Consider the following 115,343-nt stretch of genomic DNA (forward strand, 5'->3'; position numbering starts at 1 on the left):
CAAGACACTCGGATGGAAGACTCCTCTGCAGATCTTCACCGATATCGTGGAGGAGTACAACGAGTCGCTCGTTGCGACCACCGATTGAACATGTCAATTGCCGGAGTTCATGGTGCCGTCCGCGATGGTGATCATGGACTCGTTTCCACTGATGTCGAACGGAAAGTTGGATCGCCGGTCGCTACCGACACCGGAGTTCGGTGCAGGAGAGTATCGCGCACCGAGTAATCGGAGCGAAGCTTTGCTCGCGGAACTGTTCGGTGAAATTCTCGGTGTAGACAGCGTGGGGGTAGACGATTCGTTCTTCGATCTGGGCGGGAATTCCTTGCTGGCAACACGATTGACAACACGTTCGAGATCGGTGCTGGGAATGGACCTACCGGTTCGCGCTGTATTTCGATTTCCCACGGTTGCAGAACTTGCGCCGCGGCTGACGGAGTTGTCGAAACATGAGCACTCGGATCCGTTTGCTTCGATCTTCGTGATCATCGATGGCGGAGATCGCGGCGAACACTCGTCGGCCCCGCTCTGGTGCATCACCCAAGCGCTGGAATCAGCTGGGGGTACCGCGGTCTCACGTCGAAGCTGCCGAATCTGCGTATATACGGGGTGCAGGCAAGTGGGCTGGACGGGGCGTCGCCCCTCTCGGCATCGATCGAAGAGATGGTTACGGACTACGTCGATCGGCTCGTCCTCGTTCAACCGGAGGGAGTCGTACAGCTGCTCGGTGGCACCGTGGCGCATGCGATGGCCGTCGAGCTGACACGCCGGGGCCGTCGGGTCGGCTATCTCGGATTGATGGACGCGAAACCGGCAGTACCAGGGCAAGTCTTTGCCGGCCCAGGCGATGCCGCGGCGAGCCTCGAATCCCTACGTCATGCGGTCAAACTGCGGTTCGCACACCTGCCGAAATGAATTGGCTACGAGGACACCGAAGATAGAATTCTGAAGGTCCTGGTCAACAACGGTTCGTTGCTCGACTCGTTCTCGTCGACGCTGTTCGAGGGGATGCTGTCCTGTAGCGAGCCAACTACACCGAAGAGGGAACGGCGACTCCGCTATTGCGCGGGGAGTGGAGCGGGTTCATCGGCGGATCGCTGGCAGAATACGGACTCGATTCGACACGCCATACGATGGATTCCGAGGACGCGATGACGGCTGTCGCCGAGCTCATTGCCTCCGAATTGGCAGCGCTGTAACGACATCGACGGATGCCGGAATGTCGGATGGGTACGTGGCCTCGATGTTGTCAGCGAACTTCGATGACCAGCTTCCCACGGGTGTGATGTCCGCTGCTTCTGGCGAGTGCGGTTCCTGCATCTGCAAGGGGAAAAACGTCTTCGACAACCGGCCGCAACGCTCCTGTGTTCACGGATTCGACTATGGCTTCGAGATCCTCCGATCGGGGTCGCACCAGGACCAGGCGTGAGAGGCGTCCGCCCCAAAGATGACGTCGCAGCGGTGTGAGCAAGGATCTGGCCGCCGATCGCAACGTCGGGTCGGTGGTCAGATACACCCCGTCGGGAGCGAGCATCGATCTGCAGCTACGCGCGCTTTCCCGCCCCACGGTGTCGAACACTATCGATTGGCCTCGAATCTCACGTGTGTAGTCCGATCGGGCGTAATTCACCAAGCGGTCCACGCCGAGGGCGCGCACCATGTCGAGGCTGTGTGGCCCGCAGATTCCGGTCACCACGGCGCCGGCGTCGCGTGCAATCTGAATCGCGTAGTGGCCGACACCACCCGAAGCGCCGATCACCGTGATCGGCGTCCCGGAGCGGATTTCTGCGTAATCGTGCAGTGCTTGCCACGCCGTCAATCCGCAAACCGGCAATGCAGCGGCCGCAACATGGGTGAGGGAGCGTGGTTTGAGGGCCGCAGCGCGTTCGTCCACGGCCATGTATTCGGAGAAACCACCCATGCGGCCGAAGGTAGATTGCATTGCGAGTACCTCGTCGCCGATCTGAAACGCAGATACCGATCTACCGTGCCCGACGACCACCCCGGACACGTCGCTCCCGAGGATGGTCGGTGGTCGGCCGGCCAGCCGTTTGAACGCGTAGGACCCGTCGCGTAGTTGCCAGTCCCTCGGATTGACACCGGCGGCATGAACCTCGATCAGAATTTGTCTCGGCTTCGGTTCGGGCAGCGGCAGTTCCCCGTATCGCAGTACTTCCGGTCCACCGTGTCTCTCGAAGTACACTGCGCGCATGGCGTTCCCCTCTGGTCTCGTTTCGAAACCATTCTAAATGAGGAGATCGTGAATGGGACGGAGATTGGGAAGGACCCGCATGTGTAATCGGGGCCCGAGGCAGTCTCGATCCGCGCATCGGAGGCGTGGAATTGGCTCCGCGGGCCCTAAGAAAGACCAGGTCGAAGGGCTAGATAGGAGTACCTTAGTTGCGGGGTGGGCATGGTACTGACTTATCGTTTGTGGTTGGACCGACGTACCCAATGGTCGATCCGCCCGAAAGGCACCTTCGAACTACCGATTCGAGCGCACCCGCTCGACGTTAGTCGAAGATCGTCGATCCGGGGGTGCTGCTTCAACGGCGAACGGCACCGAATAGCCGTCCGCGACGGCCGGTGAATTCGTGCCGAGCCGATCCGACGTACTTGAAGGCTGGACTTATCCGAAGGCTAGGTATGAAGCACACTCCGGGCCCGCAAGGCCTCTACGACCCCCGCAACGAACACGACTCCTGTGGTGTCGCGTTCGTCGTGGACATGCATGGTCGTCGTAGTCGAGACATCGTCGAGAAGGCCATCACCGCGCTGGTCAACCTCGAACATCGGGGCGCCGCCGGCTCCGAGCCCAACACCGGTGACGGCGCCGGAATCCTCATCCAGGTACCGGACGCGTTCTTCCGTGCCGTTGTCGATTTCGAGCTGCCCGCCGCAGGCGCGTATGCCACCGGCATTGCGTTTCTTCCGCAGGGCCGCAACGACGCTGCTCGTGCGTGCGAAGACGTGACCGCGATCGTCGAGGGTGAGGGCATGAAGGTCCTCGGGTGGCGTGAAGTTCCCACCGACGACTCCTCTCTCGGGGCGCTTGCGCGCGACGCGATGCCGACGTTCCGTCAGTTGTTCTTCGCCGCTCCCGATCTCTCCGTTACGGACCTGGAACTCGAGCGCCGCGCTTTCGTGATCCGCAAGCGCATCGAGCACGAGCTCGGTGAAGAAGGTGCAGGCAAGGACGTCCCCGGTCGCGAGACCGTGTACTTCCCGTCGCTGTCCTCGCAGACGTTCGTCTACAAGGGCATGCTGACGACGCCTCAGCTCAAGGGCTTCTACCTGGACCTGCAGGACGACCGCGTCGAGAGCGCCCTCGGACTCGTCCACTCCCGCTTCTCGACCAACACGTTCCCGTCGTGGCCGCTGGCGCACCCGTTCCGTCGCGTCGCCCACAACGGTGAGATCAACACCGCCACCGGCAACGAGAACTGGATGCGCGCTCGCGAGGCTCTGATCGCCTCCGACGTGTTCGGTGGTTCCGAGGCACTGGAGAAGATCTTCCCCGTCGTCACTCACGGTGCCAGTGACACCGCACGGTTCGACGAGGTTCTCGAGCTGCTGCACCTCGGCGGCCGCAGCCTGCCGCACGCGGTCCTGATGATGATTCCCGAAGCCTGGGAGCGTCACGAGTCCATGGACCCCGCTCGTCGGGCGTTCTACAAGTACCACTCCTCGCTCATGGAGCCGTGGGACGGACCGGCATCGGTGTGCTTCACCGACGGCACCGTCATCGGCGCGGTTCTCGACCGCAACGGCCTGCGCCCGAGCCGCCTCTGGGTCACCGACGACGGTCTCGTCGTCATGGCCTCCGAGGTCGGCGTGCTCGACATCGATCCCGCGAAGGTCGTCAAGAAGGTCCGTCTGCAGCCGGGCCGCATGTTCCTCGTGGACACCGCGCAGGGCCGCATCGTCTCCGACGACGAGATCAAGGACGAACTCGCCGCGGAGCACCCGTACCAGCAGTGGCTCGACGAGGGTCTGACCTCGATCGACGAACTGCCGGACCGTCCGCACGTGCACATGCCGCACGACCGCGTCCTCATCCGTCAGCAGATCTTCGGCTACACCACCGAGGAGCTGAACATCCTCGTCTCGCCGATGGCGAAGACCGGGGCCGAGGCCATCGGTTCGATGGGCACCGACACCCCGATCGCTGTGCTGTCCGCGCGCCCGCGCATGCTGTTCGACTACTTCTCGCAGCTGTTCGCGCAGGTCACCAACCCGCCGCTCGACGCGATCCGGGAAGAGATCGTCACGAGCCTCGGCGGCACCATCGGACCCGAGGGCGACCTGCTCAACCCGGGCCCCGACGCGTGCAAGCAGATCGTGCTCCCGCAGCCGATCCTGCACAACGACGACCTCGCGAAGCTCGTCCACATCAACGACGACGGCACCCAGGACGAACTGCGCTCGGTCGTCGTACGTGGTCTGTATCCCGTCGCCGAGGGTGGCGAAGGTCTGCGAAAGTCGTTGGAGGCCATTCGTTCTCAGGTCTCCGCTGCGATCTCCGGTGGTGCGCGCATCATCGTGCTGTCCGACCGTGAGTCGAGCGAGAAGCTGGCTCCGATCCCGTCGCTGCTGCTGACGTCCGCTGTGCACCACCACCTGGTTCGTGAGAAGACGCGTACCAAGGTCGGGCTGATCATCGAGTCCGGTGACGCACGCGAGGTGCACCACATGGCTCTGCTCATCGGTTTCGGTGCGGCAGCGGTCAACCCGTACATGGCATTCGAGTCCATCGAGGACATGATCGAGCGCGGCGCCCTCACCGGCATCGACTTCGACAAGGCCGTCGCCAACTACATCAAGGCCGCAGGCAAGGGTGTGCTGAAGGTGATGTCCAAGATGGGCATCTCGACACTCGCGTCGTACACGGGCGCGCAGCTGTTCCAGGTCATCGGCCTGTCGCAGGATCTCGTCGACGAGTACTTCACCGGCCTGAACAGCCACCTCGGCGGCATCGAACTCGACCAGATCGCGCAGGACGTGGCCACGCGCCACGGCGTCGCGTACCTGGAGAACCGTCAGGAGCGCGCACACCGCGAGCTCGAGGTCGGCGGCGAGTACCAGTGGCGTCGTGAAGGGGAGTACCACCTCTTCAACCCCGACACGGTGTTCAAGCTGCAGCACTCGACCCGCACCGGTCAGTACGACATCTTCAAGGAATACACGAAGATGGTCGACGACCAGTCCGAGCGCCTCGCGTCGCTGCGCGGCCTGTTCCGCTTCAAGACCGAAGAGCGCCAGCCGATCTCGATCAACGAGGTCGAGCCTGCGTCGGAGATCGTCAAGCGCTTCTCGACGGGTGCGATGAGCTACGGGTCCATCTCGGCCGAGGCTCACGAGACTCTCGCCATAGCGATGAATCGCCTTGGCGGACGGTCCAACTCGGGTGAGGGCGGCGAGAGCGTCGACCGCTTCGAGCCGGACGAGAACGGTGACTGGCGACGCAGCGCAATCAAGCAGGTCGCGTCGGGACGCTTCGGTGTCACCTCGCACTACCTGACCAACTGCACCGACATCCAGATCAAGATGGCGCAGGGAGCGAAGCCCGGTGAGGGCGGCCAGCTTCCGGCGCACAAGGTGTACCCGTGGGTCGCCGAGGTCCGTCACTCGACGCCGGGCGTCGGGCTGATCTCGCCTCCGCCGCACCACGACATCTACTCGATCGAGGATCTCGCGCAGCTGATCCACGACCTGAAGAACGCCAACCCGCAGGCTCGCATCCACGTGAAGCTGGTCTCCGAGGTCGGTGTCGGAACGGTCGCCGCAGGTGTCTCGAAGGCGCACGCCGACGTCGTTCTCATCTCGGGTCACGACGGCGGAACCGGTGCAACGCCGCTCACCTCCGTCAAGCACGCCGGTGGGCCCTGGGAGCTCGGTCTCGCCGAGACTCAGCAGACGTTGTTGCTCAACGGACTTCGTGATCGCATCGTCGTACAGGTCGACGGCCAGCTCAAAACCGGCCGTGACGTCATGGTCGCCGCGCTGCTCGGTGGTGAGGAATTCGGTTTCGCGACTGCACCTCTCGTCGTGTCGGGCTGCATCATGATGCGTGTCTGCCACCTCGATACGTGCCCGGTGGGTGTCGCGACGCAGAACCCGTTGCTGCGCAAGCGTTTCGCGGGCAAGCCCGAGTTCGTCGAGAACTTCTTCATGTTCATCGCCGAAGAGGTTCGCGAGCTCATGGCCGAACTCGGCTTCCGCACGCTGAACGAGGCCATCGGCCAGGTCGCTCTGCTCGACACCACCGCGGCGAAGGAAGCGTGGAAGGCGTCGAAGCTGGATCTGTCTCCGATCCTCGACGAGGTCGAGTCGGCGTTCATGAACCAGGACCTCTACAACACGGGCGTTCAGGATCACGGCCTCGACAAGGCACTCGATCAGCAGCTCATCGTGCAGAGCCGCAACGCTCTCGACAAGGGCGAGAAGGTCGCGTTCGAGTCGAAGATCACCAACGTCAATCGCACGGTCGGAACCATGCTTGGACACGAGCTGACCAAGGCGTACGGCGGAGTCGGCTTGCCCGACAACACGATCGACATCACGTTCACCGGTTCGGCCGGAAACAGCTTCGGCGCCTTCGTGCCGTCGGGAATGACGTTGCGCCTCAACGGTGACGCCAACGACTTCGTCGGCAAGGGCTTGTCGGGTGGACGGATCATCGTGCGCCCGTCGCTGAACGCTCCCGCAGGATTCGTCGCCGAGGACAACATCATCGGTGGCAACGTCTTCCTGTTCGGCGCCACGCAGGGTGAGGCTCTCATCCGCGGCGTCGTCGGCGAGCGTTTCGCAGTGCGTAACTCCGGTGCCGTTGCCGTTGTCGAAGGCGTCGGCGACCACGGGTGCGAGTACATGACCGGTGGCAAGGTCGTCATCCTGGGCGAGACGGGACGCAACTTCGGTGCCGGTATGTCCGGTGGCGTGGCGTTCGTGTTCGACCCTGAGAAGGCGTTCGAGGCCAACCTGAACACCGAGCTGGTCGACATCGAGAGCATCGAGGGCGACGAGTTCACCTGGCTGAAGGACATCGTCACTCGTCACCACGAGGAGACGGGATCCGATGTCGCAGAACGCATCCTCGCAGATTGGTCACAGCAGGTGAACCACTTCGTGAAGGTCATGCCGCGGGACTACAAGAAGGTACTGCTCGCCATCTCCGAGGCCGAGAAGAACGGCGCGGACGTGGACGAGGCGATCATGGAGGCAGCTCGTGGGTGACCCACAGGGATTTCTGAAGAACACAGTCCGCGAGCTGCCGAAGCGCAGGCCCGTCGACCTGCGTCTGATGGACTGGAAAGAGGTCTACGAGGACTTCTCGAAGGAGACACTCCAGACGCAGGCCAGCCGCTGCATGGACTGCGGTATTCCTTTCTGCCACAACGGTTGTCCGCTCGGGAATCTGATTCCCGAGTGGAACGACCTGGTGTTCAAGGACCGCTGGCGCGAGAGCATCGACCGCCTGCACGCCACCAACAACTTCCCGGAGTTCACCGGGCGGCTGTGCCCGGCGCCGTGCGAGGCGTCGTGCGTCCTCGGCATCAACCAGGATCCGGTGACGATCAAGCAGGTCGAGGTCGAGATCATCGACAAGGCGTTCGAGGAGGGCTGGGTCGCACCGGTCTACCCGACGCACCTGACCGGCAAGACGGTTGCCGTCGTCGGCTCCGGGCCTGCGGGATTGGCTGCGGCACAGCAGCTCACGCGTGCCGGCCACACCGTCACGGTGTTCGAGCGTGCCGACCGCATCGGTGGTCTGCTGCGCTACGGCATCCCCGAGTTCAAGATGGAGAAGCGCCACATCGACCGCCGTCTGGCTCAGATGGAAGCCGAGGGCACGGTGTTCCGTACCGGCGTGAACGTCGGTGTCGACATCACCGCTGACGAGCTGCGCGCGCAGTTCGACGCCGTCGTCCTTTCCGGCGGAGCCACCGCGTGGCGCGACCTGCCGATCGAGGGACGCGAGAACGAGGGCATCTACCAGGCGATGGAGTTCCTGCCGCACGCCAACCGTGTGCAGCAGGGCGACATGGCCGAGCCTCCCGTCAGTGCCAAGGGCAAGAAGGTCGTCATCATCGGCGGCGGCGACACCGGAGCGGACTGCCTCGGCACCTCGCACCGCCAGGGCGCCGAGAGTGTCCACCAGTTCGAGATCATGGCTCGTCCGCCGGAAGAGCGCGCCACCTCGACGCCGTGGCCGCTGTACCCGCTGATGTTCCGCGTCGCGTCCGCGCACGAGGAAGGCGGCGAGCGTGTGTTCTCCGTCAACACCGAGCGTTTCATCGGTGAGGGCGGCAAGGTCACCGGGCTCGAGGCTCACGAGGTCGAGTTCAAGGCAGGCAAGTTCGAGAAGGTCGAAGGCAGCGAGTTCACCCTCGAAGCCGATCTCGTTCTGCTGGCCATGGGCTTCGTCGGACCCGAGAAGCCAGGTCTGCTCACCGACCTCGGTGTGGACCTGAACGAGCGCGGCAACGTCAAGCGCACGAACGAGTGGGTCACCAACGTTCCCGGCGTCTTCGTTGCGGGCGACATGGGCCGCGGCCAGTCGCTCATCGTGTGGGCCATCGCCGAAGGCCGTAGCTGTGCTGCCGCCGTCGACACGTTCCTGCAGGGTGCAACGGCGCTCCCCGCGCCGATCGTGCCGACGCAGGCGCCGCAGCGGTAGTTCTTTCGTTCCTGGCCGCCGCTTGAATGGACCATTCGAGCGGCGGCCAGTTCGTTTTGCCCGCTTGAATGTCGCCCTGTAGCTATCTGTTCGTATGAATGGGCCATTCAAGCGGTGGGGTGGCAGGTCTCAATTCGGTTACCTCCGTTAACCAGCCGGGCATCGTTTCGACATCGACGGCTGGCATTCTTCGCATCGAGAACAGTGTCCGCGAGTATCTGTGAGGCCGATCGATGCGTGTGAAGAAGCTTGTCGCCACCTTGGGAGCGCTGGCGGCCGTCGTCGCCGGAACCTCCGCGTTGACTGCAGGTCAGGCATCCGCCGACCCCGCCGATTGCCCGCGTTTGTATGTCGCTGCGATCCCCGGAACATGGGAGACGAGTTCGGGCGCAGCTCCGCGGCCCGGCATGCTCACGGCCGTCACGGATCGCATCGCGAGTTCCGACATCCTCACCGAGTACGTCGCCTATCCCGCGACTGCGTTCCCCTGGGAGGGCGGTGTGTACGGAGAATCCCGAGCGATCGCGACGGCCAATGCAGGCGGCATGTTGAAGGCGATGGCCGACCGTTGCGGCGCAACGAAACTCGCAGTCATCGGATACAGCCAGGGTGCCGACGCGGCAGGCGACCTCGCAGCGTCGATCGGCAGCGGCGTGGGCGTCGTACCGGCGGATCGGCTCGTTGCCGTCGGGCTGATTTCCGATCCCAAGCGTTCCGACACGGATGCCCTGGTCGGGCCTGAGGTCGTCGGCACGGGTGTCGGTGGGCCGCGCGTGGGTGGATTCGGTTTCGTCAGCCCTGTCGTGCGGACGTTCTGTGCCGTCGGCGATCTGTATTGCTCGACGCCGAAGGACGATTACATCGCTCGGCTCGCGGGTTTCCTTGCGGTGTCGTCGGATCCGAATCCGAGTGTCGTCGAGAAGGCGCAGCAGGAGGCGCAGGTTCTGCTCGGCGACATCGCGTCGGCGGGTGGGTTGCCGGTTCTGCAGGGGCAGCTGAGCGATCAGGCGAACGAGCAGCGTCGACGCGAGATCGATGCCTTCTATCGCTCGGGGATTCACCAGGAGTACGGCTCGTACGCGGTGGATGCGAACGGCACGAGCGCGACGACGTGGCTCGCGAATTATCTTGTGGCCGCGTCGAATTCATAACCCCATGTGCACGAAAATACATAGCCCCTATGTATTTTCGTGCACATGGGGCGTCGGCCGCGTTCCCCGCAACACCACGTAGACGCCGACGGCCGAGACCGCCATCAGGCCGGTACTCCACGCTGCGGCGAGGTTGAAGCCGTCGACGAAGCTCGATGCGGCCAGCTCACGCAGCTGGTCGTTCAGCGGAGCGGGTAGGTACTCGGCGACGGCCATTCCGCCACCGACGGTTTCCGAGGCGGGCCCGGCGATCTCGGGTGGAGTCTCGGGAGGGAGAGCGTTCTGGACGCCGTGCCGGTAGACAGTGGTCCCGATGGTGCCGAGGATTGCGATTCCGACTGCACCGCCGAGTTCGGCGCCGGTCTCGGACAGTGCCGATGCGGCGCCTGCCTTCTCTGGTGCCGCTGCGGTGAGGACGATGTCGGAGTTGAGCGTCGACGCTGCTCCGATGCCGAACATCATCGCGGTCATGCCGGCGATCAGCAGGGGCAGCCCCGATCCGGGTTGGATGAACACCATGGTTCCTGCTCCGATGGCGATGAGCAGCAGGCCACCGGCGATGATCGCACCCGTCGGGATGAACTTGCTGAGGGTCGGTGACAGGACTGCGCCTGCGGCGGCAGCAGCTGCGGGAATCAGCAGCCACAGTCCGGCCGCGAGTGGGCCGAGTCCGACGATCAGTTGGAGATATTGCGAGGCGAACAAGCTGAATCCCGTCACCGCGAAGATGACCAGGAACTGGACGACGACGGCGGCGCTGAAGGCACGTTCGGCGAACAGGGATACATCGATCAGCGGATCACGACCTCGGCGTTGGCGCCGGACGAAGAAGAAGCCGAGGATCAGCCCGCCGACCGCCGTCGAGATGGTGGCGGCGTCGAGGCCGTCCTGCGCGCCGTGTTTGATGGCGTAGACGATTCCCAGCATCGCCGTGATCGACAGGACGACGCTGACGGGGTCGAACTTTCCGGGGTTCGGATCGACGAATTCCGGTACCAGTAGCGGCGCGCTGATCAGCAACAACACCATGATGGGGATGTTGACGAGGAAGACCGAGCCCCACCAGAAGTGCTCGAGCAGAAAGCCTCCGACGACGGGGCCGATCGCGCCGCCACCTGCGAATCCTGCCGTCCACAATCCGATCGCTTCCTTGCGTTGGCCGGGATCGTGAAACATGTTGCGGATCAACGACAGTGTGCTCGGTGCGATCGTTGCGCCGCCGACTCCCAGCAGTGCGCGTGCGACCAGCAGCATCTCGGGCGTGGTGGAGAACGCCGCGATGAGCGAGGCGGCCCCGAAGACGAGCGCCCCGATCATCAGGAGTTTGCGACGGCCTATCCGGTCACCGATCGAGCCCATCGTGATGAGGAGGCCGGCGAGCAGGAATCCGTAGAGGTCGAGAATCCAGAGCGTCTGATTGCTACTGGGTTCGAGGTCTGCCGTCACGGCCGGCAAGGCGAGATACAGAACGGAGATGTCCATCGAGACCAGAAGGATGGGGATGACGAGAACACTGAGTCCGAGCCAGTCCTTGCGAGTCGCCTTGTCGTGCACGTTGTTCACGGTTCCCCTCTTCTCGAGTCCACCCAGTTTTCGAGTCACCGGATGAGGACGCGATCATGACGGTACCGTCGGAGCGTCAGGTGCAACCGATCCGAGAGGAAATCCTGTGCTCAGTGATCTGAAGGTCGTCGCTACGATCACCGCGAAGCCGGAGTCGGTGGACGCCGTCCGTGCCGGTTTGGCCGCCCTCGCAGCGGAATCCCTACACGAGGACGGCAACGTCTCCTACGAGCTGTTCGAGTCGGATTCGGAGCGCGGAACTTTCGTCACCATCGAGGTGTGGCAGTCGGAGGACGACTTGGCCGCGCACATGCAGACACCGCACCTGCAGAAAGCGCTGGCAGAGTTCGCCGAGCACCTGGCCGCGCCGCCTGCGATCCACCCGTTACGCGTAGTTCACTGACGGTTTGGAGGCTCCTCGGTACACCAGCCCGGATACGACGAGCAGTGCCGCGGTGAGTGCGACGGCGACCCAGCCGGTCGACGTCAATGCGCCGTTGCCGATCTCGCGGGCACCGGCTGCGGTGTAGGCCATCGGCATGAACGCCGACAGCTGGCCCCAGATCGCCGCGTTCGACGCGTATGCCGCGCCGCAGACGACGACCTGAACCAGCAGAAGCGCCACGTTGACGGCCTGACCGACGGTGGCGCCCAGCAATCGCTGGATCGCTCCCGCGGCGGCGAGATATGCAGCCGCGGACACCAGAAGGAACGCTCCGGCGCCGACGAGGGCTCCGACGGCGGCGTCGGGTGCGGTGAACGCGAAGGCCAGCGCAGCGCAGATGCCGACGGCCAGCGACGCGGTCGCTGCTGCGATCCACCTCAGCCTGGAATCACGGCTGAGGACTCTGACCAGGCTGACTGCGCCGACGGCTCCGACAGCGACGAGCGCGGAGATCAGGTACGGCGCGACCGGGGTCGACGGTGAATCGACCGGGGTGGCGACGGGGGACGCGTTCGGTGCGGACAGTTCCTTCGCCGACGGCAGCCCGGTCGTCGCGTCGGTGACGTTGGTCTTGATGCCGTCGACGATTCCCGGCACCGGCTCGACGGAGGTGACCAGTTGCTGGGTGCCTGCTCGCAGCTGTTGTCCGCCGTCGTCGAGCTGGCCGAGCCCGTCGCGCAGCTGAACCGTCGCATCGCCGATTTGGTTTGTCGCGGTGAGGAATTGGCCCGAGGGGTCGTTGAGCTCGCCGGACAGCTGGCGTGCGCCGCCCTTCAGTTCGGCGAGCTGGTCGAGTGTCTGCGGTCCGAGGCCCTGAGTGTTCAGAGTGTCGATGACGCCGCGGATCTGTGCGGCTGCTTCCTGCGATCCGGGCGTCGGGAATGCGGCGACCTGCGTCGCAGCAGCTTCGAGCTGCGCGGTGAAGGCACTCTGCTGCTCTCCGAAACCGGTGAGCTGGTCGACGACCTGATCCACGCCGCCGCTGATCTGGGATGCGCCGTCGCCGAGCTGTCCGATGCCGTCGCGGTATTGGACCCACCCGTCGGCCAATTGGACCGTGCCGTCGTGGGCTTGCGTGATGCCGTCGGCGAGCTGTCCGGCGCCGTCGTTCAGCTGATTGCCGCCGTCGGTCAGCTGCGTCAGGCCACCGGACAGGAAGCTGATGGGTAGGCTGGCCTTCTGCAGGCTCTGTCGAGATGTCGCCAGAGGGTCACCGGACGGCGTCTCGGCGGACACCTCGGGGACGGATGCTGCGGCCTCGTCGGTCGGATTCAGGTCGTGGCCTGCTCCGAGGGTGAAGGCGCCGGCAGCGACCAGAGGAAATGCAATGGCGACGAGAGCAGCGCCCGGTCGCCGGAGGATCCGAAATTTACCCATAGTGGTCCTGAGGCTAACTGCCTCGGAGGAGTGCTCCGACCACCCCGAGTCGTCCAATCGACGGGAAATGAGCTCTGAGCAGGCTCTCTAAGAGTCCTATGAGGATTCGAGCCGCTACCGGTTTCGCGGCAGCAAATCCCACACGTGTTGGGTCTCGTTGACCGACGCCACCGATCGGTTTCCGTTGCGCGAGTACAGGATTCGTGTGATGGAGCAGTAGTCGATCGGAAAACCCAGTACCTTGGGCGTTCCCAGAATCTCCTGGAGCACGATGTTGATCACTCCGCCGTGCGCGAAGACGACGACGGTATCGCTGTGTTCCAGCCCGTCGACCGCCCCAGCGATGCCCGCGCGCACGCGCGAACGGAACGCGGCTTCGTCGACCTGCTCGGGTAGGTGGCCTGCCTTGATGCGCTCGAACGCGTCGCGAAACTCCGTGCGCGCGGCTTCGATGGGGATGTAGCCGGCGAAGTCGCGGTCGTACTCGGCGATGCGCTCGTCCGTCTCGAGCGTCAGACCGAGTTCGGCGGCGAGGACGGTTCCGGTCTGCAGCGCGCGCAGCTGGGTGCTGGCGACCGTCCGTGCGATCGGGAAGCGGGCCAACGCGTCGGGCACGCGTTGTGCTTGTTCGTGCCCAAGCCCGTCGAGCGGCGGGTCGGCCGAGTCCTCGGATCGCTGAGGGAGCGCATGTCGGACCAGGATCAGTTGCACGGCTCTACCTAACCACGAGGCTTCGGCCACTGCGGATCACCATCGTCCGAAATGCCTGAACCTGCCGCGCGAGCTGACGCGCAGGCCACACCATGCCTATCCGGCGCCGCGCGGACAGGTCGTCGATCCGGACCTCGACGGTTTCCGGGCCGTGCCCACGCAGCCGAGGGAGGATGCTGATTCCGAGTCCGGCGCCGACGAGGCCGCGCACGGTGTGGATGTCCTGGCCTTCGAATGCGATGTCGGGCGCGATTCCGGCTTCGGCCCACAGGTCCTCGCAGATCGAACGCATGCCGAATCCGTGGCCCATCGCGACGTAGTTCTCGTCGGCGGTGTCGGTCAGGTTCACCGATCTACGACGCGCGAGCCGGTGATCGGCAGGCACGACCAGCACGAGACGTTCCTCGTACAGCTGGAACGAGTTGTCTTCGGTGTGTTCGGTACTCAGCGCGACGAAGGCGACGTCGGCCGAACCGTCGTCGAGTCGGTCGAGGCAGCGCGCGCGAGCGCCCTGATCGAGCACGAACGTGACGGCCGGGTGATCCATGCGGAACTTCTTGATCAGCGCAGGCACGATGTCCTCGCCGAGCGTGTTCTGGAAGCTGATCGAGATACGGCCACGGGCCCGCGCGTCGTGCTCGCTCATGGCGTCGAGGCCGGCTTCCAGATCGACGACGGCTCGCTCGAGGTACGGAACGAGGATGCGGCCTGCCGTCGTCAAGGAGATTCCCCGCCCGTGTCGCTCGACGATGTCGACCCCGAGGATCGCCGACGCCCTCGCCATCTGGCGACTGACCGTCGGCTGGGGGACTCCGAGTACGTGCGATGCCTCGGTGATGTGCTCGGTGTCGGCGACGGCCAGGATCGTCGGTATCAGCGGGAGCAGTGCCTGTGCCTCGTCGCGCATCGACAAATCATATCGCCGACGCATGAGTTCGAGGCACTTCATGCATTGGACGTATGTTCCCACGGCTCCTAACGTCGAGGCAATGAGTTCATCGGTCAGCGAAATCCAGCTCGACGGGTGGGAAGGCCATCCCCGTGGTTCCCGTCAGTACAAGCGACTCGTTGCCGCGCTGCTGTTCGCCGGTATCGCGACGTTCGCGCAGTTGTACTCGGTTCAGGGCATTCTGCCGCTGATCGCGTCGAACCTGCAGATCACGCCGTCGCAGTCGTCTCTCGCGGTCGGGTTGGCGACCGTCGGCGTCGCGGTGTCGGTGCTGCCGTGGTCGATCGTCGCCGATCGGATCGGGCGCGTGAGGGCGATGAGCATCTCGATCGTCGTCGCGACGGTGTTGGGTCTCGTCGTTCCGCTGTCCGGATCGTTGCCGGTGCTGCTGTCGATTCGTTTCTTCGAGGGCGCTGCGCTGGGCGGACTGCCCGCGATCGCCATCGCCTACCTGAGCGAAGAAGTACACCGGAAGCACACTGCACTCGCCGCGGCGACGTACGTGTCGGGTACGACGCTCGGCGGACTGCTCGGGCGGATCGTCGCAGGTCCCGTCGCCGAGTACACGAACTGGCGCATCGGAACGTTGACCGTGTCGGTCATCGCGGCCGTCGCCGCTGGGCTGTTCCTGCTGCTCGCCCCGAAGCCGCGACGCTTCGTCGGCGGAACGTCCGACGGTCCGTCGCTCGGCACACGCCTCCGGGCGAACCTACGAGATCCGGGGATGCTCGCGCTGTACGCGCAGGGCTTCTTGCTGATGGGTGGGTTCGTCGCGATCTACAACTTCCTCGGATTCCGGCTCGAGGGCGAGCAGTTCGGGCTGCCGCAGTCGCTGATCAGCCTGATCTTCGTCGCGTACCTGAGCGGTACGGTGTCGTCGCGTGTCGCCGGCCAACTGGCGACGAAGCACGGGCGCAGCAAGGTACTCGCCGGTTCGACGGCCGTCATGATCGCGGGTGTCGCCCTGACGATCAGCAGCAATCTGATCGTCATTCTCGTCGGGCTCGTCGTGCTGACCATCGGATTCTTCGCGGCCCACGCGATCGCGTCGGGATGGACGGGTCAGCGCGCGACCGTCGGCCGGGCGCAGGCCACGTCGCTGTACAACCTCTTCTACTACGGCGGGTCTTCGCTGGTCGGCTGGATCGGCGGCGTTGTCTACCAGCAGTTCGGATGGACGGCGATGGCGCTGTTCGTGATGACACTCGCCGGATCGGCGGCAGTTCTCATGCGGGTCACGGCTTCGCGATAGCTATGAAGGGGACGCATCAGACCGCAGCCGCGAGCGCGACCGTCAGAGGCACGACGCTCAGACAGCAGATCGCCGCCACCAGCAGCGCGATGACGCGTCGGCGATTCCATTTCTGTTGAGCCCCCGCGGCAGCGGACACGAACAGAACGAACCCGACGCACACCGACGCGATGGTGACGGCGACCGGCAGTGAGATCACTTATTTGATCTTGCCCCACCCGACGTAGGCGTCGATCTCGAGGTGGCCGGTGACGCGAGCCTGGTCGCGCACGGGGTACTTGTCGCCGGTGTAGTGCGTGGAGATGCGGTCGATGTCGACGAGATCCGGGTCGTCCTGCAGCGTGATCGTGCCGTGGACGGTGACGTGGGTGTACCAGCTGGACTCGTCGAGCACCGAGATCGAGACCTTGGGGTTGGCCTTGATGTGCTCGAGGCGCTTACGGTCGGCCTGGAAGTTGAGGACGATCTTGCCGTCTTCCCACAGGTACCACGTGGGTGCGGTGATGGGAGTTCCATCGGCGCGAACGACGGCCATGACGGCGGGGTTCGGCTTCTTCAGAAGTTCGACGGCATCTGCGGGCAACGGTGGCTTGGGCATGCCTAGAGCCTACCGAGATCGAAGTTGTGCACCGAAAACATGCGTTCAGAGTGCACAACCTCGATCTCGGCGGAAGGGCTACAGCGTCGGGAGCTTGACGACCTGGCCGGCGTAGGACAGGCCCGCACCGAACGCGAGCAGCAACGCGGAATCGCCCGGCTTCACCTTGCCGGTACGTAGCAGTTCCTCCATGGCCAGCGGGATCGACGCGGCCGACGTGTTGCCGGTCTCGGCGATGTCGTTGGCGACGGGGGTCTCCTCGGGCAGGTTGAGACTCTTGGCAAGCAAGTCGGTGATGCGGCTGTTGGCCTGGTGAGGAACGAAGGCGTGTACTTCGTCGGCCTTCATGCCTGCGACGTCGAGCACCTTCTGCGCGGCCTTGCCCATCTCGAACGCGGCCCACCGGAACACGGAGATGCCGTTCATCTTGATCCAGGGACGCTCTGCGTCTGCCGTGGTGATGTAGTCGTACCAGTCGATGGTCTGAACGATGGCGTCCGACTGCGCACCGTCCGAACCCCACACGACCGGTCCGATCTCGGTCTCGTCGCTCGCTCCGACCACCACAGCGCCCGCGCCGTCGGCGAAGATGAAGCGCGTCGTCCGGTCGTACGGATCGGTGGTGAGACTCAGCTGCTCGGCGCCGATGACCAGCACGTGCTGCGCTGTACCGCCCTTGACCAGGTCGGACGCGACGGCCAGTGCGTAACAGAATCCTGCACACCCGGCGCAGATGTCGAACGCCGCCGGGCCCTTGGTGCCGAGTCCGTGTGCCACCTTCGCAGCTGCCTGCGGGGTCAGCTCGAGATGCGTCGACGTCGCAACGATGACGGTGTCGATCTGGTCCGCCGCGAGTCCGCTGGCCTCGAGGGCTTTCTTGCCTGCGGCGATGGACATCTTGACGACGTTGTCCTCGGGATCGGCGAAGCGCCGGTTCTTGATTCCCGAACGCGTCTGGATCCACTCGTCACTCGAGTCGATGAACTCGCAGATCTCGTCGTTGGTCACTACCCGCTCGGGTCGGTAGACACCCAGTCCGAGAAGCTTGGACTGCCGTCCCTGCGTCGTGCTGATCGCACCCATCTATGGTTCCTCTCTTGGCTACCGCGCCATCGCCGGGCTTCCGGGTCTTGGGCTGCGGGCTCGGTCACACGGTAACGTGCCCAGTCCTGCGGTGTTCACACCAGTTCGGCGATAAGTGCTGCGACCTCGGCGGGTCGATCGATCATCGCGTGGTGATGGGCATCGTCGACCGTCGTGAACCGTGCGTTCAGATATCGCGCGAGTCGCTGTTGTTTTCGTACCCACGCGCGTCCCCACGGGGTGGGCCTGCCGGTGTGCGCTGCGGCCACGATCGTGGGCGCGGAGAACGATGTTCGACGACGGATCCCGTTCAATTCCGCCGCCATGTCGGGGTAGACGAAATTCTCGATCATCGCCGCGCGCAGGTACGACGGGGTGCGATAGATCTGCCGCACCCAGTCGTACGTCTCGATCGGGATGCCGTCGGGTGGAATCGACTGGTTCAGAATGCGTCGGACCGTCGGTCCGAGGAGGTACTGCACCCCGCTTCTCGACGCCACCGCCGCCAGCAGGTGGGCAGTCTCGAGACGTATCCGACGCGGAACCACTGCCCACGGGTCGCGTTCGGCGCTGGAATCGAGCAACAGCATTCCCGACGCGCGGTCGGGATGCAGTCGAGCGAAAGCCTCCGCATAGAAACCGGCAATCGAGTGTCCGACGACCACTGCCGGCTCCCGGATCTCCAGCGCGTCGAGGACTCCGAGAATTCGCGAGGCTTCTCCCGTCACACTTGGAGACTCGTCTCGTGGCAGCGGCTCGCTGAGCCCGAATCCTGGCCGGTCGAACACGACGACGGTGTGGAACGGGGACAGGATGCGGGCGCAGTCGTCCCAGTCGAACCAGTTGCCACCGAGCCCACCGCACAAGACCACCGGCGGTCCGCCTCCCTCGACGACTACATGGGTCTCCAGACCGTGAACCGTCACGAACTTTCCCGGTGGTTTCATGTGAAACATCTACTGCCGGGGTTTGGCGAGCGGGAACGCGAGCGTCTCGCGGATGCTTCCTCCCGTGATGAGCATGACGACGCGGTCGACGCCCATGCCGAGACCTCCGGTGGGCGGCATGCCGTATTCGAGAGCTTGCAGGAAGTCCTCGTCGAGCGACATGGCCTCTTCATCACCACCGGCTGCGAGCAACGACTGCTCGGTCAGACGCTGACGTTGATCGACGGGGTCGGTGAGCTCGCTGTACGCAGTGCCGAGTTCGACGCCCCACGCGACGAGGTCCCATTTCTCGGCGACACCTGGAATCGAGCGGTGCGGACGCGTCAGCGGTGACATCGACGTCGGGAAGTCCTTGTAGAACGTCGGGAATTCGGTGTAGTCCTCGACGAGGTGCTCGTACATGCCCTGAGCGACGGCGCCTGCGTCCCAATCCTTTTCGTACGGAATGTCGTTCTCGTCGCACAGCCGCTGTAGTTCTTCGAGTGAGGTGTCCGGTGCGACGTCGACGCCCAGCTTCTCCGCTACCGAACCGTGCAGAGTCTTGACCGGCCATTCGCCGGAGATGTCGATCTCGATCATCTCGCCGTTCGGGCCGTCGGGCCGCAGTACGATCTCACGTCCGTGCGCAGCGACTGCTGCTTTCTGAATCAGTTCGCGGCACAACACCATTGCGCGTTCGTAGTCGCTGTGCGCCTCGTACGCCTCGAGGATCGTGAACTCCGGGTTGTGCTTGAAGTCCGCGCCCTCGTTGCGGAACACACGTCCGATCTCGAACACCTTGTCCATGCCGCCGACGCACAACCGCTTGAGGTACAACTCGGGCGCGATGCGCAGGTAGAGGTCCAGGTTGTACGCGTTGATGTGCGTGATGAACGGTGCTGCGTTGGCGCCGCCGTGTACCTGCTGCAGAATCGGGGTCTCGACCTCCATGTATCCGCGGTCGGACAGTGAATCCCGCAAGGACTTCACCACGTTGCTGCGCGCGGTCATCAGATCGCGAGCCGATCGGTTGATCGCGAGGTCCACATAGCGTTGGCGCACACGGGATTCCGGGTCCGTGAGCCCTTTCCACTTGTCCGGCAACGGATGTAGGCACTTCGCGTTCATCCGCCAATCGGACGCGAGCAACGAGAACTCGCCCTTCTTGCTGCGGCCGATGGTGCCACTCACTTCGATCAGGTCGCCGAGGTCGAAGTCGGAGTCGAACGTATCGAGCCTGTCACCGACACGCTCCCGATCGAACAGCACCTGGATGTCGTCGGTCCAGTCGCGGACGACGGCGAACGCGACCCCGCCGTAATCGCGGATGCGCAGGATACGACCGGCGATCCGCACCGACGTGCCCTGCGGTGCGGTCAAGGCTTCGGCGACGGAATGCGTCGGGGGGTAGGCGACGGGATAGCCTTCGACGCCTGCCTGGCTCAGACGATTCAATTTGGCGATGCGGACGCGTACTTGATCGGGACGTTTGGGGCCCGTCGTCGTCGGCTCGTCGTCGTCGAGTGCGGCAGGACCGCTTCCGTCGGTGTGGATGTCCTCGCTACCGGCCAGGGCAGCGGGCACCGCGACGTGGCTGCCGGTGTGTTTGCGTGCGCGTCGGAAACTCGGGAGGGTGAGGAAGCCTTCGGCGATCGCCGACGCGATGCCGACCTTCGGAAGCTCGCGGTTGTCGGCGAAGCAGAGGTAGCGCGGTTCCCATTCGGGTTGGTACTTCACGTTGGAGCGGTACAGCGCTTCGAGTTGCCACCACCGAGAGAAGAACACCAGCACCGACCGCCAGATCCGCAACACCGGACCGGCGCCGATCCGGCTGCCTTCCTCGAACACCGCCCGGAACACCGCGAAGTTCAGCGAGATCTTGCTGATGCCGAATTGATCTCCGCCGGTGGCCAATTCGGTGACGAGCAGTTCGATGACTCCATTGGGGGACTGCGGATCCCGTCGCATCAGATCGAGCGACACTCCTGTACGACCCCACGGTGCCAGCGACAGGACCGCGACGGTCTTGTCGTCCTGGCGTGCCTGGACGAGCAGGCAGTCACCGTCGAGCGGGTCGCCGAGACGGCCGAGCGCCATCGAGAATCCACGCTCGGTCTCGGTGTCGCGCCAGGCGTCGGCGCAGTCGATGATGTCGGCCATCTCCGGTGCGGGAATGTCTCGATGCCTGCGGATTTCGACGGTCACGCCTGCCTTGCGTGCCCGGTTCACGGCCTGCCGGACCGGCCGCATCTCTCGGCCGTTCAGGTTGAACTGCTTGGTGTAGAGGATGGCTTCGTCGCCGAGTTCGAGGACGTTGAGCCCTGCTCGTTTGAATGCCGTCGCGCCGGTTTCGCTGGCGCCCATGACGGCGGGTGACCAGCCGTACTTCTCGGCGAGCTCGAGCCACGCGTCGATGGCGTGCGGCCATGCTTCGGGGTTGCCGATCGGATCGCCGCTGGCCAGGCATACCCCGACCTCGACGCGGTACGTCACCGCAGCCTTTCCGCTCGGTGCGAAGATGACCGCCTTGTCGCGTCGGGTGGCGAAGTATCCGAGGGAGTCGTCGGCGCCCCATTTGTCGAGGAGGCCGCGCAGGGCCGATTCGTCGCGGCCGGTGAGCGCGTTGCTCGAGCGCTGCGAACGGAACAGCGTGACGACGGCGGCCAGCAGCGCGAGAGCGCCGAACAAGCCGAGCAGAGTATTGACGAAACCGTGTGGCCGCCCGCCGAATTGCTCGTTGTCGACCGTCGCCAGCGCGGTGACGCGGTTGAACGCCCACAGGAATGTCTGGCTTTCCGGCAGTGTCCCGGGGAAGAGTGCGACGAGTGCCCATCCGACCAGGGTTCCGATGACCGCGCCGAGTATCAGGACCCCGAGGGCTTTCCATGCGGCGCCGCGTCGGACACGGGTGTAGAACTCGCGCCTGGACGCGATGAGGATTCCGATGACGACGAGGTGGACGCCCAACGCGATCCAGGAATCGACTTCTTTGGTGTCGATGCCTTCGGCGATGTTCGTGAGCGCCAGCAGAATCAGATAGATCGTCAGCAGCCACCACGCGATGCGCTTGCGACTGGCCAGCGCGGCCGCGAGAAGTCCGACGACGAGAGCCCACGCGAGTGAGGTGTCCGGGGCGTCGAAGTAATAGGTGTCGACGTACTCGCGTGGCGCTCGGATGACGACACGAAGAGCAGGCGACAGACTCCACAGGAACACGAAGACCGCGAACACACCCAGGATCAGCCCGGCGATGTGCGGAACCTCGCTCAGCCGCCCGTGCGCAGGCGGTACGAACGAACGCGGCGCCTTCTTCTCCGCGTCCCGCCCGTGAGTGTCCGACGCCTCCCGTGACACCGATGTGCTCGTCACTGCTCACTCCTGCCGTCAGTGCTGCCAGTTACCTCAGGGCAACGGTAGCGCTGACGGCCGACATGAAGTGATCATTCGGTCAGACGATGTACAGGCGTGTGCTTGCCGATCATCGCGAGTGCGGTCTTCAATCCTCGACGTTTTCCGGTCTGCGGGTCGACGCCGAACACTTCCTTCATACCGCCGCGAATACGGAACTTGAGTTCCGACGACGTCTCGGGTGCATTGTCCGACGTCGCCGACAGGAACCGGTTGGGCAGCGACAGTTTTAGAATGGTCCGCAGCGTCTGGCCGTACTGCTGTGCGAGTGAACCCGTCGTATAGGGCAGATCGTACTTGTCGCACAGGTCGCGAATCTTGACCGCGATCTCCGCATACCTGTTGCTGGGCAGATCCGGGAACAGATGGTGTTCGATCTGGTAGCAGAGGTTTCCGGTCATGAAGGCGAGCGTCGGCCCTGCGTGGAAGTTGGCGCTGCCGAGCATCTGACGCAGATACCACTCGGGCTGAGTCTCGGTTTCGTATTCCTCCAGCGTGAACTTCTCGGCGCCGTCCGGGAAATGACCGCAGAAGATGACGGCGTACGTCCAGTAGTTGCGAATGAAGTTGGCCGTCGCATTGGCCGTCAGCGTCGACTTCCACGCCGGGCCGGTCAGCAACGGGAACAGGATGTAATCCTTGCCGACCTGCTTCCCGATCTTGCGTGCGACGTCGACCGCCATGTCCTTCTTGTCCGACCACTTCACCTCGCCCGTGCGGAGCTTGTCCGTCTCGAGGTGATGCAGCGCGACGCCCCACTCGAAGAACGTCGCCAAGAGCGCGTTGACCAGGGGCTGTGCAAAGTACTTGGGGTGCCACTTCTGGTCGCGGGTGATGCGGAGGATGCCGTAGCCGACGTCGTTGTCCAGGCCGACGATGTTGGTGTACTTGTGATGCGTGAAGTTGTGCGAATGCTTCCAGCCCGACGACGGGCACGTGTTGTCCCACTCCCAGTTACTGGAATGGATCTCCGGATCGTTCATCCAATCCCACTGGCCGTGAATGACGTTGTGGCCCAACTCCATGTTCTCGATGATCTTGCCTGCCCCGAGCAGCGCCGAACCCAGCACCCACGCCGGCTTCTTCCTGCTCGCGAACAGCACCACCCGACCGGCCACCATCAGAGACCGTTGGAACGTGATGGTCCGCTGGATGTACTTGGCATCCCGCTCACCACGTGAGTCCTCGACATCGCGTCGAATCGCATCGAGTTCCTGGCCGAGGGCTTCGATGTCCGCCTCGGTCAGATGGGCGTACTCCTGTATGTCCGATATCGCCATGCTTCCCCTTCATGTGCGGATACGAGCGTCTCTGTGGCCCCCGTCACCTACCCAACGGTACGGACCTCTAACCTCGGCGTCGACCGATTCGTCGATCGGGTTCTTCGGAGGCGGCCTTTTCCGGGAGGCAGCCTTCTTCCGGAGCGAATGTGACATTTGGTCACTCTGAGTGACCGAGGGCCGCCCTCGCTCCCGTCGGGTGTACCGGGATTCCGGAGCGAATGTGACATTTGGTCACTCTGAGTGACCGAGGGCCGCCCTCGCTCCCACCCGGGCCGTCCGACCGCACACCGAATCGAGTCACCCTGCGCGCCTTGTTTATCCACAGTTTCCACAGGCGCCTGTGGGATTTGCGCGAACTTGTCGGACCCACCATGTTCTATGCGCGCATGAAACGTGGAGATTGGGCAGACGACAACTACAGCGCACTGCGTGCGAAGGCGAAGAACCAGGTGATTCGGACGTCCGTGTTGCGGGCAATGGGGGTGGGAGCGAAGACCATCGGAGACCGAACGTCCGGAGGTCCGTGGCAGCGGATCCTTCCGGGATTGGTGGTGTTGCACAACGGTAGGCCGACTGTGGCTCAGCGCCAGACGGCTGCGGTCATGTACGGGGGATCCGACTCCATGCTGACTGGGCGAGCCGGCCTGAATCTGCACGGATTCGGGACGAAGTTCCAGGCCAACGACGTCGGCTTGCTGATACCGCATCGACAGCACAGGAAGGACGCGTCGTTCGTCGTGGTCGAACGCACGTGGCAATCTCCGGAAGCGACCACGATATCCGGGCTGCCGGTCGCTCCCTTGAACAGATGCCTGCTGGACGCGGCACGAAAGATGGTCGACGAGAAGGCGTGCACGGCGCTCGTTGCCGAGGTCCTGCAGAGAGGTGCGGCTGACGTCGACACACTGCTCGAGGAGCTGGACACCGGTTGCGGGCGGGGAAGTGCGATGCCTCGACGGGTTCTCCGTGAGCTCTCGACGGGTGCGCATTCGGTGGCTGAAGTGGAGGCGCGCGAGCTGTGCAGGTTGGCTGGTCTGCCTCGAATGGTGTCCAACTGGGTGATTCTGTCGGAGTCGGGGGAGTTCATCGCGATCGCCGACGACTGGGAGGACACCGTCGCGTTCGCCCTGGAAGTCGAATCCTTCGAACATCATTCGTCCCCGGTGGCCTTCGACGAAACGTTGCAGCGCCGAGCGAAAATGCAGAACAACGGCATTGTGATCGCCGCGGTCACGCCGCGGAGCATTCGCAGCCAACCCGAGGTGGTGACGGAGCACATCCGGTGCGCCTACCAGCAGGCCAAGCAGCGACCACGGCCCAACGTGCGCGCAATTCCGCTGGCCCAGTGGCGTCAGGAGGCGTCATAGATCCAGATCATCTGGCGTCCCGTCTGGCTCGGAGTCGTGATCGGGTGGTCGACGACGCGAGCCAGCCGGTATCCCAGACGGCGCGGAATCGCCTGGCTTCGTAGATTCGCCGCGTCGCAGTGAATTTCGACGCGCGAGACGTCGTGCAGTTCGAGCGCGATATCGGTGAGCGTCGACGCTACCGCGGTCATGATCCCGTGGCCTTCGGCGTCGGCGGTCAGCCAATATCCGAGTTCGAGCCAGTCGTCACCGCGCCGGTTCAGTCCTGCTTTGCCGAGCGCGTGGTCCGTCGCAGCGTCGAGGACGAGGAAGTCGTAGGCAGTTCCGCTGTCCCATTGGCGACGAGTGTCGGCGATCCGAGCCTGTTGCGCCTCGACGTCGGCCGCCTCGACGACGGCCCACTCCATCCACGGTGCCAGTCGCGGGATGTTCGACGCGATCGCATCGGCGACGACCGCTGCGTCGTCGGCGGTTTCGCGACGCATCACCACTCCGTCGAGGTCGAATCGGTCGGGTGGGGTCTTCATGTGAGCAGTGTTCCCGACGGGCGGCCGTCTGCACGAGCGATTTTCTTCGCCGACGCGAACTGCTCGCCGGGTGAGCGAGGGCGGCCTTCGGTCACTCTGAGTGACCACATGTCACATTCGGTCCAGACTGGGGGTGGACCCCTAGGACGCCCGCCAAGACCGCCAGGTCAACCCGGACACGATGATGGCCGGACCCTGGGGCTTCGCGGAGGCGTACTGGTCGTATTTGGCCACCAGGGCGTCGATGGCGACGGACCCGTCGGGGGTGTCGACGTCGACGATTCGGGCCGACCCGCTGGCCCGTATCCACCAGAGCTCGGTCCAGTCCTCGTCGTAGTGGTCGACGATGAGGCTGACGGCTGGGTCGGCGCGGATGTTCTCGAGCCGCCGGAGCTTCTGGGTGCTCTTGGGCTTCCAGTCGATGGCGGTGACGATGCTTCCGTCGGCGACGGCGAAGACGATGGGCACCAGGTGTGGGGTGCCGTCGGAGTTGACGGTGGACAGCTGTGCGCGTCGGGCGGTGCTGAACTGCCCGATTTCGTCGTCGATCTTCATGAGGACTTCCGGGCGGTCATGCTCCGACACTGTCATGCGGACTCGCTGCGTGCACGGTGTCGGCGCATCAGGGCTTCGAATTCGGACGCGTTGACCGGGAGTCCGAGGAGGTGCCCTTGCCCGCATGTGACATCCATGTCGGTACATGCGTCGAGCTGTTCGGCGGTTTCGATGCCTTCGACGACCGTGTCCATGCCCAGCTCGTGAGTGACGGCGACGACGGCTGTGCACAGCGTGGACATCGTGCGGCTGCGTTCGACGTCGTGGCTGTCGAGGTGCTGAGTCAGAGACCTGTCGATCTTGAGGATGTCGACGGGGAGCGTCGCGAGGCGTTCGAGGGACGAGAATCCGGATCCGAAGTCGTCGATGGCGACGAGCACACCACGTCGTCGGACTTCCGTGAGTTGTTCGACGACGGCATCGACGTCGTGCAGCGACGTCGATTCGGCCAGTTCGAGTACAAAGTGACCGGGTGGGATTCCGAACCGGTCGACGACGCCGATGACGTCGGTGGCAAGGGTGCCCGCGGCGAAGTGCAGGGGACTGACGTTGACGCCCACCTGGACGTCGATGTCGCGGTGCCGCCACGCCGCCATGGTTCTGCCGACCTCGTCGAGCACCCAATCGGTGAGCGGGATGATGAGATCGGACTGCTCGGCGAGCGGGATGAAATTGCCCGGCAGCAACAGCCCGAGATCGGGATGATTCCACCGGATGAGGGCCTCGGCACCGATGATGGTGTTCGACGCCAAGTCGACGATCGGCTGGTAGAGCATCTGCAGCTCGTGCTCGCTCATCGCGGCGCCACGTAGCCGATCGAGGATGTCCAGGCGAGCGCGGTTGCCGTCGGGCAGCTCTTCGGAGAAGCCCTGATGGTTGCGCGCAGGGCGGGGCTCGGCAGGTTCTCGGCGCATGCTCCCCCCTAGTGGCCGGTCGGCCACTCAAGAGAATAACCCCAAAGTCCGGTTTGACGCCACAAACAAAACCAATTCCCCGTTTCGAGGCGCGCTATCTGTCCGTCACGAGCGTCCACCCACCCGCGTCGGCGCGCGCGTTCCGCTTGTAGATGCACGTCGGCGTAATGCGTCACCAGCAGTGCGTCGCCGCCGACGCGAGAACCTGCATGACCATGGCGACGCGAACGCGGCCATGCACGGGTGCGATGACGTCGGCCAATGCGGTTCGTTGTCCCATGCAGATCCCCTTTGTGTACGGCATACCACAATGAATTAGGCAAGCCACACTATAAGCACAGGGGCGGGGCGAACGGGGCAGCTAGCCGGTAGTGGAACCGCGCGCGACGACCGACCACTCGGCCTCCGGGATCGACGACAGCGTGCCGAGCACCCACCCCGCGGCGTGGCGACCCTGGTCGTACAACGACTGCGCGACCGTCGTGAGCCCAGCCGCTTCCGCGGCCTCCGAATCGTCCCACCCGGTCACGCCGTGCGCACCGGCGTCGAGAGCGCCGAGCGCCAAATCATCACTCGTGCACAGGATCACATCCGCGTCGAACTCGCGTAGAAGTGCGTGAGCTGCCGTCGCGCCTTCCGTCCGTGCATTCGTCGCCGCGAATGCCACCGGTATGTCCTCCCACCGAAACCCATATTCGACGACCGCTCGCCGGTACCCGGCAAGGCGGGAAGCTGTCACCGGGAAGGTGGCGTTCTCGGGTTCGGGTCCGAGGACGGTGTCGGCGATTCGGTCGCGATCGCGCGGGAAGCTGATGATCGCGGGTCGCTGCGCGCGTGCGAGTCCGATGGTGCCGATGGCGTGTGCGGCTGCTTCGTCGTCGATTCCGATGAATTCGATGCCGGGATGGATCGGCCCGCCTTGTATGCACGCGGGTTTGCCTGTGGCGGTGACGATGTCGAGCACGGGGTCGTCGACGACGGTTGTCCAGAGGACGAAGCCGTCGACGTGGGCGTCGCGGATGCGGGTGAGGTCGACGCCGATGCGGGAGTTGGGGAGTAGGACGAGTCCGGTGTCGGTGTCGAGGCAGGCTTCGGCGATGCCGGAGAGGAAGGCGCGGGCTTCGGGGTTCTCGAACGAGTAGGTGAGCTTTTCGGTGAGTACGACACCGAGGTTGTTCGTCTTGCCGCTGCGCAGTGAACGGGCGGCTCGGTGCGGTCCGGTGTAGCCGAGCAGGGTTGCCGCGTCGAACACGCGTTGCCGGGTGGCGTCGGAAACGCGGGTGGGTTGGTTGTAGCTGTACGAGACGCTCATGGTCGACACCCCGGCCGCGCGGGCGACGTCGGCCATGGTCGGGCGGGTGCTCATGGTGTCAGGGTAGCGACTGTCGATGAGTTGTGTAACGATACACAGCATGCCTGGATCGACCGTGTTGCGACTGGTCGTGCTCGCTGCCGCCGCATTCGTCTACGTGACCGCCGAGACGTTGCCCATCGGCCTGCTTCCGGAAATCTCCGCGGACATGGCCGTCAGCGAATCGAGCGTCGGCCTGCTGTTGACCTTCTACGCCTACGGTGTCGCGGTCATGACGATGCCGCTCATCACGTTCGTTCGGCGATGGCCGCGCCGACGAGTCGTCGTCGTGACGGTCGCAGCGCTCGCCCTCTCGCAGCTGCTGTCGGCCGTTGCCGTCGGATATCCGATGCTCGTGCTCGCCCGCATGGTGTGCGCGGCGACGCACGGAGTGTTCTGGGCGGTCGTCGCTCCGGTTGCCGCGTCGCTCGTGGCTCCGAACATGAAGGGCAAGGCCATCGCGACCGTGTACGCCGGGACGTCGCTCGCCCTCGTCGCCGGCAATCCGCTGACCGCGGCGCTGGGCCAGTGGCTCGGGTGGCGAACAGCCGCCGCGTGTATCGGGGTGGTCTCTGCGGCGATCGCGGTGACGCTGTTCTCGGTTCTGCCGAAGATGCCGGTGAACGGACCTGCCCGGAAGTCGAGGTCGCGGGTCCTCGACCGATCGCTCGTAGTGATTTGTGTCGCAACGTTTCTCGCGGTTCTCGGCCACTTCATCGCGTACACGTACTTCTCGCTCCTCGTCGACCGTGGCGTCGGGTCGATCGGAACGACTCTGACGCTGATGCTTCTGCTGTACGGACTGTGTGGCGTCGTCGGGATCTGGATCGTCGGGAAGACGTTCGACCGCTGGCCTCGGCGCTCGACGATCGTCTCGCTGAGCGTCGTAGCCGCGGCTCTGCTTCTGCTGTGGTCGACGTTGCAGTCCGCGCCGGGTTCGCTCGCGGTACTTGCCGTGGTTGCAATCGGCCTCTGGGGTCTGGCGTTCACGACCGTCCCGGTGTGCCTGCAGTCGTCGGTGCTGAACACTCCGCGTGCCGACCCCGACCGCGCGTCGGCGATCTACGTCGTGTCCTTTCAGGTCGCCATCGCATCCGGCGCTCTGGTCGGAGGTGTGCTCATCGACCGCACCAGCATCGCGGTGGTCACGTTCATCGCTATGGCGCTGATCGTCGCGGCGCTGGTCACGGTCCTCGGGGCGCGCGGGGTGTTCCGGGGGTCTTCGGGTGGACCGAATGCCGCCCTGGCCCCGGTCGGCCCGGCGCCGGCAGGCCCACCCAGGTGACCGAATGTCACCTTCGGTCACTCTGAGTGACTGGATGTCCCCCTCGCTCCCACCGGCCCCACCTCCTCGGCCCCCCAGGTGACCGAATGTCCCCTTCGTTCACTCTGAGTGACTGGATGCCGCCCTCGCTCCCACCGGCCCCACCCCCGGCACCACCGAAACCCCCGGCCCCGAAACCCCCGCCAACCCAGGAGAACCCCCGACCAACCGCCCGACCAACCCGCCCAGCAGGCCGAGGCCGTTGGTCGACAGCACCGACTCCGGGTGGAACTGGATCGACTCGAACCCCGGACCCCGCAGGGCGTTGACGTACCCCTGGTCCGCTGAAACGGTCACTCCTGCAACGTCATCGGGCACAGCCGCGAAGGTGTTGTAGAACCCGACGGTCCGTTCCTCCCCGAACACGCGGACGGTCTTCTGCACACCCTGCTGCGGACGGGGCAACGCGACGACATCCAACCCCACCACGCGCGCGAGAATCTGGTGGCTCAGGCAGATCGCCAGCAACGGCAGACCACTCGAAAGCCTTTCGCGCACAATTGCTTCTGCCCGTGCTATGCGCGCAGACGACACGCAGGACGGATCACCCGGACCCGGTCCGCACACGAGAAGGTCGGCGTCACAACCGTTGAACTCCTCCCATCGCACCACCGTCACATCCATGCCCAGATGTCGAAGCTGGTGCGCGATCATCGCCGTCCACTGATCCTCGAAGTCCACGACGACGGCGGTCCCGCGCGAGCCGACCTCTACGGAAAACTGCGAGTCCAGCCAGAACGACGCCAGCTTCTCGTTTCGCCTGGCCAATGCGTCGGAGACCCCTGGAACATCGGCCAACCGAATCGCATCGTCGAAGGAAGGCCTTCGCGCCTCCACCCCCAACGCCGCCAACACTCCGCCCAGCTTCGAACGCGTCTCGGCCACTTCGTGTTCCGGAACCGAATTGCGCACCAGCGTTGCGCCGGCGGAGATCTTCAAGACACCATCCGGCGAGATCTCACACGTACGGATCAGGATCGGCGCATCCACGGTCGACACACCGTCGCGGTTCTCGAACAACGCCAGAACACCCGAATAGTAACCACGCCCGGATGTTTCGTACCGCTCGATGACCCGCGCGGCGTTCTCGATGGGTGAACCGGTGACTGTCGGCGCGAACATCGTCTCGCGCAGGATGTCTCGTGGATCGAGATCACTGTCGCCGACGAGTTCGTACTCGGTGTGCGTCAGGTGGCCCATCTGCTTCAACCGAGGCCCGACGACGCGTCCGCCGCGGGCGCAGATGCGGCTCATCATCTTCAGTTCCTCGTCGACGACCATGAACAGCTCGGCGTTCTCCTTCGCGTCACCGAGAAATTCGAGGACGCCGTCACCGGACGGCCCGTCGACCGGATGCCGGTAGGTGCCGCTGATCGGGTTCATGATCGCGGTGCGGCCGTCGAAACCGACGTGTCGCTCGGGCGTCGCACCGACCAATGTCACGAGGGGAGTGTGTACGAAGAACGTCCAGTACGAGCCGGATTCGCCGAGCAGGAGCCGTCGAAAGATCTCCAGGCCCGCATGCAGGTCGTCGTCCAACTGGGCTCTGAAGTCGCGCCGAATGACGAAGTTCGCACCCGCGCCGGTGCCGATCTCGTCGGCGAGCACTCGCGTGACGATCGACGCGTACTCGTCGTCACCCGGTTCGAATCGGCCGTCGCGCAGCGACAACTCACCCGCCTCGACCGCCTCGAGAACCTCACCGACACCAACCCGCACACGCTCCGACACCCGCAGACACTGCAGCAATGCCCCGTCGTCGTGACAGGCGAAGCCGCGTTCCTGAATCTGCCTGAACGGGACCAGCGCAAGAACATCACCATCGAGTGGGACATCCGCCAGGGACGGCACCGATACGACATTGCCGACGAGCACGTCCACCCCGTGCTCACGCGCGATCAACGCGAACGGTTCGGAACCGGCCAGAGCACTTCTCAACAGATCCTTCATCGAACACCCTTCTCGAAAAAATGCTCTCGAGAAAGGCACAAAAAATGGCCGCCTCGAGAGGCGGCCACGGCAATTGATACGCGAAGTGGGCGCCTAGGAGCGCCACCACCATGATCCTGCTACGGACATCGATGCGTACATGTCGGGTTACTGTACACATCTTCGACCGGCTATCGTCACCGGTGGTCGTCACGGACGGTCACGTGACGTGCGAGGGAATCCGGTGAGAGTCCGGGACTGACGCGCAACGGTGTCCACGCCTGCATGGGTGGGAGTCCGATCGCTCGCACTTCACGGCGTACATCCCGCGGCTCCGCGTCACGAGCCCCTAGTAGGAAGTTCTGCCCTCTCCCATGAACACCCGCACACCACTCTCGATCGCCGTGCTCACCGCTGCACTGGTCCTCACTGCCTGTTCCAGCGCCGAGGACACACCCACGGCCACGACGGACGGCAACTCCACCTTCCCGTTGACGATCTCCAACTGCGGTCAGGACGTCGTCATCGACGCACCCCCGCAGCGTGCGGTGTCCCTCAACCAAGGTTCGACGGAGATCCTGCTCAGCCTCGGGCTCGCGGATCGCATGGTCGGCACGGCAACGTGGACCGACCCCGTGCGCAGCAACCTTGCGTCCGAAAACGAGAAAGTACCGAGGCTGTCCGAGAACAAGCCGTCGCTCGAGGTCGTCCTCGACGCCGAACCGGACTTCGTCTCGGCTTCGTTCGGCGGCACACTCGGTCCTGGCGGCGTCGCCGACCGCGATCAGTTCGAGCAACTCGGCGTCCCCAACTACCTGTCGCCGACGGATTGCAACGGCAAGACCGACGAGAGCGTCAATTCCGACGGCGCCCGCACCGAGCCTCTGACGATGGATTCCGTGTACCAGGAGGTCCGAGATCTCGCCGCGATCTTCGACGTCCGAGAGCGCGGTGAGCAGTTCGTCGCCGAGCTGCAGGATCGCTACGAGGCTGCGTCCGGATCGGTGAATGCGCCGGGCGCCTCGCTCGTCTACTGGTTCGCCGACACCGCGACGCCCTACATGGCCGGATGCTGTGGGTCGTCGGGCATCATCACCGATTCCGTCGGTGCGGAGAACATCTACGCCGACACGACCGACGAATGGCCGCAGGTCAGTTGGGAATCCGTCGCCGATCGCAATCCGACGGCGTTCGTGCTCGCAGACCTGAGTCGTCGCACGATCGCCGGTGACGCCCTGGACTCCAAGATCGAGTTCCTCGAGACCAACCCGGTGACGCAGCGCCTGCCTGCAGTGACCGGTAAGCGGTACATCGTCGTCAACGGGGCGGATCTGAACCCGTCGATCCGAACCGTCGACGGCGTCGAGAAAGTCGCGACGGCGCTGCAGGATTGGGGCCTGGCGAATTGACACCCGGTACGACGGTTCAGCAGCGGCAGAGTGTTCTCGCACCCTTGCTGATCGTCGGTACCGCCGTGCTGGCGTTGTCGATCGCGCTCGCCATCACGATCGGCCCGGCGAACTTGTCGGTGCTCGATGTCTATCGGGTGGTGTTGCAGCACCTCGGGTTCGGTGATTCGGGCGTCAGTCGGATCAAGGACGGCATCGTGTGGGAGCTGCGGCTTCCGCGCACTTTGCTGGCGGCGATCTGCGGTGCGGGACTTGCGTTGTGCGGTGCGATCATGCAGTCGCTGCTCCGTAATCCCTTGGCGGACCCGTTCGTTCTCGGGATTTCGTCCGGAGCGTCGACGGGTGCCGTGCTGGTCGCGGTTCTCGGTTTCGGCGGCGGAATGCTGTCGTTGTCGACGGGTGCGTTCATCGGCGCTGTGCTGTCGTTCGTGCTGGTCATGTTGTTGGCCGCGGGTGCAGGCGGTGGGACGGACAGGGTCGTGCTCGCCGGAGTAGCAGGGACGCAACTGTTCTCGGCGTTGACGTCGTTCATCGTGATTTCCTCTGCAGATGCAGAACAGACACGAGGGGTTCTGTTCTGGCTGCTGGGGTCGCTCGGTGGCGCCGACTGGACCGACGTCGTGATGTGCGGAAGTATCTGTGCCGTCGGCGTTCTCGTGTGTCTGTTCCACGCATCGGCGCTCGACGCCTTCACTTTCGGCAACGACGCGGCCGCGTCGCTGGGTGTGTCGGTGAAGTGGATTCGAATTCTGCTGCTCGTCATCACCGCGCTGATCACGGCAACGCTCGTCAGTGCCGCGGGCGCAATCGGATTCGTCGGGCTCGTGCTGCCGCACGCGGCACGGTTCCTCGTCGGGTCGCGTCATCGACGCTTGTTGCCGACGACCGTGCTCGTCGGCGCGATCTTCATGGTGTGGGTCGACGCCGTCGCCCGCACGTTGTTCGAGCCGCAGGAGATTCCGGTCGGTGTGGTGACCGCACTGGTCGGTGTCCCTGCGTTCGCGGTGATTCTGTTTCGGATGCGGAGGACCGGATGACGATACGCGGCAAAGCAATTCGATGGACACGCTCGTCGCACACCATTCTGGACGGCGTGGATTTCGAACCCGTGAAAGGCGAGACCGTCGGGCTGATCGGTCCGAACGGGTCGGGGAAGTCCTCGCTGCTGCGGATCCTCGCCGGCATCGTGACGCCCGACCACGGCTCGGTGACGCTCGACGGCACGGGCATGGACACGCTCAGGCGCAAACAGATCGCACGACGCGTCGCGATGGTCGATCAGCATTCGACCACCGATGTCGACATCTCGGTGCGAGATGTCGTGCGGCTCGGCCGAATTCCGCATCACGGGCTGTTCGGCGGCGACCCGGCAGCGGACGATCGTGCGATCACGAGTGCGCTCGAGAGCACGGGAATGGCGTCGAAGTCGCATCGGTTGTGGCACACGCTGTCCGGAGGTGAACGTCAGCGCACGCAGATCGCGCGGGCGTTGGCACAGGAACCGACCGAACTACTGCTCGACGAGCCGACCAACCACCTCGACATCCAGCATCAGCTCGACATCCTCGCGTTGGTAGCCGAGCTGCCGCTGACCAGCTTCATCGCCCTGCACGACCTGAACCTGGCAGCGATGTTCTGCGACCGCATCGTCGTACTGCGCGATGGCGTCGTTGTCGAGACAGGCACGCCCGCCGACGTGATCACCCAGGACCTCGTGCGGGATGTCTACCACGTGCACGCCGACGTCGGTCTCGACGAATCCGGTACGTATCCCCAGATCACATACCGCAAGCGGCACGTGCACGAAAATACATAGAGGCCTATGTATTTTCGGGCACGTGGGGCGAAGCCCCCTACTCGCCTCTCGCCCTCCGCCGCTGCTCCTCGGCGCGGGCGCGGCACTGACGCAAGAATTCCTCGTCGGCCTCCGGGCTGGTCCCGACGGCTCGGCCGGGGCGAGTGTCGTATTCGGGGTACGCGGAGTTGCTGCGACTCGGCACTCCGGCACCGCCCCAGATGCCGCCGCCGATCGGGCGTCCGGCGACCAGCCACACGATCGACCCGGCCAGCGGAACGAACACGACGAACAGCAGCCACATCGTCTTGGGCAGGTACCGGATTCCGCCTTCATCTGCCGTGACGACGTCGATGAGGCAGAACACCCACAGGATCATGATGATCAAGCCGAGGTAAGGCACCGTTCCTCCTGATTCGACAGACCGGGCGGTCTTTTGCCACGCAAACCATACAGGGAACTCTCAGGAACCACAGCCCGCAGCAGGCACTCCCGCGAATCGGTCACGCATGAACGCCAGCCCGACACCGAAATCCGTCGCAGCAGGCGCCAGATGATTGACGCCCAACCTCCCGGGGACCAGCGGCAGCTCGTTGACGTAGAGCGACACCGACGCCCCCCGGGAGCACCAATCGGCAACGAGCTGCTGCGCCTGACCCGTCGGGATGAAGTCGTCGTTGCGCGCCGAGTTCACCAGGACCGGCGCGCTCGGCGTTCCGTTGCCGATGCGCTGGTCGTCGAACACGCGCCGCACGATCGGGTCGTCACCGATGACGTCGGCCAGCGGACGGCCGTCCTTCGTCCACGATGCCGTCGACGTACCGCCGAATTCCCGACGCGCTTCCACGAGGCACTGCGTCGACACCCGGTTCAGTACCTCTTTGCCGCGATCGTTCGAGGCCGCGTCGACGACAGCTGCAAGCTCGGGGTAGCGCGCCACGAATCCGTTGATCGCGAACCCGATTGCTGCCGTCAGCCCGGTTCCGTCGATGTGCCGCAGGACCGCGTCGAGATCCGCGGGCGGAGCGCTGGCGTACGTGCCCGCGACATTCAGCTCGGGTGCATAATCGCCGACGAGTTCCGCCGCGGATGCCGCGGCCCCGCCGCCTTGCGAATGCCCCCAGAATCCGACGGGCCCGTCGTGCCCGGCCAGCTCGAGTGCCGCGCGAGCTCCATCGATGAGAGCATGCCCCTGCTCGATGCGATTGACGTACGTGTGAATTCCTGGCGTCCCGAGCCCGACGTAGTCCGTCACCAGCACCCGAATGCCCTGCGTCAGGAACGCGACGGCGAACGCGCCCTCGTAGTTGATCGACGTACTGCCGGTGCCCGGGTCGTATTGCCCGCCCGTCGGGAATTGGCGCGACGGCGCGCACTGGTCACCTTGGCCTTGTGTGCCGGGTCCGATGACGACCGTCGGCGTCGGGCCGCCGGAGTAGGGAACCGTCGGCTCCAGATAGGTGCCCGTGACGGCCACCGGTGATCCGTCGGCGAGGGTCGAAGAGTATTTCACACGTTGCGCCACACCGGGGAACTGACCCACCTGGCCAACGAACGAAACAGGTTCCGCCGCAATCACAGTCCCCGCCTCGGGAGGAATCGCCGACGGTTCCGCGTAGAAATCCGGCGCCGCATGAGCAGGAACACCGAACATCGACAGGCCGAGCGCCACCGCCAGTACGATCCGAACGCGCATGTAATCCCCTATTTCTCGATGACCCGAGCCAAGAATTCGACCAACATTCGTGCACTGACCCTGCGCGGCAGCGACTCGATCCCCGCCAGGATCGACGCCATGTCCAGCTCACCGTCCCCTGTGACGCCTGCGGCCTGGAGTGCGGAATAGACGTCGTCGCTGGACAATCCGACAGCCTGCTCTTCGGTGACGGTACCGTCGGAGAACAACGTCGCCAGATCCGCCAGTGCCGCAGGCGGTTCGGCGGGCCCGAGGCCGCGGACCTCATCTGCCGCCGACACCAACGCGGCCACCAACTCACCCTGCACCTGCACGGTCGCCGGGGTGACGGTCAGATGTGTCGTGCGCGGAAGTGTGGTTCCGTCGGACTGCGTGAGCGACGGCTGTGCCTGCAAGGAAAAGCCCCGTCGTGCAACGGCATTCAACCACTGGTGTGGATCGACCGGCGGTGGGGACAAAGGATCCGGTTCGACCGCGAACAACGGCCCCACCGGGTCCCCGAACACCCGCAGGCCGGGAACGGCGCGAATCGCCGCGATCAATGCGGTGGTGGAATCGCGCATCTGTGACGTGAGTTCGGCGAACCCGTCGTCGCCGAGATAGGTGACGATCGCCCACGCCGCCGCCATCGAGGACACCGACCTCGAGCCGAGCAGCGTCGGATTGACGACCGGATAGCCTGGCCACGCCGTGAGCCCGAAGTACTGGTGTCGGTGACGATCTCGGCCCTTGACCAACAGCAGCGACGCACCCTTCGGCGCATAGCCGTACTTGTGCAGGTCCGCGGACACACTCGTCACGCCCGGCACCGCGAAATCCCATGCGGGCAGCTCACCCCACCACGGGAGCGCGAGTCCACCGATGCACGCGTCGACGTGCAGTCCTATGTCGTGATCGAGCGCCACCGACGCCAGTTCCGCGATCGGATCGAGCACGCCGAAGGGATAATTCGGCGCCGAGGCGACGATCAGTACCGTGTCGTCGCGTACTGCTGCAGCGACGTCGACGGGATCGGGGACACCCGACGACGGATCCACCGGCACGACAACGGCTTCCAGGCCCAGTAGATGTGCAGCCTTGTGAAAGGCGGCGTGGGCCGTCGACGGAACGACGATCGATCCGGCTACGCCCGTCGCGGAGTCACGTGCACCGAGTACGGCGAGGATGCAACTCTCGGTTCCTCCCGTGGTGACGTTACCGACCACCGTGTCGTCCCCGTGGAACAGTCTGCGGCCGAACGCAACCAACTCACCTTCCATGATCGCCGACGACGGGAACACGGTCGGGTCCAGGCCGTTGACGGACTGCACCTCACGCGCTGCTGCGGCAGCGAGTTCGTCGAGCTCGGGGAGTCCGCTGTCGTAGACGTAGGACAGGATGCGACCGCCGTGCGTCGGAGCGTCGTGCTGTCGTAGTGCGCGAAGGCGGTCGAGCACCTCGTCGGGTTTCATACAGCGGCCTCCTGCGGGACTCGGAAATGCCGCAGAGCGGCGAGGCTGACCAGAACCAGAACCCCCGGTATCACCGAGCATCCCATCACGATTCCCGGAACGACCGAATCCGGCTGCACGACAACCTCGTCGGTGCGCGACGATCGAAAGTCCACGAACGCGAGCATCAGCAGGAAGATCGCAGGCCCGAGCGCTTGACCACCTGTTTCGGCTGCCGTCCACACCCCGCTCAGTGCGCCGGCGCGGGAGCGGCCGGTGAGTGCGGCATCGTCCTCGACGGTGTCCGGCAGCAGCGCCAACGGGAACACCTGCATGCCCGCATACCCGACACCGGCGACGGCTGCGGAGATGTAGACCCACGATCCCGGAGACCACAGCGTTCCGACGAAAGACAGTGCAGCGCAGACGAACAGAAGCGACGCGACGACGTATCCGAACATTCGGCCGTACCGCAGCCCCAGGCGATACCACGCGGGCATGACGAGCAGAGCGGGCCCGACGACGGCGAGGAACAATCCGGTGAGTGCCGACTCGTCGCCCAGCACGTACGTCGCGAGGTACTGCGCACCTGCCAACAGGATCGCCACCGCGAGCGCCTGAACGACGAACACGATCAACAGATTTCGGAAACTGGGGGTCGACCGCACGGCGCCGAGACCCTCGCGGTACTGGGACCAGATGCTGCCTGTGACGTCGCCTGCGCGCGTGACGGACTTCTCGTGCGTGAAGCGGACCGTCACCACCATTCCGACTCCCATGACGAGCGCGGCGGCGACGGCCATCAACAGGTAGCCGCGTGGTCCACCACCGGCGGCGTCGCGCACGGCCGGGCCACCGCCACCGACGAGAAGAATCGCCGCGGCCAACACCGCGATACGGACCGACACCAGGCGTGTCCGGTCCGTCGACCGTGTGAACAACTCGGTCGGCAGCGCGATGTACGGGACCTGGAAGAAGCTGTATACCGTTGCGGCAAGCAGGAAGAACACGAAGACCCATACGGCCGGAGCCAGACCGACGGGAGGTGCGAAGGTCAGCACGAACAGGATGGGCATCGCCACCGCACCGAACAGCATGCCGCGGGACCGCGAACCCGTCGTCGCAGATCGCCTGTCGCTGAGCGCACCGACGAGTGGGCCGAGCGCGACGTCCCAGATCTTCGGAACGACGAGAACGAGCGACGCGATGGCGGCCGCGACGCCGAGTGTGTCGGTGAGGTAGTAGGCGAGTACGAGTCCGGGGAGCGCAGCGAAACCGCCGGTACCGAGGCTGCCTGCGCCGTAGCCGGCGGTCACGAGGCGATCGGTCACTCGGTCAGACTAGAGGCCCGAACCCGACCGGAACACGGTTTCGATCATCGTGAATCAGGTGTTTACGAAGCCCGTCCCTGCGGTACTGACCTCTCCAGGAGATACAGCCGTTGGGAGGGCATGTGGGTCTGCAACAGCTCGAAGCCATGGTGCAGGAAACCGTCACCGCCGGGGAACCGTTCGAGTACGGCGCGGACGAGTCGGAACTGAACTATCTCGCCTCGCTCGCGGCCCGTCCCGGTACGCAGCTCATCTGTGAAGTCGGGTTCAATGCCGGCTTCTCGAGCTGGGCGTTCCTCGGGGCTTCGCCGTCGACCGTCGTGTACTCGTTCGATCTCGCGAACTACGCCTACAGTGCGGCGGCGAAAGCGCACATCGACGAACTGTTTCCCGGACGGCACACCCTGATACAGGGTGACTCGCATTCGACCATCAGGGAGTTCGCGCAGAGCTTCCCGGACATGCGTTTCGACGTCGTCTTCGTCGACGGCGACCACTCGCTCGAGGGTGCCCGCGCGGACCTCGCGGACCTGAGGGCGCTGGCCACCCACGAGACCGTCGTCGTCATGGACGACATCACTCCCTGGCTCTGGTTCGGCGAAGGCCCGACGCAGGCATGGCAGGAAGCGACCGTGTCGGGATCGATCGTCCACACGAATTACTACCGCGACGGCGAGCCGGTCGACGTCGTCGAGCAGCCGGCCAGCCGCGCGTGGGCCGAAGGCCGCTATCCCGCCTGACGCAAGCCGATCACTGCTGCAGACAGCGGTCGATCGCGTCGATGCCTCGGTCCAGTTCGGCCTCGGTGACCGTCAGTGCAGGCCGGAAGCGGACGGCTCGTTCGCCGCATCCGATGACGAGCACATGTTCGACGGTCCGCAGGTCGTTCAGCAGTCGGTCGCGGGCTGACGCGTCGGGCATCGTGAAAGCGCACATCAGACCGCGTCCCCGTACTTCGGTGACCGCAGAATGTCGAGAAGCCAGCTCGCGCAGCCGATCGAGAAGATGATCGCCGACGACCGAAGCCCGCTCGACCAGCTTCTGCTGTTCGACGATCTCCAGAATTCGACGCGCACGCACCATGTCGGTGAGGTTGCCGCCCCACGTCGAGTTGAGGCGCGACGCGACGGCGAAGACGTTGTCGGGCACTTCGTCGACGCGTCCGCCGGCCATGATGCCGCAGACCTGGACTTTCTTTCCGAACGCTACGACGTCGGGTGAGAGCCCGAGCCCTTGGAACGCCCAGTTGGTCCCCGTCAGCCCGGCGCCCGTCTGCACCTCGTCGACGACGAACAGCGCGTCGTATTCATGGCACAGATCCTGCAGCGCACGAAGGAACTGTGGCCGGAAGTGGTTGTCGCCGCCCTCGCCCTGAATGGGTTCGACGATCGCGCAGGCGATGTCGTGAGGATTGGCCTCGAACGCCAGTCGCGCCGCGGCCAAGGCGTCGGCCTCCAGCGCGTCCATGTCCGCGTCGGAGGAGATGAACGGCGACGGGATGCGCGGCCAGTCGAATTTCGGGAACCGCGCGACCTTGATCGGGTCGGTGTTGGTGAGCGACATCGTGTAGCCGGTCCGGCCGTGGAACGCGTGCTCGAGGTGCATGACCTGCGTACCGAGTGACGCGTCCACCCCGTGAGCTTCGTTCCAGCGGGACTTCCAGTCGAAGCAGACCTTCAGCGCGTTCTCCACTGCCAGCCCGCCGCCTTCGACGAAGAACAGATGCGGCAGGCGGGGGTCACCGAGAACGTGGGCGAACGTGTCGACGAACCGAGCCATCGCGACCGTGTAGATGTCGGAGTTGCTCGGCTTGTTGACCGCGGCCTGCATGAGGTCGGCGCGAAACTTCTTGTCTCCGAGCAGTCCTGGATGGTTCATTCCCAGCGCCGACGACGCGAAGAACGTGAAGAGGTCGAGGTACTCGGTCCCGTCACGCGCGTCGACGAGGGTGCAGCCGTGTGAGGCGTCGAGATCCAGGACGATCTCGAAGCCGTCGGCGAGCATGTGTCGACCGAGGGTGGTGTGCACGTCGTGGGCGCGGATCTCTCCCCGCTGTAATACCTGCGTCATGAAATCAAGATACGCGTCAAAATTCCGTAATCAAGCGTGAATCGTAGGAAAAAATTCGGTGAGGCAGGATGTCGACTAAGTTCGAGGCATGTCTGTACCCGTAACCCATGACGACGTGAGCGTCCGGACGCGCGCGATTCTGGCCCGCCTCGGTGTCGATGCGGATCTCGATGTGCCCCGGTCGCATGCGAGCATCGTCGCGCGCTCGCCCATCACGGGCGGAAATCTGGCGTCGCTCCGCACCGCCGACGCGTCCGACGTCGACGCCGTTGTTGCCGACGCGAAAGCCGCGTTCGCCGAGTGGTCGACCGTGCCGGCCCCTGTGCGAGGCGGTCTGGTGCGTGAACTCGGCGAATTGCTGCGCGAACACAAGGACGACCTCGGAGCCCTCGTGTCGATCGAAGCGGGAAAGATCGTGTCCGAGGGCCTCGGTGAGGTGCAGGAGATGATCGACATCTGCGACTTCGGCGTCGGGCTGTCTCGGCAGCTCTACGGCAACACGATCGCCACCGAGCGACCGGGCCATCGCATGATGGAGCAGTGGCATCCCCTCGGTGTCGTCGGTGTCATCACCGCGTTCAACTTCCCGGTTGCCGTGTGGTCGTGGAATGCAGTGCTGGCGTTGGTCGCCGGTGACACGGTGGTGTGGAAGCCGTCGGAGAAGACGCCGTTGACCGCGCTCGGTGTGCAGGCGCTGTTCGAACGTGCCGCTGCGCGCGCGGGTGTGAATCCGGCAGTGGCGCAACTGATCATCGGTGATCGGGCATCCGGTCAGGCGCTCGTGGACGATCCGCGTGTCGCCCTTCTGTCGGCGACGGGATCGACCCGCATGGGCCGGGCCGTCGCGCCGCGTGTCGCCGAACGGTTCGGGCGCGTGCTGCTCGAACTCGGTGGCAACAATGCGGCGATCGTGACGCCGTCCGCGGATCTCGATCTCACGACGCGCGGGATCGTCTTCTCCGCGGCAGGCACTGCGGGACAACGCTGTACGACGCTTCGGCGTGTCATCGCACACTCGTCGATCGCCGACGAGCTCGTCGACAGAATCGCCCGCGCCTACGACACCTTGTCCATCGGTTCACCTTTGAATTCGGACACACTGGTCGGGCCGTTGATCGACGCGCCTGCATTCGCCGGTTTCCAGAAGGCTGTGGATGCCGCAGTCGCCGACGGTGGCACTGTTCGCGCGGGTGGTGCGCGGGTCGACGAATTCGGTGAGTACGCGTACTACGTGCAGCCGACCGTGATCACGATGCCCGCTCAGACCGACATCGTGAAGCACGAGACCTTCGCACCGATCCTGTACGTCCTCACGTACGACACGCTCGACGAGGCCATCGCTCTGCACAACGATGTCCCGCAGGGTCTTTCGTCGTCGATCTTCACGACGGATCTCCGTGAGGCCGAGAGGTTCCTGTCGGTAGCCGGTTCGGACTGCGGCATCGCGAATGTCAACATCGGCCCGTCGGGCGCCGAGATCGGTGGCGCGTTCGGCGGTGAGAAGGACACCGGCGGCGGGCGCGAATCCGGTTCGGATGCATGGAAGTCCTACATGCGGCGGTCGACCAACACGGTGAACTACTCGAACGAACTGCCGCTGGCTCAGGGTGTGAAGTTCACGTAGCTAGGACAGCGGAATGCCGTGTGCGCGCAGTTGTTCGACGGTTCCCGCGTCGGGCCATGCTGTGACGTGGAAGCGACCGGGTTCGATACCGGGGGTGGGGACGATGCCGGTGATCCGCGCGACGTCCTCGAACTGCACGTAGAAGGTGTCCGACGACCGACTGCAGAAGGCCACGAGGTCGGTCTGCGGGAGCAGGCAGTCGGCGCCCTCGTCCCAGATGGTCACGGTCCGCGGCCCGAACGGTGTTGTCGTGACCGTGACGTTCCCGACCACGCCCGGCGTCCCGTCGAGACCGTACTGGCTTCGCAGCCAATCGGATTGGGCGTCGTACTCGCGTGCGATGTGGACGCAGCGCGCCCGTGCCGCGTCGACGCTGTCGGGTTGGACCGCGTCGAACGTGACGATCGTGCCGTCGTCGTCGACGGTGTACGCCTGGGGTGACAGTCCGCGTGCGGTGTGCGTGTACTGCTGCTCCACGAGGGCGAAATGCCGCGCGAGGATGTCGGGGTCGTCGCTGGGAACGACGAAGATGGTGTCGACGTCGGGCACGAAAGCGACAGGGGCGCAGCCGAATCGGTTGCGATGCGACGCGAGCCATCCGGGATCGAGCAGCCAGGACGTAAAGTAGCTGTTGCCGCTGTCGACGAGCCGTTGCACGGCACGGCCCTTCGTCGGATCGGCGTGCACGGTGATGGTCGCGAGATTGGAGCGGGCTGCCGAGAACACCGTTGCCGGGTCGACGCCCCACTCGGAGATCGTTTCCCACGACACGATGGTGCGTCGGCCCGGGGTGTCGACGGCGACGAGCTCGTCGACGAGCGGAAACACGCGCCGCGAGACCAACAGGCCGGGCGGCGGCGCTCCGAGGGTGTACGTCGACGGCTTCAACACCGGGCGGAGGCGGGGAAGCGCGGCGTCCCAGCTGCCGGGCGCGTCGTTCGCGGCGATCATCGTCGCGATGAAATGTTCGATGTGGGCGGACAGCTCGGCTTCCTCGTAGCCGGCGGTCTCGGCGAACAGATTGTCGAGGTACAGCACCGCATCGCGGCCGTAGTAGACGGCGAAGTTCTCGGAGTCGTACATCGGATCTGCGCCGCCCTCGACCCGAATTCGTTCGAGCACGAGGTAGGCGAGTCGCGCTCTCGGGTCCACGTCGTTTGCCGCCACCCGGTGGATCGTAGTGCGCTTCGCGCCGGTGTGCGCGTAGTCGGTCCGTAGACCTACCTACGCGCACACGGGTGCGTCAGCGCAGTACGTCGTCCTGCTGAATCCAGCCGGCCAGGTCGGTCATGTACGACGCCTGGGACGCGTAGTCCATCGGCGCCTGGTTGTACGGGTGAACCTGTCCGGCGTTCAGGGCGAGGTTGCCTGCGAGCGTCCGCTGCGCCTTCAGGTCGTCGAGCTGGTAGCCGTCCTTGGCCAGCAGTACGACGTCACCGGTGACCTCGGTGGCGTTCTCCCAGCTGTAGATGCCCCAGTAGTAGCCCTCGGGGGTCGGCTCGAAGAAGTTCACGCCGAGTGACTTGTACAGCTGCAGTGTCGGTTCGTCGTCGGCCTTGTAGGTGTAGAGCCCGTCCGCGTCGGCGTACATCGGCGTCACGAGCACTTCGCTCTTCGACGCGGCGCTGGTGAGGGCCTGGGAAGCGGTGTCGAACTCCTGCTTCGCGGCGTCGACCTGGGTGGAGTCGGCGCCGAGCGCAGTGTCGAGCTCGGCGATCCGGTCCAGCACCGTCTTGCCTTCGCCGCCGACGTAGATCGTGACGATCGGCGCGATCTTCTCCAGCTGCTCCTGCTGCGCGAGGTCCTTCAGTCCGTAGCGGAGGTTGCCCTCGGGCAGTGTGCCGTTCTCGTCCATCGGGTAGATCGTCGCGAGAATGACGTCGGGCTTGGCCAGCGCCAATTCGTCCAGGTTGATCTCGCCGTACGACGTGCCGACCTCGGTGATGCCCGAGGTGTCGAAATCGGAGAAACGCCCGTCCTCTTCGATCGAGAAGAAGCCGAACGACGCGATGGGTGACACACCGTATTCCATCAACGGTGCCAGCAGGTCGTTCTGACCCGCGATGCGCTCCGGCGCGTGATCGAGCGTGACGGTCTGGCCGAGGTCGTCGGTGAACGACCACGCCTGATCCGACGACGTGTCACCGTCGCTCGACGAGCACCCGGCAAGCACGAGTGCACACGCGGCGACGAGTGCTGTGGCTGCGGCTCCGAGCCGCGATCTTCCGAACATGGGTTGTCCTTCTTCTACTCAGATGATGGAGTCGGACATGTCGTCCTCCTCCGGTACTACGAGGGGCGTTCCGGTGACGGGGTCGTCGATCACGCGGGCGTGCAGGTCGAATGCCTCGAGCAGCAGGTCGGGGGTCAGGACCTCGGCAGGCGGGCCGTCGGCGACGATTCCGCCGTCGGTCCCGAGCACGACGAGCCGGTCCGAGAACCGCGCAGCGAGCGAAATGTCGTGCAGCACGAGCAGAACGGTGGTGCCACGGTCGCGATTGAGTCGACGCAGCAGCCGCAGGCCTTCGAGTTGGTGATTGAGGTCGAGGAACGTCGTCGGCTCGTCGAGCAGCAGCGTGCTCGCCTGTTGCGCGACGACGAGTGCGATCCATGCTCGCTGACGCTGTCCGCCGGAGAGCGTCAGGACGTCACGATCTGCGACGTCGGCGAGTCCGGTGGCCTCGATCGCCGCCTCCGCCACGGCTGCGTCCTCCGCGGACCACGGCCGTGCCCAGCTTTGATGCGGGTTCCGGCCGCGCATGACGAGATCGAAAACCGTTGTGCCCGAAGGCGCTACGGGGTTCTGCGGGAGAATCGCGAGCTTCTTGGCGACGTCGCGGCCGCGCATCTTTCGAATCGGTTCACCGTCGAGCAGAACTTCCCCGGCAGCGGGCGTCAGGATACGGCCGAATGCCTTGAGCAGCGTCGACTTACCACTTCCGTTGGCGCCCAACAGTGTTGTGACGGTGCCGTGGTGTATCGACAGATTCAGGTCGTCGATGATCGTGCGCTTGTCGTAGGCCAGGGTGAGGCCACGCGCTTCGAGGACGGGTGCGTTCACGAGCTAGGACAGCTCCTTACGGTGACGGACGAGCAGCCAGATGAGGTAGGGAGCGCCGATCACGATCGTGATGATGCCGACCGGCACCTCCCACGGGAACAGAGTCCGCGCGGCAGTGTCGGCGGCCAGCACCAACGCCGCTCCGACCAGGCCCGACAGCACGAGCGGCGGCCGAGAGGTCCCGGCCAGGCGCACCGCGATCTGCGGTACGACGAACGCGACGAATCCGACCGGCCCCGCAGCCGCGACCGCAGCCGCCGTCAGTGCGACGGCGAGCGCGATGACGACCAGGCGGTGCCATTGCAGACCGAGTCCGACGCCACGGGCGACGTCGTCACCCAGTTGCCCGACGGCCAGTGCCGCCGACGTCGCAAGAGCCAGCGGAACTGCGATGACGACGACGGTCACCAGCGGTGTCACCGTCGACCACGACACACTGGACACGCTGCCGACGAGCCACTGCGACGCCGCGGCGGCCTGCGAGATCTGTGCGCGGACGAGCAGGTAACTCGTGACGGCGTCCAGAGTCGCGGCAACGCCGATGCCTACCAGGATGATTCGGTAGCTGGAGATCCCGCCGCGCCACCCGAGGCCGTAGACGACGGCAGCAGCAGCAACAGCACCGATGGCCGCGCACGACGGAAGGCCCAGGGTCAGAAGCCCGTTCCCGACGGCGTAACTGCCGCCGCCCAGGACGATGGCTGCGACCGCGCCGACGGACGCACCCGACGTCACGCCCAGAATGTCCGGCGTTGCCAACGGGTTTCGCGCGAAAGTCTGCGTCAGAGCTCCTGCGATTCCGAGCGCGAGTCCGACGACGGCGCCGACAAGTGTTCTGGGCAAACGCAATTCGACGACGACGAATCGCTCGGCGGAATCGCCGACACCGGCGAGAGCTCGTACGACGGCGGCAGGGTCGAGGCCACCCGCGCCGATGGTGATGCTGAAGACGAACAACGCGAGGACGACGACCAGTGCCACGACCGTCGCGACGAGTGCGCGCGGCTTCCAGCCGACGCCGACCGGTCCGATGCGGACGCCGGCGGCCCACGGTTTCCTGGTGACTGCGGTGCTCACAGCGTGACCAACGATCGACGTCGGGCGATCATGACGAACACCGGTCCACCGACCACGGCGAGGACGATGCCGACCTCGACCTCGGCGAACCCGCCGATCAGTCGGCCGATGACGTCTGCGATCAGGATCAGAGTGGCACCGATCAGGGCGGACGCCGGTAGAACAAGGCGGTGACCTGCGCCGACGAGCGCTCGTGCGACGTGGGGAACCGTCAGTCCGACGAACCCGATCGGGCCTGCGGCGGCGGTGGCGGCCGCGGTGAGCAGCGTGATCGCGCCCAGACCGACGACGCGGGACAGCACGATGTTCTCACCGAGTCCGCGGGCCATCTCGGCGCCGAGGGACAGGTTGTCGAGTGCGCGTACGTTCGCAGCGGCCAGTACGAAGCCGGCGATCGCGAACGGCAGTACGGCGTAGACGATGTCGAGCTGGCGGCCGGTGAGCGACCCGACGACCCATAGCCGGTACGCCTCGAGCGAACTGCGATCGGTCAGCACGATGAACGACGTGAACGCGACGAGCAGCGCCGAGACGGCCGAACCTGCGAGCGCGAGCGGAACCGGGCTGGCCGTGCCGCTGCCTGCGACGGTGATCGCGAAGACAGCCACCGTGGCCAGCAGTGCTCCGACGAGCGAGAACCAGACGTAGCTGTCGGGGCTGCTCAGCCCGAATGCCGAGACGCCGACGACCACGAGAAACCCTGCGCCCGCGGAGACGCCGAACAGTCCCGGGTCGGCCAGGGGATTCCGTGTGTGGCCCTGCATCAGCGCGCCCGCGACACCGAGGCACGCGCCGACCAGAATTCCGACGACCGTGCGCGGCACCCGCGATCCCCAGACGACGACGCCCTGTGTCGTGTCTCCGCCGTGGATCAGTCCGTCGAACACCGCGTCGATGCTCAGCCGGTTGCTGCCGAGCAGGAGGCTTGCCAGGCATGCAGCCGCCAACACCAGCACCAGAACGAGCAGGACGCTCGACCGACGTGACGTCGGGCTAGGGCGAAGAGGCGGTGGCACCCGCAGAACTATAGGACACGCTTACCTAATACATTCAATCTTCAACGTCCAGTGTGATTCAGTCCGCAGCCCGGGTTCCTGAAATGTCCGAAATGAACTGCTCGATAACCATGTTCGCGAGTTCCGGACGCGTTTCGAGCACATCATGGCCTGCACCCGGAACGATGCACATCTGACCCCGAGGCAACGACGTAGCGATCGTCCGAGTGTGGTCGGCGCGAATCACGTCACGATCACCGGCCATGATCAGCGCAGGAATCCGAACCTCCGCCAACCGTGCCGGGTCGATATCCGGTTCCGTGGTCCACAGGTGCTGCAGCTTGTCGAGCACCGTCTGCGCGCGATCGGGCCCGTCGGGGGACAGGCGTGCATGGTGTTCGCGATAGTGGTCAGCCGGATCGGAGTTGTCCCCGGGCCAGTTGTCGCTGTTCTCTCCGACGAATCCCGACGGATGCAGGTTGACGCTGACCGCGACGAGCGACCGGATCCGGTCCGGATGGTCGAGTGCCATCAGTAGCCCGATGATTGCGCCGTCGCTGAATCCGACGACATGGGCGTCGCGAAGGCCGACCTCGTCCATGTAGGCGAGAGTGTCAGCGACGTTCTTGGCGTAGCTCATCGGCCCTTCGGCGTCGGCGGTCCGGCCATGCCCCGGTCGCTCAGGAGCGTGGACACGGAACCTTCGAGACAGCGAATTCAGTTGTGGCCGCATCACTTCGAGCGAGCAGAAGCCGCCGTGGAGCAGGAGTACGGGTTCTCCGTCGCCGTGAATCTCGTGATAGGTCTCGGCGCCGTTCGCGTGGACTGTGGACATGAGCGACGACAGTACTCACAGCCGAGCGCTTCCGGCTCTGGCCCTCACGTGCCGATACTCGACTGACCCGAACTTCTTGCTCCATTATCTTGCGAAATTTCCCGAAAACGGTAAATCTCGCAAGATAATGGAGCTTCAGTAACCCTATTCGCCGGTACTGACGATCTGGATCAGGTTGCCGCAGGTGTCGTCGAACGTCGCGAGGGTCATCTCACCCATTTCGGTGGGCTGCTGCGTGAACACGACGCCGAGCCCTGTGAGCCGCTGGTACTCGGTGTTCACGTCGTCGACCATGAACGACGTTGCCGGAATCCCGTCCTCCATCAGTGCGTCCTTGAACGGCTTGACGGCCGGATGGACGTCGGGTTCGAGGGAGACCTCTGGCCCGTCGGGGTTCTCGGCGCTGACGATGGTGAGCCACTTGTACTCACCGGCAGGGATCTCGTGCTTGACCACGAAACCCAGTGTGTTCGTGTAGAAGTCGAGTGCCTTGTCCTGATCGGGGACGAAGAGGGACGAGATGTAGATCTTCACGAGGGCTCCTGGGTGATCGGCCAGCGCTGCTGGATCCGGGCGAGTGGGCGTGTATCGACGTAGAGGAACTTGTAGCGGCCCTGGCGTTCGGCGCGAACCAGCTGCGCTGCGGCCAGGACTTCGAGATGTTGCGAAATAGCTTGTCGCGACGACGAATTGCCGTGATTCATGATCAATCTCGTGCACAGTTCGAACAACGTCTGACCGTCTCGCTGCACCAACTCGTCGAGGATCGTTCGACGAGTCGGATCTGCGAGCGCCTTGAACAGCTCGGCGTCGGTCACCCGCTCACCATAGGCAAGTGCTCACTTGCCTGTCAACGCCTCAGAGCTGGTTGACGCGGATGAGATTGCCTGCCGGATCACGGAATGCGCAGTCACGGACGCCGTAGTCCTGGTCGATCGGTTCCTGGATGACGTCGGCCCCGGCTGCCTGAAGTCGCTCGAACAACCCGTCGAGGTCGTCGGTCGCCAGCGTGACGGCCGTGTACGCACCCTTCGCGATCAGATCGAGGATGGTGCGACGCTCGTCGTCGGTGATGCCCGGATCGACGGCAGGCGGATGCAGCACGATCGACGTACCGGGTTGGCCGACAGGTCCGACGGTGATCCATCGCATGTCCTCGTACCCGACGTCCTTGCGGACCTCGAATCCCAGAGTGTCGCGGTAGAAGCCAAGTGCCGCTTCGGCGTCGGTGTGCGGGAGGAAGGTGTAGTGAATGGTGATGTTCATGTCCATCACGCTAAACAACCTAGCCGGGGCGCGCTTCTCGATTCCTGATCGGTCTGGTGACTTGTTTGGCCAGGCATGGGGGAATTCCAGCGCCGGCCTGAGAATGGTCTCGGCGGTAGACGCTCGGCGGCACGCCGACCAACTCGGTGAACCTCGTGCTGAACGTTCCGAGCGACGACGAGCCGACGGCGAAGCAGACCTCGGTGACGCTGAGATCGCCGCGTCGGAGCAGTGTCATCGCGCGTTCGATGCGTCGTGTCATCAGGTACGAATACGGTGATTCGCCGTACACGCGGCGGAACTCGCGGCTCAGGTGCCCGACGGACATGTGGGCGCCGCGTGCAAGAGCTTCGACGTTCAGCGGTTGCGCGTACTCCCGGTCGATCCGATCGCGGACGCGTCGCATCGCCGTGATGTCGCGCAGGCGTTGCTCTTCCTCGCGTTCGAGTTTCACACTCCGCATCGTTCCACGTCCGAGACGCACATCGGCCCCCACCCGACGAGCGGATGGGGGCCGAGAGGCAGTGAAGATCAGCGAGTCGGTAGGACCGTCGTGGTCGGTGCGACTGCCGTCGTGGCCGGGGCAGCCGTCGTGGACGGAGCGACGGGAGTCTCGGTCGTGACGACCGGTGCGCCCTCGACAGGAACAGCGGCACCCTCGACCGGAACAGCGACACCGTCGACCGGGACAGCAGCGCCCTCGATCGGCGCGGGAACGACCTCGACCGGTGCGGGCACCACGGCGGCCTGCGCCGGAGCCGGGGCGGCCGGAGAGACCGTCACGGCCGGGACCGACGTCGTGGTCGTCGGGGCTACTGTCTGCGTCTGAGCGACCAGAAGCGCCTTCTGCTGAACCTCCGCCGACTTTATCGGCTTTCCGGCTTCGGCATCCTTGGCCAACTGGGTGAGCCACGCCGCGGCGTACTGCGCCGACGTCAAAGGCTTGCCGTTCGATGCGTCCGAGTCACGCCAGTAGTCGAAGTGAGCTCCCGATCCCGGGCCGAGCGTCTGACCGTACGGATCGTTCATGAGCACCGGGACGGTGTCGGTGTTCGAGCCGATCAGCCCGATGATCTCCTTGGCGATCTTGGACGGCAGGTAAGCCAGGTTGACCGCACTCTCGGCGGGCAGGGGCTCGGTGTCCGTGCCTTCCTCGGTCTCGGTCTTCGCGGCTACCTTCGTCGTCGGGTCGGCCGGCGTGTATCCGGGCTCGGACACCTTGATCAGTACCTGGAGGAACGTCTCGTCGCCGGCGAGCCAGTTGTCCTGAGACATGATGTCGTTGAACGCCAACCCGGCGATGCGTCCGAGAACCAGTGCCATGTCGGCGCCGGTGGCAGGGGTGAGCGTGTTGTCACGCTGGATTGCGTCGACGTCGAGCTGGCGTCCGACGTTCGCCGCGAGGTGCAGCAACGACGTGTTCTGCGGCATCGCGCAGGTCAGGTCCCTCTGGGAGCAGAAGGACGCAACCCTGCCGTCGAGTGCACCGAAGCTGCCCGACGTCGCAGGCAGTGCCCCCGCTCCGGACGGGCCGGTGGCGCTGTTCTGGTACTTCGTACCGAAGTTGTCCGGGTTGGTGCCGGATTCCGAACCGGGGAACGCGGATTCACCGTCGGTGCGGCCCGCGTCGGCGAGGATGACGACGCCGACGACCTGCGACGGGTCGACGATTCCGTACTTGCCGTTGTCGTCGGCCACCTGGTTGCCGATCTCCATCGCGGTGCGACGAGTGACGTCGGCGCCCTCGCTGTACCCGACGATGGCGAAACGCGTCTTGGGGCACGACGCGACGATGGCCTTCATGACGGTCTGCGCGTTGTTCACACCGGTGTCGACGGCTGTCTCGTACGTGGCGAGGTTGGCCGGGTAGTCGATGTAGACGGCAGCGTAGGAGCCCTGCTTCACGGCGCTGTTGGGAGCTCCGACCATCTGGTCGATCCAGTCGCTCTCGAAATCGCCCGCGAGTGCAGCGGGAAGAGGCTTCCCGTCGGGCGTCGTCAGCATCTTGGTCGCACTGTTGCTCGGCGTGTCACCGCGTCCGCCGATGGCGATGCTGACCATGTCGTAGCAGGTCGCGGTCGATGCGAGCTCGACCTCGGCATCCGACGTCGACAGCTTGTCGGTCGTGAGAACCGCTGCACCGACGGCAAGGGCTCCCAGGGACACGAAGGCGACGGCGCTGGTGATCAGCCGACGGTTCTTGCGAGGCGATAGGCGTTTACCCATGTTCCATCCCAATCAGTTCGCCGCGCTGCAAGGGGGCAATACGCGGGCGGGCTACACGACAATTCGTCCCACCAGACCCCCGCGTTACACCGCGGCGAAATTTTCGTACACCCATACCCTAGGGGGGTATGGTAGAACGGAGTGATGAAAACGACGGTCAAGCTCGCGGGGTACGTAGTCGGAATTACATTGGTGTTCTTCGCTACTTACGCAATCGGGACCGCCGTCGGACCGATCGGTGACGCGCCGACCGGACACGAACATGCGCAGGTTATCGATGGCCACTGACACGGAACTGATCCTGGGAGGCATGACGTGTGCGTCGTGTGCCAACCGGATCGAACGCAAACTCAACAAGCTCGACGGCGTGACAGCGACGGTCAACTACGCGACTGAAAAGGCGCACGTGACGAGTGACGGCGTCCCCACCGAGACTCTGATCAAGGCAGTCGAGGACGCGGGATATTCGGCGACGCTTCCGGCCGAGGAGCCTTCCGAGGTGCCCGAGACCGATCCGATGAAGCAGCGTCTACTGATCTCGGCGGTTCTGTCGGTCCCGGTCGTCGCGATGGCCATGGTTCCGGCGTTGCAGTTCACCAACTGGCAGTGGCTGTCCCTGACGCTGGCTGCTCCCGTCGTCGTGTGGGGTGCGTGGCCGTTCCACAAGGCGGCCTGGACAAATCTGCGTCACGGAACATCGACGATGGACACACTCGTCTCGATGGGCACCCTCGCGGCTCTAGGCTGGTCGCTGTACGCACTGTTCTTCGGCACCGCGGGCACACCGGGAATGAAGCATCCGTTCGAGCTGACGATCGCGCGGATGGACGGGTCGTCGAACATCTATCTCGAGGCCGCGGCAGGCGTCACGACGTTCATCCTGGCCGGGCGCTACTTCGAGTCGCGATCCAAGCGTCGGGCAGGGGCGGCGCTGCGCGCGTTGCTCGATCTCGGTGCCAAAGACGTGACAGTGTTGCGCGATGGCGTCGAAAAACAGGTTCCCGTAGCCGATCTCGCGGTCGGTGACCTCTTTCTGGTGCGGCCGGGCGAGAAGATCGCGACGGATGGCGTCGTGCATTCGGGTGCGTCGGCCGTCGACGCGTCCATGCTGACCGGCGAGTCCGTACCCGTCGAGGTCTCGGCGGGTGACGCCGTGGTCGGTGCGACGGTCAACGTCGGCGGCAGGCTCGTCGTCGAGGCGACGCGCATCGGATCCGACACCCAGCTCGCGCAGATGGCCAAGCTCGTCGAGGATGCGCAGACCGGAAAAGCGCAGGCGCAGAAGCTCGCTGATCGAATCTCCGGAGTCTTCGTTCCCATCGTCATCGCGATCGCCGTCGGTACGCTCGGATTCTGGCTCGGCACTGGAGGTTCCGTCGCGGCGGCGTTCACTGCCGCAGTCGCTGTGCTCATCATCGCGTGCCCGTGTGCGCTCGGATTGGCAACGCCCACAGCGCTGATGGTCGGTACCGGTCGCGCAGCGCAGCTGGGGATTCTGATCAAGGGTCCCGAGATTCTCGAGTCGACGCGTCGTATCGACACCGTCGTTCTCGACAAGACGGGCACCGTCACCACCGGTGTCATGACGCTGCTCGCAGTCCATCCCGCGCCGAGTGAGGACGCCGACGACGTTCTGCGCGTTGCCGGTTCGATCGAGGCAGGCTCCGAACACCCGATCGCCCGCGCAATCGCCGATGCGGCTCAGCGGACGTCGCCCGTGGACGAGTTCGCGAACGTGGCGGGATCGGGCGTCACCGGAGTCGTCGACGGCCGGGCCGTCGTGCTGGGTCGTGCGTCGTTGCTGGCCGATTGGTCGTCGCCGCTGCCGCCCGAGCTGCAGCAGGCCATGACCGATGCCGAGAACGACGGTCGCACCGCGGTCGCGATCGGATGGGACGGACGGGCGCGCGGCGTCCTCGTCGTCGCCGATGCGATCAAGTCGACCTCCAAGCAAGCCGTCGCCGAATTGCGGGAGCTCGGTCTGACGCCCGTCATGCTGACCGGCGACAACGAGGCCGCGGCGAAGAAGATCGCCGCCGAGGTCGGAATCGACCACGTCATCGCAGGCGTCCTGCCGGAAGGAAAGGTCGACGCGGTCACGCGGCTCCAGTCCGAGGGCAAGGTCGTCGCGATGGTGGGCGATGGCGTCAACGACGCGGCGGCGCTGGCCACGGCCGATCTCGGGCTGTCGATGGGCACCGGCACCGACGTCGCGATCGAGGCCAGTGACCTGACGCTCGTGCGTGGGGATCTGCGGGCCGTCGGCGATGCTATTCGGTTGTCCCGGAGAACTCTGACGACCATCAAGGGCAACCTGTTCTGGGCGTTCGCGTACAACGTGGCTGCGATTCCTCTTGCCGCAGCGGGCCTGCTGAACCCGATGTTGGCGGGCGCTGCGATGGCGTTCTCGTCGGTCTTCGTAGTCAGCAACAGTCTGCGTTTGCGGCGATTCAGGGCCTCTTAGTACAAGATGGAGGAATGGCCGACGCAGTAGATGTCCCTATCCGTGACGAGTCGATCCGGCTCGGGCAGTTCCTGAAACTCGCGAATCTGATCGAATCCGGCGCGGAGGCGAAGGAAATAATCGCCGACGGCCTGGTCAGCGTCAACGGGGAAGTCGATGTGCGACGCGGCAGGCAGCTGCATCAAGGAGACATCGTCTCGATCGACGGCGGGCCGTCCGCTCGCGTCGTGAACGGTGGCGGCTGGTGAGCAAGAGCGGACTTCCTCGGTCCGAGGTTCCCAGTGCGTTCGATCAGGATGCGACGTCGTACGACCGGCTGGTCGGGGCCAATCCCGGATACCACGAGCACCTCGCCAAATCTGCGGAGCGCCTCCGGCTCCCCGGACTCGGTGACGGTCTGCGTCTGCTCGACATCGGTTGCGGCACAGGAGCATCGACGGCCGCGCTGCTTGCCGCGGCGCCCCATGCCCAGATCATCGCTGCCGACGCGTCAGCCGAGATGCTCGAGGTCGCGCGCAGCAAGAAGTGGCCGTCCAACGTGACGTTCGTGCACAGTCGCGTCGAGGATTTGGCTGCGAACGGCGTCGACGGGCCGTTCGACGCGATCCTTGCGGCGTACCTCATCAGGAACGTCGCCGATCCGGACAAGGAACTGGCGTCGTTGCTGTCGCTGCTGAAGCCGGGATCGTCGATCGCATTCCACGAGTACTCCGTCAAGGATTCGCTGCGGACGAGGGCCGTGTGGACCGCGGTGTGCTGGGCGATCATCATTCCGCTCGGCTACGTCGTCACGCGTGACCTCACCCTCTACAAGCACCTGTGGCGTAGCGTCGCCAGTTTCGATGGTGTGAAAGCCTTTTCGAGGCGCATGCAGCGGGCCGGCTTCACCTCGCTCGACACCGAAACCATGACGGGATGGCAGAACGGCGTCGTACACACGTTCCTCGGGGCGCGGCCGAATGGCTGATCGCCGACGCGTCGTACACTGCGCCTCCTCGGGATATGCGGACGTTTTTTCGCTGGCTTCGGTGCCCAAGGTCGCCGTGGTGGGCGGAGGCATAGCAGGCCTCTCTGCCGCAACGGCATTGGCGGAACGCGGTGTTTCGGTCACGGTGTTCGAGAAGGAGACGTACCTGGGTGGCCGCGTCGGCGGATGGTCGACGACTTTGGAGGATGGGTCGTCGGCGACGATGAGCCGAGGATTCCACGCGTTCTTCCGGCAGTACTACAATTTGCGAAACCTGTTGCAACGTACCGATCCCGAGCTGTCGCGGCTGCATGAGGTCGAGGACTATCCCCTTCTCGACGATGCGGGTCGCGTGGACGGTTTCAAGGGATTGCCGTCGACGCCGGGGTTGAATGCGTTCGCGTTCGTGGGTCGTAGTTCGACATTTCGTTGGCGAGACATGGTGTCGTTGAACGCTGTTGTGGCCTTGCCGTTGATGACGGTGAGCGTTCCGGGTATCTACGAGCAGCTCGACGAGGTTCCTGCCGCGGAGTTCCTGCGACGCATCAACTTTCCCGAGCCCGCGCGGCACCTGGCGTTCGGGGTCTTCTCGCGCAGTTTCTTCGCGGACCCGGAAGAGATGTCCGCCGCCGAGCTCGCGATGATGTTCCACCTGTACTTCCTCGGCTCGTCCGAGGGATTGGTGTTCGACGTCCCCGTCGGTCCGTACCCACAAGCACTGTGGAATCCGCTGGGGGAGTATCTGATTGGGCTTGGTGTGTCGTTGAGACTCGGCACCGCTGTGGAAGAGATCGAGCCGGGCTTCACCGTCGATGGTGAGAAGTTCGACGCCGTTGTCCTGGCGTGCGACATCGCCGGGCTGCAGCGGCTGGTGGGTTCCTTGGGCACTGACGAGTGGCGCGCGCAGGTCGCTGGCCTGCGGAACACACCGCCGTTCCTCGTGCACCGGGTCTGGCTGGACAAGCCCGTCAACGCGGACCGTCCGGCCTTCATCGGTACCGGTGGGATGCCGCCGATCGACAACATCAGCGTGCTCGAGAGGTTCGAGGACGAGGCATTGGCCTGGTCGCAGCGCACCGGCGGTTCGGTCGTCGAGCTGCACGCCTATGCGGCAACGGAGTCCGAGGAGGTCACCCGGGAGCAGCTTCTCAGCCGCATGCACGAGATTTACCCGGAGACGGCGTCGGCGACGATCGTTTCGGAGCGATCCGAGTGGCGCGATGATTGCCCTCACTTCGGCCTAGGCGACTTCGCCCGCAGGCCGACCGTGCGCACACCGGAGCCAGGACTCGTGCTCGCGGGCGACGGCATTCGCATCGACCTGCCCGTTGCGCTCATGGAACGTGCTGCGACGACGGGTCTTTCGGCCGCTAACACACTGCTCTCGGGCTGGGGTGTCAAGGGGCACGACATCATCACCGTCCCGGTGCGCGGGCGGTACCGGGTCTTCGAGCAGTTGGCCAAGCGGCTCTGACCCTAGCCACTACCCGCCGAGATCGAGGTTATGTCGCGAAAATGCGCAGAAACGGTGCATAACTTCGATTTCGACGGGGCAGAACATCTACAAAGCGGGCGCGGCTCCAGTCCGATCATGCGATCGCCGCCGAGTCGTTGAACCCATGGATCACGTCGACGATCTTCATGACCTGCTCTTCCTCGAACATCGAGTCGAAACCCTGCGGAGCGTGGTCGGTGAACGGCGACTGGTACAGCAGCTCCGGTTCCATGGTTCCGTGCTTCGTGAGGTGCTTGATGATCAGTTCGATGAACGCGATCTGGTTCGACGTCGCGGTCTTTCCGGCCAGGAACTCGGCGAAGGCCTCCTGCGCGGCCTGACGGTCGAGTCCGACGAGTGAACGGATGAACCGAGCCAGCCCGTCGGCATTCTGGACCGCCCGTTCGAAGTCCTCGGGTGAGCCGACGCCACTGGCGGTCAGCAGTTCCTGCAGAGATTCGAGATCAGACGACGTGAGCGCCTTGCCGGTCTTCAGCTTCTTCAGCGCGAGGTTGTCCGGTTGGCGGTTCAGATAGTCGCGGACCTTCGCATTGAAGCGTTCGACGTTTGTTCCCGAGACGAACTGAGGCATCTCGATCTCGTCGATCTCACCCAGTGTGTCTTCGAAGTTCGTATAGATCAGCGGACGCTTGGCCTTCTCGAGGAGGCCGACGATGCCGCGGAGCTGCTTCCGGCTGCTCTCCAGCATCGGTAGCGTGACGTCGACCCACCATTCGTCACCGGCAACGTCACGAAGAAGTTCTTCTTTCTCCTTGATCTTGGGGATGCTGAGCTGTTCGAGGAGTCCTTCGGCAATCGACCGAATCTGGTTGCGGTATTTGTCGAGAGTGTCGTCGGCTTTCACCACGGCGAGCTGGCTTCGGATGCACAGCAAATCGAACCGCTTGGCGAACTCGTCGCGGTCAGTCACCGTCGTCGGTAGTGGCGCAAGCGTCTCGATGAGCTCCGTCATCTTCTGCTCGGGGATCGAATCCCATTCGGTACGCTCGCGATACTTCTCGACCGTTCTGCGCTGACGTCGAACCAGAAAGTTGTCGAGTCGCATGCCGTGCACCTGCTCGAACAGGATGTCGGTGACGCTGTCGCGGATGGGTTTGTCGGTCTGATGGCGGTCGAGGCTTCCGATCAGTTCGACGCGCGCGGTGAACAGTCTTTCCGACAGCGACGCCGACATCGAGCCCTCCGACGCGTCGGGGTGCGCATTGAAGAAGTCGAAGTTGCCGCACAGGTCGAAGATGAAGAAGTCGGACTTGTGGTTCGTCTCGATATCCTCAGGACCATAGAGATTTCTGCGGAGTCGCGTTCCGCGGCCTACCATCTGCCAGAACTTCGACTTCGACCGAACCGGCTTGAAGAAGACGAGATTGACGATGTCCGGGACGTCGATGCCGGTGTCGAGCATGTCGACCGAAATCGCGATCTGGGGCAATTTGTCGGTCATGGAGAAGTCGTCGATCAACTGCTGACTGTGCTCGACGGCGTGGGTGATGACGCGAGCGAAGTGGCCGTTGTACTGCGGGTAGCTGGCATTGAATCGATCGGCGATGAAGTCGGCGTGCCGCTGGTTCTTGGCGAAGATGATCGTTTTGCCGAGCTTGTCACCGCCGGCGACCTTGTGTCCCTTCTCCATGAGTACTTCGAGGGCTTTGTCGACGGTGTCGGTATTGAACAGCCACTTGTTGATGGCTTCGGCATCGACGCCGTCGGGAGCGTTCTCGTCGTCGGACTCCCAGTCGAGTTCGTCCCAGCGTGTCTTCTCGTCCTCGGTCAGGTCGTCGTACTTGATGCCGGTTCGCTGGAATTTCAGCGGCACGTTGACCGCCCGCGGTGGCACGAGGTAACCGTCTTCGATCGCTTCTTCGAGGCTGTAGTTATCTGTGGGAATGCCCGTTTCGAGCTGGAACAGCTGATAGGTATTGAAGTCGACCTCGTCCTTCGGTGTCGCGGTGAGGCCAAGGAGCAGCGAGTCGAAGTAGCTGAAGATGTGGCGGTATTTCTGATATACCGAGCGGTGTGCCTCGTCGATGATGATGAGGTCGAAGTAACCGGGGCCGAAGCGTCGGAGACCGTTGTCGGTCTCGTTGATCAGGCCCATCATCGTCGGGTAGGTGCAGATGTAGACGCGCCCATCGGTGTTGCGTTCGGTGAGGAGGTTGACGGCCGACGACTCGGGCAGGAACGTCTTGAAGGCGTTTCCGGCCTGTTTGACGAGTGCCTTCCGATCGGCAAGGAACAGAACACGTTTGGCCCAGTTGGCGCGCATCAGCATGTCGGTCAGGGCGATGACGGTACGTGTCTTGCCGGATCCGGTGGCCATGACGAGAAGTGCGGCCCTCTGTCGGTCGTCTTCGAAGTGTTCGGTGACGCGGCGAATAGCGCGGTCCTGGTATGGGCGCTCGACGATGTGCTTCGGAATCTCGAAGTCCTTGAGGGTTTTTCGAGATGTTCGACGCTGGATCCTGAGCTCGAGTTCGTCACGCGTGTGAAAGCCGTCGATAGGCCGAGGAGGCGCGTCGAGGTCGTCCCAGAAGAAGTGTTCGAAACCGTTGGTGTAGTAGATGACTGGGCGCTGCCCGGTCATGGCTTCGAGGCAGTCCGCGTACAGCTTGGCTTGCTGCTGGCCGACTTTAGCGTCCTTCGACGTCCGCTTGGCTTCGACGACTGCAAGCGGCTTGCCTTCTGCGCTCCACAGAACGTAGTCGACATAGCCCTTCTTGCCGTCGGGCATGCCGGTGACGGGGTATTCGCGGTCACGCTTGTCCGCGAGAGTCCAGCCTGCCTCTCTGAGGAGGATATCGATGATGTCCGAACGGGTTTCAGCTTCTTTGTAGTCGTGGGTGTCCGGCTCGGCGGTGGCCTGAGCTGCGGCTACTTTGGCTTGTAGCTGTGCGATGAGCTCGTCGGAGTTCGCGTGCTCGGCGATCTGGGCGTCACGGGCGGCGAGCTGCTTCTTCAGTTCCGCGACCTCGGCTTCGCCCTGTGCGAGGAGGGCATCCTTGGCTGCCAGTTCGTCGGCCAAGGTTTTGAGCTGCGCGGCTGTCTTTGCTTTGGCCGCGCCAGGTTGGGGGACGAGGTTCTTGTCGAACTGGCGTTGCGCGTCGGGTTTGGATGAGGGCTGTGTCGCGAACGTACGGGCGAGCCACGACAGGACATGGAAGAGCTCGGTGAGCACGCGAATACCGATGTCGGGTTGCAGAGGCCGCGGGTCGTGGACAGCGTTGTTGCCGACCTTGCGAACCAGGTTCATCTTCGCCAGGAGGTTGGGCCCGACGAGGGATACGAATTTCGGTTCGTGCAGCCGTGCCGACAAGTCGTTCTTGTACGGCGGAGGTAGCTGCTTGACGTCGTAGATCCACTTCACCGCCAGCTCGATGGTGCGACGTGAATAGAACACGGTGGTACGCGGATCGAAGAGGGCGTCGCGTTCAGCGGCCTTGGCCTCGGCGTATAGCGCCGGCCACTCAGCCTGCAGGAAGTCGAAATTCCCCGTCATCGGTCAAGCTCTCCTTCGTCGCATCCTTGCGTCCGCTCACGATCGTTCCATACTGCCCAGTCTCATCGGGCAAAGCTGACAGACACTACGGGAGGGGTACGACAGTTTGTGTGTCACGGGCTTCCGACGTATCGGCGGATCAACGCACCGAGGCGTGGCGCAGCCATCGTCATGCCTGGAATCCGTTGTTGGCGATCGATCATCTTCAGCAACTCGTGGAGCGCGCGTTGCGCGTCCAAGCGAGCACCTTTCGCCGTTTCGTCGAGTTTCCAGCCGTTCTGCAGTTGGTCCTTGTGCTCGTGTGTGATGGCCATCAACGAGCACAGATCGCTGACGTCTTTGTCGGCCATTCGGCTGCGCCAAGCGAGAGCTTTCAGAACTACAGCAGCTTCAATGTCCGGCACGGGGACATGGAAGGACAGTTCGTCACCGGAGTGCAGACTTGCGTGCACTGCGATGTCGAGCGCATGTGCCGCCAACGCCAGGCTCAATCCAGGAATTGCATCGAACCCGCGGCCGCCCAAAATGACAGTCTCGTTCTGCATTCCAGTAGTGGAAGGCACTAGGAGGTCGATAGCGAGTGGATTGGCCGCGTCGCCAGATGGCGCTTCGTAGTGGTTTCCCTTGACCAGGGTGTACCCGCGCTTCTGGAGACTCTCGTGTAGGTCTAATTTTGCGGCGACGACGGTCTCGATTCCGGCATCAGCATCGGCGGTCACTCGTGCGACTGCGTCCGGGCTTGGATACGCGTAAGTAAGCAGGTGAACCATATGTCCACCGATTACTCTGTACTGGTGATCGTTGGTGGCGTGCGCGAGGTCGGCGAGCGCGCGGAGTCCAAGGTCGGAAGCATTCGATGCGGCCAATATGCGGACTGCTACTGCTTCAGCCACGCCATGACCCTTCGATTATCGCCTGGCGAAGGCGGTCTGCTGCCTCGGCGGCATCGGCTCCGGGGCTGCGCAGGACGTCGTATAAGGCCACTATTGGATCCACTAAATCTGATCGTCGTGTGATGCTGCTTGCCACCGCTGCGGTCTTCCAGATGGTTGAGTCTTCCGGCACGGTGACTCTGAGAGTGTGCTCATCGATGCCTGCAGGCGTAAAACCTGCTGGCGTGAAATCCAGTATTTCAGTGGAGTAGATAGAGGCTGTTAACGGGAGGCGCCACGGCGCGTATTTATCGGCAGCGGCATCCCCAGTCCGAAGCGCCGACATCCCCATCTCCGCAATAAAGGATGTGGCGTCGTCGGCCTGCTGCACTGAATATCCGAGTTGGAACCAATATGCTGATGCTCCTCCGGGGCCGGGGTATTCAAGAAGGTATCCGTCCAGTTGCCGACGCTTGTCCTTAATGCTCCATCCATCTACCGCGCGTCGCGCGTACCGATGCGCGCGGAGTACATACGATACAGATTGCTGAGTCACTGCCAGTGCCGCGGCGATTTCGGCTTGGGTGATGGGCTCGTCACTCAGCATCAGCAGCCGTTCCGTTGCCCAACGAACCCATGGCTTACGCCCGCGTGCCACCGAAGCCGTGTAGCCAGGCAGACTGTCGCTAGGTGTGAGTGCAAAAGTGCTGCCCGCAATTATCGCAGTTTCATTTTCGATATCGATCACATCTAACGAACGCTGTTGCGCTTGCTCGCGCAGGTACGGGGTGATGTGACCGGTGACAATGAGGAGCGAGGTGTCGGCAACAAGAGGTCTCAGATTCTTGACCCAACTCGGCGGCGGTGGTTGGCGACGTACCTGGACTCGCACTGAATGCGTCAGACCGTTTGGCAGAATAAGATGCCAGTCAGTCCTGCCACCGGCTGCGACGCGGATGTCCAGCTTTCTCAGCAGCTGCAGCGCCAGTGAGGATAGATCTGACGAGGTCTTCACTGATCCTCCTTGACATCGACTGAGCTGGTGATACAAACAAAATCAGAACTTCCCACTTTAGTTTGTTTGATCCTAGGCGAGCTCTGAGGTAGGCGCCAGCGAGGCCTTGGCTGCGCTGATGTTTGAGGCCGCGGACAAGGAGCTGGCCACTCTGGGCTGGGTTCGCTACAGGGACGCCTGATGGGATGACGGACCTGCACTCGGGCCTCCCCGGTAGAATAGGTGGGACTCCTTATTGTGGTGCAAAACCTAGCAATGACAGCCCTGAATCTGATCTTTAACTAGACGAGCAGGCTACTCTCCAGGCTGGCCGCAAGTCCGTCTATTTCAATCCTATTGATATGTTGGGCGTCGATTACTAAATGTATTTCTTTTATGCGGTCTAGAAACCGCCGCTGATCTGAGATCTCAGGAAGAGGGATTCGGAGAGATTTTATCATCGAAACGCTCAAATTTTTTTGACGCACACCACGCTGCTGTCTCTTAAACTCCTCCTTGCCAATCTGAATCGAATGGTAGACAAACTCGGTAACAGCGAGCGCGGGGTCGATCGTGCTGAAGGCAATGGCCTGATTGCAGGAGCAGTCGACCATCGTGATGGCGGACTTCAATGCGGCCGTATCGTACATCCCCAACATCAGAGATCCTCTTGGCACAAGTTTAGCTGCGCTTTTTTGCAGCGCTGACGCCGATATAGATTCGGCGCTTTCGCTGACATATATCGAGTCCAATTCACCAGACGAAAACCAGGGGATTTGCCCGTCAAAGAAGCTCGCATTAGAGCGAGACGGCGTACCACCCGACTTCCAATGACCTAACTGGTCCAACGCGATGGTTGGGTGGTCACGAGGGTTCTGAATTGGGTCCCCAAACATATCAATGTATGTGGAGGTGAGTAACGAGTTGGCTAACTCGACCGTACTGGCCCGTAAGGCCCGCATCTCGTCGACCTGATCGAGAATAGCCGCGATCTGCCGCTGATCAGGGAGGGGTGGAAGGGGGATCTGCAGGTTTTGCAGAAAGTTGAGCGGTACCCTTCGCTGTCCTCCACTGCCGGTCATCCGCTGCTCTCCCTCAACGCGAATCCGCTTCTGTCGGAGGAAATGAAGTAGATAGCGAGGGTCAAGGTATTGCTCGTTAGGTCTGATGACGTGAAACTCGGTCGACCCGAACCCGGTTGATCGTCTGATCCGTGCCTGCGCAATCTTTCCATTCTGAAAACATGGAGTGATTTTTGCGACCAAAATGTCACCGTCTCCGAATGGCGTAAATCCCTTACGTACCGCAGCGAAGGAACGATCCTCGCCTTGTTCGGTTGTGCCCGATTCTGACACGTTCGCCATACCCAGAAATGAGACGACATCTGAATCGTTGATTCGCGACGTCAGCTTGGGGTTGATATAGGCGACTTCAGCCAGGGTGGTCAGAGCATGTCGATTCACGAAGTACCTCCCGCAAACATCTCGCGCAGCTTGGCCATGCCGCTTTGGATGTCGAGCTCCAGCTTGTCCAACTCGTCGAGTATTTCCTCCGGAGACCTGTGCTCAACTTCTTCGTGCACGATCTCCTTGTACCTGTTCAGTGACAGGTCGTACCCCTGCGCAGCGATGTCTTCCTTCGGCACAACGAAGGACTGCTCAGTCCGTGCGCGATTCACCTCGGACCCATCGCGCTGCTTCCAACGTTTCAGGACGTCGGGCAAGTTGTTCTTCGCGTGCTCGTCGTCGGTCAGTTCGGCCAGCGCACCGAGCTTCTCGGACGGTAACAGCTCAGTCCGCTTGTCATCCAGCGACCTACCGTCGGCCCGGACGTCATAGAACCAGACTGTGTCGGTTCCACCGGAGTCTGTCTTGGTGAAGAACAGGATGGCCGTCGATACACCGGCATACGGCTTGAACACGCCCGACGGGAGTTTGACGACGGCGTGGAGCTTATGGTCCTCGACGAGAATCCGCCGTAACTCTTTGTGTGCCTTCGAACTACCGAATAGCACCCCGTCGGGCACGATGACCGCAGCCCGACCACCTGGCTTCAGCAACCGAAGGAATAGCGCAAGGAACAAGAGCTCTGTCTTCTTGGTCTTGACGATCTGCTGCAGGTCTTTCGCAGTGTTCTCGTAATCGAGCGACCCGGCAAACGGGGGATTCGCAAGAATCAACGAGTAGGCACCGGCATCACCAGTGTTAGCTTCGGCCAACGAATCTCGATACCGAACGTCCGGCTTCTCGACCCCGTGAAGCATCAAGTTCATCGAGCCGATGCGTAGCATGGTGCTGTCGAAGTCGAAGCCATGAAACATGTCGTTGTGGTACTGCTTGCGTGCTACACCGGACGCAATTGCGTCGCCATGAACCGCGCGCATGTATTCCGTTGTCGCGACGAGGAATCCGCACGTGCCAGATGCTGGGTCGACAATCCGATCGCCGGGCTCCGGTGCGGTCATGTGCACCATCAACTCGATGATGTGCCGTGGCGTCCGGAACTGGCCGTTGACGCCGGCCGTCGAGAGCTTCGAGAGGAGGTACTCGTAGATGTCACCCTTGGTGTCGAGGTTCTCCATCGGAAGTTTGTCGAGCAGGTCGATGACCTTTACGAGCAGCCCGCCGCTGGGCACAGTGAGGCGCGCGTCCTTCATGAACTCCGCGTAGGTCGAATCGTCGCCACGTATCTGCCGGATGTACGGGAAGACCCGGTCACTGACGATGGAGAAGACCTCGTCGGGATGCTTGTGCTTGAACGCCGACCACCGCAGGTCTTCGTGCTCGCCGTCGTCGGGAAAAGGATTGCCAATCAACGGCTTACGCAAGGTATTTGCTCGGCGCAACGCGATGGTCTGCTCGTCGTCCAGTCGCTTGATGAAGAGGAGATAGGTGATCTGTTCCATCACCTCGAGGGGGTTGGAGATGCCGCCTGTCCAGAAGGCATCCCAGATGCCGTCGACCTTGCTCTTGATCTCACCCGTGATCACGTACTCGTACCGCCTGTTCTGCTCGGAACTTCCGAACAGGACTTTATACACAGATACAGTGACACTGTATCTGGGGACACTGTGCCCGCTACGTTCAAATCGCACGTCGCGAACCCGTACTTATGCAGGTAATACCGGCCGTTTCGCCTGCGCAAGTGCGGGTTCGAGATCGGCGATCGCTGATGAACCGGGGTCACGGCAGAAGCTCGAAGTAGTCGAGGTGATTCGGTCGAACGACCTGGAAGTGGCGGTGGTCGATAGTCGCGACGCGGGTGACATTGTGACGTTCGGCCAACGCGACAACGCTCGCGTCGGTGGTCCCCAGCGGCAGATCGCCGTATTGAAGGACCAACTCGCTGCACCGGCTGTAGTCAGCGGGTTCGAGATCCAAGACCTGGAAGGCGTCGGTGGCCAACGACGACAAGAATTCAGCCTCGGTTTCGTGATCGACTCGACCGATCATGTATCCGACTTCCGCTACGACAGTGGACGGTATGCCGATGTCTTCGCCCCGGTTGTGGCAGTCGTGCAGCAACTGTACAGATCGCGCGTGCCACCGGTCGGTTGCGATTGCCGCGGCAACCAGCGGACCAGTATCGAAAATGATCAATCCCGTCTACCGGCCGAATCCCTCATCGAGAATCTCATCGGAACGTTCCGCGGAGTCCTCGGCACTGGACTTGGCCATACCGAACCATGTCGGTGGCCACTCCGACGTGCCGCGGGCTCCGGTCGAGCTCCTCTTCCTTGGCCTCTTGGCTACGCGCTGAGTCTGAACGACACTGCCGTCTCGGGAATGTATAACGATCTCTCCCGATCCGACGTTCGCGATGATCTGGCGTGCGCGTTCGATAGCCTCGGGCTGCGTTGCGGTTCGGGCGCTGGCTCGGCTGACACCCGGCTTTCGAACTTCCCAGCCTGTACCCGACGGCACCACGTGTCGTTCCGAGTTGAGAGTCATCGTTCCTACCACTTTCGCTCCGGGTCCCCACTGCCGGTCGCTTGAGGATACAGTCGCGACTGTATCCGCGACAGGCGTCGAATTCCGGGCCAGAATCCCGCGGCCGAACCCGCACTTATGCAGGCAAATCCCGGCTTGTCGCCTGCATAAGTGCGGGTTCGGCGGGGTCAGAGCCCCTTCGACCTCAGGTAGTACCGGCGTTCGGCGTAGTCGAGGTCGTCCTTCCACAACCGGGCGGCCGTGAAGTTCATCGCCGGACGCAACACGGGCGCGACGCGTCGGGCAATCTTGAAGCCCTTACGCTCGGAGCTCGCGACGGTGGCCTCGATGACCGCGGTGCGGGGCTTGCCGTCGGGACCGATACCCAGCGGCGTTGCATGCGTCTCGACGACGCTCCCCGCGCCCTCGCCCTCGAGGATGCGCATGATGATGGTGCGCGGACCGGGGCAAACGAACTCCGCACGCACCGGAACACCCACCCCTTTGCTGACGCGGAAGGTCACGTCGACGAGGAAGCGGTCGTCCTCTTCGGGCACGTCGATGTCGCGAGGGGAGTCGATGACACTGAGCCGCGCGAACGAGTACGGGTGGAACCACGCGCCGTGCCACGGGTCGAGGCGGTTGGCGATGACGTCGTCGGTCTCGCAGATACCGGTCAGGGTGATGACGGCGTCGATGCTCGTCGACGCGGCGGGACGGATCGGGACGATAGGGATGTCCGTCGGCTCCTCGCCGCCGAGGTCGTCGAGGCGGACCCACACGAGGACCCCGTCGTCGAACGCGGGTAGTGGACGCCACCCCGGACGACCCTTGGGGCCGAGAGGCATGCCGTGCCACAGGCAGATGAGGGTGTCGCATTCGATCTTGGCCTTGTCCAAAGGCGCACCGAGGTGCGGGCACGAACCGGGTGCGATGTGGATGCCGCCCTGGTCGTCACGCCAAGCGACGAGCTCGATGCCGGCGATGTCGCGGCCGAACGGTTCCTTCGTGCCGACGTCGCGGCTGGCGGCGAAGACGAACCAGTTGCCCGTCGGCCGGGTCTTCGCTCGCTTCAAAGCGGACTCGATGACCTGCGGGTTCGCGCCCTTCCACGTCGGCTCCTGCTTCGCCCACGCTTCCGAAGGCAACGGCTGCAGGGGCAGACTCTTGGGCCAGCGGCTGCGCAATGCATCGAGCGACACCATGATCAACAGGGTAATGCGGCTTCGCCGCCTGTGCGTGCGGAGTAACAGCGCAGACCAACTTTGCGCGCACAGGCAGCGACCCTGCACTTAGGTACGCCTAAGCTATGCTGCCCGGGTGAGCTACCCGAGGAAGAACGTGCCGATCGGACGAGCCGTACCGCTGCCGTTCTCGATGACCACGTCGACGATCGACCGCAGCGATGCCCGCACCTACTCCCCGCACACGCACGAGGAACACAACCTGTTGTGGGGCGCGACGGGGGAGCTGCGTGCGGTCGTCGACGGTGTCCGGTGGCTCGTTCCGCCGACCGTCGGGCTGTGGATCCCCGCCGGTGCGGTGCACGAGGTGACCGCAGGCCCGAGCACCGAGTTCTACTCGACGTACTTCCGTCCCGAGGTCTTTCCGCATCAGTGGACGGAGCCGGGTTTCCTCGCCGTCAGCAGTGTGCTGCGGGAGGTGATCCTCCATCTGCATCGGCGTGCGATGCCGGACGAGGCCAGACTCCGCGCGGAACAGGTCGTGTTCGACACCCTTACTCCCCTCGACGTCGTCGCGGTCGACATCCCGATGCCCGAGGACTCTCGCGCGCTCGCGATCGCCCGTGCCCTCGTCGCGAACCCGGCCGATCCGCGCAGCCTGTCCGAGTGGGCGCAGACTGTCGGGGGTAGTGTCCGCACCTTGACTCGGGTGTTCGCACAAGGAACCGGAATGTCGTTCGCGCAGTATCGCATTCACGTTCGAGTCCGAGCTGCGATGACGTATCTTGCTGCGGGAGTGCCGGTTTCGGTCGTGAGTCGACGCGTCGGCTATGACGCTCCGAGTGCCTTCGTCGCCGTGTTCCGCCGGGTCACCGGGCGCACCCCGGCGAGCTACTTCGCCGTCGCCCCCGACCTCGCCGACCCCACGTGGTCACTCACCGACTCCGCCTGACGGCCCGCCGACCACGCAGCCCACAGCTTGGCATACGCGCCGCCCCCGCTCAGCAGCTCGTCGTGCGATCCCTGCTCGACGACGCGGCCGCCGTCCATCACCACCACGACATCGGCAACCTCGGCTTGTGAAAGCCGATGCGCGACGGTGATAGTCGTTCGACCGGCAGCGAGCCGTGCCACCGCATCGTCGAGATCCTGTGCCCCTGCGCTTCCCGCTTCGGCCGTCGCCTCGTCGAGGATCAGCACGGTGGGATCGAGCAGTGCGACGCGTGCCAACGCGAGTTGCTGCGCGGCAGCCGCGGTCAGACTTCGACCACCGGAGCCGACGACGGTGTCCAGCCCGTCGTCGAGTGCATCGACCCAGCCGAGAGCGCCTGCCGACGCGAGTGCGGAACGCAGCCGCGACTCGTCGGCGCCCGGATCGACGAGATGCATGTCCTGACGGATGGTCCCGGCGAACACGTGTACCTCTTGTGTGACGAGGGCTATCGAGCGGCTCGATATGGTCTGTCGCGCAACACCTCCGATGTCGATACCGCCGGAAGGCTCGTGGATGCCTGCAATCAGACGTGCGAGTGTCGACTTGCCTGCACCGCTCGCTCCGACGACGGCCATGTGTGTGCCGGCAGAGATCTCCAGTGAAAGATCATGGACAGCATAACGTTTCGCACCGTCGTACCGGAACGACACTTCGCGCAACGATATCGAACCATCTGCTGGTGATGCGGTACTGACAGGCGGTAGCGGAATTAGCGTGACACCGACGAGCCGCGCGAGCGCGATGCCGCCTTCCTGAAGCTCGTCGAACGTCGTCAGCGCTGACCCGATGGGATCGAACAGCCGGAAGAAGTACAGCGCGGCGGCGGTAGCTGCACCCAGCGACACATCGCCACGGCGAACCAGTACGAATGCAACGACGAGCACCGCCGACAGACCGATGAACTCGGCCATGTTGAGGCGTCCGAAGAAGCGCGTGCGAAGCCGAGTTGCCAACAGTGACAGTCGCACTGCTGTAAGAGAACGGTCCCCGATGCGGTCCAAATGCGGGTCGCTGAGTCGGAATGCGAAGACGGTGTCGGTGTTGCCGAGCGAGTCGAGGGTCTGCTGTGCGCGTTCGCCTTCGGCCTCGCGTTCCTGGCGGTATACCGGCGCAGATCTTCTCAGATACCAACGCAGGGAGTGGATCTGAATCGGTGCCGCGATCAGCGCAGCTACGGCGAAACGCCAGTCGATGCCTGCCAATCCGACGACGGTCAGACCGATCGTGAGCCCCGCGCCTGCGAACACGGGAACGGCATTGCTGACCGCTCGCGTGACGAGCCGCACGTCGCTGGTGACGCGCGAGACCACATCGCCGCGTCCCGAGCGTTCCAGAAGGCTCTGTGGCAGTAGAAGAGTGCGGTGCACGACCTTCTCCCGCAGGTCCGCGATGGTGCCTTGCCCGACTCGTGCGATCAGGAAGTCGCTGGCGGCGCCGAACACTGCTTGCCCGACGGCGACACCCACGAGGAGAAGCGCAAGGAGCGTCACCTGGCGTTGCATACCGTCGCCGCCATCGGTGACGACGTTCACCATCATTCCCAGCACTGCAGGCGTCGCCAATCCGACGACAGTGGATGCGACGAGCGCAAGGATTGCGCCGAGCGCACCGAATCGTCTGGCACGCAACAAATCTACTGCTGCGCGACGCGTCTCCCGCCAACTGGCGGTGGGGAGAAGTTCCGCACTCACTGCACACTCACTACTCTGTCGCAGATCGCTAGCAGCGCTGGACTGTTCGTCACTATCAAAGTCATTCTGTCTCTGCGCAACCGAGCGATTCCGGATGCGATCGACGCCTCGGTGACCGAGTCGACCGCCGTTGTCGGGTCGTGCAACACCAGGATTTCGGGGTCGACGGCGAGTGCGCGGGCGAGCGCGACGCGTTGACGTTGGCCACCCGACAGCGACAACCCGTCCTCGGTGACGTGAGTGTCGAGACCGTGGGGCAGAGTGGCGACGACCTCGTCGGCTGCGCTTGCGGACAGCGCGTCGTCGATGTTCGTGCCCGGAACATTGTCGCGTATCGAGCCCGTGAACAGCGTGCTGTCGTGTGGCACGACCAGCATTGTTCGACGCAGGCTGTCGAGATCGTATGTGTCGGTGTCATTTCCGTCCACAAGAACGCTGCCCGACGACGCCACGCGCCGCGACAGACGGTCCATCAGTCCGGCCGCGTCCGAGGAGTTCCGTAACCGCACTCCGACGATCTCGCCGCGCCGGACGTACAGTCCAGGTTCCGTGAGGATTTCGAGTTCGTCAGGCCTCGACGGCGCCTGGATGCCGTTGGGATCCGACTCTCCACTGGCGTTCAGGTACGCGGCAATTCGGCCGCCCGATGCGCGCGCCCATGCGAGCCCCTCCCCGAAGTAGACGATGTCGATCAACGGCCCGCTGAGGAACTGTGCGAGTCCGACGACGGCGATGAGTTCGCCGACGCTGATCGATCCCCTGACTGCGAACGTCGCACCGACGAACGCGATCAGCGCGATGAATCCACGTGTCATCATGACGTTCAGTGCGGAGTACAACACCTGATAGCGCTCGGCTCGCATCGTCGCGTCGAGGGAGGACCGGCTGGCGACCGCATATCGCTTCTGCGCGTTGGCTTGTGCGTCGACACCGCTCAGAACGCGCAGCCCGGTGAGCAGGTCTGTCGCGAGTGCCCCTGCAAGCGCGGCCTGGTGCTGATCGGATTCACGACGGCGTTCCAGTGGGCGACCCAACCACAGCATGATGACCAGCACCGGAGGTGTTCCGAGTACGACGAGGAGGCCGAGCGGAACCGAGATGACGAACAATGCTGTCGCGGCGGTCAGTACGCCGACTGCGGCTGCGAGCTTCGTCGACACCGTGCGGGCGAAGTTCGCGACACCACCGGCGTCGGACGTCGCAATGGAGTAGAGCTCGCCGGGCATGCGGCGTTCGGCGATTCCACGGGGATCGAGTGCCAGCCGGGCGACGCTCATCCGCAGCGCGTGCGCGCCGTACTCCATCACGGAGGCGCACAATCGAGCTCCCACACGCCAACTGAGCAGCAGTCCGGTGAACACGAGACCGAGGATCAGGATCCATCGTCCGAGCGCCGCGGAATCGCCCGTGGCGACGGCACGGTCGATCACAGCGCCGATGACGACAGGCACCAGTGCTTCACCGACTTGGTGGCCTGTGTAACCGACGGACGCGCCGACGAGGCGCCGACCTCTGCCGTCGTCGTTGATTGCGGTTCGTACGACGGAGGCTCTCGTCGCGGTCGGGGAAGTCACGAAGAGACCGTAAGGTCCGAAGTGTCTGGTCAGCGAGAGGGTCTCCGGCCATATTCTGTGCCGTTCGAGCCATGGCGCAATCCCTTCATCGGTTGGCCGTTTCGGTGAACTCACGCCGGGCGCTCTCCACTAGCCTCAGGCGAGGCTTACCTATATCGGGGCGCTACAAGATCTGGAGAAACGAAACACCTATGTCAGTGATCACCTCGGACCTCACCCGTCGACGATTCGGTTTCGGCTTGGCAGCCGCAGGTCTCGGCGCTGCTCTTGCGGCCTGCTCTACCGAGGAGGCCTCGTCGGCGCCCGACATCGTCGGTCGCGTTCCCTTCGGATACAGCCAGAATTCGGTCGAGATCCCCCGTGATCCGCAGCGAGTGGTCTCCATTCAGGGTCGTGCCGACCTCGAGTTCGGTCTACTGGCCGGATACACCATGGTCGCCAGCGGGGCCTCCTTTCTGCCCAATGAGCCGGTAGGGGTCCAGTTCGGTTCGCTCGTGCCCACCGAACTGCCGCGGCTCGGGCTCGGCGACGGCACCGACGTCGACTACGAGCAGCTTCTCGGGCTCGAACCGGACCTCATTCTTGTTCCCAGTTACGGCTATGAGGTCGACTGGTACGGAAACGACCGTCTGCGACAGATCGCTCCGGTTGCCCCGATCTCGGACAACTTCATCGGCTGGCGTGAGGATCTCACCGCCCAGTTGGCCACACTCGGCCGTCCAGGGGTCGGTCCCGAACTGTTTGCCGACTACAACGCGTCGGTCGCGTCCATCCGAAGCGAACTCTCCGGAGCATTGAGCGGTAAGCGCGTTGCGATGGCCGCGGCAGGTGAGACCGATCTGTTCATACAGCAGAACGGAATTCAGGTCAGCACCGCGATGGATGTGGGTCTCGTCGTACCCCACTACGACCCGACCGCCGACGGCGGACTTCAGATCGCGCAGGAGAACTTCGACCGACTCCAGGACATCGACGTGATGATTCTTCAGGTCAACGACGGCAGTGGGCAGGTTCCCGACCTCGGTCCGACATGGAATCTGTTGCCGTTCGTGCAAGCCGGGCGGGTTCACGTGATCGACGGTCGCTTCAACCAGGGATTCGTCGTCACGGCCACCAACTATCTGAGTCAGATCCGCACTGCTGCAGGGTTGATTGCCTGACATGAGTATCGACATGGACATTTCGCGTCGCAGTTTCGGAATCGGTCTCGGCGCCGCAGGGATCGCAGCGTTCCTGGCAGGCTGCAACAGCAGCGGCGACGATGCAGGTGCCGACGCGGCTGCGACCAAGACGGTCACGACACCGCTCGGGACGTACGACATCCCGGTCGACCCCAAGCGCGTCGTTGCGATCGACTCGCGACTCGATCTGGAACCCGCTGTGGCACTGGAGCTTCCCATCATCGGGTACACCTACGCGCCAGCGACGCCCTGGGTTCCGGTCGGTGACGACGCCCGGTACCTGAGCGAAATCCCCAACCGCGAACAGATATTGGCGCTCCAACCCGACCTGATCGTCTGCCTCAACAGTGACAGCGAGTGGTGGCCGGTGAACGATCTGTCCACCATCGCGCCGGTGCTGACCACGGAATTCGAGCAGACCTGGCGTACCAACCTCGACAACTTGGCGGGCTGGCTCGGTCGAACTCCGACGCTGGACAAGCTGATTCTCGACTACGACTCGTTCATCGACGACGTCCGCACGCGTCACGAGGCCAAGATCGCATCGCGCACCGTCGCCAGTGTGTCCTTCCTGCCCGATACGAACATGTTGTACGTCACCAGCATTCGCACCACGGAGAAGGGTGACAAGCCGTCGGACATGACGTTGACCGACATCGGTGGGACGACGCTGACGATGGACGGTCTCGACGGAGAGGGCGGCATTGCGATCGAGAACGTCGACCAGTTGTCGGGCGTCGACGGCTTCATGGTGACCGACGAACCGGACAGCGCCGAGTACGCAGCGCTGGCGGGTAACACTCTGTGGCAACGACTTCCGGCCGTACAGGCAGGCAACGTGACCACTCTCGGTGGCTCGACCTACTACGGATCGATCTACACGGTGTCCTACGTGGCCAAGGGCTGGGATGCCCTCTACTCGAAGATGGTGTGAGCATGACTACCAAGACGATCGACGACGAGTTCGCCCGGATCGTGGGTTCCCTCTCCCGGCGTGGATTCCTCACCGGCGCAGCGGCACTCGCCGGAGTGGGACTGCTGTCCGCGTGTTCCGGCCAGAGCTCCGAAGCGGCAACCGAAGACATGGTCGAGATCGAGGTCGACGGTGAGAAGTACCGGATTCCGCGCGACCCGAAACGTGTCGTTGTCGTGGAGGCCAGGGGCGGACTGGACTTCGCGCTGCTCGCGGGTTACCCGATCGTGGCGAGCAACTGGGACGAGAAGTCGCATTTGATGACGATGGTTCCCGAGGGCACCGCGAAACTCGGCGGCACCAACAACGAGCCGAACGCCGAGGCGATCCTGAGCCATGAGCCGGACCTGTTGGTCGTCGGCGAGGGTTGGTGGAAGTACTACCAGGAGCACAGCCTGCTCGGTACCGACATCGCACCCGTCCTGGTCGTCGGGATGGGCGCGACCGACTCCCAGTGGAAGCAGGCGATGATCGATCAGCTGACTGCACTGGAGCGCAAGGACGTCGCCGATGAAGTGATGGCGGACTACAACGCACAGATTGCCGCGTCGAAGGAACGAATCGGTGGTCTGCTCGACGGCAAGACCGTCATCGTGGCGGGCGTCGACGACGGGCAGTTCTGGATTCAGCGCGAGACGTTCGTGACGTCCGTCATGAGGGATCTGGGACTGAACGTCGTCACGATGGCGCCGCGAGGCCCGACCGACACGGACTACGCGACGTTCTACGGGCTGGAAGACCTCGACGTCTTCGACCAAGCAGATTTCATACTGCTCCAGAACATCGACGCGCCTGACACACAATCGGCGACGTGGAAGCGAGTGCGCGCGGTGCAAGCCGGTCATGTCGGCGAGCTGCCCTACGACCTCAACAGTGGACTGGCTCTGACGGCTACCGCTCTGGCCGCCGATCTGGCGGAGAAAGTGCAGGTAATGCGATGAATCGCATGATCATCGGCGAGGTCGTCGAGAAGTTCTATCTCACACCGGGAATGATTCGCGTCGTGTTCGGCGGTGAGGACCTACGGACGTTCGAGTCCGCTCCGGAGGGCGACGAATATCTACGGCTCCATTTTCCCGTCGACGGGGAGTTGATCCTGCCCACCCCGAATCCGGATGATCCCGATGGTCGCTGGATCTACCCGGACAACGCGTCTCCTGCGGTGGCGTACACGGTTCGAAAGTTCGAGAACAATACGATGACAATCGATTTCGTCGTCCACCAAGGCGGCGTGGCGTGCGAGTGGGCGCGCACATGCGTCGTCGGCGACACGCTGGGGATCGGCGGCTCGCGCGGGCTCTACGAGCCTCCCGCTGACGTGCAGTGGCAGATGTTCCTCGCCGACGCGACGGGCCTGCCTGCGCTCGGCCGGCTCGTCGAGCAACTGCCGGCGGGGATGAAGGCGCGTGCGATCGTCGAGGTGGCCGACGCGTCGCACGAACAGACGATCGAGAGCGACGCGGATGTCGAGTTCGTCTGGCTGCACGGGTGCGGCAACGGCGTCGGACCGTCGCGGCTGCTGGAGGCATTGAAGTCCGCGCCTTTGCCCACGGGATCCGGCTACGTCTGGGTCGCGGGCGAGACTGCGATGCAGCGCGACATCCGACGCTACCTGCGCCACGAGTTGAAGCTGCCGGGCAGCGCGTACAAGGTCATCGGGTACTGGACCGACAACAGTGAGGAGTACGACCGCAAGCGCGACGCTCTGTCCCCGGAGGTCTCGGCGCGTCTCGAAGCGATCTGGGCCGAAGCCGATGGCGACGACGAGGAATCGCGTCGGGACCGATACGAGAAGGCGTTGGAGGAAGTCGGTTTGTAGTGCGCCTGCGGCGCCCGTGCGTGCGTAGTTGGCCCCCGCACCAACTTTGCGCGCACAGGCGGCGAAGCCGCCCTTGACAGTGTGCTGTCATGTCGTAGTATGACAGCACACTGTCAATCAGGAGGTAGCTGTGAAGACGATCGTTCTGTACGCAACCGACACCATGGCCGACTGGGAATACAGCTATTTCGTCGCAGGGCTCGCGATGGCACGGGGGCAGGGTGACGACCGCTATCGACTGCAGGTTCTGTCCGATGGCGCCGAAGAAGTCACCACTCTCGGTGGCATTCGTGTCAGCCCCGACGGGGATCTCGCCGATCTCGACGTCAGTTCCGTTGCAGCGCTGATTCTTCCGGGCGGTGACACGTGGAACGAAGGTCACGAGAAGGTGCTCGGTCTTGCTGCAGCGCTGCTGGAGGTCGGTACGCCGGTCGGCGCGATCTGCGGCGCGACTCTCGGTGTGGCGCGCGTCGGACTGCTGAACGCCAGGCCGCACACCAGTAACGCACTCGAATTCCTGGGTCAGGCAACCGAATACGCCGGAGCTGAGCACTACCTGGATGAGAAGACGGTCTCGGACGGCACCCTCGTCACCGCACCGGGAACTGCGCCGCTGGAGTTCTCGAAAGCCTTGTTCGAGCTCCTCGAACTCCTTCCTCAGCCGATCATCGACGCCTGGTACGGCTTGTACACCACCGGAGACAAGAAGTACTACGAACAACTGGCAGGCGCGCAGTGAGAACGTCCGCGGGTGACGCGCTGACCGAACTCGTCTTGCCGGCCTTCGAGCTCAACGGCGAATTCCTGGCTGCAGCAAAGGATATCGCCGAGCCCGCCGGTCTGACACCGGCATGGTGGCAGGTCCTCGGCGCGACGCTCGACGAGCCGCTCGCCGTCGCCGAGATCGCCCGACGCGTCGGCCTCGGTCTCGCCAGGCAAAGTGTGCAGCGCACCGCCGACATCCTCGTAGAGAAGGGTTGGGCGGAGTACGTCGACAATCCGAAACATCGGCGCGCCAAGTTCTTAAAGCCCACCACCGCTGGACGAGCGACTCTCGGAAAGCTGAAGAACGACCAGCACGCCTGGGCAGATGCCGTCGGCAAGGAGGTCGGTCTCGAAGAGCTCGAGCAAGTCCGCGAATCCATCGCCCGCATCGTCGCAGCCTCGAGGCGCTACCGAGGCGACAGCGCAGTGTAGTAGTCCTTCTGCACGGGGTAGTAGTCGTCGAAACTCGGGAGCGGGGTTCCGTCGCGCGAGGCGAGAAGGTTGTCGAGGTAGTACTCCCACCCCGGACCGATTTCGCCGATGCCCTCGGTGCTCGGCAGGTGATGGATCAGCGTCAGAGTGGTGGAGTCGGTGAGCCTGACCTCCAACTGCCACCCTCCCACCGACGCCACGGCCAGCCGGTCGGGCGACTCGCACAGCTCGACGTTCATCTCCATCCACGGAGCGCCCTCTTCGAAGCGCATCTGAACACGAATGCTGTTCTCGGACAGCCGCTCCCATGGACCGAACCATCCAGCGGTGCGATCGGACTCGGTAAGGGTTGCCCACACGTCCTCACGTGGCGCGTCGATCGCCCTGGTGATCTCGAGGTCGACGCCGGTGTCGGTACTGCGAAGAATTCCCACGGGTGTCATGGGGGCATTATGCAACGCCGAGCCACCGGAGCGTCGCAGTTGTGGCTGCCGCCGCGATGACGACTGCGACGAACGGCGCCTTTCGCCACGCCAACACGGCTGCGACGAGAACCCCGATGGGCAGCGCGAACCCCGCGAACTGTTTGTCGACGACCAATGCGGACGTCGCGACCAGTGCAACGAAGATGACGGCGACCGACATCGAGCTGATCTCCTCGACGCGCGCGGGCACGGTGATTCGGCTGCGCACCATCGGTCCGACAATCCGGAACGCCAGAGTGCCGACAGCCAACGCGATCATGGGGATCAGGACGCTCATCTGCCGACTTTCGCGAGAAGTGGTACCGCCGCCAGAGCCAGTAGCACCGGAACTCCGGGTGGTAGAAATGCTGCCGCAGCGACGGCAATCGCAGCACCGACGACGGCAGCACTGCGCGTTGCTTTCTCGCGAAGTGCGGGCATGACGAGTGCGACGATCACCGCCGGGAACGCTGCGTCCAGTCCGAGCGCGGCGGTGTCGGTGATCGACGTACCGAGAAGCGCACCGCCGAGAACGCCGATGTTCCAGCTGACGAAGAGTCCGATTCCACAGAGCCAGAACGATGTTCGACGCGAATGCGGGTCCTTCTCGGCCGTGGTGAAGGCGACTGTCTCGTCGGTGATGAGGTGAGAGCCGACGAGCATTCGCAGCCGGGAGGAGCCGTCGAACATGTCGCCGATCGAGAAGCCCAGTGGCACGAGCCTGACGTTGACGAGGAGGGCGCTGGCGACCGCTGCGATCGGATTACCGCCTGCCGCAAGCACACCCACGAGAACGAACTGCGCGGCGCCTGCGAAGACGACCACCGACATGACGACGGGGACCCATAGCGGCAATCCCGTCGACACCGCGATGGCTCCGAACGAGGCTCCGACGAGCCCGTCCGCGAGGCAGACGAGTGCGATGTCCCGCGAAGCGGGTGTTCGCCAGATCGTACGCATGACCACAATAGTGAACGCCAAGCCACAGTTCGTCAAGGCGAACGATCGGGCGATAGAATGAACGACCATGACGCAAGGTGCACCGATAGCGGCCATCGCAGCAGCCCTGCAGCGTGAACGCAAGCGACTGGGTCTATCGCTGGCAGAGGTTGCGCGTCGGGCGAATATTGCCAAGTCGACGCTGTCGCAGCTCGAATCCGGAACCGGAAACCCCAGCGTGGAGACCCTGTGGGCGCTGAGCGTGACGCTCGAGGTTCCGTTCGCTCAGCTCGTGGAACCGGTGAAGCCGCGGGTGCAGCTGATCCGAGCGGGCGAGGGGCCGTCGTTCACATCGGACGAAGCGGACTATGTCGCGACGCTCCTCGCGTCGTCCCCGGCGAACGTGCGCCGAGACATCTATCTGGTGAATGCGGAGATCGGACGTGCCCGAAACTCGGATCCGCATGCGTCGGGGACCGTCGAACATGTTGTTCTGTCGTCGGGGCGTGCGCTCGTCGGGCCGACCGATGATGCGGTCGAACTTCGCCGGGGTGACTACATCGGTTACCCGGGCGACGTCCCTCATGTCTTCGAAGCGTTGGAGCCGAAGACCTCCGCGGTGTTGGTTTCCGAATATCCCTTGTGAGTGAAAATGTATAGCGGGCTATACATTTTCACTCACGTGCGGCGAAGCCGCCAACCGCCCACGCAACACGAACAGCAGCACGACGGCCATAGCCATGAACCCGCCGACGACCCAGAGACCCGTCTTGGAACTGCCGGTCGTGTCCAGTAGCCACCCCGTCAAGTAGGGCGCGACGAGACCGGCCGACGCGCCGATGGTGTTCACCAGCGCGATACCGGCGGCGGCGCCCGCGCCCGTCAGGAATGTCGTCGGGAGGTACCAGAAGACGGGAAGTGCCGAGAAGATGCCGACGGCGGTGAGCGTGATGACGACCATCGTCATGAACGGCGAATCCATGTACATCGCAACGGGAACGCTCACGGTGGCCAGTGTCGTCGGGATGATGACGTGCCACATGCGTTCCTTCAGGCGGTCCGATCGACGTGCCCACAGAATCATCGCTACCGAGGAGATCACGAACGGAACCGCGACGATCAGGCCGTTCTGTGCGATGGAGAACGTCGTGTCGAACTGCTTCGCGAAGCCCGCGACGATCGTCGGGAGGAAGAAGCTGATCGCGAACAGGCCGTAGCCGATACCGAAGTACGTGACACCGAGTAGCCACACCGTGGGATTGCGCAGTGAGCTCCGTGCCGAAACATGGCCCTTGTCAGCGGTTTCCGAGTGCTCGCGTTCCATGCGGCGGTCGAGCCACGTGCGTTCCTCGGACGTCAGCCACTTCGCCTGGCGCGGACGGTCGGTGAGATAGAACCATGCAGCGATACCGAGAAGAACGGTCGGGACGCCCTCGACGAGGAACATCACTCGCCATCCTTCGAGACCGAACAGGCCGTGCCAGTACTGGATGATCGCCGACGAGATCGGTGCGCCGAGAGCGCTGGACAGCGGCAGGGCCACCATGAAGATGCCGACCAGTCGCACGCGAACGGCGCGGGGGAACCAGAACGTCAGGTACAGCATGATGCCGGGAAAGAAGCCGGCTTCGGCGATGCCGAGTGCCACACGTGCGATGTTCAGCCAGGTCGCGTTGGGGACGAATGCCATGAGCGCAGCAATCAAGCCCCACGACACCAGGATTCGAGCGATCCATCGACGCGCGCCGAACTTGTGGAGTGCGAGATTGCTGGGAACCTCGAGCAGGATGTAGCCGACGAAGAACAGCCCACTGGCGAGACCGTAGGCGGTCTCGGTCAGCCCGAGGTCCTCGCTCATGGTCAGCTTCGCGAACGCGATGTTGGTGCGGTCGATGTAGTTCAGGAAGTACGCGAGGCCGAGGAACGGGATCAGGCGCAAGGCGACCTTGCGCATCACCCGGCTTGCCATCTGATCGTCCGACGCCTGTCCGGCGTGGGAGTGGGTTTGTGACGTCATCGCGCTCCAGTCTCGAGGTCGGAACCCGTCGATTCTGTGGCGGGCTCACATACCTTGCATCCATAGTGACCTGAGTCACGACAGTTCGTTGACGAAGGCTCGACCGACAGTTTCCTCTTTTTGTCGAAACGGCTGTGAGTACGCTCAGCCCATGTCGAGGGACAGTGTGCAAGCCATCGTCGACCGGTTCGGTGACGAGCTCGGTCGCAGCGTCGTGGTCAACGATCCACAGGTCAGAATGTTGTTCGCCAGCAGGCATTTCGGCGACGAGGACCCGGTGCGCATCAGGGCGATGCTGAACCGCGACGCCGGGAGCGAGGCCATCGGACATCTCCTCGCCAGCGGTATCAATCAATGGTCGACGCCGGGGCGTATCGCCGGCTCGGAGGCACTCGGACTCCACTCACGAGCGGGTGTGCCCATTCGGTGGAGGGGTGAGGTTCTCGGGCAGATCCTCGTGATCGATGCTGACGGTGGCGTGACCGAGACGGAGCTCGCGCGGATCGGTGAGGTAGCCGCGGAGATCGCACCGCTCATGGTCGCCGATCGGACGTCGGAGGATTCCACGCAGTCGGAGGCCCTCGTCACGGCCGCGCTCGGCATCGACGAGGGCACTCGGGAGTCCGCGCTGGCGGAACTCGTGGTGCAACCGGGCCCCGTTCGGGTGGTCACGCTGGTTCTCCATCACGGCACCGACCCGGATCTGACGTCGATCGCCCTGCGGCATGCGCTCGTCGCCGCGCGTTCGCGCAGTCGGGGTGACGCGCTGATCGCCGTCGACGGAGCGTCGGGCCATCTCGTGTATCTCGCGACGGCTGCACGCGACGTCGCCGCCGTCGTCACGGAGGCCCGTGTGATGGCGCGGGATGCCGCAGACGTCGCCGGTCGTGGTGCGTCCATCACGGCAGGTGTCGGCGCCGAGGCATCAGGATTCCCCGACGCCTGGCATTCGGCTCGCCAAGCCGGACTTGCCGCGTCGATCGCATGGCGCGTCGGGCAGGATTCCGTGGTGGCGTGGGAGCACGCAGGCGTACTCGGTGTGCTGGCGCGTGTCCCCAAGTCCGCGTGGGACATCACCGCCGTGCCCGACGAGTTGCGCCGACTCGCCGAGGCAGATCGATCGGGCCGATTGCTCGAGACGCTGCGTGCATTCCTCGACCACGCCGGTTCCGGTCCCGCCGCGGCCGAGGCTTTGTTCATTCACAGGACCACGCTGTACTACCGGCTCGACCGGATCCGCGACGCCATAGGCGTCGATCTCGACGACGGGACCGTGCGGCTGAATCTGCACCTCGGATTACGCGTCGCCGATCTCATGCGTGCCGAAGGGATCGAGCCGTTTCCCAAGATCAGCTCGCGGTGAGCACTTTCGAGCGCAGTTCCTGCGGAACACCGTGTGGATAGAGGACGACCTTGCACGCGTCGCCGGTCAACAGGTCGATCGCACTCTCGACGTCTTCCAGTTCCATGCGGTGAGACACCAGGCGTGAGAGATCGACGTGACCCGATGCCACCAGTGCCGAGAGCTCGGTCCACGAGTTCCAGATCCGACGACCGAAGCTGCCCTTCAGCGTGAGCCCACGGCTGATCAGGTGCCGGGTTGCACTCAGTTCGACCGGCCTCGAGGTGAGGCCTACGCTGACGACGGTCCCTTCCCGCCTCGCCGCGTCCAGTCCTGCTTCGAGTGCAGGGAGGGCGCCCGAGCATTCGAGCACGAGGTCGACGCCTTCCGCCGGTCCCGTCAGGTCACGCACGCGCTCGATGAGCCCGCCACCTGCAGGAACCACGGTTGCGCCGAGTTCGGCCGCCATCGCGGCTCTGTGTGGATTCGGTTCGACGACAAGTACATTCGCGCCTCGTGCCCGCGCGATCTGCAGAGCCGCGAGGCCGATCGGTCCCGCACCGCTGACCAGCACGTGCGCGCCGTCGAGGTTCAGCTCACTGCGCTGTATCGCATGCATCGCACTTCCCGACGGTTCGAGCAAGGCCGCCGCTTCGAGGGACAGCTCGTCGGGCAGTCGAAAGCAGGTCGACGCGGGCACGACGAGACGTTCGGCGAAGGCGCCGTCGATCGTCAGTCCGAGCAGGTCCATCCGCAGGCAGTTGTGCGCGTTGCCGCGTCGGCATTGGTAGCAGTCGAGGCACGCGACATGGGTTTCGACGGCGACGCGGTCACCCTGGCGTAGCGACGGCACGTCGCTACCCACCTCGATGACAATGCCCGCACACTCGTGACCGGTCACGACGGGTAGCCGCAGCCCGAGATCCCGCACGGCGGGCCCGTACTCGAAGGTCTCGCGGTCGGTGCCGCAGACGGACACTGCGCCGACGTCGATCCGCACCTGATCCGGGTCGAGAGGCCGATCGGGCAGGTCGTTCACCAGGTCGAATCCTGGTTTCGGCTCGGTCTTGAGCACAGCTCGCACGGTCAGGCCTCTCGCTCTGCGGTCGGGTGGTGCGCCCAGTCTGTGCGTGACGCCGATCACGCTGCATCGGGCCGAGAGTGAGGAAACGAGGCGGGCTTTCCTCTTTCTGTCGCATATGAGTGGAGCCTGCGGAACGACCACAGGCGTTTGCGACAAAAAGAGGAATCGAGAGCGTGTGTCCTCGTCGGCGGGTGGTTCCTCGAAGGGTGCCCGGTCCAGAACCATGGCTCAGCGTGGGGAAGTGACCTGCCTCACGTACGACGAGGAGAGGAAGCCACGTGACCGCACCGCACATCATCGGCTGGGCGCACACCAAGTTCGGAAAGAGCGAGAGTCCCGACGTCGAAGCACTGATCGCGGAAGTATCGGCCGCGGCCCTCGCCGACGCGGGCGTCGACGCGAACGACGTCGACCTCGTCACCGTCGGCGTGTTCAACAACGGCTTCTCGAAGCAGGGCTTCGAAGGCGCACTCGTCGGCGCCGGACAACCGGGTCTCGCGTTGGTCCCGTCGATCCACGTCGAAAACGCATGTTCGACGGGTAGTGCCGCCCTCTTCACCGCCCTCGACACCCTGCAGGCAGGCCGCGGCCGCATCGCCCTCGTCGTCGGCGCCGAGAAGATGACCGCCACACCGAACGACGAGATCAACGACATCCTGCTCGCCGGCTGCCACCGTGCGTCCGAGTCGCACATGGGCAGCTTTGCGGGAGTCTTCGCCGATCTCGCCGACCAATACGCGGCCCGCTACGGCGATCCGCACGATTCGATGGCCCGCATCGCCGCCAAGAATCACCGCAACGGCGTCGACAATCCGTTCGCGCATATGCGTCGGGACTACGGGTTCGACTTCTGCGCATCGCCGTCGGAGAAGAACCCGACTGTGGTCGGACGGCTTCTGCGTACGGACTGCTCGCTGGTGTCCGACGGCGCAGCCGCGCTGGTGGTCGCGCTACCCGATGTCGCGTCCACAGCGCGACGTTCCGTCCGCATCGTCGGCCGTGCTCAGGCGAACGACCACCTGGCGATCGCACGTCGCGCGGACGCAATGGCGTTCGACGGTGCGGCTCGTGCGTTCCGTGCCGCTCTTGCAGACGCCGATGTGACACTCGACGACCTGGATCTCCTCGAGACTCACGACTGCTTCACCATCGCAGAGTTGTTGCAGTACGAGGCATTCGGACTGGCGGACCCGGGTAAGGGAGCGTCGGTGTTGGCAGAGGGACGCACCGAACGCGACGGCATCCTCCCCGTCAACCGTTCCGGCGGATTGAAGGCCAAGGGTCATCCCCTGGGCGCGACCGGGGTGTCCCAACACGTCATGGCCGCACTGCAATTGACCGGCGAGGCCGGAGACATGCAATTGCCGACGGCCGATCGTGCTGCCGTGTTCAACATGGGCGGCGCGGCTGTCGCCAATTACGCAACTGTTCTGGAGGCAACGCGATGACCACGACGCGCAGAGCGGTCAACCTGGCCGAGATTCTGGCCCAGACGGCGCGACGGCTCCCCGACGGCGCCGCCGTTGTGCATGGTGAATCACGCTGGACCTGGCGGCAATTGAACGAGAAGGTCGATTCTCTCGCGGCCGAACTGACGCGGCGCGGAGTTGCGAAAGGCGACGTCGTCCTGATCGACAGCCCCAATCATCCGGAGTTCATCACCTCGATGTTCGCCACCTGGCGCATCGGAGCTGTTCTCGCACCGGTCAATTCCCGTCTGCACGACGACGACGTCGTCGTGATCGCCGGAGTGTGTCGCCCTGTCGTCGTGATCGGGCACTCGTCGACGCGCTCGCATGTCGCGGCCATTCGGGGAGCGCATGAGCTCGCCGGTGGTGTGCTGTGGATCGAGGGCGACGGCGACGACGCGATATCGGCTGTGCCGTCGGGAATTCCGGCTGCGGTGTCGACATGGGAGGGTGACCCGGCGTGGTACTTCTTCACGTCCGGTACCAGCGGAACGCCCAAGGCTGCGATCCTCACTCATGATCAGCTCGGGTTCGTCATCAACAACCACCTCGCCGATCTGATGCCGACGACCGATGAAGGCCACGCGTCGCTCGTCGTCGCACCGTTGTCTCATGGGGCGGGCATGCATATGCTGCCGCAGGTCGCGCGCGGTGCGACGACGGTACTCCCGTCGTCGAACAGTCTGGATCCCGCCGAAGTATGGTCGCTCGTCGAATCCGAGCGCGTGACCAACATGTTCACCGTTCCGACGATTCTCAAGGTGCTCGTGGACCACGAGTCGGTTGCTGCACACGATCATTCGTCGCTGCAGTACGTCATCTACGCCGGCGCGCCGATGTACACGGCGGATCAGGAGCGGGCGCGTCGCATCCTCGGTGAAGTACTGGTGCAGTACTACGGTCTCGCAGAGGTGACGGGCAACATCACGGTACTTCCGAGTCGTGAACACGGACGTCCTGTGCCCGAGGGGTTTTCGGCCGGAACGTGCGGCTTCCCGCGCACCGGCATGATCGTCAGCGCCCAGGACGACTCGGGTGCCGAAGTACCTGCCGGCGAGATCGGCGAGCTGTGCGTCGCCGGGCCCGCCGTGTTCGCCGGATATCTGAACAATCCGAAGGCTGATGCAGATGCATTCCGGGACGGCTGGTTTCGCACCGGCGATCTCGGTGTCGTCGATGCAGACGGTTATGTCTACGTCACCGGCCGGTCGTCGGACATGTACATCTCGGGCGGCTCCAACATTCACCCACGCGACATCGAGGAGAAGATCCTCACTCACGGGGCGATCGACGAAGTCGCGGTACTCGGCGTGCCCGACCCGAAGTGGGGCGAGGTAGGCGTCGCCATTTGTGTTCTCGCCAAGGGGAACTCGGTGACCGCCGAGGAGTTGACCACGTGGCTCGGCGAGAAGATGGCACGCTACAAACTTCCCCGCCACATCCTGTTCTGGGATGCATTGCCCAAATCCGGTTACGGCAAGATCGTCAAACGCACTATTCGCGACGAGCTCGCCGCTCGTGAATGGGGGCCCTACGCACCGGTATTGGAAGGTGCATCATGACGTCGACGTTTCTCGCTCCGCTGGTGCACCCGGGACCGCAGGCGTCGGGACGTCTCGAATCGGTGCCCTGCAGATCTGTCGTCGAACGTGTGTCGTTGGAACCGGGGCTTCGGTTGATCGATGCCATCGACAGCCAATTAGACCGTCTCGGAATGGATTCCGCGCAGATCGAGTTGCTGGGTGGGCCGCTTGCGCGGGTCTCCTACTGCATCCCCGATCTGTGTCACGACGGATCGCGTGCGGCGTGGTACAGCGACACGTACGAGGCCGTGGCTCCCGTGACGATCATCGGCGGGAGCGCAACCGTCGGGCGTCGTGACGGTGAACGGTTCATGCACTGTCACGCAGCATGGTTCGACGCGTACGGGCAGATGCGGGGTGGTCATCTGTGGCTGGACACGGTCGTCGGCGCAACTCCCGTCGAGGTCGTCGTGCACGCATTCGATTCGGTCGCGCTGACCAGCGGTGAAGACGAGGAGACATTGATGCCGGTGTTCACTCCCACTGCCGTGCACTCGGGGTCGGGATCGCGGACTGCGGTGATGACCCGGGTTCGTCCGGGGATGGAGATTCACGACGCGGTGCGCGAGGTGATGGGGAACGCCGGAATGCGTCGGGCATCGGTGCGGGGCAGTCTCGGAAGCCTGGTCGGCGCAACGCTTCTCCGTGACGGAGGGTTCGTGTCCGTCGACGGCCCGGCGACGGAAGTGGCCATAGCGGGTCACATCGATGCGGGCGCCGTTCATCTGTCGGCGCTGGTGATGGACCGGCACGGTGAGGTGTTCGTCGGTGAACTCGCCGAGCGCGGAAATCTCGTCGCGGTGACGTTCGAACTTCTCGTCGAGGAGATCGCGTCGTGACGGGGCGTCTGGCTGGGAAGGTCGCTCTCGTGTTCGGCGCTGGATCGAGTGGCACGGGTGTCGGCAACGGGCGTGCCGCTGCGATCTCGTTCGCTCGGGAAGGTGCACTGGTCGCTGCGATCGACCGCAGCTGCGAAGAAGCCGAACTGACGGCGAAGCAGATCCGTGACGAAGGCGGCGAGGCAGTAGCTTTCGCTGCCGACATCACCGAGGAACGCGAGGTCGAGACGGCCATTGCGTCGGCCACGGATCTTGTGGGTTCGCCATCCGTGCTGCACAACAACGTGGGTGTCACCACCGTCGGTGACATCACCGACCTCGAACGGTCGACGTGGGACGCCGCGCTCGCGATCAATCTCACCGGCGTCTTCTTGACGTGCAAACACACGCTTCCCTTGATGCTCGAGGCCGGTGGTGGTTCGATCGTGAACGTGTCTTCCACCGCAAGCATCCGCTACACCGGATTCAATTACCCCAGTTACTCGGCGACGAAGGCGGCGGTCAATCAACTGACCGTCGCACTGGCTCTCGAGTACGCCGACCGCGGAATACGCGTCAACGCAGTCCTTCCCGGGCTGATCGACACACCCCTTGTCGCAGGTCAGCTCGGTGGTTCGGATCCGGAGACGATTGCAGCTCGGCACGCCGCCAGCCCGACGGGGCGGATGGGCTCGCCGTGGGATGTGGCTGCAGCAGCAGTGTTTCTGGCGTCCGACGAGGCCGCCTACATCAACGGGGTCTGCCTCCCTGTCGACGGCGGGCTGGCGGTGCGAGCGCTGTGACCGATGTACTGACGTTTCTCGACGCCCTCCCGCAGGAGATCGTCATCACCGATCCCGACATCGTCGCGTCGTACTCGCGTGATCAGTCCAGGTTCACCGACAGTGCCGTTCCGGCGGCGGTGTTGGCTCCGCGAACCACAGCGGAGGTGTCCGCGTGTATGGCAGCGGCGCAGCGAGATTCGGTTGTCGTGATACCGCGCGGTGCCGGGAGCGGTCTGAGTGGCGCGGCCAACGCGTCAGCAGGGTCCGTCGTATTGAGCCTGCATCGCATGACCGCGATCCGCGAGATCGATCCGGTGAATCGGCTGGCCGTCGTCGAGCCGGGTGTTGTGACTGCCGATCTGCGTGCTCGCGCCGCGGCCGAGGGACTGTTCTACCCACCGGACCCCGGAAGCGTGGCGTTCAGTACGGTCGGCGGCAACGTGGCCACCAACGCAGGTGGTATGTGCTGTGTGAAGTACGGTGTCACAGGTGATTTCGTGCTCGGACTCGAGGTCGTTCTTGCGGACGGCAGAATCATGCGGACCGGTCGTCGCACGGTCAAGGGCGTCGCGGGCTACGATCTGACGCACTTGCTCGTCGGCTCCGAGGGCACGCTCGGTGTCATCACCGAGATCACCGTCAGGCTCTTGCCTGCGCCTCGGGAGGCGCACACCCTCGTCGCGTCGTTCCCCACGTTGGAGAGCGCGGGCCTCGCGGTATCGGAGATCGCTGCATCCGGATCGACACCCTCGATGCTCGAGATCCTCGACCGCACCACGGTCCAGGCCGTCGACCGCATGACCAAGATGGGGATCGGTGAGGACACGGCTGCGCTGGTCCTCGTCCAGAGTGACGACGTCGATGCCGCATCCGTGCTGGCCGGGATCGAGGCGGTGTGCAGCGGCGTCGGAGCTGTGGAGGTCGTCGTGAGCTCGGATCCGACCGAGGCCGCACTGCTTCTCGAGGCACGACGGTCGGCCCTTCGCGCGCTCGAGGCGCTGGGGGACTGGCTCCTCGACGACGTCGCCGTGCCGCGATCTCGCATCACCGATCTGATCGCGTTCGTCGAAAGTACGGCTGCCGAGCTGGGACTCATCATCGGCGTCTTCGGGCACGCAGGTGACGGCAACCTGCACCCGACGATCATCTACGACGAATCCGACGAGTCGAGCAAGGCAGCGGCTGTGGCGGCATTCGACGCCATCACCCGGCGGGCGCTGGAACTCGGCGGAACCATCACCGGTGAACACGGCGTCGGGCGGCTGAAGTCGAGCTGGCTCGCGGTGGAGCACGACGAGACGTCGATGTCCGTTCAACGGGCGGTCAAGGCCGCTCTGGATCCGGCGGGAATTCTGAATCCGGGGGTGGGCGGCTTCGCCGCACGTGCATAGAAATACATAGCGGGCTATGTATTTTCGTGCACATGGCATATTGGTAACCATGCAGCGGCGCACGGGCGAGAGTTGGTCCGCGCGACCAGTCTCAGGGGTAACCCCTGGGTACGAGAGAAGAACCGGTCACTGCGTCCGACGCCGCTCTGCACGCTCCGCGTGCTTGACGGCGCCGAGTACGAAAGATTCAGGTCGCCCGTCGCCGCTGCACCTCGGACGTGAACTGTGAACCCGCGGCAGTACAGCTCGATGATGGCTTCCGTGCTCGCGCAGCTCGCCGCTGAGGTCCCGTGGACCCGCGACCGCCTCGACGAAGCGTTCACACCGGTGCTGGGGGAGAAGGCGTCGCGACTCGCCGACCGGCTGATCGATCTCTACCCGTCGCCACCGTTCGACGAGCAATCCCTGTTCGTGCTCATCGCGGAACTGCCACGACTTCCTGAGCGGAGTTCCGACGAGCCCGAACGTCGACGGTCCGGCCCGAAACCGTGGCGCTTCGACGTCCCGCGCTATTTCTCGACGGGTGATCTCGCGGAATCATTGAACCTGACGATCGGGGAAATCGAATGGTTCGCCGACGCGCAACAACGGCTCCTGTTGTCAGCCCAACCGCTCAAGCACTACCGCGTCACGCCTGTTCCGAAGCGGTCCGGGGCGCGTCTGCTCGAGATCCCGAAACCCCGCTTGCGCGAGATCCAACGAAAGATCCTGCGGCGCATACTCGATCAGGTGCCGCCGCATGGCGCAGCGCACGGATTCGTCGCCGGTCGCAGTCCGCGGACTTTCGGAATTCCGCATGCCGGCCGCGCGATCGTGATCTCGGCCGACCTGAAGAATTTCTTCCCGTCGATCGGAATCGACAGGGTGGTAGCGATTTTCCGACACCCTGGGCTATCCGCGGTCGGTGTCCTGGAATCTCGCATACCTGTGCACGACGAGCACGCCGGCGGCGCAACTGGGTGGGCTGCCGTACGAGACGACGTCGCTCCTGCGTACCAGGCACCTGCCGCAAGGTGCGCCGACGTCACCCGCGCTGGCGAACCTGGCGGCGCGAAGGCTGGACATCAGGCTCACGGGTCTCGCACGTTCGATGGACATGCGCTACACCAGATACGCCGACGATCTGGCGTTCTCCGGCGCCTGCGACGTCGACAAGGTGCTGTGGGTGGTCTGGCAGATCGTGCGTGACGAGGGATTCTCGCTGAACCCGACCAAAACCCGTGTCCGACGCGCACACAAGCGCCAGCAGCTGACGGGTCTCGTCGTCAACGACTGGCCCGCCGTGCCTCGCAAGGAGTACGACGAATTGCGTGCCATCCTGCACAACTGTGCCAGGACCGGGCCGGAGGAGCAGAACTGCAACGGACACAACGACTTTCGCGCTCACCTGTACGGGCGCATCGCACGCGTCGGCGAGACGAGCGAAGCACGGCGCCGGAAACTACTCGACTTGGCGGAACGGGTGTTCGGTGGCTCCGCCCACGTGCACGAAAATACATAACCTGCTATGTAGTTTCGTGCACATGCGACGTCAGTCGCCGACCCGGCGCGGGGTATCCGGCGATACCGGGAGGCAGGCGAACACCAGGCAGCCGGGAGGGGCGTCGGACACAGGGGGTGAGACGGGGCCGGGTGGGTGTGGAGCGTCGGGACCGAGCCCCAGTGTGCCGAGAAGGATGTTGGGGTCGTAGAAGCTGTCGACGTTGATGTTCGTGTTGAAGCTCGGCTCGTAGGGCTGTGCCGGCAGATCTTCTCCAGGAAGTGCTTCCGCCAATGCGTTGAAGAAGTTGGTGTACAACTCGCTGTTGGTACTGGCGCTGAGCACTGTCGACAAGTCCGGCGACACGTCGCCGAGCACGCCGTTCCACGTCACCTGGATCCCTAGGCTCGGGATGATGAAGTTGTTCTGCTGCAGGAACCCGACCATGGCGTAGGCGTCGTCGGGCATTCCGGCCAGCAGAGGTGCGTCGAGAGTTTGCTGCGACGGGAAGCTCGGGCCGATGCACGGAGTTCTGTTGAGCCAGAACAAGAATCCGTAACAGGTGTTGGCTTCGGACGGAGTGCGCAGTTGGCTGATGTAGGCGTCGGAGACTATCCGACGCCCGTTCCACTGCCCGTTCGAAGACATGAGCATCCCAACCGCGCGAAGTCGTTCGGCGGCAGATACAACAACGCGAATCCGAACGTGTGACCCGTTCGGTCGCGAGCCCAGTAGTAGTCGTTCGCTGCAATCCCGATGGGGTCGAACAACTCTCGCTGCGCGAACACCTGAAGATCCTCGCCGACGGCATTCTGAATCACGTAGGCGAGCAGATCGGGTCCGAGTTGCGAGTACTGGAATTCGCCGGGCCGTGTGAACGGCAGTTGAAGCGCCTGGCCGGGTGCGTCGACGGCGAGGCCCAGGCCGCTGGTCAGTCCCTCCGCAACGATGCCCTGATCCAGTCCCGAACTTTGAGTGAGCAGACTGCGCACCGTGATCGCGCGATGTGCGTCGTCTCCTTCGCCTGCGGGCAGGTAGCGACCGATCGGGGCGTCGACGTCGAGACGTCCCTGCGTCACCGCCACACCAGCGAGCATCGAGACGACGCTCTTGGTCGAACTCCACAGATGCCACGGGGTGTTGCCCGTGACGTCGTTGAACGGCCCGGAGCCGACGAGGCAGTTGTTGCGGAAGATCTGGACGTTCGTACGAAGCCGCGACGACGCGAAATCGACCGCACGCTGTGTGGCAGCGGTGTCCATCGCGACTTCGCTGGGGGTCGCGCGTTCGAAACCGGCCGCGGCGGCCGTCGGCGCTGCACAGGATCGAACAGTGGGTTCCGCCCTGGCGGGCGCGGCCGATAACGTCAAGACCAGCCCTGCAGCCAGCATCCATCCGATCCCGCGGCGAACTCTCACGTCCCACCCCTATGGCTCAGCTCACATTGTGGCCATCAAGGTCTAGCACAGGGTGTCGCCTCTTGACCCCCATACCGAGTGAGGCGGACACTCGTCGTCACCGAGAGAAGGAGCGCGCGTCGTGATCATCGTCGAAACGAAATCGCTGCCGTCGCAACGCGTGGCTCTGATCAGTGATTTCGTCCCTGGAATGGGAAACGAGAACATAGGCCCCGTGATCGGACCGATGTACGCCACTCTCGCGCAGCGACTGGAGGCGGCGGGAATTGGATTCGGATCGGCCGTCGCTGTGTACGAGGCTCGGGGTGACGCTGGTGTTCAGGTGGACGCGGCGTTCCAGGTCGAGTCGGACGTCACGGCGGGAGAAGGCTTCGACGTCGTCGAGCTCCCCGCAGTGGACCTGACGGCGACGACGGTTCATCGCGGCTCGATGGCGACGATCGGCGAGACCTGGGAGGCGCTGATGGCGTGGGTCGTCGAGCATGGGTACGAGCCGGCGGGAGTGTGTCGGGAGTTCTATCTGGTCTCCGAGACGGAGTCTCAGGACGAGTGGGTCACCGAGCTGCAGCAACCCATCATGAGGGAAGCCGCGTAGCTCAGGAGGCCCGTCTCAGTTCGATGTGCTCGGCGCACTGGCATCCACCGGTGATCTCCTCGCACTCCAGGACGAGAACGTGGCGGACGTATTCGAGGTCGACGCAGTCGGGGTCGGTGCATTCCGCGTCGCCGACGGCATGGATGACGAGCGTTCCCTCACAGATGTCTGCGATGTCGTGCATGGAGACTCCTTTCGTGTCTCCTCTTTCCTATCACCGGGCACCGACAAGTCCGGGAGAACAGATGCGTGTTCGGGTGTGCGCCGAGCTCGAGGTTGTGCACCGTATCCGGCTGAATTCCGCGCACAACCTCGATGTCGCCGGGTCAGCGTGTGCCGGCGTCGAGCAGAACCGTCGCGGCTTCCTTTGCGGCGAGGGCGCTTTCGGGTGATTCCGAGATGGCTGCGGTGGTTTGCGCACCCTCTGCCAAGAGCGCGATCTGCAGCCCGAGCTTCTCGGGGCAGCCCGCCTCGACGGCCAATTCGGTGACGTATGAAACGAATTCGCGCTTGTGCCGGTGAGCCGCGTCGGCCACTGCAGGCATCGTGGCGCCCAGTTCGCCGAACGAGTTGATGAAGGCGCATCCTCGGAAATTGTCTTCGCGAAACCACGTGTCGAGGAAGTCGAAGATCGACAACAGTTTCTCGCGGGGGTCGCTGTACGCGGCGGCCTGAGCGAGGATGCGCTCGTTCCACACCTCGGTGCGACCCTCGAGGACGCGGGCGACGATGTCCGATTTGGATGCGAACAGCGAGTACATACGTTTGAGCGAAATTCCCGCCGCAGCACGTAGCTCGTCCATGCCGACGGCTTGAACACCGCGTGCATAGAACAGTTCGTCGGCCGCCGCCAGCACTGCCGCTCGCGAGGCGTCCGTCTCCATCATCATCAACTCCTTGCGCAGAGAACCAACGTTCTCTAGTGTAGTTCACGGCGGGAGAACGTACGTTCTCCCGAAGGGGACTTGTCCCACGAGGAAGGGTTTCAGCATGGCTTTCATCAACGTAGGAACCGAGAACAGCACCCCGGTCGACGTCTACTACGAGGACCACGGCAGCGGTCAGCCCGTCGTCCTGATCCACGGCTACCCGCTCGACGGCAACTCCTGGGAGCGTCAGTCGCGTGAGTTCCTGGCGGCCGGATACCGCGTCATCACGTACGACCGTCGCGGATTCGGCCAGTCCAGCAAGCCCACCACCGGCTACGACTACGACACGTTCGCATCGGATCTGAACGCCGTACTCACCACGCTCGATCTGAGTGACGTCATCCTCGTCGGATTCTCGATGGGCACCGGTGAGCTCGCGCGGTACGCAGCCAAGTACGGCACCGATCGCGTCGCCAAGTTCGCATTCCTCGCGTCGCTCGAGCCGTTCCTGCTGCAGACCGACGACAACCCGGCCGGTGTACCGCAGTCGGTGTTCGACGGCATCGAGACTGCTGCGCGCGAGGATCGTTTCGCGTGGTTCGACAACTTCTACAAGGACTTCTACAACCTCGACGAGAACCTGGGCAGCCGCATCAGTGAGGCGACCGTGCGCGCGAACACGAGTACCGCAGCCTCCAGCGCACCCGTCGCTGCTTACGCAGTGGTCCCGACGTGGATCGAGGACTTTCGGGCCGACGTGCAGAAGGTCCGCGAATCCGGGAAGCCGACGCTCATTCTGCACGGCACCAAGGACAACATCCTGCCGATCGACTCCACTGGTCGCGAGTTCACCAAGGCGTTCCCCGAGGCCAAGTACGTGGAGGTCGAAGGCGCCCCGCACGGCCTGCTGTGGACGCACTTCCAGGAGGTCAACGAGGCGCTTCTCGCCTTCGTGAAGTAATTCAGGGAATTATTCGCCGACGCCGCAGATCCGAGAAGATGTCCACGAACATCTTCTCGGTCTCGACGTATCGATGAAAACCGAATCTTCGAGCCTTGGACGAGTCGGCGAAGAAGTCGTAGTCCCAGCCGAACACGAAGTCGCCGAACGGCCACGCGGCGACATCGGAGTACGGGGTGGGTTGCAGATCGTATTTGTCGACCATGGATGTCCACAGCGGTTCCTTGTCGGACATGGTCTCGGTCAACGACATTCTCAGTGGATCCGCGACCTCGAGGTCGAAGAACCGAGCGATACTGGGCCACATGGTTTCCCAGCGGAACAGATCCCCGTTGGTGATGTTGAAGGCGTTGTTCGCGCACTCGTCGGTCGTCGCCGCCCACACCGTTGCTTCGGCGAGGAGGTCGGCGTCGGTCATCTCGAGGAGTGACGAGAAGGCGCCTTGCTTGCCCGGAAATCTCAAGGGCACGTTCATTTCTCGGGACATCGACGCGTAGACCGCGATCACGGTCGCCAGGTTCATCGGATTGCCGATGCCGAAACCGCACACGACGGAGGGACGCATGGCCGTCCAGTTCCACTTCGCACGGGCAGAGCGCGATTCGACGAACTGTTGCTGTTCGGTGTTGAACTCCGCGGACAGGAACCCTGGGCTGTCCTCGCGTGCGGGTGTCCTGAACGGCCCGAGATGTGCGCCGTAGACCTTGTAGCCCTGCATGAGGCTGACGTGGCGAAGATCCTGTGCAACGGGTTCGATTGCGTCGATGACGTTTTCGAGCATCTGCATGTTCGGTTGTACCAGTTCTGCCCATGTCGGACGGTCCTGATATGCGGCGTAGAAGATGTGCGTGACGTCGTGCAGCGTGCGTAACGCAGAGATGGCGTCGTCGCGGTCGAGTAGGTCGACGGCGATGTGATGGACGCCGTCGGTCGACTCTCCTCCTCTCCGAGACAGTGCGTGAATCGTCCACTCGCCCGTCGATTTCAGGTGACGGATGAGGTTCCCGCCGATGACTCCGTGTGCGCCGACGACCAACGCAACTCTGTCCTCCATGTGTCCTCCTGTATCGGCATATCGCAAATTTACGATGCCATTGAACCATGGGCATCGGGAAATTGCGATATTGCGGTACCATCGCTGGGTGATTGCCGACGACGTGGACTTACTGGCCGCCCAGTTCAAAGCGCTGTCCAACCCGACGCGCGTCGCGATCCTCCGGTGGCTCAAGGACCCGTCGGACTTTCCTCCTCAACTCGAGCCCGCCGAAGACGTGGGCGTGTGCCTCAAGCACATTCAGGCACGGGCGGGAGTGTCGCAGTCGACGGCATCGCAGTACATGGCGACGCTGCAGCAGGCGGGCCTGGTGACCAGCACACGCGTCGGACAGTGGACGCACTACAAGCGCAACGAGGACCGGATTCGACAGTTGGGTCACGACGTGCTCGGCGAACTGTAGGGTTCAGCTGTGTCCGCAGAGGCGCCTCGGCCGACGACGGTGACCTCCGAGTCCGTCCGGCTCGGGGTGTTGCTCGCGGCGGTGGGTGGGTTCGTCGACGTCTACACGTTCATGACGCGTGACGGCGTGTTCGCAAACGCGCAGACGGCCAATGTCGTGTTGCTGGGTATCGACGTCGCGTCGGGACAGTGGGCGTCGGCCCGCGGATATCTTCCGCCGATCGTCGCGTTCATAGTGGGAGTGTTCACCGCGGAAGCGGTGACGAGACCGGCCGTCGCACGAATTGTGCGTCGGCCGGTACGCGCTGTGCTCGTCATCGAGATTCTGGTGATCGCGGCAGTAGGGTTCGTCCCCGCATCGGCGCCGAATGCCCTTGTGACCATCTCGATTTCGTTCGTCGCGGCCTTGCAGGTCACAACCTTCCGCGTCCTGGTGGATCAGGCATTCAGCACGACGATGACGACGGGCAACCTGCGCAGCTTCTCGCAATCCGTGTTCCGCCGAATCGTGGCCGGAGACAAGGACGCAGGGACGCGAGCCGGCAATTTCGGTTCCGTCATCGCAGGGTTTCTCGGTGGCGCGATCGTCGGAGCGGTGGCGGTACGCATCATGGACACGCGCGCGGCGTGGGTCGCAGCCGGTTTGCTCGTGATCGCGTTGGCGCTGTTCTTGTTCGACGAATGGCGCGGGGTCCCTAGAGTCCGCAATCCGCGTGCATGATCTGCCGCGAAAGATCAGACGACGACGACCCCGTCGGAATCGCTGTAGACGATCTCCCCGGGGTTGAAGGTGATACCGCCGATCTCGACGGGGACGTTCTTCTCGCCCGATCCGGTCTGTGTGCTCTTGCGAGGGTTGGTGCCGAGCGCCTTGACGCCGATCTCGAGGGTGCGCAGGATCGCCGAGTCGCGGATGGCACCGTTGACGATCACGCCTGCCCACCCGTTGGCGACGCCTTTGCCTGCGATGATGTCGCCGACCAGTGCGGTGTGAATGCTCGCGTCACCGTCGACGACGAGGACGCCTCCATTGCCCGGCTCGCCGAGCGTTTGCTTGACCAGCAGGTTGTCCTGGAAGCACTTGATCGTCGTGATCGGGCCTGCGAACTCGGCGTGCTTACCGAACTGGATGAATTGTGTGTCGCAGCTACGGATTTCGGGGCCGATCTCGTCGGCCAGGTCTGCAGTTGCCTTGAATTCCACCGAAGTCATACCCGCGAGACTAGTCGAGCCGACCGTGACGCCTCTCGTACTCCTCGCGCGTCCGGTCGATCTTGGCCTGCGTGCCTGCGTTGAGCAGTTCGGGGTCGAGGCCGTGCACCAGCAGGCGGTGACGGCGGTAGACGTTCATCAGCGCGATCGCGAAATAGACCAGCGGAATGAACAGGAGTGCCATCATCGCCAGCCCGATCCACAGCGGTCCAGGGACGAGCAGGAACAGCGACAGTAGCGGAATGACAGGCAGCGTGAACCGAATCAGGTAGCGGGCCTGAGCACCGTTGCCGACGAGGTCCTCGCGCACCCAATCCTGCATCGACGACGGCAGCACACGGCCGAACTGGTAGCCCACGTACTGCCAGAAGTTCGGTTTCACATGGTGGACTTTACGCCCGAACTCGGTCGAGGACCGCTGCTCCGATGGCCAGTGCAGCCGCATCCTCGACGACGGCAGCCGCCACGGGCGGCACCTTCTTCGACGCCCATCCCCGGTACGACGCCCCGGCGTAGGACCCGGCGACGGACGTGACGCCACCGATGACGGCAGACAGGACCGGATTCTCGCCGGTGCGTCGGGCAATCGCGTATGCCGCGCCGACGCCCGCCAGAATTCGCCCGCCGAGCGGGGCAGGATCGAGGCGAGACGGCGTAGTCGGCAGCTTGTCCATCGTCAGCTCACCGGCTGTGATCAGCGCGGATGCACCGACCGAGAGGCGTTCGTGCTTCGAGCCTCGGAACCACGTCAGGAGACCGGCGCTGATTCCGACCGAACTGCGCAAGCCGCTCGCCGTGCCGATGGCAGCGGACAAGAGGGCCGAACGGGATGTCAGTGTCATGCAGTACATAGTGCCTGTGGAGAACGAAACAGCCCACCAAAGAAACCGTAAAGTAGGTTAGTCTCACCTTTTGCAGCCGCCCGAGTAGTGAGCGGCACCGATTCAAGGGGATCCGATGTCTGTAGCTACTCGTGCACTGTGTGCGGTCGCTCTGGTGTCCGTTGTGGTGGCGAGCGGATGCTCGGGGTCGAGTGACGCATCGGAACCAGCTGCGTCGGCCACGTCGTCGGATTCGCTGCTGCCCGAGGCCGAAGGCGTCACCGAGTACCCGCTCACCGTGACGTCGGAGGTCGGCGAGATCGTCGTCGAACAACGTCCGGAGCGCGTCGTGATGGGAAGTTCCTGGGACGCGGACCTGTTCGCAGCGCTCGACGTCGTGCCGGTTGCCACCGACGAGCAGATCGAGTTCTACCCCTGGGCCGTCGACGCATTGCCCGCCGCGATCGAGGCGATCTGGCCCATGGGCGATGCGGCATACCCGGCGGAGCAGATCGCCGATACCAACCCCGACCTCATCGTCGACACCCAAGCAACGGATGCGGAAGAGGTACGGCAGGTCAGCGACATCGCGCCGGTCCTCGGTGCGCCGGAGGGCACCGCGGACACCCTGTCGTGGCGGGATCGAATTCTGCTGCTCGGCGAGGTCCTGGACCTGTCGAACCGCGCCCAACAGGTCATCGACGACTACGACGCGACTTTCGAGGACATACGCGCAGAGCATCCCGAATTCGCAGGCAAGACCGTGGACCTTCTCGTGTTGTGGGGTGGCGGCAGCGGCACCGGGTTTCTCAATACCGCAGGCAGCGACCAGGAGTTGCTGATGAGCAACCTCGGCTTCGCCCCGAACTCGAATGCCGGGAACGAGGCGCTAGCCGAGGGGTTGCCCGACGAGCTCATCGACAGCCTCACCGGTGACGTTCTCGTAGTGTCCAACCAGGCCGAGCAGTCGGAGTTCGACGCGTTCTACGGGAACCCGCTCGTCCAGCGTCTTCCCAGCGTTCAGAACGGCCGCGACGTCGTACTCGATTGGGACGTCGACACTTTGGCGGTGACGCACGACGGGCAACCTCAGGACTTCACGGGGCACTTCGGACGAGCGTTCGGCATCGGGCCCCTTGCACACGTCGAACTCGCCGAGCTACTGGTTCCCTTGTTGTCCGAGAAGCTTCGCTAGGACTTCGCGGCAGCATTGGCCACGATGGCGTCGCGCAGATACTGGGCAAGCCCCGGCGCGACGTCGTCGTAATGCTTCGTGAAACGCTCGTCGGCGATGTACATCTCGCCGAGGCACACGTGCATCTCGTATCCGCAGTCGTAGTACTGCTCGATGCTCGCCCGGTGCCGCTCGGCCAACTCCGCTGCCCGATCGGAGTCGGCCGGAACCCCTTCGGTCAGAGCTGTCGCGAAATCTGCTTCGAGAGCATCGGTTTCGGCCTTGACGCGCTTCCAGTCCTCCTTGCTGTACGACGCCGTGCGCGACTGCGACTGCTTCCACGCTTCGGTCTGGCCCCAACGTTCCTCGGCTTCACCGGCGTATTCGTCGCCGAGCCAGTCGTCGCCGAACACCTCGCGCTGCTCCTCGGGGGTCAACTGAATTCCCATCTTCTTCGCCTCCATCATCTTGTCCACGGCCGCAGCCATCTGGTGCAAGCGATCGATCCGAGCGTCCAACAACTGCCGCTGACGCTTCAGGTGCGCCATCGTGTCGATGGACGGATCGTCCAGAAGGGTGGCTATCTCGTCGAGTGGGAACCCGAGTTCACGGTAGGTCAACACCCGATGCAGACGTTCGACGTCGGACGCCGAGTAGCTGCGATAGCCCTTCGAGGTACGCCCGGACGGCACCACCAGATCGATCTGGTCGTAGTGGTGCAATGTCCGAACGCTGATCCCGACGAGCCGTGCAACCTCGCCCACCTTCATATCGCTCACAGAAGACAAGGGTGGTACCTCCCGCGGCGTGAGGGTCAAGTCCTTTCAGCGAACCACTCTTTCGCATCCGCCGGTAGTCGCACCCGCGAGTCGTTGCGACAGCCAATCGAATGCGCCGGGGCGTCCACCGGTCTCGGCAGTCCCGTGATCACCCGGGATCTCTTCGAGGTGAACGGATGCGCCCATCGCGCACCACTGATCCTGCACGGCCTCGGCGCCTTCCTTGGGAATCAGGAAGTCCTGCAGACCCTGGTAGATGTACACGGGAGCCTCGGGCTCGATCTGTCCCATCCGGTTCTCGGCGATGACCGCGCGGCTGACCGGATGATCGAAGACGTTCGGGACGTTCGACAGGTTCTGCTGGTCGAGCAGGAGCAACCCGCTGTAGGACAACACGTCGACGCATTGATCTTTCTGCAGCAGCGCGACGCGTCGACCATTGTCGTTGGTCAGGTCTCGCATCTCCGGATATTCGCGGGCCAACCCGGACGTCGCAGCCGTGAACAACCCCGACCCGATCCCGCCGTTGAGCGAACGCTGCAGAATCGAGTAGTCGGTCGGCGGGCCACCGAACGCGACGCCGACGATGTTCAACTCCGGCGCATACGACGGCGCCAACTGGGCTGCCCATCCCGACGCGATCGCACCACCCGAGTAGCCGGTGATACCGATCGGAGCGTCCGCCGCGATGCCGGAGGCGCGGAGACCGTCGAGCACCGTGTGACCTGCGACGAGACCGGCTGAATACGCCTGACGCGGGCCCTGATAGTCGGTGACGACTACGGCATAGCCCCGACCGAGCAGATCCTGAACCCGGTCGACCTCCTTGTTGGTGCCACGGGGCAACGTGTACGACGGCGCGCATGCGTTGCCGAGCGAATCGGTGGCCTCGTTGTAGGCGACGACCGGGCGCGGGCCGCCGCCGGTCCACGGGGCGTCGGGGACGATGACGGTCGTTGCAGCGGCGATCGGATTGTTCTTCGAATCCGTGGACCGGAAGAGTAGCTGCGTCGACGCCGTACCCGGTTGTACTGCAACACTTCTCGTGTTCAGTACTGTTCCAGGGCTCTGCGCTTCGAATCCTGGAGGCGGGCTGAACCACGGATCGCCCAACGGTGTCGGCAGATACGCATCCGCGTCACGCGGGGGAGAGGCGAGGTCTCCCACCGGGTCGGCGTGTGCAGTCGGTGCAAGCAGAAGTGCTGCTGCGGCTACTAGAACGAGTGCCTTACGCACGAAGATCCCCACCCTGTGTTCGTTCCGAGCGCCCCGACGCCTAGGAAAGACCGTCGCCCATGGTGCCACACATGCAGGCGGTGGGCGTGATGTCCCACTCGCGCCGGTTTCATCTCGTGCCCACCGGGCTCTGTGATCCGAGCCACCGAGGGGGTAGTTTGTCTGTAACTCGAAGAACTACTCACCAGTAGGGGTGTGAAATGCCAGCTCCGAGCGCTGCGACCTTCTCGCGGCTCGCTGAATTGTCCGCTATCACCGACGTCGCCGCACGGCCGACGAAGTCCATCACGGAGGTGTTCACCGGCAAGGAGCTCGCAACCATTCCCGTCGGCACTGCCGAGGATGTACTCGCCGCGATCGCGCGCGCACGCGTCGCGCAGAAAGCGTGGGCCCGCCGTCCCGTCGCCGAGCGCGCCGAGATCTTCCATCGTTACCGTGACCTGGTGCTCGCTCATCGCGACGAGCTGATGGACATGGCCCAGGCCGAGACGGGAAAGTCGCGTGCCGCGGCCCAGGAAGAAGTCCTCGACATCGCGATGACATCGCGTCACTACGCACGCACGGCTGCGAAACTGCTGGCGCCGAAGCGCGTCACCGGCATGCTGCCCGTCCTGACGAAGACCACCGTGCACTACCAGCCCAAGGGCATCGTCGGCGTCATCTCGCCGTGGAACTACCCCATGACTCTGGCGGTGTCCGACGCCATCGCAGCGCTGCTGGCAGGCAACGCCGTGGTGCTCAAGCCGGATTCGCAGACGCCGTACTGCGCGTTGGCCGTCGTCGAACTGCTCTACAAGGCGGGTCTGCCGCGTGATCTGTTCGCCGTCGTACCCGGGCCGGGATCGGTTGTCGGGACCGCGATCGTCGAGAACACCGAGTACGTCATGTTCACGGGGTCGACCGCGACCGGCCAGACTCTCGCGGAGCAGGCAGGGCGTCGCCTCATCGGGTTCTCGGCCGAGCTCGGCGGCAAGAACGCGATGATCGTCGCCCGTGGCGCCAATCTCAGAGAAGTGTCCGACGCGGCCGTGCGTGCTTGTTTCTCCAATTCCGGCCAGCTGTGTATCTCGATCGAGCGGATCTACGTCGAGCAGTCCATCGCCGACGAGTTCACCGGCAAGTTCGGTCAGCGAGTACGCGACATGACGCTCGGCGCCGGCTACGAGTTCGGCATCGAGATGGGCAGCCTGATCTCCGAGGACCAGGTCAAGACCGTCTCGGCGCACGTGGACGACGCAAAGGTCAAGGGCGCCACGGTCATCGCGGGAGGGAATGCGCGACCCGACATCGGACCGCTGTTCTTCGAGCCGACCGTACTGACCAACGTGTCCGACGACGCGGAATGCGCCGCCAACGAGACATTCGGCCCGCTCGTGTCGATCTACCCGGTGTCCGACGTCGAAGAAGCGATCGCGAAGGCCAACGACACCGAGTACGGCCTCAACGCCAGCGTGTGGGCGAAGACCAAGGCGCAGGGCGAGGCCATTGCTGCCCGTCTGCATTCGGGAACCGTCAACGTCGACGAGGGCTACGCACCAGCCTGGGGTACGACGGGAGCGCCCATGGGCGGCATGGGGGTCTCCGGCGTCGGGCGTCGACACGGGGCGGACGGCCTTCTCAAGTACACCGAATCCCAGACCATCGCGACGACGCGTCTGTTGAACCTCGGTGGGCCACGCGGTCTTTCGCCGAAACTGTGGGCGAAGATCATGCCTCCGTTCGTGAAGGCGCTCAAGTACCTGCCGGGTCGGTAGGTCAGGGGGCCCGTTGGGAGCGAGGGCGGCATTCGGTCACTCTGAGTGACCGAGGGGGACATTCGGTCCGCACACCCGGGTCAGCCGGTGACACTCGTTGGGAGCGAGGGCGACATTCGGTCACTCTGAGTGAGCGAGGGGGACATTCGGTCCGCACACAAGTGGGCGAACAAACGAAAGCCCGCACACCTGGATCGGTGTGCGGGCTTCGCCGTGGGTGAGACTAGTTGACGCGGTGGCCGTTCAGTTCCGAGTGCACGAAGTGGTGCGGGTCGGGAACGTGCGCGTCACCGAGGACCCGGGCGATCTGGTCCTCGCTGAGGCCCAGGCGACGGAGTCGCTCGCAGACGGCGTCGAAGTCGAGCATCTTCGCGTCGAGCTCGTGCTGGAGCGCGACGACCTCGGCCCGGATGGCCTCGGCTTCGTCGAGAGCCTCCAACGTGTCCTTCGGTTCCGGCAGAAGGAGATTCAGCAGTCGATCGCGAGCGTCGGTGCTGAGTCCCTCGAACGGTGCCGATCCTGCGGGTGCTTCGTGGCGGCCTGCGGCGTCGACCTCGGGTGCGAGGTATTCGCGAGTGTTGCCGAAGGACGGGATCTCGGCGACCTCTTCACCCGGGGCGGGTGCCTGAGCCATGTCGATCGTCTTGCGCAGCGGGCGGTTGGGGATGAAGAGAACCGCGAGCAGCGTGATGATGGCAACGAATCCGGCGATCAGGAAGATGCGCCCGGTGGCGTCACCGTAGGCAGTTCGGATGACCAGAGCGACCGGCGGCGGCAATGCACCGAGGTCGAGCGATCCGCCGCCGCTTCCGGAGCTGTCGATTCCGAGGTCTGCGAGTCCGCTCTGCGACAACGTTCCGACGCGGGTGGCGAGGAGCGATCCCAGGACCGAGACGCCGATCGCACCACCGAAGGTACGGAAGAAGGCGACGGTCGACGACGCGGCACCGATGTTGTGCACGCTGACCGTGTTCTGTACTGCGAGAACGAGGTTCTGCATCAGCATGCCGGTTCCGAGTCCGACGATCGTGATGAATCCGCCGACGACCCAGAGGCTGGTCTCGTGATCGATCGTGCCGAGCAGCATGAATCCGACGACCAGGAGGATCGACCCGACGACGATGAAGGGCTTCCACTTGCCGAACTTGGTGATGAGCTGTCCGGATCCGACTGTGGCAACGAGCATTCCGGCGACCATCGGCAGCGACAGGAGTCCTGCTTCGGTCGGGGAGTAGCCACGAGCGGTCTGGAAGTACTGGCCGAGGAACGTGGTGGCTCCGAAGAGGCCGACGCCGACAGCGATGGACGCGATGATCGCGAGTCCGGTGGTGCGTTCGGTGACGATCTTCAGCGGGATGACGGGCGACTTCGCCTTTGCCTCGACGATGACCGTCAGGACGAGCAGCAGCAGTCCGCCGCCGACCAGGATGGCGGATTCACGCGAGAGCCATGCGTAGTAGTCGGCCTTGCCTGCGAACGAAACCCAGACGAGGAGTACGGAGACACCCGCGGTGAGCAGGAGCGCGCCGAGCCAGTCGATGGAGACGTTCTCCTTGCGGTCGGTCTTCATGTGAAGCGTCTTCTGCAGCAGTCCGAGGGCGATGACCGCCAGCGGGACGCAGACGAAGAAGCACCAGCGCCAGCCGAGCGGGCTGTCGACGATGACGCCGCCGAGGATCGGTCCACCGGACATCGACACGGCCATGACAGCACCGGTGTAACCGGAGTAACGGCCACGATCACGTGGGGAGACGATGGATCCGATGATGGCGATGACGAGTGCGGTCAGGCCACCCATGCCGACGCCCTGAATGACGCGGGCTGCCAACAGGACCGGAACGTTGTGTGCGAAGCCGGCCATGATCGAGCCGACGACGAAGATGACGATCGCCGACTGGACGAGGACCTTCTTGTTGAACAGGTCGGCGAGCTTGCCCCAGATGGGGGTCGACGCGGCGTTGGCGAGCAGTGCGGTGGTGATGACCCAGGCGTATGCGGTCTGGGATCCCTGCAGGTCACCGATGATCGTCGGCAACGCGGTTGCGACGATCGTGGTGCTCAGCAGCGCGGTGAACAGCGCTGCCAGCAGTCCGGTGAGGGCTTCGAGGATTTCGCGGTGGGACATCGCGTCCGGCTCGGACGCCTGAATATTGGGCGGCGCTTCGGTTGTGGTCATTTCTTATCTCGCAATCAATTTCAAGTGTGCTGCGTCGTGTGCGTCTTCGTTGAACGTGGTGTTGAGCTTGCGAATGGAGTCGAGGGCCGCAAGTGCTTCGGTTTCGCTCCACTCGCTCAACATCTCCCGTAACCGTCTGGCGCGGCGGTCCCAGATGACAGCCAACTTCTGCTGTCCTTCTGCCGAGACGCACACGCGGGACGCGCGTTTGTCATCCGGATCGGGGGTTCGATCGATGTATCCGAGGTCGACGAGGTCTGCGATCTGCCGGCTGAGGGCGGACTGGCTGACGCAGAGCCTGTTGGCGAGGTCGGTCTGTCTGCACTCACCTTCGGTCGCGAGGATGGCCAGTACTCCGGTCAGCGCCTGCGGCAGGGGTGAGCTCTCATCTCCGGTGGTCACGGCGTTCTTCAACGCTCGTCCGAAGAGGAAAACCTCTTCGACCAGCGCCTCGGCTGTGGTTGTTCGTACTGCCATGAGGGCTCCAACGGTCACGTTCAATTACTTGCTGTCCGCAACCATATATGTGGATAGATGAGGTAAACAACTATTTTACCTATCTCGTGGGTCACACCCCGGGCTTGAAAGGCGCATCGAAGCTATCTGTTCGTATGAAAGGACCATTCAAGCGATGGGTGGGAGCGGTTACACCACCGGATCGCTACACCACCGCATCGCTACACGACCGGATCGAAGATGCCCCGTCGCACGGTCATGGTGACCTCGTCGCCGACCGACGGTCGCACCCCGCGCACCGAGCACCGGAAAGCGACGCCGTGCGAGTCGACGACGACATCGCTGGCATCGCGCCCGAACAGCGAGGACGTCACAGTTCCGGCCGTGCAGTCGTGCGGCGATCCTGCGCTCAGCGCGATGTCGGACGGAAGTACGGCCAACGTTCCCCGGCCCTCGCGAGCGTTCTCGACGAGCTCGGCGCTGATCTCGATCGGATGACCGTCGGCGTGGAAGCGGCCGCCGTCGATCACGCCGTCGATGAGGTTTGCGTCGGACAAGAAATGCGCGACGAACGACGACGCGGGCCGCTGCACCAACTCCTCGGGCGTTCCGATCTGCACGACGCGTCCGCCGTCGAGAACCGCGACACGATCGGCGAGCGCGAGTGCCTCGTTACGGTCGTGCGTCACGTGTACGACGGTCAATCCTGCTGCACGGGTGAGGGATCGGAGTTCGAGACGCAGGCGATCGCGGAGTGGTTCGTCGAGCGCGGTGAGCGCTTCGTCGAGCAGAAGGGCACGCGGAGACCGAACCAGGGCGCGCGCCAACGCAACTCGCTGACGTTGCCCGCCGGACAGGGTTGCCGGATCCCGTGATTCCAACCCCGGCAGGCCGACCAAGGACAACGCGTCGGCGACGCGCTTCTTTCGGTCCGCACGACTCACGCCTGCCATCTCCAGCGGGTACGACACGTTCTTTCCGACGCTCCGATGCGGCCACAACGCGTGCTGCTGAAACACCATGCCCAGTTTGCGATCCTCGGGCGGAACCGGATGGCCGTTGCCTGCGACGACATCACCGCCGATCGTCACCGTGCCCGACGACGGCTGCAGGAACCCCGCGATCGTGCGCAGCAGCGTCGTCTTGCCGGAGCCCGACGGCCCGACGAGTGCGAGGAACTCGCCGTCGGCGATCGACAGATCGATGTCGGTCAAACCCGTTGTGCCACCGGGGTAGTCGAAGTGGACGTCATTCAGCGTTATCGAGGACATCAGGCGCGCTTCTTTCGATCGGATGCTCCCGCGGCCAGTCCGAGGCCTGCGAGCCCGACGAGTGCGACGAGGAGGGACAGTGCAGCGGCAGCGTTGTAGTCGCCTGCCTGCTGGAGGTTGAAGATCGATACCCCGAGCGTCTGCGTGCCCGGTGCGACGAGCAGCACGGACATGGTCAGTTCTCGTACTGCCGTCAGTGCGACGAGGACGCTGCCGGTGACGGCAGCGGGCACGGCCATCTTCCACGGCACGTCGAACAGCGCCCGAACCGGCGACGCGCCGGAGGACCTCGCCACCTCCTCGAGCGCAGAGGGAGTTGCCTGTAGCGGTGCGCGCACGGCTTGCACGACGATGGCGAGGAACGCCATGACGTAGGCGCACAGGATGACCCACTTGGTGTCGAACAGTCCGGTGTATCGACCGACGATCAACCAGCCGACGGCGATCACCAGTCCCGGAATCGCTTGGGGGAGCATCGCAATAAGATCGAGGCCGACGTTGTCGCGTGATCTGGTTCGTGTCGTCACGACACCGAGCGCGAGCCCCACGACGCCGCAGATCACCGCGGCGGACACGGCGAGCATCACCGAATTCTGAATTCCGACAAGCGTTCCCGGTGCAGTGACGGCGGAGGTGATGTTGTCGAGTGTCAGGTTGTCCCACGTCAGCGGGATCCCTGGTGCGGGTAGCAACGCTTGCGTCGCCAAGGCGAGAATCGGAAGCAGAGTGATCGCGGCCGCCAGTGACCACGCGAGAGCCGAAACGATCGGCCTGCTTCGACCCAACGGAAGGAGTTGCAGTGCCGTCGACGGACCGTCGATGGAATGCGCACTGCGGGCGGCCAGCTGTCGGTCGACCGCGACCGCAGCTACCGCCAGGAACAGCAATGCGATACCGATCGTGGACACCACCTCGAGAGGCTTGGCCACGGTGCCGGACTGGATGAATCGATAGACCATCGTCGACAGGGTCACGTAGCGGTCGGGCAGTCCCACCAGCGCGGGGATGCCGAAGTCGGCGAGATTCGACACCGCAACGAGCGTGAACGACGCGACGGCTGCCGGTCGCAACAGCGGCAGTGTCACGCCGCGCATCGCGCCCCACGCCGACGCACCCGAAATGCGAGCCGCCTGTTCGAGTTCCGCGGGTATGCGCTTCACTGCCGCCGACACGATCAGGTATGCAACAGGATACGAGTGAACCGTCAGAAGGAAGATCACGCCGTCACCGCCGTAGATGTTCCACAGCGCGGAGCCGAACGTCGACTCCCACCACTTGTTGACGCTACCGCTCGGGCCGAGCAGGCCGGTCCACGCGATCGCGCCGACGAAGGGTGGAATCAGCAACGGGCTCAACAGGATCAGACGGAGTGCGGAGCGTCCGGGCAGATCCGTCCGATCCAGCACGAGTGCCATGACGACGGCGATCGCCACCGCCATGACCGCAGACGCCGACGACGAGACCGCGCTGTTGACGGCCGCGTCGACGATACCTGCGTCGAGCAGTTCCTGGATGTGGTTGCCGCCCAATCCGATCGAGACCACCGCGCCGACAGGCACGATGATCACCGCGGCGACGGTGAGCCACAATGCCAAGCGTAGCCCGGTCAGACCGTCGGGCCGGCGGGAAAGACTAACCGACAAGCTCGTTGAACCTCATCACGGCCTCGGGCTGGAAAGCGCTGATCTCGGCGAGATCCGGTGTCAGCAGCGTCAGGTCCGCGAGAGCCGGTGCGCCGTCGGGAGTTCCGACATCGTCGCGCACCGGTAGATACTGCTGCTCGACGGCAATTTCCTGCCCGCGCTTGCCGACGAGGAAGTCGACGTACTTCTTCGCCGCGTCGGGGTTGGCGGAGTCGGCGAAGATGCCTGCAGGCTGCGAGATGTACGGAACGCCGTCGGTCGGGTATTCCAGTGCGATCGGCGAGCCCTTGGCCGCCAGTTCACGCACCAGGTAGTCGACGACGATTCCGATGGGTTGCGTTCCGGCAGCGACGGCCTGGCCGACGGGTCCGTTGCTCTCGGCGACGACAGGCTCGTTGGCGACGAGAGCTTCGAGCCAGGGCTGTCCCAGCGATTCGTCACTCAGCCAGACCGCGGTGTTGAACGCGGCGGCGCCGGACACGTCGGGGTTCGGAAGTGTGATCTGGCCCTTGTACTTCGGGTCCGCCAGTTCTTTCCACGATGTCGGAGGTGCCGTGACCGCGCCGGTGTTGTACGCGATGACCGTCGGGATGATGCGTGTTCCGACGTAGTACCCGTCGGGGTCGACGACATCGGGATTCAGTGCGGCGACGTCGGCCGGGGTGTACTGCATCAGGAGGTCGTCGGCCTTGTAGCCCTCGAACGTCGGTGCGTCGGCGGCGAGAAGGACGTCGGCTCCGACCTTTCCGGTCTGACGCTCGGATGCGATGCGCGCGTTGAGATCTCCGGTACCTGCGCGGTAGACCTGCACGTCGATGTCGGGGTTTTCTGCCATGAACTCTGCGTTCAGTGCATCGATCTTGGCCTGCGGCTCGGACGTGTAGACCGTGAGAGTTCCGCTGCCGGAGCCGCCCGACGACGCGTCGGATGCAGGCTCGGCGGGCTCGGAACAGGCTGCGAGCGTGGTGATCAGAGCTAGTGATGCAACTGCCCCGACAAGGGGGCGACGCAAGGAAGGCAAGGAAACTCCTACAGGGACCGATGGTGAAGCGTCGATCCTGTCCCGCCGAGGCGACCTTCCGAGGAACGCGAAGTTGCGGACGCGTGAACGCTAGGCCGTCGTAGCCAACGCCGCGGCGAGCCCGAAGGCGATCGTCAACGCGGAGATGTGCAGTCCGGCACGTACGACGGACTCGTCCAGCGACGTCCGATGGGCCGCGGCGGACACCAGCCACGTCGCACGCAGGCGTCGGGCAGCGAGGACCAGTCCGACGAGGACCACGGTCTTGGCCAGTACGACGCGCCCGTAGCCGGTGTCGACGAGTCCCTCGACGCCACCGAGTTTCACGGCGGCGTTGACGGTCCCGCTGGCGGCGAGGATCCACACCGACCACCACGCGAGACGTGAATAGACCGGAAGTGTCTGTGCCCAGGCACCTTTCGCGCGCAACGTCAGTGCCATGGCGGCGAGGACGCCGAGCCAGACCGCGGCGGCGACGGTGTGGACGGCGACGAACAGCGCACCGAACAACTGCTGCGACATATGACCGGTGATCGGCCGAGCCACCAGCGCGACGACGGCCGCGACGGCCACCGGCATGGTGGAGATGTCGCGATCGCCGCGATAGCCGACGAGCCCGTACACGCACACCGCCGCAGTGCACAGCACGGTGACGACGCCGAGTTGGCCGACGGTGATGTCGGTGAGGAACGCTCCGAACGACGACATCGGAAGGCTACCGATGCCACCGCCGAACGATTCGACGGCAGCGGTGACCAGCAGAGCGACCTCGGCGGCGGTCCACAGACCTCCGACCACGACCGTCGTCTGCCAGACCCGAGGTCTGCTGCGAACCGGAAACAGATCGGTACGCAGCAGCGCGAGCCCGAGGGCCGTCGCGCCCAGGCAGTCCGCGAGGACACGCAGGATCGACGACGGGTCGGGCCCGTCGGGGCGGGCGAGCAACCACGCTGCACCCACCCCGAGGACTGCTGTCGTGCCGGCAGTGAGGATCCACCACCGGCGGAACACGGTCAGCCGTTCTCCTTCGGCTTACGCAGGGCGAATGCGAGAGCGCCACCGAAGACGGCGACGCCGACGATGAGGAACGGCCACAGTGGGATGCCGCCGCCGTCGTCGGACTCGGATTCGGCCGACGCGTCGGCGGCATCTCCCGGCGTTCCCGAACCTTCCTCGGTCAGCGTGAACGTGCGAGTTCCGCTGATCGGGTGTCCGTCGGCGGACGTGACGCGATACGCGATCGTGTAGTCACCGGTGGGGCCGAGATCGCCGACGTCGACGACGATGCTCTGCCCGTCGATGCGCGGATCGCCCTTCGACCACAGGTTTCCGTCGGGGCCGACGACGTTCAGCGTCGCGAACTGCGACTGCGGCACCTCGTTGAACGTGACGGACACCTGCGCCGGGCCCTCGGCGATCGAGGATCCGTCCTCCGGGTTCGAACCGGTGACGATCGAATGGGCCGAAGCTGCAGGTGCACCCAGGACGAGTGCCCCGAGAGCGAGGAACGCAACGATCAGCGATCTCATGACCGGCGGCTCCGCACTGCTGCGCCGATGCCGAGCGCGGCACCGAACGCGCCGAGAACGAGTGCGACTCCTGCGATCCAGCGGGCGGTGTCGTCCGAGGAGGATGCGGTCTCGGTCTCGACCGTGGCGCTCGCCTGGCCATGTGCGTCCCCGGAACTACCTGCGGCCGCGAGGGACAGTGTGGGCGACGGGTGCTCGGGTTCCTCGCTGCCGGTCTGCGTCTCGTTCCACTCGACGACCACGCCGTCGTTGTATGTCTGGAAGGCGGGGAACGACACGGTCTCCTCCTCGGGCAGCGGGCCCGCGGACAGCAGGAACTGCTGGAACTGGCCCGGCAGAACCTCGCCGCCCGGCTGCGCGGTCCACGTGACGGCGGTGGCGAGACCCTCGGCGTTCTTGTCGACGGTCGACGTCCATCCCGGAATCGGCTGTGTCCGAGCCGAATTGAGGCCCGGAAGTTCGACCCTGACGGACGTGGTTGCAGCCGTGTCCGATTCGGTGGGAACACGGAAGGTCAGGACGGTGTACCCGCCCTGCTCGGCGCCCGGAGCGACGACCGATACGTGTGCCGACGCGGCGCCCGCACCGACGACGAGGGCGACCGACGTCGCGGCAGCCACGACCGAGGCACGACGAATGAAGCTGTTCATGATGAATCCTTCTCGAAAGGTGAAGTGAGCGAAGTGAAACGAAGATTCACTCACTGCGGTGGGCCACGCCTCGAGATGGTCGTCGTGAAGGGGTGTCGTGGAACATGCAGGTACGACGCGGCCCCGATCCGGCCGGGGGCGGACGCGTCGGGCAGCGGGAGTGGGGGTTCGAGGACTGCACGGACGATCGACGTGATGGGCCCGTAGAGGCGTTCGGCCGAATGGACCAGTACACCGCCGAGGACCGCGGCGAGCACGTGGAACGCGAGCATCGACGGGCTCGGGAGCAGAGTGTGACCGTGCGCCATTTCGTGGGCACTGCCGACGGCCAACGCGACGTGCGCGGCGAGCTGACCGAGCGCGAGTCCGCCGAACAACACCACAGCATGGTCTCGATCACGACGCGGCTGCGGCACCGAGACCACGGTCCCGACCCCGATGCCCACGACGAGAAGGAAGACGAACGACGACCCGGCCGGAAATCCTCCGCCCGCGAGCCCGTGGGCCGCAACGGCAGTGGAGACGACGAGTGCGCCGACGGCTCCGCCACGAAGGGAGGAGGCCGTCGACGTCATGGCAGGGTCAGCGAACGCCGAGACGTGCGAGCAGATCGGCTTCGATGCCGTCGAGCTCGGCGGAGATGGCCTGGTGTGCTGCCTTGCGACGCGGGGCAGGCATCTGCTCGGACGTGCGCACGGCGGTGCCCAGGTCGGTCAGGCGCTGGCCGATGGCGTCGGCGAATTTGCGGGTCTCGGTGTCGCCCGAGTGGGTCTCGGTGACCTTGGCGAGGGACTTCTCCGCACCCGAGATACGGGCGCTGAGCTTGGCGCCGTACCCGGTGAAATCGCCGAGCTCGCCGGGGCTGACGCCGAGCTTGGTGGCCTTGCGATCGTCGAGTCGGGCACGAACGACCGACGCGACTCGATAGACGATGGGCGTCAGGACCGGCACGAGCACTCGAGCGATGCCGATGTACTTGCGAACCTGAGCTGCGTTGAACTTGCCTTGCGCGATGGCCTTCCGCTGAGCGTTCAGCGTCGCGACCTGCGCCTTCTCGACGTTTTTCTGCGACTTCGCTTCGACGGAGTTCAGCTTGCGCTGCGCTTTGGCGATGGACTTCAGCTGCTTGCGTTCGTTCTTCGCGCTCAGCTTCGCCTCGAGGCCGGCCTTGTGCTTGAGCGCCTTCGCCTCGGCCTTACGGGTGGCACGTGAATTGCGCTTACCGAACAAACCCATCGACGAGGCCCCTTACGTCAGCTTCTGCAGTACGAACCACAGCCTATCCGCATCGATAGCAGGGCGAGCATGTACACCCGATCGGGGTGGCGCGGCGGAAGGTGTCGGTGTATGGACATAGGCTCGTGCGCGTGAACAGTCGCTCCGCACCGCGCACCGAGGCATCGGTACTGATCGATGCCGGGAGCCTCACTCGGTGCAGGCATCGACTGTATCTGGATACCGCCTATTCGGCTCTGCTCCGAGGTGAGCCCGAGAATCCCGGCGTCCGCCAGCGTCGCGAGGCCGCCCAAGCGCACCGCGAGGCCATTCGGTCGACGCTGTCCGAGCAGCTCGACGGCTGGGTGAACATCGAGGCACCCGACGCCGCATCGGCTGCGTCGGCGACGATGGCCGCGTGCCGTCGTGGTGCCCGGTGGATCTGGAATGCCGTGCTGCCCATCGAGCGCGAGGCCGGTCGACGCGGCCGCAGCGAGATGCTCATGCTCGATCCCGACGGCGCAGGTTACATCCCCATCATCGTCGTCAACCACAAGGTCACCGACCCGGGGCGGGGCGCGACAACGTCGCCGCTGACCGAGTGGACTCCCGCAGTCGACGAGACACGCAAGGTGCGCAGTCAGCTGCGGGATCAGCTGAGGCTTGCGCACCTGTACCGGATGCTCGACGCCGAAGGACTCGCCAGTCCCACGGCCACCGGCGGAGCCATCGGGTACCGCGCGGAGTGCATCCTCGTGCACGATCTGACGACCGTGTTCGACGAGTACGACTCCCGCTTCGCCGATCGCCTCGCCGTCGCACGAGGGGAACGGGTCACGACGCCGTCGAAGGTCAGCGAATGCCGAGCGTGTCCGTGGTGGTCGGATTGCCTGCCGCAGTTGGTCGCCACGCGCGACGTCAGTCTGGTGGCGTCGGGCATGCGGGCCGAGGCGCTGCGCGAGCGCGGCGTCCGCACCGTCGACGAGCTGGCAGGCTGGGACGGGCCGGAACCAGAGAACTGGCCATTCGGCAGTTTCGACGACGCCGTTGCCGCGGCTGCCGCGTGGCGAGCGGATGTCCCGCTACTGCGTCGTACCGACCACGTCACCGTCCGACGTGCGGATGTCGAGGTCGACGTCGACATGGAGAGTTACCAGGAGCACGGCGCCTACCTGTGGGGCACTCTGCTGACCGAGAAGGGCGGGCCCGAGCCCGTCTATCGGGGCTTCGTGACGTGGGACCCGCTGCCGACGGTAGACGAAGGCAGATCCTTCGCCGAGTTCTGGTCGTGGCTGACGGACAAACGCGCCGATGCTGCCGCTAGGGGTAAAACCTTTGCCGCATACTGCTATTCGCGTCAGGCAGAGGACAAGTGGCTACTCGACTCGGCGCGACGGTTCGGTGACATTCCCGGGGTGCCGACCGAAGCGGAGATCCGCGAGTTCATCGACAGCGAGCAATGGGTCGACATATACCAGGCCGTCAGTGATCAGTTCATCTGCCCGAACGGCAAGGGACTCAAGAAGATCGCGCCGATCGCCGGATTCGAATGGCGCGACGCCGAGGCAGGTGGCGAAGCCTCGATGGGGTGGTACCGCGAGGCCGTCGGATACGACGCGGATCCCGACATGACGCAGCGCAAGCGGCTGCTCGTCTACAACGAGGACGACGTCCAGGCCACGAAAGTGTTGCGCGAGTGGATGACCGACCGCGCTGACGCGGAGATCCCCATGCTGGAGGACCTCCGCGCCCGCGCTTGAATGTCGCACCCTAGCTATCTGTTCGTATGAATGGACCTTTCGAGCGGTGGGGCAGCGGGCACCCCACCGCTTGAATGTCGCACCGTAGCTATCTGTTCGTATGAATGGACCATTCAAGCGGTGCGAAAGACCTACCGCGGCGCCATCCGGATCGCGCCGTCCATGCGGATGGTCTCGCCGTTGAGGTAGTCGTGCTCGGCGATCATCTGGACCAGCTGGGCGTACTCGGTCGGCTGGGCGAGCCGCGACGGGAACGGCACGCTGGCTTCGAGACCTTTGCGGTATTCCTCGGTGACGCCTGCGAGCATCGGGGTGTCGACGATGCCGGGTGCGATGGTATTGACGCGGATCCCGACCTGCGCGAGGTCACGTGCTGCGGTGATCGTCATCGCGTGCACGCCGCCCTTGGACGCGGTGTAGGCGATCTGGCCGATCTGACCCTCGAACGCCGCGACGGATGCGGTGTTGACGACGACGCCACGCTGGCCGGAGTCGTCGACCGTCGGCAGGTTCTGGATGCGATTGGCGGCCAGGCGCATGACGTTGAACGTGCCGAGCAGGTTGATCGTGATGACGGTGCGGAAGAGCTCGAGGTCGTGCGGGCCCTTCTTCGACAGAATTCGGCCTGCCCAGCCGACTCCTGCGCAGTTGACGACGATGCGCAGCGGCACGCCGGAGCCGGTGATGGTGTCGAGGGCTGCCTCGACGTCCTCTTCGCTGGTGACGTCGGCGGCGATGAGGGTGACCCCGTCCGGGACGCTGTCACCTGCGCGTTCGATGGATTGGGCCAGGTCGAGGCCGAACACGGTGACGCCGGCGTCGGCCAGCCTCTTCGCTGTCGCGGCCCCCAGGCCCGACGCGCCTCCCGTGACAAGAGCTGCTGTTCCCGAAATCTCCACTGACGAATCCCCTTCGCTGT

General features: G+C 64.2%; 107 protein-coding genes and 1 pseudogene. 40 read left to right on the top strand and 68 right to left on the bottom strand.

Going from position 1 to position 115,343, the window contains the following annotated elements:
* Positions 1 to 151: 151 nt before the first annotated feature.
* Positions 152 to 412, top strand: a pseudogene (locus CHB96_RS30400) (phosphopantetheine-binding protein); the annotation flags it as partial.
* 119 nt (positions 413 to 531) lie between these two features.
* Positions 532 to 915, top strand: a complete 384-nt coding sequence (locus CHB96_RS19300; protein ID WP_176444379.1) for a thioesterase domain-containing protein — start codon at positions 532 to 534, stop codon at positions 913 to 915.
* Between the two features lie 334 nt (positions 916 to 1,249).
* Here CHB96_RS19300 and CHB96_RS19305 read toward each other — a convergent pair whose 3' ends face one another.
* Positions 1,250 to 2,212: an NADP-dependent oxidoreductase gene (locus CHB96_RS19305; protein ID WP_089249253.1), complete on the bottom strand. Its 963-nt coding sequence runs from the start codon at positions 2,210 to 2,212 to the stop codon at positions 1,250 to 1,252.
* A 434-nt stretch (positions 2,213 to 2,646) separates the two neighbouring features.
* On the opposite strand from CHB96_RS19305, the gene gltB reads away from it, so the two are divergent.
* The 3 genes from gltB (at position 2,647) to CHB96_RS19320 (ending at position 9,831) form a co-directional block, all read left to right on the top strand.
* On the top strand, positions 2,647 to 7,236 hold the full coding sequence (gene gltB / locus CHB96_RS19310; RefSeq protein WP_089249255.1) for a glutamate synthase large subunit: 4,590 nt from the start codon (positions 2,647 to 2,649) through the stop codon (positions 7,234 to 7,236).
* The gene (locus tag CHB96_RS19315; RefSeq protein ID WP_089249257.1) at positions 7,229 to 8,680 is read left to right on the top strand and encodes a glutamate synthase subunit beta; all 1,452 of its coding nucleotides are present in this window, start codon (positions 7,229 to 7,231) and stop codon (positions 8,678 to 8,680) included. Before gltB ends, CHB96_RS19315 begins: the two co-directional genes overlap by 8 nt.
* 233 nt (positions 8,681 to 8,913) lie before the next feature.
* Positions 8,914 to 9,831: a cutinase family protein gene (locus CHB96_RS19320; RefSeq protein ID WP_089249259.1), complete on the top strand. Its 918-nt coding sequence runs from the start codon at positions 8,914 to 8,916 to the stop codon at positions 9,829 to 9,831.
* A gap of 27 nt (positions 9,832 to 9,858) precedes the next feature.
* On the opposite strand, the gene CHB96_RS19325 is transcribed toward CHB96_RS19320, so the two are convergent.
* Positions 9,859 to 11,394: an MFS transporter gene (locus tag CHB96_RS19325; protein ID WP_089249547.1), complete on the bottom strand. Its 1,536-nt coding sequence runs from the start codon at positions 11,392 to 11,394 to the stop codon at positions 9,859 to 9,861.
* Between the two features lie 106 nt (positions 11,395 to 11,500).
* Between CHB96_RS19325 and CHB96_RS19330 the strand changes: the two genes are divergently transcribed.
* Positions 11,501 to 11,797 carry a putative quinol monooxygenase gene (locus tag CHB96_RS19330; RefSeq protein WP_089249261.1) on the top strand — a complete coding sequence of 99 codons (297 nt, stop codon included), beginning with the start codon at positions 11,501 to 11,503 and terminating at the stop codon, positions 11,795 to 11,797.
* Here CHB96_RS19330 and CHB96_RS19335 read toward each other — a convergent pair.
* The 3 genes from CHB96_RS19335 to CHB96_RS19345 form a co-directional block, all read right to left on the bottom strand.
* Positions 11,780 to 13,216: a phage infection protein gene (locus tag CHB96_RS19335; RefSeq protein ID WP_089249263.1), complete on the bottom strand. Its 1,437-nt coding sequence runs from the start codon at positions 13,214 to 13,216 to the stop codon at positions 11,780 to 11,782. The two genes, CHB96_RS19330 and CHB96_RS19335, sit on opposite strands and share 18 nt — an antisense overlap.
* Before the next feature lie 114 nt (positions 13,217 to 13,330).
* Positions 13,331 to 13,927 (bottom strand): histidine phosphatase family protein, encoded by a 597-nt coding sequence (locus CHB96_RS19340; protein ID WP_089249265.1) that lies wholly within the window; start codon positions 13,925 to 13,927, stop codon positions 13,331 to 13,333.
* Between the two features lie 4 nt (positions 13,928 to 13,931).
* Positions 13,932 to 14,834: a LysR family transcriptional regulator gene (locus tag CHB96_RS19345; RefSeq protein ID WP_245865899.1), complete on the bottom strand. Its 903-nt coding sequence runs from the start codon at positions 14,832 to 14,834 to the stop codon at positions 13,932 to 13,934.
* Positions 14,835 to 14,916: 82 nt separating this feature from the next.
* Between CHB96_RS19345 and CHB96_RS19350 the strand changes: the two genes are divergently transcribed.
* Positions 14,917 to 16,128 carry an MFS transporter gene (locus CHB96_RS19350; protein ID WP_089249269.1) on the top strand — a complete coding sequence of 404 codons (1,212 nt, stop codon included), beginning with the start codon at positions 14,917 to 14,919 and terminating at the stop codon, positions 16,126 to 16,128.
* A 16-nt stretch (positions 16,129 to 16,144) separates the two neighbouring features.
* Here CHB96_RS19350 and CHB96_RS19355 read toward each other — a convergent pair whose 3' ends face one another.
* The 6 genes from CHB96_RS19355 to CHB96_RS19380 form a co-directional block, all read right to left on the bottom strand.
* Positions 16,145 to 16,327 (bottom strand): hypothetical protein, encoded by a 183-nt coding sequence (locus tag CHB96_RS19355; RefSeq protein WP_089249271.1) that lies wholly within the window; start codon positions 16,325 to 16,327, stop codon positions 16,145 to 16,147.
* The gene (locus CHB96_RS19360; RefSeq protein WP_089249273.1) at positions 16,328 to 16,726 is read right to left on the bottom strand and encodes a PPOX class F420-dependent oxidoreductase; all 399 of its coding nucleotides are present in this window, start codon (positions 16,724 to 16,726) and stop codon (positions 16,328 to 16,330) included.
* A gap of 78 nt (positions 16,727 to 16,804) precedes the next feature.
* Positions 16,805 to 17,809 carry a beta-ketoacyl-ACP synthase III gene (locus CHB96_RS19365; protein ID WP_089249275.1) on the bottom strand — a complete coding sequence of 335 codons (1,005 nt, stop codon included), beginning with the start codon at positions 17,807 to 17,809 and terminating at the stop codon, positions 16,805 to 16,807.
* Positions 17,810 to 17,904: 95 nt separating this feature from the next.
* Positions 17,905 to 18,765 carry an alpha/beta fold hydrolase gene (locus tag CHB96_RS19370; protein ID WP_089249277.1) on the bottom strand — a complete coding sequence of 287 codons (861 nt, stop codon included), beginning with the start codon at positions 18,763 to 18,765 and terminating at the stop codon, positions 17,905 to 17,907.
* Entirely contained in the window at positions 18,766 to 22,005 is a 3,240-nt protein-coding gene (lysX, locus tag CHB96_RS19375; RefSeq protein WP_217899968.1) for a bifunctional lysylphosphatidylglycerol synthetase/lysine--tRNA ligase LysX, read from the bottom strand.
* Between the two features lie 170 nt (positions 22,006 to 22,175).
* A complete protein-coding gene (locus CHB96_RS19380) occupies positions 22,176 to 23,423 on the bottom strand; it encodes a fatty acid desaturase family protein (protein ID WP_089249281.1) in 1,248 nt (415 codons plus the stop codon).
* Positions 23,424 to 23,812: 389 nt separating this feature from the next.
* On the opposite strand from CHB96_RS19380, the gene CHB96_RS19385 reads away from it, so the two are divergent.
* A complete protein-coding gene (locus CHB96_RS19385; RefSeq protein ID WP_089249549.1) occupies positions 23,813 to 24,793 on the top strand; it encodes a hypothetical protein in 981 nt (326 codons plus the stop codon).
* On the opposite strand, the gene CHB96_RS19390 is transcribed toward CHB96_RS19385, so the two are convergent.
* From CHB96_RS19390 to CHB96_RS19405, 4 genes are all read right to left on the bottom strand, one after another.
* The gene (locus tag CHB96_RS19390; protein WP_089249283.1) at positions 24,778 to 25,320 is read right to left on the bottom strand and encodes a GNAT family N-acetyltransferase; all 543 of its coding nucleotides are present in this window, start codon (positions 25,318 to 25,320) and stop codon (positions 24,778 to 24,780) included. The two genes, CHB96_RS19385 and CHB96_RS19390, sit on opposite strands and share 16 nt — an antisense overlap.
* A gap of 141 nt (positions 25,321 to 25,461) precedes the next feature.
* The gene (locus CHB96_RS19395) at positions 25,462 to 25,875 is read right to left on the bottom strand and encodes a TIGR03668 family PPOX class F420-dependent oxidoreductase (protein WP_089249551.1); all 414 of its coding nucleotides are present in this window, start codon (positions 25,873 to 25,875) and stop codon (positions 25,462 to 25,464) included.
* A 32-nt stretch (positions 25,876 to 25,907) separates the two neighbouring features.
* A complete protein-coding gene (locus CHB96_RS19400; protein ID WP_089249285.1) occupies positions 25,908 to 26,789 on the bottom strand; it encodes an EAL domain-containing protein in 882 nt (293 codons plus the stop codon).
* A 361-nt stretch (positions 26,790 to 27,150) separates the two neighbouring features.
* Positions 27,151 to 28,155 (bottom strand): LacI family DNA-binding transcriptional regulator, encoded by a 1,005-nt coding sequence (locus CHB96_RS19405; protein ID WP_089249553.1) that lies wholly within the window; start codon positions 28,153 to 28,155, stop codon positions 27,151 to 27,153.
* A 46-nt stretch (positions 28,156 to 28,201) separates the two neighbouring features.
* Here CHB96_RS19405 and CHB96_RS19410 point away from each other — a divergent pair, with 46 nt between their 5' ends.
* A complete protein-coding gene (locus CHB96_RS19410; protein ID WP_089249287.1) occupies positions 28,202 to 29,425 on the top strand; it encodes an MFS transporter in 1,224 nt (407 codons plus the stop codon).
* A gap of 99 nt (positions 29,426 to 29,524) precedes the next feature.
* Here CHB96_RS19410 and CHB96_RS19415 read toward each other — a convergent pair whose 3' ends face one another.
* The gene (locus tag CHB96_RS19415) at positions 29,525 to 31,414 is read right to left on the bottom strand and encodes a chorismate-binding protein (protein ID WP_089249289.1); all 1,890 of its coding nucleotides are present in this window, start codon (positions 31,412 to 31,414) and stop codon (positions 29,525 to 29,527) included.
* Positions 31,415 to 31,767: 353 nt separating this feature from the next.
* On the opposite strand from CHB96_RS19415, the gene CHB96_RS19420 reads away from it, so the two are divergent.
* The 3 genes from CHB96_RS19420 to CHB96_RS19430 are packed head-to-tail and all read left to right on the top strand — an operon-like array spanning position 31,768 to position 34,618.
* Positions 31,768 to 32,802, top strand: a complete 1,035-nt coding sequence (locus CHB96_RS19420; protein WP_089249291.1) for an ABC transporter substrate-binding protein — start codon at positions 31,768 to 31,770, stop codon at positions 32,800 to 32,802.
* The gene (locus tag CHB96_RS19425) at positions 32,799 to 33,839 is read left to right on the top strand and encodes a FecCD family ABC transporter permease (protein WP_089249555.1); all 1,041 of its coding nucleotides are present in this window, start codon (positions 32,799 to 32,801) and stop codon (positions 33,837 to 33,839) included. The genes CHB96_RS19420 and CHB96_RS19425 overlap by 4 nt, the downstream gene beginning before the upstream one ends.
* Entirely contained in the window at positions 33,836 to 34,618 is a 783-nt protein-coding gene (locus tag CHB96_RS19430) for an ABC transporter ATP-binding protein (protein ID WP_089249293.1), read from the top strand. The genes CHB96_RS19425 and CHB96_RS19430 overlap by 4 nt, the downstream gene beginning before the upstream one ends.
* 37 nt (positions 34,619 to 34,655) lie before the next feature.
* Here the strand turns inward: CHB96_RS19430 and CHB96_RS19435 are convergent, their stop codons facing one another.
* Genes CHB96_RS19435 through CHB96_RS19450 form a run of 4 tightly spaced genes read right to left on the bottom strand, consistent with a single transcriptional unit; the run spans position 34,656 to position 39,054 of the window.
* Complete coding sequence (locus tag CHB96_RS19435; RefSeq protein ID WP_089249295.1) at positions 34,656 to 35,000, bottom strand: PLDc N-terminal domain-containing protein; 345 nt, start codon at positions 34,998 to 35,000, stop codon at positions 34,656 to 34,658.
* A gap of 60 nt (positions 35,001 to 35,060) precedes the next feature.
* Positions 35,061 to 36,293, bottom strand: a complete 1,233-nt coding sequence (locus CHB96_RS19440) for an alpha/beta fold hydrolase (RefSeq protein WP_089249297.1) — start codon at positions 36,291 to 36,293, stop codon at positions 35,061 to 35,063.
* A gap of 8 nt (positions 36,294 to 36,301) precedes the next feature.
* A complete protein-coding gene (locus CHB96_RS19445; protein WP_089249299.1) occupies positions 36,302 to 37,744 on the bottom strand; it encodes a pyridoxal phosphate-dependent decarboxylase family protein in 1,443 nt (480 codons plus the stop codon).
* Entirely contained in the window at positions 37,741 to 39,054 is a 1,314-nt protein-coding gene (locus tag CHB96_RS19450; RefSeq protein WP_245865901.1) for an MFS transporter, read from the bottom strand. The genes CHB96_RS19445 and CHB96_RS19450 overlap by 4 nt, the downstream gene beginning before the upstream one ends.
* A gap of 122 nt (positions 39,055 to 39,176) precedes the next feature.
* Between CHB96_RS19450 and CHB96_RS19455 the strand changes: the two genes are divergently transcribed.
* A complete protein-coding gene (locus tag CHB96_RS19455) occupies positions 39,177 to 39,794 on the top strand; it encodes a class I SAM-dependent methyltransferase (RefSeq protein WP_089249301.1) in 618 nt (205 codons plus the stop codon).
* 10 nt (positions 39,795 to 39,804) lie between these two features.
* On the opposite strand, the gene lat is transcribed toward CHB96_RS19455, so the two are convergent.
* Positions 39,805 to 41,124 (bottom strand): L-lysine 6-transaminase, encoded by a 1,320-nt coding sequence (lat, locus tag CHB96_RS19460; protein ID WP_089249303.1) that lies wholly within the window; start codon positions 41,122 to 41,124, stop codon positions 39,805 to 39,807.
* 88 nt (positions 41,125 to 41,212) lie between these two features.
* Here lat and amaB point away from each other — a divergent pair, with 88 nt between their 5' ends.
* On the top strand, positions 41,213 to 42,748 hold the full coding sequence (gene amaB / locus CHB96_RS19465; protein ID WP_089249304.1) for an L-piperidine-6-carboxylate dehydrogenase: 1,536 nt from the start codon (positions 41,213 to 41,215) through the stop codon (positions 42,746 to 42,748).
* On the opposite strand, the gene CHB96_RS19470 is transcribed toward amaB, so the two are convergent.
* The 11 genes from CHB96_RS19470 to CHB96_RS19520 all read right to left on the bottom strand — a co-directional run bounded on the left by CHB96_RS19470 (position 42,749) and on the right by CHB96_RS19520 (position 52,208).
* Positions 42,749 to 43,915: a DUF1444 domain-containing protein gene (locus CHB96_RS19470; RefSeq protein ID WP_245865902.1), complete on the bottom strand. Its 1,167-nt coding sequence runs from the start codon at positions 43,913 to 43,915 to the stop codon at positions 42,749 to 42,751.
* A gap of 76 nt (positions 43,916 to 43,991) precedes the next feature.
* Positions 43,992 to 44,981, bottom strand: a complete 990-nt coding sequence (locus tag CHB96_RS19475; RefSeq protein ID WP_089249306.1) for an ABC transporter substrate-binding protein — start codon at positions 44,979 to 44,981, stop codon at positions 43,992 to 43,994.
* A gap of 18 nt (positions 44,982 to 44,999) precedes the next feature.
* On the bottom strand, positions 45,000 to 45,809 hold the full coding sequence (locus tag CHB96_RS19480; RefSeq protein ID WP_089249308.1) for an ABC transporter ATP-binding protein: 810 nt from the start codon (positions 45,807 to 45,809) through the stop codon (positions 45,000 to 45,002).
* Positions 45,810 to 45,812: 3 nt separating this feature from the next.
* Positions 45,813 to 46,886, bottom strand: coding sequence for a FecCD family ABC transporter permease (locus CHB96_RS19485; protein WP_217899965.1), 1,074 nt, complete (start codon positions 46,884 to 46,886; stop codon positions 45,813 to 45,815).
* Positions 46,883 to 47,902 carry a FecCD family ABC transporter permease gene (locus tag CHB96_RS19490; RefSeq protein ID WP_217899966.1) on the bottom strand — a complete coding sequence of 340 codons (1,020 nt, stop codon included), beginning with the start codon at positions 47,900 to 47,902 and terminating at the stop codon, positions 46,883 to 46,885. Before CHB96_RS19490 ends, CHB96_RS19485 begins: the two co-directional genes overlap by 4 nt.
* A gap of 58 nt (positions 47,903 to 47,960) precedes the next feature.
* Entirely contained in the window at positions 47,961 to 48,716 is a 756-nt protein-coding gene (locus CHB96_RS19495) for an alpha/beta fold hydrolase (protein ID WP_089249312.1), read from the bottom strand.
* A 144-nt stretch (positions 48,717 to 48,860) separates the two neighbouring features.
* A complete protein-coding gene (locus tag CHB96_RS19500) occupies positions 48,861 to 49,250 on the bottom strand; it encodes a VOC family protein (RefSeq protein WP_089249314.1) in 390 nt (129 codons plus the stop codon).
* The gene (locus tag CHB96_RS19505) at positions 49,247 to 49,534 is read right to left on the bottom strand and encodes an ArsR/SmtB family transcription factor (RefSeq protein WP_089249316.1); all 288 of its coding nucleotides are present in this window, start codon (positions 49,532 to 49,534) and stop codon (positions 49,247 to 49,249) included. Before CHB96_RS19505 ends, CHB96_RS19500 begins: the two co-directional genes overlap by 4 nt.
* 40 nt (positions 49,535 to 49,574) lie before the next feature.
* Positions 49,575 to 49,982, bottom strand: a complete 408-nt coding sequence (locus CHB96_RS19510) for a VOC family protein (protein ID WP_089249564.1) — start codon at positions 49,980 to 49,982, stop codon at positions 49,575 to 49,577.
* A 19-nt stretch (positions 49,983 to 50,001) separates the two neighbouring features.
* Complete coding sequence (locus tag CHB96_RS19515; protein WP_089249562.1) at positions 50,002 to 50,445, bottom strand: helix-turn-helix transcriptional regulator; 444 nt, start codon at positions 50,443 to 50,445, stop codon at positions 50,002 to 50,004.
* A 68-nt stretch (positions 50,446 to 50,513) separates the two neighbouring features.
* A complete protein-coding gene (locus tag CHB96_RS19520) occupies positions 50,514 to 52,208 on the bottom strand; it encodes a cutinase family protein (RefSeq protein WP_089249318.1) in 1,695 nt (564 codons plus the stop codon).
* Positions 52,209 to 52,485: 277 nt separating this feature from the next.
* Between CHB96_RS19520 and CHB96_RS19525 the strand changes: the two genes are divergently transcribed.
* Genes CHB96_RS19525 through CHB96_RS19540 form a run of 4 tightly spaced genes read left to right on the top strand, consistent with a single transcriptional unit; the run spans position 52,486 to position 57,113 of the window.
* A complete protein-coding gene (locus CHB96_RS19525; RefSeq protein ID WP_089249320.1) occupies positions 52,486 to 54,672 on the top strand; it encodes a heavy metal translocating P-type ATPase in 2,187 nt (728 codons plus the stop codon).
* 14 nt (positions 54,673 to 54,686) lie between these two features.
* Positions 54,687 to 54,920 (top strand): RNA-binding S4 domain-containing protein, encoded by a 234-nt coding sequence (locus CHB96_RS19530; protein WP_089249322.1) that lies wholly within the window; start codon positions 54,687 to 54,689, stop codon positions 54,918 to 54,920.
* Positions 54,917 to 55,639 carry a class I SAM-dependent methyltransferase gene (locus CHB96_RS19535; RefSeq protein WP_245865904.1) on the top strand — a complete coding sequence of 241 codons (723 nt, stop codon included), beginning with the start codon at positions 54,917 to 54,919 and terminating at the stop codon, positions 55,637 to 55,639. The genes CHB96_RS19530 and CHB96_RS19535 overlap by 4 nt, the downstream gene beginning before the upstream one ends.
* Positions 55,632 to 57,113 carry an FAD-dependent oxidoreductase gene (locus CHB96_RS19540; RefSeq protein ID WP_089249326.1) on the top strand — a complete coding sequence of 494 codons (1,482 nt, stop codon included), beginning with the start codon at positions 55,632 to 55,634 and terminating at the stop codon, positions 57,111 to 57,113. Before CHB96_RS19535 ends, CHB96_RS19540 begins: the two co-directional genes overlap by 8 nt.
* 115 nt (positions 57,114 to 57,228) lie before the next feature.
* Here the strand turns inward: CHB96_RS19540 and CHB96_RS19545 are convergent, their stop codons facing one another.
* The 8 genes from CHB96_RS19545 to CHB96_RS19580 form a co-directional block, all read right to left on the bottom strand.
* Positions 57,229 to 60,648, bottom strand: coding sequence for a DEAD/DEAH box helicase family protein (locus CHB96_RS19545; RefSeq protein ID WP_089249328.1), 3,420 nt, complete (start codon positions 60,646 to 60,648; stop codon positions 57,229 to 57,231).
* Positions 60,649 to 60,761: 113 nt separating this feature from the next.
* Complete coding sequence (locus tag CHB96_RS29425; protein ID WP_141136509.1) at positions 60,762 to 61,541, bottom strand: hypothetical protein; 780 nt, start codon at positions 61,539 to 61,541, stop codon at positions 60,762 to 60,764.
* Positions 61,534 to 62,535, bottom strand: coding sequence for a hypothetical protein (locus CHB96_RS30165; RefSeq protein WP_089249332.1), 1,002 nt, complete (start codon positions 62,533 to 62,535; stop codon positions 61,534 to 61,536). The genes CHB96_RS29425 and CHB96_RS30165 overlap by 8 nt, the downstream gene beginning before the upstream one ends.
* Positions 62,536 to 62,816: 281 nt before the next feature.
* Positions 62,817 to 63,977: a restriction endonuclease subunit S gene (locus CHB96_RS19560; protein WP_141136510.1), complete on the bottom strand. Its 1,161-nt coding sequence runs from the start codon at positions 63,975 to 63,977 to the stop codon at positions 62,817 to 62,819.
* A complete protein-coding gene (locus CHB96_RS19565) occupies positions 63,974 to 65,503 on the bottom strand; it encodes a type I restriction-modification system subunit M (RefSeq protein ID WP_089249336.1) in 1,530 nt (509 codons plus the stop codon). Before CHB96_RS19565 ends, CHB96_RS19560 begins: the two co-directional genes overlap by 4 nt.
* A 193-nt stretch (positions 65,504 to 65,696) precedes the next feature.
* Positions 65,697 to 66,113 carry a type II toxin-antitoxin system VapC family toxin gene (locus tag CHB96_RS19570; protein ID WP_089249338.1) on the bottom strand — a complete coding sequence of 139 codons (417 nt, stop codon included), beginning with the start codon at positions 66,111 to 66,113 and terminating at the stop codon, positions 65,697 to 65,699.
* A gap of 6 nt (positions 66,114 to 66,119) precedes the next feature.
* A complete protein-coding gene (locus CHB96_RS19575; protein WP_089249340.1) occupies positions 66,120 to 66,464 on the bottom strand; it encodes a DUF2188 domain-containing protein in 345 nt (114 codons plus the stop codon).
* Positions 66,465 to 66,631: 167 nt separating this feature from the next.
* Positions 66,632 to 67,648, bottom strand: coding sequence for a DUF5914 domain-containing protein (locus CHB96_RS19580; protein ID WP_089249342.1), 1,017 nt, complete (start codon positions 67,646 to 67,648; stop codon positions 66,632 to 66,634).
* 115 nt (positions 67,649 to 67,763) lie between these two features.
* Between CHB96_RS19580 and CHB96_RS19585 the strand changes: the two genes are divergently transcribed.
* Positions 67,764 to 68,579, top strand: coding sequence for an AraC family transcriptional regulator (locus CHB96_RS19585; RefSeq protein ID WP_245865906.1), 816 nt, complete (start codon positions 67,764 to 67,766; stop codon positions 68,577 to 68,579).
* Here CHB96_RS19585 and CHB96_RS19590 read toward each other — a convergent pair.
* Together CHB96_RS19590 and CHB96_RS19595 are read right to left on the bottom strand one after the other, a co-directional pair.
* Entirely contained in the window at positions 68,519 to 70,312 is a 1,794-nt protein-coding gene (locus tag CHB96_RS19590; protein WP_089249344.1) for an ABC transporter ATP-binding protein, read from the bottom strand. The genes CHB96_RS19585 and CHB96_RS19590 overlap by 61 nt on opposite strands.
* A complete protein-coding gene (locus CHB96_RS19595) occupies positions 70,309 to 71,886 on the bottom strand; it encodes an ABC transporter ATP-binding protein (protein ID WP_245865908.1) in 1,578 nt (525 codons plus the stop codon). The genes CHB96_RS19590 and CHB96_RS19595 overlap by 4 nt, the downstream gene beginning before the upstream one ends.
* 191 nt (positions 71,887 to 72,077) lie before the next feature.
* Between CHB96_RS19595 and CHB96_RS19600 the strand changes: the two genes are divergently transcribed.
* The 6 genes from CHB96_RS19600 to CHB96_RS19625 all read left to right on the top strand — a co-directional run bounded on the left by CHB96_RS19600 (position 72,078) and on the right by CHB96_RS19625 (position 77,056).
* On the top strand, positions 72,078 to 73,046 hold the full coding sequence (locus CHB96_RS19600; protein ID WP_176444381.1) for an ABC transporter substrate-binding protein: 969 nt from the start codon (positions 72,078 to 72,080) through the stop codon (positions 73,044 to 73,046).
* Position 73,047: 1 nt separating this feature from the next.
* Complete coding sequence (locus CHB96_RS19605; protein ID WP_089249346.1) at positions 73,048 to 74,001, top strand: ABC transporter substrate-binding protein; 954 nt, start codon at positions 73,048 to 73,050, stop codon at positions 73,999 to 74,001.
* A 2-nt stretch (positions 74,002 to 74,003) separates the two neighbouring features.
* On the top strand, positions 74,004 to 74,981 hold the full coding sequence (locus tag CHB96_RS19610) for an ABC transporter substrate-binding protein (RefSeq protein ID WP_089249348.1): 978 nt from the start codon (positions 74,004 to 74,006) through the stop codon (positions 74,979 to 74,981).
* Positions 74,978 to 75,859, top strand: coding sequence for a siderophore-interacting protein (locus CHB96_RS19615; protein ID WP_245865913.1), 882 nt, complete (start codon positions 74,978 to 74,980; stop codon positions 75,857 to 75,859). The genes CHB96_RS19610 and CHB96_RS19615 overlap by 4 nt, the downstream gene beginning before the upstream one ends.
* A gap of 130 nt (positions 75,860 to 75,989) precedes the next feature.
* Positions 75,990 to 76,598 carry a DJ-1/PfpI family protein gene (locus CHB96_RS19620; RefSeq protein ID WP_089249350.1) on the top strand — a complete coding sequence of 203 codons (609 nt, stop codon included), beginning with the start codon at positions 75,990 to 75,992 and terminating at the stop codon, positions 76,596 to 76,598.
* The gene (locus tag CHB96_RS19625; protein WP_089249352.1) at positions 76,595 to 77,056 is read left to right on the top strand and encodes a MarR family winged helix-turn-helix transcriptional regulator; all 462 of its coding nucleotides are present in this window, start codon (positions 76,595 to 76,597) and stop codon (positions 77,054 to 77,056) included. The genes CHB96_RS19620 and CHB96_RS19625 overlap by 4 nt, the downstream gene beginning before the upstream one ends.
* Here the strand turns inward: CHB96_RS19625 and CHB96_RS19630 are convergent.
* Genes CHB96_RS19630 through CHB96_RS19640 form a run of 3 tightly spaced genes read right to left on the bottom strand, consistent with a single transcriptional unit; the run spans position 77,032 to position 78,480 of the window.
* On the bottom strand, positions 77,032 to 77,499 hold the full coding sequence (locus CHB96_RS19630) for an SRPBCC family protein (protein WP_089249354.1): 468 nt from the start codon (positions 77,497 to 77,499) through the stop codon (positions 77,032 to 77,034). The genes CHB96_RS19625 and CHB96_RS19630 overlap by 25 nt on opposite strands.
* A 7-nt stretch (positions 77,500 to 77,506) precedes the next feature.
* Positions 77,507 to 77,818: an AzlD domain-containing protein gene (locus CHB96_RS19635; RefSeq protein ID WP_089249356.1), complete on the bottom strand. Its 312-nt coding sequence runs from the start codon at positions 77,816 to 77,818 to the stop codon at positions 77,507 to 77,509.
* Positions 77,815 to 78,480 (bottom strand): AzlC family ABC transporter permease, encoded by a 666-nt coding sequence (locus tag CHB96_RS19640; RefSeq protein WP_089249574.1) that lies wholly within the window; start codon positions 78,478 to 78,480, stop codon positions 77,815 to 77,817. The genes CHB96_RS19635 and CHB96_RS19640 overlap by 4 nt, the downstream gene beginning before the upstream one ends.
* A 67-nt stretch (positions 78,481 to 78,547) precedes the next feature.
* Between CHB96_RS19640 and CHB96_RS19645 the strand changes: the two genes are divergently transcribed.
* A complete protein-coding gene (locus CHB96_RS19645) occupies positions 78,548 to 79,105 on the top strand; it encodes a helix-turn-helix domain-containing protein (RefSeq protein ID WP_089249358.1) in 558 nt (185 codons plus the stop codon).
* Between the two features lie 18 nt (positions 79,106 to 79,123).
* On the opposite strand, the gene CHB96_RS19650 is transcribed toward CHB96_RS19645, so the two are convergent.
* On the bottom strand, positions 79,124 to 80,476 hold the full coding sequence (locus CHB96_RS19650) for an MFS transporter (protein WP_089249360.1): 1,353 nt from the start codon (positions 80,474 to 80,476) through the stop codon (positions 79,124 to 79,126).
* A gap of 151 nt (positions 80,477 to 80,627) precedes the next feature.
* Here CHB96_RS19650 and CHB96_RS19655 point away from each other — a divergent pair, with 151 nt between their 5' ends.
* Positions 80,628 to 81,839 (top strand): PucR family transcriptional regulator, encoded by a 1,212-nt coding sequence (locus CHB96_RS19655; protein WP_089249362.1) that lies wholly within the window; start codon positions 80,628 to 80,630, stop codon positions 81,837 to 81,839.
* Here the strand turns inward: CHB96_RS19655 and CHB96_RS19660 are convergent.
* Positions 81,826 to 82,893 (bottom strand): zinc-dependent alcohol dehydrogenase, encoded by a 1,068-nt coding sequence (locus CHB96_RS19660; RefSeq protein ID WP_245865915.1) that lies wholly within the window; start codon positions 82,891 to 82,893, stop codon positions 81,826 to 81,828. The genes CHB96_RS19655 and CHB96_RS19660 overlap by 14 nt on opposite strands.
* A gap of 287 nt (positions 82,894 to 83,180) precedes the next feature.
* Here CHB96_RS19660 and CHB96_RS19665 point away from each other — a divergent pair, with 287 nt between their 5' ends.
* From CHB96_RS19665 to CHB96_RS30170, 6 genes are all read left to right on the top strand, one after another.
* Positions 83,181 to 84,350: a thiolase domain-containing protein gene (locus tag CHB96_RS19665; RefSeq protein ID WP_089249364.1), complete on the top strand. Its 1,170-nt coding sequence runs from the start codon at positions 83,181 to 83,183 to the stop codon at positions 84,348 to 84,350.
* Complete coding sequence (locus tag CHB96_RS19670) at positions 84,347 to 85,933, top strand: AMP-binding protein (RefSeq protein ID WP_089249366.1); 1,587 nt, start codon at positions 84,347 to 84,349, stop codon at positions 85,931 to 85,933. The genes CHB96_RS19665 and CHB96_RS19670 overlap by 4 nt, the downstream gene beginning before the upstream one ends.
* On the top strand, positions 85,930 to 86,793 hold the full coding sequence (locus CHB96_RS19675) for a PCC domain-containing protein (RefSeq protein ID WP_245865917.1): 864 nt from the start codon (positions 85,930 to 85,932) through the stop codon (positions 86,791 to 86,793). The genes CHB96_RS19670 and CHB96_RS19675 overlap by 4 nt, the downstream gene beginning before the upstream one ends.
* Positions 86,790 to 87,575, top strand: a complete 786-nt coding sequence (locus CHB96_RS19680; RefSeq protein ID WP_089249368.1) for an SDR family NAD(P)-dependent oxidoreductase — start codon at positions 86,790 to 86,792, stop codon at positions 87,573 to 87,575. The genes CHB96_RS19675 and CHB96_RS19680 overlap by 4 nt, the downstream gene beginning before the upstream one ends.
* Positions 87,572 to 88,948: an FAD-binding oxidoreductase gene (locus CHB96_RS19685; RefSeq protein ID WP_089249370.1), complete on the top strand. Its 1,377-nt coding sequence runs from the start codon at positions 87,572 to 87,574 to the stop codon at positions 88,946 to 88,948. The genes CHB96_RS19680 and CHB96_RS19685 overlap by 4 nt, the downstream gene beginning before the upstream one ends.
* Before the next feature lie 904 nt (positions 88,949 to 89,852).
* On the top strand, positions 89,853 to 90,449 hold the full coding sequence (locus tag CHB96_RS30170) for a reverse transcriptase family protein (protein ID WP_245865919.1): 597 nt from the start codon (positions 89,853 to 89,855) through the stop codon (positions 90,447 to 90,449).
* 30 nt (positions 90,450 to 90,479) lie between these two features.
* Here the strand turns inward: CHB96_RS30170 and CHB96_RS30175 are convergent, their stop codons facing one another.
* Both CHB96_RS30175 and CHB96_RS30180 read right to left on the bottom strand, forming a co-directional pair.
* Positions 90,480 to 91,076: a hypothetical protein gene (locus CHB96_RS30175; protein ID WP_245865920.1), complete on the bottom strand. Its 597-nt coding sequence runs from the start codon at positions 91,074 to 91,076 to the stop codon at positions 90,480 to 90,482.
* Positions 91,040 to 91,846: a serine hydrolase domain-containing protein gene (locus CHB96_RS30180; protein WP_245865922.1), complete on the bottom strand. Its 807-nt coding sequence runs from the start codon at positions 91,844 to 91,846 to the stop codon at positions 91,040 to 91,042. Before CHB96_RS30180 ends, CHB96_RS30175 begins: the two co-directional genes overlap by 37 nt.
* Before the next feature lie 121 nt (positions 91,847 to 91,967).
* Between CHB96_RS30180 and CHB96_RS19700 the strand changes: the two genes are divergently transcribed.
* Positions 91,968 to 92,441: a GyrI-like domain-containing protein gene (locus CHB96_RS19700; RefSeq protein ID WP_089249372.1), complete on the top strand. Its 474-nt coding sequence runs from the start codon at positions 91,968 to 91,970 to the stop codon at positions 92,439 to 92,441.
* A gap of 1 nt (position 92,442) precedes the next feature.
* On the opposite strand, the gene CHB96_RS19705 is transcribed toward CHB96_RS19700, so the two are convergent.
* On the bottom strand, positions 92,443 to 92,625 hold the full coding sequence (locus tag CHB96_RS19705) for a hypothetical protein (protein ID WP_089249374.1): 183 nt from the start codon (positions 92,623 to 92,625) through the stop codon (positions 92,443 to 92,445).
* 142 nt (positions 92,626 to 92,767) lie between these two features.
* A complete protein-coding gene (locus tag CHB96_RS19710; RefSeq protein ID WP_176444387.1) occupies positions 92,768 to 93,328 on the bottom strand; it encodes a TetR/AcrR family transcriptional regulator in 561 nt (186 codons plus the stop codon).
* 103 nt (positions 93,329 to 93,431) lie between these two features.
* Between CHB96_RS19710 and CHB96_RS19715 the strand changes: the two genes are divergently transcribed.
* Positions 93,432 to 94,271: an alpha/beta fold hydrolase gene (locus CHB96_RS19715; protein ID WP_089249378.1), complete on the top strand. Its 840-nt coding sequence runs from the start codon at positions 93,432 to 93,434 to the stop codon at positions 94,269 to 94,271.
* A gap of 1 nt (position 94,272) precedes the next feature.
* Here the strand turns inward: CHB96_RS19715 and CHB96_RS19720 are convergent, their stop codons facing one another.
* On the bottom strand, positions 94,273 to 95,325 hold the full coding sequence (locus CHB96_RS19720; RefSeq protein ID WP_089249380.1) for an SDR family oxidoreductase: 1,053 nt from the start codon (positions 95,323 to 95,325) through the stop codon (positions 94,273 to 94,275).
* Positions 95,326 to 95,413: 88 nt separating this feature from the next.
* On the opposite strand from CHB96_RS19720, the gene CHB96_RS19725 reads away from it, so the two are divergent.
* Positions 95,414 to 95,728 (top strand): ArsR/SmtB family transcription factor, encoded by a 315-nt coding sequence (locus tag CHB96_RS19725; protein ID WP_281254436.1) that lies wholly within the window; start codon positions 95,414 to 95,416, stop codon positions 95,726 to 95,728.
* Between the two features lie 9 nt (positions 95,729 to 95,737).
* Positions 95,738 to 96,448, top strand: coding sequence for a YoaK family protein (locus CHB96_RS19730; protein ID WP_089249384.1), 711 nt, complete (start codon positions 95,738 to 95,740; stop codon positions 96,446 to 96,448).
* 14 nt (positions 96,449 to 96,462) lie between these two features.
* Here CHB96_RS19730 and rraA read toward each other — a convergent pair whose 3' ends face one another.
* The 3 genes from rraA to CHB96_RS19745 are packed head-to-tail and all read right to left on the bottom strand — an operon-like array spanning position 96,463 to position 97,781.
* Positions 96,463 to 96,939 carry a ribonuclease E activity regulator RraA gene (gene rraA, locus CHB96_RS19735; protein WP_089249386.1) on the bottom strand — a complete coding sequence of 159 codons (477 nt, stop codon included), beginning with the start codon at positions 96,937 to 96,939 and terminating at the stop codon, positions 96,463 to 96,465.
* 10 nt (positions 96,940 to 96,949) lie between these two features.
* On the bottom strand, positions 96,950 to 97,321 hold the full coding sequence (locus tag CHB96_RS19740; RefSeq protein ID WP_089249388.1) for a DUF5313 family protein: 372 nt from the start codon (positions 97,319 to 97,321) through the stop codon (positions 96,950 to 96,952).
* 10 nt (positions 97,322 to 97,331) lie between these two features.
* Complete coding sequence (locus tag CHB96_RS19745) at positions 97,332 to 97,781, bottom strand: hypothetical protein (RefSeq protein ID WP_089249580.1); 450 nt, start codon at positions 97,779 to 97,781, stop codon at positions 97,332 to 97,334.
* A gap of 115 nt (positions 97,782 to 97,896) precedes the next feature.
* Between CHB96_RS19745 and CHB96_RS19750 the strand changes: the two genes are divergently transcribed.
* Entirely contained in the window at positions 97,897 to 98,955 is a 1,059-nt protein-coding gene (locus CHB96_RS19750) for an ABC transporter substrate-binding protein (protein WP_089249390.1), read from the top strand.
* On the opposite strand, the gene CHB96_RS19755 is transcribed toward CHB96_RS19750, so the two are convergent.
* Together CHB96_RS19755 and CHB96_RS19760 are read right to left on the bottom strand one after the other, a co-directional pair.
* On the bottom strand, positions 98,952 to 99,704 hold the full coding sequence (locus CHB96_RS19755) for a MerR family transcriptional regulator (RefSeq protein WP_089249392.1): 753 nt from the start codon (positions 99,702 to 99,704) through the stop codon (positions 98,952 to 98,954). The genes CHB96_RS19750 and CHB96_RS19755 overlap by 4 nt on opposite strands.
* Positions 99,705 to 99,758: 54 nt before the next feature.
* Positions 99,759 to 100,949, bottom strand: coding sequence for a lipase family protein (locus CHB96_RS19760; RefSeq protein ID WP_245865924.1), 1,191 nt, complete (start codon positions 100,947 to 100,949; stop codon positions 99,759 to 99,761).
* Between the two features lie 200 nt (positions 100,950 to 101,149).
* Between CHB96_RS19760 and CHB96_RS19765 the strand changes: the two genes are divergently transcribed.
* Positions 101,150 to 102,703, top strand: coding sequence for a succinic semialdehyde dehydrogenase (locus CHB96_RS19765; RefSeq protein ID WP_089249396.1), 1,554 nt, complete (start codon positions 101,150 to 101,152; stop codon positions 102,701 to 102,703).
* A gap of 223 nt (positions 102,704 to 102,926) precedes the next feature.
* Here the strand turns inward: CHB96_RS19765 and CHB96_RS19770 are convergent, their stop codons facing one another.
* From CHB96_RS19770 to CHB96_RS19815, 10 genes are all read right to left on the bottom strand, one after another.
* Positions 102,927 to 104,879 carry an MDR family MFS transporter gene (locus tag CHB96_RS19770; protein WP_089249398.1) on the bottom strand — a complete coding sequence of 651 codons (1,953 nt, stop codon included), beginning with the start codon at positions 104,877 to 104,879 and terminating at the stop codon, positions 102,927 to 102,929.
* A gap of 3 nt (positions 104,880 to 104,882) precedes the next feature.
* Entirely contained in the window at positions 104,883 to 105,356 is a 474-nt protein-coding gene (locus CHB96_RS19775; RefSeq protein WP_089249400.1) for a MarR family winged helix-turn-helix transcriptional regulator, read from the bottom strand.
* Positions 105,357 to 105,556: 200 nt separating this feature from the next.
* Positions 105,557 to 106,606, bottom strand: a complete 1,050-nt coding sequence (locus CHB96_RS19780; protein WP_089249402.1) for an ABC transporter ATP-binding protein — start codon at positions 106,604 to 106,606, stop codon at positions 105,557 to 105,559.
* A complete protein-coding gene (locus CHB96_RS19785) occupies positions 106,606 to 108,249 on the bottom strand; it encodes an ABC transporter permease (protein WP_089249404.1) in 1,644 nt (547 codons plus the stop codon). The genes CHB96_RS19780 and CHB96_RS19785 overlap by 1 nt, the downstream gene beginning before the upstream one ends.
* Positions 108,239 to 109,270: an ABC transporter substrate-binding protein gene (locus CHB96_RS19790; RefSeq protein WP_089249406.1), complete on the bottom strand. Its 1,032-nt coding sequence runs from the start codon at positions 109,268 to 109,270 to the stop codon at positions 108,239 to 108,241. The genes CHB96_RS19785 and CHB96_RS19790 overlap by 11 nt, the downstream gene beginning before the upstream one ends.
* Positions 109,271 to 109,360: 90 nt before the next feature.
* On the bottom strand, positions 109,361 to 110,281 hold the full coding sequence (locus tag CHB96_RS19795; RefSeq protein WP_245865926.1) for a CopD family protein: 921 nt from the start codon (positions 110,279 to 110,281) through the stop codon (positions 109,361 to 109,363).
* A gap of 2 nt (positions 110,282 to 110,283) precedes the next feature.
* On the bottom strand, positions 110,284 to 110,799 hold the full coding sequence (locus CHB96_RS19800) for a copper resistance CopC family protein (RefSeq protein ID WP_089249408.1): 516 nt from the start codon (positions 110,797 to 110,799) through the stop codon (positions 110,284 to 110,286).
* Positions 110,796 to 111,449, bottom strand: coding sequence for a YcnI family copper-binding membrane protein (locus CHB96_RS19805; protein ID WP_089249584.1), 654 nt, complete (start codon positions 111,447 to 111,449; stop codon positions 110,796 to 110,798). The genes CHB96_RS19800 and CHB96_RS19805 overlap by 4 nt, the downstream gene beginning before the upstream one ends.
* A 50-nt stretch (positions 111,450 to 111,499) precedes the next feature.
* Positions 111,500 to 112,024: a hypothetical protein gene (locus tag CHB96_RS19810; protein ID WP_089249410.1), complete on the bottom strand. Its 525-nt coding sequence runs from the start codon at positions 112,022 to 112,024 to the stop codon at positions 111,500 to 111,502.
* A gap of 7 nt (positions 112,025 to 112,031) precedes the next feature.
* Positions 112,032 to 112,685, bottom strand: a complete 654-nt coding sequence (locus tag CHB96_RS19815; protein ID WP_089249412.1) for a DUF6474 family protein — start codon at positions 112,683 to 112,685, stop codon at positions 112,032 to 112,034.
* A 131-nt stretch (positions 112,686 to 112,816) separates the two neighbouring features.
* On the opposite strand from CHB96_RS19815, the gene CHB96_RS19820 reads away from it, so the two are divergent.
* A complete protein-coding gene (locus tag CHB96_RS19820) occupies positions 112,817 to 114,424 on the top strand; it encodes a TM0106 family RecB-like putative nuclease (RefSeq protein ID WP_089249586.1) in 1,608 nt (535 codons plus the stop codon).
* 131 nt (positions 114,425 to 114,555) lie between these two features.
* On the opposite strand, the gene CHB96_RS19825 is transcribed toward CHB96_RS19820, so the two are convergent.
* A complete protein-coding gene (locus CHB96_RS19825; RefSeq protein WP_089249414.1) occupies positions 114,556 to 115,323 on the bottom strand; it encodes an SDR family NAD(P)-dependent oxidoreductase in 768 nt (255 codons plus the stop codon).
* Between the last annotated feature and the right edge of the window lie 20 nt (positions 115,324 to 115,343).

The organism is Rhodococcoides kyotonense (assembly GCF_900188125.1).
Lineage (GTDB): Bacteria > Actinomycetota > Actinomycetes > Mycobacteriales > Mycobacteriaceae > Rhodococcoides > Rhodococcoides kyotonense.

Coding starts and splice junctions, on each gene's coding strand:
- rraA (WP_089249386.1), bottom strand. CDS start 96,939: ATGACTTCGGTGGAATTCAAGGCAACTGCAGACCTGGCCGACGAGATC.
- CHB96_RS19750 (WP_089249390.1), top strand. CDS start 97,897: ATGTCTGTAGCTACTCGTGCACTGTGTGCGGTCGCTCTGGTGTCCGTT.
- CHB96_RS19635 (WP_089249356.1), bottom strand. CDS start 77,818: ATGAGCGTCCTGATCCCCATGATCGCGTTGGCTGTCGGCACTCTGGCG.
- CHB96_RS19780 (WP_089249402.1), bottom strand. CDS start 106,606: ATGTCCTCGATAACGCTGAATGACGTCCACTTCGACTACCCCGGTGGC.
- CHB96_RS30175 (WP_245865920.1), bottom strand. CDS start 91,076: ATGTCTTCGAACGGGCAGTGGAACGGGCGTCGGATAGTCTCCGACGCC.
- CHB96_RS19775 (WP_089249400.1), bottom strand. CDS start 105,356: ATGGCAGTACGAACAACCACAGCCGAGGCGCTGGTCGAAGAGGTTTTC.
- CHB96_RS19765 (WP_089249396.1), top strand. CDS start 101,150: ATGCCAGCTCCGAGCGCTGCGACCTTCTCGCGGCTCGCTGAATTGTCC.
- CHB96_RS19380 (WP_089249281.1), bottom strand. CDS start 23,423: ATGGCGATATCGGACATACAGGAGTACGCCCATCTGACCGAGGCGGAC.
- CHB96_RS19305 (WP_089249253.1), bottom strand. CDS start 2,212: ATGCGCGCAGTGTACTTCGAGAGACACGGTGGACCGGAAGTACTGCGA.
- CHB96_RS19755 (WP_089249392.1), bottom strand. CDS start 99,704: ATGAAGGTGGGCGAGGTTGCACGGCTCGTCGGGATCAGCGTTCGGACA.
- CHB96_RS19655 (WP_089249362.1), top strand. CDS start 80,628: ATGTCGAGGGACAGTGTGCAAGCCATCGTCGACCGGTTCGGTGACGAG.
- CHB96_RS19365 (WP_089249275.1), bottom strand. CDS start 17,809: ATGGGTGCGATCAGCACGACGCAGGGACGGCAGTCCAAGCTTCTCGGA.
- CHB96_RS19540 (WP_089249326.1), top strand. CDS start 55,632: ATGGCTGATCGCCGACGCGTCGTACACTGCGCCTCCTCGGGATATGCG.
- CHB96_RS19525 (WP_089249320.1), top strand. CDS start 52,486: ATGGCCACTGACACGGAACTGATCCTGGGAGGCATGACGTGTGCGTCG.
- CHB96_RS19600 (WP_176444381.1), top strand. CDS start 72,078: ATGTCAGTGATCACCTCGGACCTCACCCGTCGACGATTCGGTTTCGGC.
- CHB96_RS19810 (WP_089249410.1), bottom strand. CDS start 112,024: ATGACGTCGACGGCCTCCTCCCTTCGTGGCGGAGCCGTCGGCGCACTC.
- CHB96_RS19745 (WP_089249580.1), bottom strand. CDS start 97,781: ATGACACTGACATCCCGTTCGGCCCTCTTGTCCGCTGCCATCGGCACG.
- gltB (WP_089249255.1), top strand. CDS start 2,647: ATGAAGCACACTCCGGGCCCGCAAGGCCTCTACGACCCCCGCAACGAA.
- CHB96_RS19515 (WP_089249562.1), bottom strand. CDS start 50,445: ATGCGGAGTGTGAAACTCGAACGCGAGGAAGAGCAACGCCTGCGCGAC.
- CHB96_RS19610 (WP_089249348.1), top strand. CDS start 74,004: ATGACTACCAAGACGATCGACGACGAGTTCGCCCGGATCGTGGGTTCC.
- CHB96_RS19650 (WP_089249360.1), bottom strand. CDS start 80,476: ATGACGTCACAAACCCACTCCCACGCCGGACAGGCGTCGGACGATCAG.
- amaB (WP_089249304.1), top strand. CDS start 41,213: ATGTCTGTACCCGTAACCCATGACGACGTGAGCGTCCGGACGCGCGCG.
- CHB96_RS19615 (WP_245865913.1), top strand. CDS start 74,978: ATGAATCGCATGATCATCGGCGAGGTCGTCGAGAAGTTCTATCTCACA.
- CHB96_RS19630 (WP_089249354.1), bottom strand. CDS start 77,499: ATGACACCCGTGGGAATTCTTCGCAGTACCGACACCGGCGTCGACCTC.
- CHB96_RS19605 (WP_089249346.1), top strand. CDS start 73,048: ATGAGTATCGACATGGACATTTCGCGTCGCAGTTTCGGAATCGGTCTC.
- CHB96_RS19390 (WP_089249283.1), bottom strand. CDS start 25,320: ATGAAGACCCCACCCGACCGATTCGACCTCGACGGAGTGGTGATGCGT.
- CHB96_RS19415 (WP_089249289.1), bottom strand. CDS start 31,414: ATGAAGGATCTGTTGAGAAGTGCTCTGGCCGGTTCCGAACCGTTCGCG.
- CHB96_RS19430 (WP_089249293.1), top strand. CDS start 33,836: ATGACGATACGCGGCAAAGCAATTCGATGGACACGCTCGTCGCACACC.
- CHB96_RS19350 (WP_089249269.1), top strand. CDS start 14,917: ATGAGTTCATCGGTCAGCGAAATCCAGCTCGACGGGTGGGAAGGCCAT.
- CHB96_RS19675 (WP_245865917.1), top strand. CDS start 85,930: ATGACGTCGACGTTTCTCGCTCCGCTGGTGCACCCGGGACCGCAGGCG.
- CHB96_RS19715 (WP_089249378.1), top strand. CDS start 93,432: ATGGCTTTCATCAACGTAGGAACCGAGAACAGCACCCCGGTCGACGTC.
- CHB96_RS19580 (WP_089249342.1), bottom strand. CDS start 67,648: ATGGTGTCGCTCGATGCATTGCGCAGCCGCTGGCCCAAGAGTCTGCCC.
- CHB96_RS19645 (WP_089249358.1), top strand. CDS start 78,548: ATGACGCAAGGTGCACCGATAGCGGCCATCGCAGCAGCCCTGCAGCGT.
- CHB96_RS19720 (WP_089249380.1), bottom strand. CDS start 95,325: ATGGAGGACAGAGTTGCGTTGGTCGTCGGCGCACACGGAGTCATCGGC.
- CHB96_RS19320 (WP_089249259.1), top strand. CDS start 8,914: ATGCGTGTGAAGAAGCTTGTCGCCACCTTGGGAGCGCTGGCGGCCGTC.
- CHB96_RS19770 (WP_089249398.1), bottom strand. CDS start 104,879: ATGACCACAACCGAAGCGCCGCCCAATATTCAGGCGTCCGAGCCGGAC.
- CHB96_RS19395 (WP_089249551.1), bottom strand. CDS start 25,875: ATGAAGATCGACGACGAAATCGGGCAGTTCAGCACCGCCCGACGCGCA.
- CHB96_RS19640 (WP_089249574.1), bottom strand. CDS start 78,480: ATGCGTACGATCTGGCGAACACCCGCTTCGCGGGACATCGCACTCGTC.
- CHB96_RS19510 (WP_089249564.1), bottom strand. CDS start 49,982: ATGAACATCACCATTCACTACACCTTCCTCCCGCACACCGACGCCGAA.
- CHB96_RS19405 (WP_089249553.1), bottom strand. CDS start 28,155: ATGAGCACCCGCCCGACCATGGCCGACGTCGCCCGCGCGGCCGGGGTG.
- CHB96_RS19670 (WP_089249366.1), top strand. CDS start 84,347: ATGACCACGACGCGCAGAGCGGTCAACCTGGCCGAGATTCTGGCCCAG.
- CHB96_RS19705 (WP_089249374.1), bottom strand. CDS start 92,625: ATGCACGACATCGCAGACATCTGTGAGGGAACGCTCGTCATCCATGCC.
- CHB96_RS19335 (WP_089249263.1), bottom strand. CDS start 13,216: ATGGGTAAATTTCGGATCCTCCGGCGACCGGGCGCTGCTCTCGTCGCC.
- CHB96_RS19545 (WP_089249328.1), bottom strand. CDS start 60,648: ATGACGGGGAATTTCGACTTCCTGCAGGCTGAGTGGCCGGCGCTATAC.
- CHB96_RS19495 (WP_089249312.1), bottom strand. CDS start 48,716: ATGTCCACAGTCCACGCGAACGGCGCCGAGACCTATCACGAGATTCAC.
- CHB96_RS19530 (WP_089249322.1), top strand. CDS start 54,687: ATGGCCGACGCAGTAGATGTCCCTATCCGTGACGAGTCGATCCGGCTC.
- CHB96_RS19475 (WP_089249306.1), bottom strand. CDS start 44,981: ATGTTCGGAAGATCGCGGCTCGGAGCCGCAGCCACAGCACTCGTCGCC.
- CHB96_RS19520 (WP_089249318.1), bottom strand. CDS start 52,208: ATGGGTAAACGCCTATCGCCTCGCAAGAACCGTCGGCTGATCACCAGC.
- CHB96_RS19575 (WP_089249340.1), bottom strand. CDS start 66,464: ATGACTCTCAACTCGGAACGACACGTGGTGCCGTCGGGTACAGGCTGG.
- CHB96_RS19360 (WP_089249273.1), bottom strand. CDS start 16,726: ATGCCCAAGCCACCGTTGCCCGCAGATGCCGTCGAACTTCTGAAGAAG.
- CHB96_RS19805 (WP_089249584.1), bottom strand. CDS start 111,449: ATGAACAGCTTCATTCGTCGTGCCTCGGTCGTGGCTGCCGCGACGTCG.
- CHB96_RS19710 (WP_176444387.1), bottom strand. CDS start 93,328: ATGATGGAGACGGACGCCTCGCGAGCGGCAGTGCTGGCGGCGGCCGAC.
- CHB96_RS19420 (WP_089249291.1), top strand. CDS start 31,768: ATGAACACCCGCACACCACTCTCGATCGCCGTGCTCACCGCTGCACTG.
- CHB96_RS19440 (WP_089249297.1), bottom strand. CDS start 36,293: ATGCGCGTTCGGATCGTACTGGCGGTGGCGCTCGGCCTGTCGATGTTC.
- CHB96_RS19345 (WP_245865899.1), bottom strand. CDS start 14,834: ATGCGCGACGAGGCACAGGCACTGCTCCCGCTGATACCGACGATCCTG.
- CHB96_RS19815 (WP_089249412.1), bottom strand. CDS start 112,685: ATGGGTTTGTTCGGTAAGCGCAATTCACGTGCCACCCGTAAGGCCGAG.
- CHB96_RS19410 (WP_089249287.1), top strand. CDS start 28,202: ATGCCTGGATCGACCGTGTTGCGACTGGTCGTGCTCGCTGCCGCCGCA.
- CHB96_RS19400 (WP_089249285.1), bottom strand. CDS start 26,789: ATGCGCCGAGAACCTGCCGAGCCCCGCCCTGCGCGCAACCATCAGGGC.
- CHB96_RS19800 (WP_089249408.1), bottom strand. CDS start 110,799: ATGAGATCGCTGATCGTTGCGTTCCTCGCTCTCGGGGCACTCGTCCTG.
- CHB96_RS19385 (WP_089249549.1), top strand. CDS start 23,813: ATGAAACGTGGAGATTGGGCAGACGACAACTACAGCGCACTGCGTGCG.
- lat (WP_089249303.1), bottom strand. CDS start 41,124: ATGACGCAGGTATTACAGCGGGGAGAGATCCGCGCCCACGACGTGCAC.
- CHB96_RS19370 (WP_089249277.1), bottom strand. CDS start 18,765: ATGTTTCACATGAAACCACCGGGAAAGTTCGTGACGGTTCACGGTCTG.
- CHB96_RS19445 (WP_089249299.1), bottom strand. CDS start 37,744: ATGAAACCCGACGAGGTGCTCGACCGCCTTCGCGCACTACGACAGCAC.